Here is a 111,398-nt window from a genome sequence, read left to right as displayed (position 1 = left end):
GTTTCATATTCCAGACGATGGCTGGACCGATGCCGAATTGGACGAAGCTCTCGATAAGCTCGATCAAGATATGCTGTTCTTCTACGACAGCTTCGGCGCGACCGAGTGGAGCGTCATCCGCGAGACCATCCGCTACCTTGCCCACAGCGAGGACGTGAAGGTCTTCTACATCGACCACCTCACGGCCCTTGCTGCTGCTGAGGATGACGAGCGCAAAGCCCTTGAACAGATCATGGCCGAGATGGCCGCGCTGGCCAAGGAGCTGGGCATCATCATCCACCTCGTGTCGCACCTCGCCACCCCTGAGGGCAAGCCTCACGAAGAGGGTGGTCGCGTCATGATCAGGCACTTCAAGGGCAGCCGAGCCATCGGCTTCTGGTGCCACTACATGTTCGGCCTCGAACGTGACCAGCAGCATGAGGATGAACGTCTCCGTTCGGTGACAACCTTCCGGGTGCTGAAGGATCGCTACACAGGCCAAGCCACAGGCGAGGTGATCTACCTCGGCTATGAGCGCGAGAGCGGTATGCTCTACGAAACCAGCATGGACTTTGGCGATGAGATCGGCTCGGACTTCAAGGACGAGACGGCCCCCTTTTGAGTCTATCAATCCACCCGTGAATTTGTCACTCCAGCGAGAGGACGACTATGGCTCGTTATCTATTCGATTGCGAGACCGATGGGCTGCTCGATACCCTGACAAGGGTTCACTCATTGGTCCTGCGAGACCCCGACATTGGGTTCACGTTCTCCGCCACCCCGCACCCGTACAGCTCTCCTGATCCAACGATCAGCACGGACTGGACGGTCGAGGAGGCGTTACATGCCTTGATGTACGCCGATGAGATCATCGGTCACAACATCATCAAGTTCGACATCCCGGCATTGCAGAAGGTCTACCCGTGGTTTCAGCCGAAAGGCAAGATCACGGATACCTTGGTCTGCTCCCGCTTCATCTGGTCCGACATCGCTGACCACGATCTGAAGCAGGTACGAAAGGGCTACCCCGGCAAGCTGGTCGGTTCCCACTCCCTGAAGGCTTGGGGCTACCGCCTCGGCGTTCTGAAGGGGGAGTTCGGTGAGACCACCGACTGGCACTACTGGTCCCCTGAAATGCAGACTTACTGCGAGCAGGACGTTGAAGTCACTGCGGAGTTGTACGCCCGCATCCAAAAGAAAGAGCCGACTGAGAAGTCCCTCTGGATCGAGCATGAGTTCTGCAAGATCATCGCCATGCAGGAGCGCCACGGCTTCGCCTTCAACGAGGGCGAGGCGATCAAGCTCTATAACCAGCTCGTCAAGCGGCGGCTGGAAATTGCCGGTGAGCTGCAGGTAGCGTTCCCTCCGGTCGAGAAGACCGAGGTGTTCATCCCGAAGGTGAACAATCGCCAGCGCGGCTACGTGAAGGGCGAACCTTTCACGAAGAAGTGGATGGTCGAGTTCAACCCGTCCTCCCGGCAGATGATCGCAGATCGCTTGCAGGCCATGGGTTGGGTGCCGCAGGAGTTCACTCCTTCCGGTCAGCCGAAGATCGACGAAACGATCCTCCAGGCATTGCCCTACGCTCAGGCGAAGGTGCTGGCCGAACATTTCCTCGTCGAGAAACGCATCGGTCAGTTGGCCGAGGGCGATCAGGCGTGGCTGAAGCTGGTCAAGAAAGGACGCATCCATGGTTCCGTCAACACCAACGGAGCGGTCACCGGAAGGTGCACGCACAGTAATCCTAACGTCGCGCAAGTCCCTCGCGTTGGAAGTCCTTTCGGCGCTGAGTGCCGAGCGTTGTTCACGACTACGTCCCGCTGGGTTCTTGTGGGTGCCGACCTATCTGGCCTTGAGCTGCGGTGCCTTGCCCACTTCATGGCCCTCTTCGACGGGGGCGAGTATGGACGCATTGTCCTCGAAGGGGACATCCACACCGTAAACCAGAACGCTGCCGGTCTGCCGACCCGTAACGATGCCAAGACCTTCATCTACGCCTTCCTCTACGGGGCAGGTGACCAGAAGATCGGTAGCATCGTAGCGCCTGATGCATCCCCTGAGGAGCAGAAGCGCATCGGCAAGAAGCTCAAGCGGCAGTTCCTCCAGAAGACCCCGGCACTGCGCCGTCTTCGCGAGGTCGTCGAGCTGAAGGTTCTCGGGTTCGTCCCGAAGGCCCGACCGCTCAATGTCAACCCTGCCTACGAGTATATGTGGCGACAGGACAGCGCCAAGCAGTGGTGGTTCAAGGCTTCCTCTGGTGGCGTCCTTATCGGCCTCGACGGTCGTAAGCTCCACGTCCGCTCAGCTCACGCGGCCCTCAACACGCTCCTGCAGTCTGCCGGGGCGCTGATCTCGAAGGTCGCGATGATCTTCGCATACCAAGAACTATCCACCCGTGGATATGTCTTCGGTAGAGACTATGCCTTCGTGGCTCACGTCCACGATGAAATCCAGACCGAGTGCCGCCCTGAACTGGCGGATGAGATCGGGAAGATCGTCGTTCAAGGGATGCGTGACGCGGGCACCTACTTCGCCTTCGGTTGTCCGATCGATGGCGAGTTCAAGATCGGCAACAACTGGAAGGAAACCCATTAATGCGTTGGGAAACCGTCAACGACACGACCTCTCGGCTGAAGGTGCCGGGAGGGTGGATTTATAAAATCAAGAGCCACTCGTACAGCGACCCCGAGATCGCCTGCGTCTTCGTCCCCGAGGTGAAGACCGATGATTGATATCCTCAAGCAGGCCTTGGAGAGCCCCTTCAAGACCAAATCAAACTTCGCCCGCGAGAACGCCGATCTGATTGCCATGGCAGCCAGTGACGGCTTCATCACGACCCGCATGGCGGCTGGCCTGTACTCCCGCAAGTGGATGATCACGCCGGTCGGCCTCTCTCACTACTACGCGCTGACGGGACTGAACCATGACTGAGCGAACCGCCAAAATCATGTCGGCCATCCTCATCGTGGCAATCGTCGTCAACATCGTCGACCTGTTCATCTAGGAGAACATCATGAAACGTTGGGTCACTTTTGGCCGCACCGAAAGCGGCGACGATCTGGTCCCGATCATTTGGGACGAACGTCCTCCGCATCACGTTGTCGAAGACGCATACCGCGAGCTTTACCCTGACGAGTACCGCTATGTCGGTCACGTCAACTGGACGGCGAAGCAGGCAGAGGAGGGCGTTATTGTCCATGACTAGGACGCTCCTCATCGACGCGGACGTGGTTGCTTACGAGGCAGCCTCATCCTGCGAGGTCGCCACCCACTGGGGTGACGGCTACTGGACGTGGCATGTCGACGAGAATGATGTGAAGACCAAGATCAACGACATGATCGATCACATCATGTCCTCCCTCGACGGCGATCAGTGCAAGCTCTGCCTGACCGACAGCGAGGGCAACTTCCGCAAGTCGGTACTGTCCACGTACAAGGGCAACCGAGCGAACGTGAAGAAGCCGCTGGTGTTGAAGAACATCAAGCAGTGGATGATCGACGAGCTGGGCGCGTATTTCCGCCCGGGCCTCGAAGGTGATGACTGCATGGGCATCCTCGCGACCGTGAGGGGCAGCGACGAGCGCATCATCGTGTCCATTGACAAGGACATGAAGACTATCCCGGGCTTGTTTTGCCGGAATGTATCCACCGGTGAAATCATGGAGATCAGCGAGGCTGAGGCCGACTACTGGCATCTCTACCAGACACTGACCGGTGACACGACTGACGGCTATTCAGGCTGCCCTGGCATCGGCCCGAAGAAGGCTGACGCGATGCTCTCTCAGGAGTGCCTCGCGAAGGCTGGTCTGACCCCGTGGCAGATGGTCGTCCATGTCTACGAGAAGGCCGGTCTCACCGAAGACGAAGCCCTCGTTCAAGCCCGCGTGGCCCGCATCCTCAGGGCCTCCGACTATGACTTCAAGAAGAAGGAGCCAATCCTGTGGCAACCAAAGGCAAACTGATTGCCCTCTACAGCGATGCCGCTGGTAGCGGTAAGTCCGAGGTGGCCAACGGCCTGATGGCTCATGGCTACTCCTCGGTGAAGTTCGCTGGCCCTCTGAAGAATATGGCCCGTGGCCTTCTCGGCTCGATGGGGTTCGACTCCGAGACTGTCGAGCGCATGATCGAGGGTGACCTGAAGGAGACGGTGATCCCGGGCTTCAAGACGGTCACACCTCGCCAGATCATGCAGACCCTCGGCACCGACTGGGGCAGGGAGGCCATCGACCAAGACCTCTGGACCAAGGTGGCAGCCGCCAAGATCGAGGGGCTGCGCGAGAAGGGGATCAACGTGGTGGTCGACGATCTCCGCTTCCCCAACGAGTACGACCTCGTGGCATCCCTTGGCGGGACGCTGGTGCAGGTCGTTCGCTCTGACCCTTCACGAGAGGCCGGTGGTGCGTATGAGGGCAAGCTCTCGGGCCACCTCTTCCACCACATCATCTTCAACAACGGAACGCTTCGCGAGCTTTACAGCAAGACGCTTCTCCTCGCGCAGTCTATTTAACGTCAAACATTCACGGGTGAATGATATGAAACTCCTCTCCGGTCTCCTGACCCTCGCTCTCGCTGCCGTCCTCGCGCTGGCCCCGGCTATCGCTGAGGCTCGCTCCTCGTTCGGCGGCTTCCGTGGTGGCAGCAGCTTCCGCTCCTCCTCGTTCTCGTCGCGCTCGTTCTCGCGCCCGTCGACCACGTACAGCCGCCCCTCGACCAGCTATAGCCGACCTTCGACGACCTATCGTCCTGCGCCGGTTTACAGCAGCCCGAGCTACTCCTCGACGACCATCAACCAGTCCAGCGGCGGCGGCTTCATGAGCAGCCTGTTCGGCTCGATTGCGGGCAACGTCATCGCTCAGTGGCTGTTCGGTGAAGACGAGAAGCCAGCCCCAGCGGCTCCTGCCGCAGTGCCGGCACCAGCGGCCCCGGTCGCTCCTGTTGTTCCGGCTGTTCCCGCAGCTCCGGTAACGCCGTGAGCCTTCAGGACCACACGAACGAAAACCTCCCAAGCAACCTGAAGGTTTCCCGAAAGGGGAACCTCCTCGTGCTGCAGACGAGGACGGCGACGATCTACCTCGACTTCAGCCGTCGAGACGAGCTGGTCGAAGCAATCAAATCCTTGGGGTGAAAGCCGCCCCGAGGGCCATTTTCAATTACCCCCCACTTAAGGATAACTCGATGGCCCAAGCCGAAGAGCGCTTCCCCCACATCCCCAAAGACCTCATCGAGGCTCTTGATAAGAGGTTCCCTGAGAGGACACCCTCATTAAAAACCTCCTTTGAAGAGATCAGATGGAAGGGTGGTGAGAGAGCTGTCGTGAGGTTCCTCCTCGAACAATATGACCGTCAGAATGAGACGGTGATCAACGAACAGGTTCTCAAGTAATGTGCCCACCGAAAGTCAAGACCCAGAAGGTCGAGGCTGTCGCACAGACACCTCCGCCCGCTCAGCCTGCGGCCACCGTCAATCAGGCTGGTCCGAAGACGCCCGAAGAAGCTTCCCCCGAAAGTGTAGCCATCAAGGCTAAGCGCAGGGGCCGCTCTGGTCTCCGCATCCCGCTGGATGCCGGTACCGGTGGTGGCGCAACCGGGATCAACGTCCCTCAGGCATAAGGTTCCAGAATGACCGGACAAACAGCTTCCGGTCGTTATCAGCAGCTCAGCCAAGCCAGATCGGCCGTCCTCGAACGAGCCCGCACTTCCGCTAAGCTGACCATCCCATCGCTTCTCCCACCCTCTGGGCACTCCGAGACCTCGACGCTGCCGACCCCGTTTCAGGGCATCGGTGCGCGAGGCGTCAATAACCTGGCCTCCAAGCTCCTGCTGGCCCTTCTCCCTCCGAACTCTCCCTTCTTCCGTTTGATGATCGACGATTTCACGCTCGAAAATCTGACGCAGCGAAAGGGCATGAGAGCCGAGGTCGAGAAGGGTCTGAACAAGATCGAGCGGGCCTTGATGACGGAGATCGAGACCACGGCCATCCGTGTGTCTGCCTTCGAAGCGCTGAAGCAGCTCCTCGTTGCTGGTAACGTCCTAATCTACCTCCCCCAGACGGGAGGCATGCGGGTCTTCCGTCTCGACCGTTACGTGGTCAAGCGTGACCCGATGGGTAACGTGATCGAGATCGTCACCCGAGAAGATATTTCACCTGACATGGTTCCCGCCTCAATGAAGGGAGCCGTGAAGCAGAAGTCGAAGTCGAACGAAAAGACTATCGAGCTTTACACCCACATCGTCCGTCAGGCCGACAAGTGGACCATTCGCCAAGAGATCAAGGGCATGTCTGTGCCGGGGTCGCATGGCTCCTATCCGCTGGACAAGTGCCCGTGGATACCGCTCCGCTTCACCAAGATCGACTGCGAAGACTACGGTCGCGGCTACGTCGAGGAATACTACGGCGATCTGTTGTCCCTCGAAACGCTCCAGCAGGCCATCGTCGAAGGCTCCGCTGCGGCTGCTAAGGTTCTGTTCCTCGTGAACCCGAACGGCACCACCCGCATGACGGATATCGCCAAGGCACCGTCTGGCGCAGTTCGCTCCGGTAATGCCGAGGACGTTAGTGTCCTTCAGCTCGAAAAGTATGCCGACTTCCAGATCGCCTTCAAGACGATTGAGACCATCCAGCAGCGCCTGTCGTTTGCCTTCCTCCTGAATACCGCCATCCAGCGGGCAGGGGAGCGCGTGACGGCTGAAGAAATCCGGTACATGGCCGGTGAGCTGGAAGATGCCCTCGGTGGTGTCTACTCAATCCTGTCGCAGGAGTTTCAGCTCCCGCTCGTGCGCGTCATCATGTTCCGCATGGAGCGCCAGAAGAAGATTCCGGCCCTGCCTAAGGGCATCGTCAAGCCAACCATTACGACCGGCCTCGAAGCGCTGGGTCGTGGCCATGACATGAACAAGCTGAGCATCTTCGCGCAGACAGCGTCGAACATCGCCGCTCTTCCGCCTGAGATCAGCAAGGCTGACTTCCTGATGCGCGTTGGTACCGCCCTCGGCCTCGACATGGACGGCCTCGTCAAGACGCCTGAACAGCTCCAGCAGGACCAGCAGACCGCGATGATGCAGCAGCTCATCGAACGGCTCGGCCCGAAGGGGATGGACATCCTCAGAGATCAACTCAAACCAGAGGTGCAAGATGGCTCGCAAGCCCCAGCCCAAGCCTCAGCCTGAGGTGGCCGAGAAGGTCGCCCCTGAGGGAGCCCGCAAGGGTGAACCGAAGCGGACTGAGCATGAAGGTGGCATCGTCTCCCTCGACTACTAAGGACCACCAGATGCCGTCATTCGGTGATGCATTCAAGGCTGCCCGCGCAGCCGGTAAGACGACCTTCAAGTTCGGAGGCAAATCCTACCACACCAAGACCAAAGACGAGATGGCCAAGACCAAGAAGGCCGTCCCGACACCAACTCCTCGACCGGAGAAGCAGGGACCGAACAAGCCCGCCGCCGCAGCCTCCTCGGCCCCGAAGCCGAAGCAGGACTATCCTCGCCCCGCAGCAGCGGTTGGCATCGCACGTGCTGGCTCGGCAATCTCCAACGCCGCAGCTCGGCAGGAGAACGCGCCTGTCGCCAAGGTACCGTCCCGCGCCAACGCGAACGGAAACACTGTCCAGAAGCCGCAGACCCCGCCTCGGGGCACCGTGGCAAAGCCTGAAACGCAGGGACCGAAGCCTGAAGAGCAGCAGTGGTTCGCCCGTAAGGGTTCCGCGATCTCGCTCGGCATCGCTCGTCGCCGCAACGCCCCGTCTCGATAACAAGCAGGAACAATGGAAAACGAAGTAACCGAACAGAACCAGATCGTCGTCCCCGGCTCGGAAGAGCATGACGCCCTGATGGTCGAAAAGTTCCAGTCCCAGAGTGGCAAGGAACAGGCTACCCCGCCCGCCGATGAGCGCCCGTCCTGGCTGCCCGAGAAGTTCGCCAAGCCGGAAGACCTCGCAGCTTCCTACGCCGAACTGGAGCGCAAGCTCGCCGGTGGCGCTTCCGAAGCACCGGCCCCGAAGGCTGGCGACGCGCCCCTCGAAGAAGCCCGTGACGTGGTCGCAGGCGTTGGCCTCGACTTCGACGCTCTCAGCGATGAGTTCGCCACGTCCGGTGCCCTGTCTGATGAGAGCTATACCAAGCTCGCTGAGAAAGGTCTGACCCGCGAAGTGGTCGACAGCTTCATCGAAGGTCAGGAAGCCAAGGCCCAGCTTTACCGTGCCGAGGTTCTCCTCGCCGTGGGCGGTGAAGACACCTACACGCAGATGTCCGAATGGGCTGCAACGAACCTCACGCAGGCTGAACTCGAAGCCTACAATGATCAGGTCGACAGCGGCAACCTCACGGCAGCCAAGATGGCTGTTCAGGGCCTCAGGGCTCGCTTTGAGAAGGAGAATGGCGCTGAGCCGCAGCTCCTCAATGGCGAGACAGGTGGCAACTCCGCCGAGGTGTTCCGGTCGACCGCAGAACTCACCGCAGCTATGCGCGACCCTCGCTACAAGAAAGACCCAGCGTACCGCGCTGATGTCGAGCGCAAGCTGTCCAAGTCCTCCCTGTTCTAAGGAAATCTGATGAACATTCTTCTGCTCCTCTGGGCGCACCTCGACGACATCTTCGCAGTGCTGTTTGCGATGCAGGCTGCCCTCGTCGCTATCGTGCGCCTGACCCCGACCCCGAAGGACGACGCTGTCGCAGCCAAGGTGCTGTCCGTCCTTGAAAGCCTCGCCTCTGTCCTGTCCGTCAAGCGGAAGGGCTTCCCGGCAGCTCCGACCTCTCCGGGTCTTTACTAGGCGGTCAATCCATCTTGGGGTCCAACACAAAGTTACGTTGGACCCCGAACTGCTCGGCAAATCGGTATCCCATCAGACGGTACCAGCGCTCGATTTCTGGATGAGTGCCGTAGCACATGGAGACCATCGGGAGGTTACCAAAACTTACTTGCATTTCACGCATGAAGGTCCTTCCAAATCTTACAGAAGGAGTCTTTGGATCGAAAAAGGCCTCGGTTCCATAGAAGTACGTTCCGATGATGGGGTGACCGGAAGCCTCGTCGGGTGAAAACCCGATAATCCCAACAGTGTCGTTGTTGTGATCTATCGCCCAAACAGCATCCTGTTTGCGCAGCGATCGGAAAGTGTTTTTGGCCTCATCAGCAGTGTACCCCGCAGCATGAGTCTCATCGACGCAACGTTGTGCGAGACCGCTGAAGACGGTCCGTAGATCTCGTGGGGTTGCTTTTCGTGCCTGCATTGATCCCTCTTACGATGCACGATCATAAAGTGAGAATATATGCGCTCTGTGGTTGTTGTGCCAGTCCCGAGTAGCAATCATCGCGTCGAGTCTGACTGACTCATCTACAGCGTTCCGTTCCATAAACGCTGAAGAGTGTACATGGCGTCAGCATTATAAAGTGCTGAAATACTGCCTGTGAAAGAAGTTCGACAGTGCTGCGTGCCTTATACGCGGCTGTCAAAGGTAATCCCCAGAACACCACTCTGCAAACTTAGCCCCGATGCGTCGGGACAACTTTGTCGTGTCGAGTGAAGACGTTCGGGAAGCCTGATCAACTTCCAACTCTTCACAGGAAATACTATTCATGGCAAACGCCAACGTTACCCGCATCGGTCAGATCAACGGCTCTGGTGATGTGGATGCACTCTTCCTCATGAAGTTCGCAGGTGAAGTTCTCACCGCCTTCGAGGAAACCAACGTCGCCCTCGAACATACGATGACGCGCACAATCGATTCCGGCAAGTCGGCCCAGTTCCCGGCAACCGGTAAGGTCGGCGGTGAGTACCACGTCCCGGGTACCGAGATCACCGGCCTGAACCTGAAGTCCGCTGAAACGATCATCACCATCGACGACCTGCTCATCTCGCACGGCTTCATCGCCAACATCGACGAGGCCAAGACCCACTACGACCTGCGCTCGATCTACTCGACCGAAATGGGCCGCTTCCTCGCCAAGACGATGGACAAGCACCTGCTCCAGGTCGGCGTCCTCGCAGCTCGCGCCACGAACGTGGTCGACGGTGAGCCGGGTGGTTCGGTCATCCTGACGGGTGAAGCTGGCCTCCCGGCCACGCCGAACTTCGACACCAATGGCGATCACCTCGCTGCTGCCCTCTTCATCGCAGCCCAGAAGCTCGACGAGAAGGACGTGCCGGAAGAAGAGCGTGTCGCCTTCGTGCGTCCCGCCCAGTACTACAACCTCGTCAAGGCAACCAACAACCTGAACAAGGATTGGGGTGGCATGGGTTCCTACGCTGAGGGCAACATCCTCAAGGTCGCAGGCATCCAGATCGTCAAGACGAACCACCTGCCGAAGACGGACCTGTCGGCTGCAACCGGCGTCGAAGCTGGCTCGGGCCTGAAGTATCGCGGCAACTTCTCGAACACCTCTGCGCTTGTCATGCACAAGTCTGCAGTCGGTACCGTCAAGCTGCTCGATATGGGCATGGAGTCGGCCTACGACATCCGCCGTCAGGGTCACCTGATGGTCGCTAAGTACGCGGTCGGTCACGGCATCCTGCGCCCGCAGGCCGCTGTCGAAGTCCGCAACGCTGCGGCCTAATATATCCACTCGTGAATTTATGGGGAGGCTCCTTCGGGGGTCTCCCCTTTTTTTCATCCTTCCCCTGAGAGGCCGAATGTCAGTCTTGATCCTCACTCCGACGACGGAGCTGGAGGCGATCAACCTCATGCTGTCCGTCATCGGTGAAAGCCCCGTTAACACGGTTGAAGACACTGGTGTTGTCGACGCAGTTGTCGCCCGCCAAATCCTCATTCAGTCCAGCCGAGACGTTCAGCTCGTTGGCTGGCACTGGAATACTGAAATCGACTACCCGATTGCCGCAAGCTTCCCTGAAGGTGAGCTTCTGCTGCCTCCGAACACCCTCAAGGTGGACACTTCGGGGCCTGACGCGAGCATCGATCTGGTCCAGCGAGGCAACCGCCTCTACGACCGCAAGAACCATACCTTCAGCGTGGGCCGCACGGTCTACGTCGAGATCGTCCTTCTCCTGCCTTTCGATCAGCTCCCTGAGGCTGCCCGCTCGTACATCGTGATGCGAGCCGCCCGCCAGTTTCAGGAGCGCATGGTCGGCTCGGAAGTCATCTGGCAGTTCAATTCCAGAGACGAGCTGAAGGCATGGGCGAACCTGCAATCGACGGAAGCTGAGACGCTCGATCTGAACGTCTTCAGCGATAACCCCTCCGTTCGCCGCGTGATGGACCGTACTCCCCCGGGAGGCCTCAGCTAATGGCAGGGGCTCTCATCTCCACGACCATCCCGAACCTGATTAACGGGGTCTCGCAACAGCCTTACGCACTCCGTCTGGCCAGCCAGTGCGAGCTTCAGGAGAACGCCCACAGCTCAGTTGTCGAGGGCCTCCGCAAGCGCCCCGGTACAACCCACCGAGCGAAGATTACCAACGCCCCCGCAGGCGAGCTGTTCACGCACACCATCAATCGCGACCGGACGGAGCAGTATGAGATCATCGTCGGTAACGGAGCGCTGAAGGTCTATGACCTGAAGCTTGGAACCGAGAAGACGGTAGCCTTTCCGAATGGCACCGCATACCTCGCTGCGACAGACCCGCGATCTTCCTTCAAGGCAGTCACGATTGCCGACTTTACGTTCATCATCAACCGCACGATCACGGTTGCGCAGGACACCACTCTTGCAGCAGCTCGGCAGCCTGAGGCCATTATCTGGGTCAAGCAAGGCTCCTACGGCACGAAATACTCGATCACGCTGAATGGCGTGACGGCTTCAGTGACCACGCCTGACGGCTCGACTGCCTCGCACATCTCGGATGTCCAGACTGATGCCATTGCCCAGAACCTGATAACCGCAATCAGCGCGGCGATCTCGGGCTTCACGTTCACCCGCAACGGGTCGAGCATCTGGGTCAGGAAGGCCGATGGCGCTGACTTCACGGTTGGCGTAACGGACAGCCAGGGCGACCAAGCGATGAAGCTCGTTAAGGGTTCCGTCCAGCGGTTCTCCGACCTGCCTGCGAAGGGCTTCGACGGTTTCCGTGTCGAGATTGCGGGTGATCAGTCATCCTCGTTCGACAACTACTACGTCCAGTTCAAGACCGAAAGCGGTACCCAATCAGGTGTCTGGGTCGAGAGCGTCAAGGGTGGTGAAGCAATTCGCCTCAAGGCCTCGACGATGGCCCATGCACTGGTCCGTGAAGCTAACGGCACGTTCACCTTCAAGCAGGTGACGTGGGAGGACCGGAAGGTCGGAGACCTCGACAGCAGCCCGATGCCCTCGTTCGTCGGCAAGAAGCTGAATGACATCTTCTTCCACCGCAACCGACTGGGCTTTATCGCTGATGAGAACGTGGTCTTCTCTCGCTCCAGCGACTTCTTCAATTTCTTCCGTTCGTCAGCCACTCAGGTTCTCGATACCGACCCGATCGATGCCGCTGTGTCGCACATCAAGGTCTCCATCCTGCAGCACGCAATCCCGTTCAATGAAACGCTGCTGCTCTTCTCGGAGCAGACGCAGTTCAGCCTCGGGGCCACCGAGCTGCTGACACCGGAGACGATCTCGATCAACCAGACGACCGAGTTCGAATGCTCGCTCAAGGCCCGCCCTGTTGGCGCTGGCCGGAACATCTACTTCACGTTCAATCGTGGGGAGTTCTCAGGTCTGCGGGAGTATTACGTCGACGGTGATACGAAGACGAACGATGCGAACGATGTGACCTCGCACGTCCCGGCCTATGTGCCGAAGGACATCTCGAAGATGGCTGCCTCTTCCTCCGAAGACACCATCGCCCTTCTGTCGGAGACCGAGCGCAACACCGTCTACATCTACAAGTACTATTGGAATGAGCAGGAAAAGCTGCAGTCCGCATGGTACCGGTGGACGTTCCCGGCGAGTGATACGCTCCTCTCGGTCGAGTTCGTCGAGAGCAATCTTTACCTGATCATCCGCCGTGCTGATGGCGTGTTCATCGAGAGCATGCCGGTCAACCCCGGCACCAAGGACACAGGCTTCGACTTCGGCCTTCACCTCGACCGCAAGGTCACTGAGGCGAGCTGCACGGTCAGCTACAACGCGACCACGAACCAGACGACGATCACTCCTCCGTACACCATGCAGGCTGGTGAAGAGTTCGTTATCGTGTCCCGTGATGGTGACCCGCTCAAGAAGCCCGGGCAGATCATCCCGTACACCCCCAGCGGCAACACGATGGTGGTCGCAGGGAAGGTGGAGAAGTTCTTCCTCGGTCGAAACTACGTGATGCGCTATCGCTTCTCGACGTTTGTCATCAAGGAAGAAGCGGTTGGCGGTGGTCAGATGACCGTAGGCGAGGGGCGCATCCAGCTCCGCAAGGCGAACCTGACCTACGACACCAGCGGTTACTTCCGTGTGGAGGTGACGCCCTTCCGGCGAGACACCTACCGCTACGTCTTCTCAGGCCGCGTGATTGGCTCGGCCAAGAACGTCCTCGGTCAGGTCGCCGTCGACAGGGGCCGCTTCTCGTTCCCGCTCATGGCCAAGAACGATCTCGTTACGGTCGACATCATCAACGACACCTTCCTCCCTTGTGCGTTCCTGAGCGCTGAGTGGGAGGCCCTTTACGTTATTCGCTCCAAGAGGCTGTGATGCTGGAAACACGTCGCTCGCTTCCTGAGGACGTGACGTATCTCGCTCCAAGACTTCGAGAGGCTGACCTGAGGGAACTGCAAGCTGCTGGCGCTGCCGGTGCTGAGCAGTCTCTCAGGGACGGCATCACTCTCTCGAAGGAGTGCATCAGCATTGTGAACGATGACGATAAGGCAGTGGCCATGTTTGGCGTCTGCCCGTCACCGGACAGTGACGTGGGATACATCTGGCTCCTCGGAAGTGACGAGATCAAATCAAACAAGACACGGTTTCTCCGCCGCTCCAAGCAGTGGATTGAAACCTTCCACCAAGAATTTCCGGTCCTCACGAACTACGTCGATCAGCGCAATACGGTCCACCTCATGTGGCTCCGCTGGCTCGGCTTCAAGTTTCTGAGAACCGTCAACGCACCGGGGCCGGGAAACCTGCCCTTCTACGAATTTGTGAGGATACGCAATGTGTGATCCCCTTTCGATGATCGGGTTCGCAATCGGCGCAGCTCAGCAGGCCTTCAGCTATCAGGGGCAGGTTCAAGCTGCCAATGAGCAGAACCGCATGTACCGCGAGAACGCAGCCCGCGCCAACCAGAACGCCCGCGACCAGATGTTCCAGACCCAGCAGCGCATGCTGCAGGAGCAAGAGAAGGCTGGCGCTGAGAAAGCCGACAACCTTCGTGATGCCCGTGAAGCCAAGGCTACGGCCACGGCAGCAGCCGGTGAGGCTGGTGTATCAGGTCTCTCGGTCGACGCCCTCCTGGCTGAGTTCGATGGCCGCGCTGCGACCGCTAACGACCGCGTCGATCAGAATACCGAATGGACGCTGAACCAGCTCAACAACGAAATGAAGGGCATTCGCTCAAACGCTGAGGACCGCATCAACTCGGTCCAGCGGGCAGCAAAGCCGTCCTTCTTCGACGCGGGTCTCAGGATCGCTGGTGCCGGTCTCGATTCCTACAACGACTACAAGGTCCGTCAGAGGACGACAGGGAGAGTTTAATGGCACGTTTGCCGGGGCTGAGGCCCATTGACGAAGAGCGCCGCCGCTCCGGTGGTGGCCAGAACCGTGGCCGCGTTCGCACACCCTCCGCTGACAACATCAGGGTGCAGGGACTGTCCCCGAGCGCTTCCCCGGTTGATACCTATGCCCGCCCCGAGCAGGCCCCGATTGGGTCGAATGGCTGGGAGAGCTTGGCGAAGTCTCTGGCTTCCATCCAGCCGAGCATCAACAACTTCCTGAACGTGCAGGGGCAGGAGCGTCAAGACGACGATGTCACCGCAGTGAGACAGGCGTTCCTGCAGAAGTCCCCCGACGAGGTCCGCAAGGCAATCAAGGAGGGCGCTGTCCCCGGTCTGACGAGCCTCGCTGGTCGAGAGCTTGCCGGTGAGCGTCTGGCCTACGACCGCTCGCTGCAGCTCATGTCGGCTTATCAGACTGACTTCGACCGCCAGACTGGTGATGTTGACGCCTTCGTGCGGGATCGTATCAAGGACGATCTGGCTGAGTTCGGGGACGACAAGGTTCTCATGGGGGCTTACTCGAAGCAGATCGCTGCCTTCACCGAGAAGCTCCGCAACCAGTCGGTCGACGACCGCGCCCAGTTCGTGCAGGACACTCGCCAAGGTGACGTGTTCGAGAGGTGGTCGGCTAAGTCCACCTTCAACCGTGCTGAGGGTATGGCCCCGGTCGATGTTGCGGCAGGCATGTTCGGAGAGTTCACCAAGAACCAAGAGCTGCTCCGCATCCCGTTCCAAAAGCAGCAGGAGATGATGCTTCAGCTTGCCGATCAGGCTGCCACCCGTGGCGATTACGATCTGGCCAAGTCCATCCTCCAGCACCAGCGCTCAGACGGCCCTTACAAGGGAAGCCTGATGACGGACGCTAAGGTGGGCGATACGGCCACCAAGCTGTTCGCTCGCATCGACGCTGACCAGATGAAGGACCGCATGGCTGCCGATGCCGCTGCTGATGAGGAGAACCTCTACAGCGAAGGCGTGAAGGCTGCCGAGGCCGGTGCGATCTTGGGCATTGGCGATGCACAGGTCCGTGACAAGAACGGTGAGCTGAAGACGGTCAGCGCCGACAGCCAGAAGAAGGAGGTCGCCAACCGGCTGATCACCAAGGCATCGGAGGAAGCTGCCTATCGGGAGAAAGACCCCGAGAAGCGCCCGCTGCTCGCTCGCCGTCTGGAGAAGGAGAAATTCGTCGGCTCTGGTCTGGAGCATCCCGTCTGGTTCAAGGCCATGAACGGTGCCCCAGGACAGATCAGCCTGAACGCTGCTACCGGCGAAATCCCCCCGTCTGCCAAGGACGCTTACGACACCTACCAAGACCTCTACAAGGACAGCCCTCAGTATCTCGCGAAGTTCCTTAACAAGGACGCTCTGGAGTTCTTCGAGGCTGCCCGACTGGCGGAAGAGGCGGGTAACGCAGGTACGCCTGAGGGTGCCCTGCGCATCGCCCATGCGGTGACGCAAGACCCGAACCAGATGGATGAGGGCCTGAAGCTCAAGTACGAGAGCATCGACAGCGCGGTGAACTCCGCAGTCTCCAGCTCGACGACTTGGGGCGAATGGGTGTTCGGAAAGCAGACAGCCGGTAACCAGAACTACGTCAGGAGCGAGGTCATCCGTCTCGCTAAGCAGTATGCGCTGCTTGGTAAGGACAACGACGAGGCCATCGAGCAGGCGAAGGAAACGTTCCAGAAGAACCACATCAACGTCGCTGGCTCGTACATCAAGAACGACAAGCGCCTCCCGGGCGACTTCGAGCCGCTGGTTAACCAGTACCTCTCGGAGTTTGTCGAGAAGCACAAGGGCGATCTGAACTACGACATCGACGACCTGACCATCGGCCAGAGCAATGGCACGGGTGGCTACTACATCGTCCGCAAATCCGACCGCATGCCTGCGGCCCCGGAGTCTAACGACATCTATTTCTCACTCAATACCCTGAACGACCTGCGTAAGCGCAATCGCGATCAGAAGATCGACGAGGTGACGACGAAGCAGAACGCACGCTAAGGAACCCTCATGGCCGACATCAGGTCAATCATCATTGATGCCGCGAACCGCTATGGCGTCGACCAAGACTATGCCCTCCGAACTGCCCAGATCGAGAGCGGCCTCAATCCTCACGCACAGAATAAGACCTCCTCCGCAGGGGGTCTTTATCAATTCATCGACAGCACATGGGGCAAGTACGGCAATGGCGCGTCGAAGTTCGATGCCTATGCCAGTGCTGACGCCTTCATGCGTTTCACGCGGGACAACCAGAACTTCCTCAAGAAGAAGCTCGGGCGTGACCTGTCGAAGTGCGAACTATACCTCGCGCACCAGCAGGGTGCCGGTGGGGCGCTGAACCTCTTGGCCAACCCGAACGCCATGGCAGTGAACCTCGTCGGTCGCGCTGCGGTTGTCGGGAACGGTGGCCAGACGGGCATGCTCGCTTCCGAGTTCGCCGGTCTCTGGGCAAAGAAGATGGGTGACACGGTTGTCGGTAACGGCCCCGCTGGCCTCGTCATGCCGGGATCGATGGGCAACTCCCAGAACCCCGGCGACTTCTCGGTTCACGATCAGGGCCGCATCAGCACCTCCGACGTGGTGCCTACGATGAACGTCACGCGGGCCGAAGAGGTCCAGCAGGAGAAGGACCGTCAGGCCGCTCAGCCGTCTTACGGCGATGCAATCGCGACAGCCGTGAAGAACGAGTGGTCCATCCTGACGCCCTTCCGTGCGCTCGGTCATTACGACCCTGAACCGGACTACAAGCTGACCAAGGAGAAGCTCGAAGCGTTCGGCCAGAGCATACCCGACGAGTACCTCGACGAGTTCGAGGACGCTGTCTCTGACGAACACGCTGCGGCCATTCGCGACCGGCTGCTGACCCAGCTTGAAGACAATCGCAAGATCGCCTCGCTGGGCACGGCCGGCACGATCATCTCCTTCGGGGCTGCCTTGACTGACCCCGGTGCTATCGCCGCTACGGCTGCGATCGGTGCAGTGACAGGTGGCCTCGGTGCCCCGGCTGCTGTGGCCGCTCGTCTCGGTCGCGTGGGCATGGTCGGCCTTGCTGCTGCTGAAGGCGTGGCCGGTAACCTCGCCACTGACATCCCCCTCACGGCTGTAGACCCGACCCGCGATGTGTCCTTCGATGAGCTGAAATACAGCATCGGTACCGGCCTCGTTATGGGCGGTGTGATGGGAGCCTTCCGGCGCAACCCAATGTTCACAGAAGAGGCCAAGCAAATCGCGAAGCTCGGGGAGCAGATGCGGACTGAGGCGGCTACTCCGACCGCTAATCCCGGCTCGGTTGGTGCTGCCGCTGTGATGGGTGATAACTTCACTCGCAGCGATACGTCCAACCTGATCGACGACTTCAAGCGTCTCGACCCCAAGGGCCGCTTCCTGAACTGGCGCATGGACACGGTCGGCCAGCTTATGAACTCGAAGAACCCGATGGCGCAGGCTGTTGCTCGCTACCTCGGTGAGGACGGTGTCCGTGCCAAGAGGGGCAGCGGGGTGGTGACCCAGATCGCCGCGACCGAGCGCATGCAGCGCCGACTGCGCGTGGCCCAGATCAACTGGTATCGGGGCTACGACGATGCCTGGAAGAAGTACCGCAAGGCAAACGGCATCAACGGCTTCAAGAGCCAAGACGCCAAGCTGCGGTTCAACGAGCAGATCACCGATTACATCCGCGAGGAGAACCTGTCTGTCCGCGCTCAGTTTCCCGCTGAGGTGAAGCAGGCTGCCGGGGCGTTCCAGTCGGAAATGAAATCCTTCTGGAAGGAAGCCCAAGAGCTGGGTCTAACGCGGACCGAGATCGGCGTGGAGAACTACTTCCCGCGCTATCCTCATCTCGCCAAGGCAACCAAGCTGATCAGGCAGATCGGCTACAGCATGGACGAGAAGGGTGGTCTGACGGACCTGTTCCGTGACGCCATCCTGAAGCGTCAGCCTGACATCGACCCTGCCATCGCCAAGCGCATGGGCTACGCGGTCCTCGACCGTATGCAGAAGCTCAGCTCTGGTGAGGAGATGTTCGGCAGTGGCAGTATCGGCTTCGATCTCGATGACCTTGAGGTGGAGCTGAAGCATTACCTCGACGACGACCAGATCGCCAACGTGAAGGCGTGGGCATCGCGCAATACGAAGAAGGAAGACGAGGCCAGCGGAGCAGCCCGCATGAAGGCCCGCATCATGCTCGATGAGAACCACTTCGCGGATGTCTGGGACAAGCATGGCGGTCGACAGAAGCTCAGCATCGCAGACTTCTATGTCAAAGACCCGCACACGGCCTTCCAGCTCTACTCGCGGAACATGAGCGGCCAGATCGCCATGGCCCGCATCCAAGTCCGTGACCCCGTGACCGGCGACCTGCTGGTAGACGGCATCAGGAATGCGAACGACTGGACGAAGCTGAAGAACCAGATCAAGTCCGTGGGCGAGGCGAGCGGCGCGAACAACACGCTCGATGAGAAGAACCTCGACTTCCTGTACTCGGCCATTACCGGCACACCGCTGGCTGGCATCGACCGTGGCTCTGATGGGGCGACGTTCTTGCGCATGCTGAGGGACTTCAACTTCCTGCGCCTGATGGGGCAGGTGGGTTTCTCGCAGGTGCCTGAGTTCGGTCGTCAAGTCTCTCAGGTTGGCATCAAAACGACATTTCAGGCGGTACCTTCCTTCCGCCATCTGATCGACATGGCCCGCTCGGGTAAGATGACCGATGAGGTGGCTGAGGAGCTGGACGCGCTGGGTGCCTTCGGTACCGACTACGAGCGCACCGCGCACTACCTCGACATGGACGAGATGGGCGTTCCGATCACCAGCGGGACCGATTCGATGACCCAGCGAGTGGCCGGTGCGGTGAACCCGAAGCTCCACGCGATGAACCGCTTCGTCTCGATGGGCTCGGGCATGGCCCCGATCAACCGTGTGTTCCAGAAGTGGTCGGCCCGTGCGGCTGCCGTGAAGTTCACCAAGATGGCGATGTTCGGGGATAAGATCGATGCAGAGCGTCTTCGTGCCCTCGGGCTTGGCAAGGACGATGCTGATAAGATCTTCGAAGCAATTAGGACGCACGCCACCTTCAAGGGCGGTGTGAAGTCTCCCTCGAAGCTTCAGAGCCTCGGCATCAAGAACTGGGACGGTAACACCCTCTCGCTCTTCGAGGATGCGATGTTCCGGCTGAACCGGACGATGATCCTTGAGAACGACCCCGGTCAGATGCACCGCTGGATGGCTCACCCGCTGGGCCAGATGGTCATGCAGTTCCGCACCTTCGCGATGGCTGCTCACACCAAGGCGCTGTTGCAGGGCTTGAACCTGCGTGACGGTCCCGCGATCTTCGGCATGCTGGCATCGAGCTTCCTCGGTTCGCTGGTCTATGCCGGTCAGATACACCTCAACCTGCTTGGCAGGGAGGACCGCGAGGACCAACTAAAGGAACGTCTGTCGTGGTCCAAGCTGGCCTTGGCTGGCTTCTCCCGCTCGTCGGAAAGCGCCTTGATCCCAATGGCGGCTGACATCGGCTGGCAGTTCTTCGGAGATGAGCCGATCTTCGACACCCGCTCCTCGGGCCTGAAGACGACCATGCAGGGCGCTCTCGGCAACCCGACTGGTGACCTGATCTCGACCGGCTTTGCTGGCGTTGCCGGTGTCACCTCTGCTGCCTTCGGGGACGACTACTCTCAGACCGATTGGCAGAACCTCACTCGCGTCCTGCCGTTCTCGCGCATGATGGGCGCTGTCCAGTTCCTTAACTGGGCTGGCTCAGGCCTGCCTCGGCGCGAGCTTCGCGACTAAAACAATCCACCAGTGAATGGCTGGCCCTCGGGGAAACTCGGGGGCCTTTTTCATTTCCAAGAAAGACACACACATGGCTCTTGCCTATGCGCAATCCCTCGGGGATGGGACTACCCGCGTCTTTACGGTACCTTTTCCCTACCTCTCTAAGACCCACGTTCAGGTGAAGGTGAATGGCGTTGCTGTCTCCTACACCTGGCTGTCGGAAACTTCTATCCAGACGGCCACAGCCCCGGCTGCTGGCGCAATCGTTGACAGACGCCGAGTTACCCCTCGTGACACCGTGATGGTCGACTTCGTGGACGGCTCGACGCTCGTCGAAAGCGATCTCGATCTCGCCACCTTGCAGGTCTTCTACCTCGCGCAGGAAGCGTTTGACCTCGGTGAGGCTTCTCTCGGTGTGACGGAGGATGGTTCGTTCTCTGCTTTGCAGCGCCGCATTGCCAACCTTCTCGATCCGACGCAGCCGCAGGACGCAGTGAACAAGCGGTGGGCCGAAACGGCGATGACTTCCCAGCTCGTGCAGGCCACCCAGAAGGCCAGCGATGCAGCTTCCTCGGCAAGCGCCTCGGCAAATTCCGCGACCGCTTCAGCCGGTTCGGCATCGACGGCGACGACCCAAGCAAACACCGCGACCACCAAGGCTTCCGAAGCTGCCGCTTCTGCGACGGCTGCGAACACGTCCAAGAACACGGCCACGACCAAGGCTTCCGAAGCTGCGGCAAGCGCTGCCGATGCTCTGGCCTCGAAGAACGCCGCTGCGGCTTCCGCTGATGCTGCCGCTCAGTCGGCTCAGGACGCTGCTCTGTTCGACCCGTCGAGCTACTACACGAAGACGGAGATCGATACATCTCTCGGCACGAAGCTGAACTCGTCGGCTTACACTGCCGCCGATGTGCTGGCGAAGATCAAGACGGTTGACGGTGCGGGTTCTGGTCTCGACGCCGATACGGTCGATGGACTGGCACCTTCGGCGTTTCCAGTTTCGACCGCGCAGCAGACAGCTTTGAACGCCAAAGCAGACAGCGCCTCCCCGCAAATCACTGGAATGGCGACGATTACAGGCGGTGGAGAAGCGTTGAGGATTATTACCTCAGACACGACTTCTGACCCCTATTTGTCGTTCTGGAAAGCCACTGTTCGGCAGGGTTACATACAGCACCGGGACGGTAGCGGAGACGCAGCAGGCTTCCGTATTGCTAACGACCTAAGCGGCGACCTGCTATGCCTGCCAAATGATGGCGGCATCGTGTTCTCCCACGATGGTACGAACTACCGCGAAGTGGCACGCATGTTCACCAGCGGACAGTTGGCTGTCACCTTCGGAGGTCTCCTGACGGTTGCTCACGGTCTTGGCTATAAGCCGACCCAGATTGCCGCATACTGGACGCCGACTACGTCCTACATGAATTGGAGCAACGGCCAAGAAATGCTGCTTGGCGGTAGCATCGACCATAGTGGATCAGAAGCTGGCTACGGCGTTGCTCTCTGGGCTGACGCGACGAATATCTACTGCCGCATGGGAGCGGTCAATGTAATGGCCCTTATCCCGGATAGGAATACCGGTGCTGGCTCGTCATCGAGACCTTCCGCAGCCGATTCCAAGCTCATTCTCAAGGCAAGCTAACATGACCGACAACACTCAACGTTTCTACGTCGATGGTGCAGGTAACTATCTTGGTTCCTACATCGGCTCGGTGCCTGACGGCGGTATCGAAGTTTCAACCGGACCTGAGTACGCCCACCTGAAGTGGGACTTCGGCCTGAAGGCGTTTGCTGCAGTACCTCTGGAAGAGCTTCGTGAACGGATGCCGAAGTTGACCTCCCGGCAGTTCTGGCTCGCAGCGGCTAGCATCGGTATCACTAAGGCCAGCGTTACAGCCACCGTCGACAGCCTCGCCCTGTCCGATATGGACAAGGAAATGATGAAGATCGAGCTGACGGAGGCGACCACCTTCGAGCGCCTTCATATCGCAGTGCTCGACCTCGCTGAGGCTCTCGCAATCCCCCCGGAGCAGCTAGACGCCCTCTGGGTCTGGGCAGCGGGGCTATAATGGAACACATGAACACCGAGGCCCTGCTGTTGATTGGCAGGGTCGAGGGCAAGGTGGACACGCTCATCAGTCTCGCGTCCGCGCAATCCCAGCGCATCGACACGCTAGAGGGGCGGATGTCGGCGGGGGAGGTGGATATCGCCTCCCTCAAGGCCAAGGCATCGACCAACCAATCCTTCATCACCAACATCACCGCGATCCTGGCCCTCATCGTGGCCGCGATCAGCGCCTATCTGAGCTACAAATAATGGACCTGAACAAAATCCTCGCCCAGCTCCACGAGGAGATGGCGCAGAAGCTGCTCGATAAAGTCCGTAGCGGTGAGGTGACGGCAGCCGAGCTGAACGTTGCCCGCCAGTTCCTCAAGGACAACAACATCGACGCAGTACCCAAGGAAGGCAGCCCTCTGAAGAGCCTTGCCGACGATCTCCCGTTCACGGGCGACGACGACCGTCCCTCCTACAACTAAACCCCTCACAGCCCCGCAGGTCTGACTCAGGACGTGCTTCAGTGACCTTCTGGCTACTACCCTAGCCGGAAGCGCTGAGGCGCGTCTGTGAGTCCCTGTGGCCTGTTGTATCCACAGGTGGATTAATGACAGCCGATAGCCTGAAGTCAGGCACCCATCTAAGTCCCGCTATCGACCCCCTGAAGAAGGACTTTCGAAACTTCCTCTTCGTGGTGTGGAAGCACCTCAACCTCCCAGTCCCGACAGCCGTCCAATACGACATCGCAGGGTATCTGCAGCACGGTCCCAAGCGCTGCGTGATCGAAGCCTTCCGAGGCGTGGGCAAGTCCTACGTCACCTCGGCCTTCGTCGTCTGGCTTCTCTACTGCAACCCGCAGCTCAACATCCTCGTGGTCTCGGCCTCGAAGGACCGCTCCGACCAATTCTCCAGCTTCACCAAGAGGCTGATCGCTGAGATGCCGATCTTTGCCCACCTCCGCGCCCGACCCGGGCAGCGTGATTCGATGGTGGCCTTCGATGTCGGCCCAGCCCGTAACTCTCACTCACCCTCCGTCAAGTCCGTAGGCATCACCGGCCAGCTCGCTGGTTCCCGTGCTGACATCATCATCGCGGATGACGTCGAGGTTCCGAACAACTCCATGACCCAGCTCCAGCGCGACCAGCTCTCGGAGCGTGTGAAGGAGTTCGACGCTATTCTGAAGCCGCTCCCCACGAGCCGCATCATCTACCTCGGCACCCCGCAGACCGAGATGAGCCTTTACAACAGGCTGCCTGAACGCGGCTATGAAATCCGCATCTGGCCTGCTCGTGTACCGACCGACCCCGAGCGCTACCTCGGTCGCCTCTCGAAGTTTGTCATGGACATGATCGAGGCCGGTGCAGCTCCGCGCCAGCCGGTCGACCCTCAGCGCTTCCAAGAGCAAGACCTGATCGAGCGTGAGGCGTCCTACGCCCGCTCTGGCTTCGCCCTGCAGTTCATGCTCGACACCTCGCTCAGCGACCAAGACAAGTACCCGCTGAAGCTCTCCGACCTGATCGTCGCCTCGCTCGACCCCCGCATGGCTCCCGCCAAGCTGGTCTGGTGCAACGACCCCGATAAGGTGATTTCCGACCTCCCGACAGTTGGCCTCCAGGGCGACCGTCTGCATCGCCCGATGTGGATCGCCAACGAGATGGCCGAGTACTCCGGTGCGGTCATGGCTATCGACCCGTCCGGTAAGGGCGGTGACGAGACGGCCTACGCCATCGTCAAGATACTTCACGGCAACCTCTTCATGGTCGCCTCAGGCGGCTTCAAGGAAGGCTACTCCGAAGCGACCCTCAAGTCCCTCGCAATGCTGGGTAAGACGCACAACGTGAACCGCGTGATCGTCGAAGCCAACTTCGGTGACGGCATGTTCACGCAGCTCCTGAAGCCGGTGTTCACCCGTGTCCATCCCGTGACCATCGAGGAGGTTAAGCACTCGACCCAGAAGGAACGCCGCATCTGTGACGTTCTGGAGCCGGTCATGAACCAGCACCGCCTGATCGTCGACGCAGGGGTCATCAAGCGTGACTTCGAGGCTGAACCTCATCGCCAGCTCTTCCACCAGCTCACCCGCATCACCCGTGATCGCGGTGCCCTGATCAACGACGACCGTCTTGATGCTCTCGCCATCGCTGTGACCTACTGGGTTGAGCACATGGCCCGAGACACGGAAAAGGCCGCTGACGACCATAAGGCAGAGCTGCTTGAGAAGGAGCTGAGAAGCTTCGCTGAGCATGTCTTCGGACATCAGGGACAGGACAGCCTTAGGTGGATGAACATCGGTTGAAGACCAACCCTTAATTACCACCCACTTAAGGAGAACCCGGAAGGGGAAGACCACGAATAAAGGAGAGGAGAGGGGATTGATGAAAAAGAGTTCCCTCTCCGAATGATCTTTATGATGGATGAGGGTGGGAGAAACCTTCATCCACCTCCTCCCATCCCCAAGGAAAACCTTAATGGTAACCTATAAGGGTTGACCCCAGATTCCCCGGTTGTGTATCTCTCAGGCTTCATTCTGGGGCAATCATGAAGACACTCACCAAGACACTCGCGCTAATCTCCCTCGCTGTGGCCTCTGGCTGCACGACGATGGAAGACGCTAAGCCAGCCATGCAGAGCCTTAAGGGCCAGCCTGTGCAGGCAGCCTTCGCCAAGCTGGGCTACCCTGACGCTGAACAGAACATCGCTGGGAAGAAGATATACGTCTGGAACACCAGCAGCAGCGGGACGTACACGGTCCCCACGACCAACACAGCCACGACCTACGTCAACGGCCAAGCGATCTACAGCACCGTTCAGGGCACCCGCACGGAGTCCTACGACTATTCCTGCAAGCTCAGGCTCATCGCGAGCCAAGGCGGGATCATCGAGAATTGGGACTGGGATGGCAACATCGGCGGCTGCGAACGCTACGCAGCTCGGCTGAAAGGCTGACCATGATCAACTGGTTCAAGCAAAGCGACCGCTGGATGATCGCCCTCGTGGTGGGTGTGGGATTGCTCTTCGGGCTCATCAATGTGTACAGCTAGGCCGCGCGCACCTGACAAATCTCGCTTTCGCTCGATTGTCAGGTGTCAATAGGGGGAGATGATTTGCTCGAGAAGATGACCCACGTTAAAAATCCATTAAGCGTTGTGGCCATCTTCGCCTGTTTCGCGGAGGTGAGCGGGACAGCGATCTTGCCTTTCCTCGGTAAGGAAACTCAGGACATCTATGTTTGGTTCTTGATGACCTTCCCGACGCTGCTGGTTGTTCTGTTTTTTGCAGTACTGAACTGGAACCACACGGTGCTGTATGCCCCGTCTGACTTCAAAGACGAGACGAACTGGCTCACCCTTCTGGTCAAGGCGTCACCAGTAGCGGTGGAAATTAAGGCTCAAGAGGAAGTGGCCGAAGCTGGGCTTGATGAAGCGGGACGTTCCTTCCTGGAGGACGCGGAACCTGTCGAAGAAACAAATCAGGCGGAGCTCCTTCCAGTACAAGAGAACGATACTCCACTGCCTTCGCCGCCCAAAACCTCATCTCAGGTTTCATACTCGAAATTTTCGGAAGAGCGCACGAGATTCCTAAGGAAGCGCACAAAGGACGCAGAGCAGAGGGTTCTCGCCAAACTGGAAAGGGAACGAGGACTGTTGTTCGCGACAAACGTGTCACCATCGAACAGACCAAATCTGGTGTTCGACGCGGTATCCATGGCTCTGAACGAAACAACGGTCGTGGAAGTTAAGTATACAGCGCGTGCATCTTATCCGCTCGCAGTTGTCGGTCAGGTGTACGATCGTGTCAAAGAGTTGAAAAAGGACATGAACGTCCCCCGCAGCTTTAAGATGAAGCTAATACTGGTGTTCATTACCTCGGATGATACAAGCGACGCAGAGCAACTTAAGTTGATCAATCGGGCCAAAAAGTTGGCGTCTAACTACCCATTCCAAGTTGAGGTCTTGATCTACCGTTATAGTGAGACAGCTGTTGAGCCCAGCTTATAATCTCGCTGCCGCTCGATTATCAGGTGTCAAGTGAATAGATACGACCAGACCAAGGTAGCCTTACTGAAGCTCCTACCTGAGCCTGAGGGAACCCTTGATCTATACGCCATAGGGGAGCCTCTCGTGGCCCAAGGGTTCAGCCAGGACGAGATCACCAACGTCCTCCTTTCGCTGGAAGCTCAGAAGGTCATCGAGCTGCTTCCGGGCAATTGCCTGAGGGTGACCAAGAGGTTGCCTGAGGGGTGACTACCCACGATTCTCTGCAGAAGTCAAATCCTGAACTGTGCGTATATCGGGCGCTCGGGGAAGCCTTTATGTTTCACCTCATCGAGACACTGATGGATGGACTTGAATGCTCGTAGATATCTTCACATTCCGATACAAAGATGTTCGCATCTGGGATGAATTCACGGATGATCGACGGCGGCTCTTCGTGCAAGCTTCAAGGCTGCTGACTGAACAGCTCTTCCCACTCGACATCGGCTCCAATCCATTTGAAAATCGAGACCATACCCTTAAGGCTGCCCTCCGGCATCTCGCAATGGAGCTGGGCGTGAATGACTTCGATGGAACGAATAGCAACCCAGACACAACGACCAAGGGATTTCTGCAGGCTCGTCCGCTAGCGTTGCAAAATGAGGACACCTTCATCAAAGATCGTGTGAGCCTGATTGAGCTTGTTTTCCGTTATCGTGAACAACAGATCGAGAGAGAGAACGCGAAGCTCCCCGAGAAACTCAAACAGGCGCGCCTTCAAGACATGCGTGCAAAGACCGTGCACGGCGTGAGTTTACCGGGTTCTCAGGAAGATCGAGCGAAAAATGCGAACGACAAGTTGAATAAGTGGTTTTCTGAGAACGTCAACGAATTGAACGTCAGGCTAGCAAGAGCGGACATGCGCCTCGCGTATCATGCCGGTTACTTTCAGTTTACGGGCGACAATCTTGTCGAAGAGCAGATACGGCAGCCTTTCTGGAAGGTGATCGACCATGCGAGATGGGCAAACGTCGAGGTTGACATGTTGGAGGCCTTAGACAGAAGCGACAAGAACGGTCGTGATCCTAGCCTGTACGCATCAAAGGCGCTTGAGAGCACCCTAAAGATCATTTCCGGTGAGAAAGGTTGGACATCCGGAAAGGAACCCGGTGCAGCCAGTTTTGTGCAGAACCTTAAGAAGAATGGATACCTGAAGCAGTGGGAAGAGGACATCCTGCTGGACTTTTTCCGGAAAGTCAGAAATCCCCACGGACATGGCCCCGGTGGTGAGCCAATGCCGCAATTCTCTCTGCCGCAAAACGAATGGGCCATCGACACCTGTATGGGCTGGATAAAGTCGCTCGTAAGCAGATTTTAGAATGTTCGCAGCAAAAATCTGAGAGGGCAAATCAGATATAAGGAACACCGGCTTCCCCCCGCTGCCCCTCTTTCCCACGCAAACAACCCTTCATCGGCCACAAACGGCGCATCAATGCCACATCGACGTGACACACGCTGACTAAGCCATTGATTTCATTGACATGCACACCAGATGAATGATCTGCATTCAGCAGTGATGTGCAGCCGATGGGGCGATAACTAGCGGTTGACAGAATGTCCTCGCTCCCGTTTCTTTGGGGGTGATAATGCCTTTTCGTGGTACCAATAAAGCGGTCTAAAGGAGGCGCATCAATGGGCTTTGTAACTTTCAATAAAGTCGAGATCGGCGAGACAAAGCCGTCCTCCGCTAAGGTTTACGTCAATCCCGCGTTTGTCACGTGCGTAGACAATTATTTGCCCGGCACATCAGCAATTTGGCTGGTGAACCACCACGGATTTCAGGGTGGTGCTATTTTAGTTCACGGCGCGCCTGAGAAGGTCATCAAAGCGCTCGAAGCCGCTCAAGCCTGACAGCAAATAACTGTCTATTCTTTTGGCGCGCCCTCTGCTTTCAGCAGATACGTCACGAATGAAGCGCATATACCAAGCATAAAAAGCGCATCTCTCTCAGTGACGTTCGCGTCACCCTGATCGAAAAGCGAGTGGCGAACTCCCTGCTCGTTGCTCGTGTAGCCGTAGAGCTTAACCAATGCCTCCCTAAATGCGTCATGCATAGGGCTTGCTTTGTTAAGCTCTCTGATCGCCGCGCTGAAGCTTCCAGTTATGCCGGTCTTGTTGAATACAATGGCTTCAACCGCATGAATGCTCTCCCGGACGGAGTCTGCGAAACTTCCAGCCGTGAGATGTGTCGACGCCTTTGTTAGGTGGGAGCGAACGCCATCAAGGCCTAACGCTGATGCCTTCTCTACGGCTTGTATGATAGCTTGGCCCTCTTCGGGAGAGGCGATAGGCATGATCGAATTCGAGACTAATCGATATGCGGCTCGCTCCCGGACAAGAATATTTTCGACGTATTTGCTAGTGTATTCGTCTTGCAGTTGACGCAAGAACCATTCGATGAAGCCGAGTGTCTCAGAATAACTGGCTTGTGGCAGGAAATGCCTCCTCCAGAGTTGCGTTAGTTCTGGAGCCTTGTTGTTCCATTCGTCGATAAGGTAACTGGTTCGCTCAATAATATAGGCACGGGCGACCCGTTGAATGACTCCCTTCAAGAGGGCGTAGTCGCCTGTGTTGGCGACTATCTTTTGATGCACCACGTTCCAAAGCCGAGACTTTATTATCGGCGTTACTTCCTTCAGCTTGAGTTGCGAAGGCAGCGGTACAAGGCCTTCAGCTTGTTCGAATGAAATAAGGTGCCGTTCGTTATCCATTCCACTCTCAAGGTTTCGTTGGCCGTGCCACACACGACTCAGAAATTTGCTTACAAGATAGAAATATAGACTCAGAACCAATGACTTAGAAGATGATCGCCAATTTACAAATATCTGCCTCTTTACAATCAATCCACTGGTGAATATATGTATTGCACCAAACCGGAAACGGGGCGGGGCTGAGGGTGGCGCTTCAGGGTTCTTTGACATCGTGAACGGCTAACATCGACCCTTCGGGGTTGGTGGGTAGCACTGGGCGTAGCGGGATAGCTGCATCTAGTCCTATTCACCGGTGAAACGAAAAGGAGATTTCACATGTTCAAGGGCACTCTCATCCGTTCAGGAAACAACGCGAAAACGGTCAAGGGTGATGGCGAGTATGAAACGGCTATCATGTACCTTGCGCCCTTCACTTTGGCAGGCTCGAACGTCTGCCCAATGGCTGAACAAGCGGGCTGCGTTAAGGGCTGCCTGAACACGGCAGGACGCGGCGCTTACAACAATGTGCAGGTGGCGCGGATCAACAAGACAAAGCGCTATCTGGCCAGCCGTACTCAGTTCATGGCTGATCTGGTCGACGATCTGGAGCGCTTCGTTGCCTACTGCGAGCGCAAGGGCGTCAAGCCAGCGGTTCGCCTCAACGGCACCTCAGACATTCAATGGGAAGTCGCGCACTTCGCAAGCCGTGGCGACAAGCGTGGCTCAGTCTTCGAGTTGTTCCCTGAGGTGCAATTCTACGATTACACGAAGGTTTACAAGCGGGCCTATCGGGCGCTGCCGGTCAACTACTCGCTCACCCTGAGCTACAGCCACGCTAGCACGGCCTATGCTGAGGCAGTCGTGAAAGCAGCGAATGAGACGGGCGCTAACATCGCTGTGGTCTATCGCACTAAGGAGCTACGCGACACACTCGCCAGCTACGATTGCGCCGGTCTGGCGACTACTACAGATTTCAATCTCAATCGCCCCGTCTTCAATGGCGATGAAACTGACCTACGTTTCCTTGATCCCAAGGGCGTGATTGTCGGCCTCTACGCAAAGGGCGCTGCCAAGGGTGACCGCTCGGGCTTTGTCGTGGGCTAATTCATTCACCGGTGAATTAAATGCCGAAACGGGCCTTAGCGGGCCTGTCGCGGGCCTTGGCATGGCTCGCCTGAAGATGGCTGCCGATTGAAGGAAATGAGGGAATGGCACGAAAGCCGAGGAAATATCACACGCTGGTCATTCGCATTAACGGGCGCTGGTCGCCTGAGTTTGGCGCTTATGAGCGGGAAGACGTGAGGGCGGAATACGCTGGCTATCTCGAAAGCGGAGAGGCCAAGCGCAAAGACCTGAAAGTCATCACCACTGGCGACACGCAGGCTGAAATCATGGCCGCAGTCGCCAAGCTGAACGGGGAGGGCGCGTAATGGCCGCTACCTATCACGTTCGCAAGGTGGCCAAGGGTCGCTGGGCGGTGACTTCAGTCATTCCGGGCTGGATCACGCCAATCGGCACCTACACGAAGCGCTCAGCCGCGATCACGACAGCCCGACTGCTCGCAGGGTGGCGCTCCTCGGTCGTCGTTCACTCCTCCTAAATCCGCCGAAACGGGCCTCTCTGGGGCCTGTCCCTGCGCTTGGCATGCGCGGGCTGATGATGGCTGCCCTGAGGATTACCAAGATGGAATTTGACTACTACGAAGTTCGCCCCTGCATCGACGTGAACGGGGCTTTCATCAGCTACCGGACGCTTGAAGCGTTCGAAGAAGACAAGGCGCGTCTCGTCAAGCTCGGGGAAGTGAAGCTGACTTGGACGATCTACGGCATCCTGACCAATGGCGAGGCCAGGGCGATTGGCGACTTCGTCGATCAGGCCAGCGCCATGGCCATCATGAACGCCATCCTTGCTCCGATGGCCCGCGCTCGCGATCTGATCTGGGAGGACAACGACAAAGCCTACGCGGTCCTCGACGATGTCATTAACCAGTCAAGCAACAATGAGAGAATTTGAACCCACCACCTGATGAGGCCAGTCAAGGCCGAAACCTAAGGGATCGTTACGCGGTCCCTGATGGTCGTGGTTTATCCACAATAATACACAGGGAAGTTTAATAAATATGGATGTTCGCGCCACTTTATTAACAACCCCTAATAAGTGCCTCTTTTGACTTCGCTTTGGGCAATCACTGCCCGCGTATCATCACCGTGTATGGGTGGAGCAGATTTCAAGGAATTGCATGGCTGGTATACCCGCAACGCATGTGTGAGGTAGGAATGAAATCCTATCCCATTAACGAAATTTAATGTGAAATCAGCATCATGCAGCACACCACAACCGCGATGAAATGACAACTTAAGCTTCCAATCTATCCACCTGTGGCTGTTTTGCCGCTTGCTCTGGAGCTGGTCGGAAGAGTATACCCTACGCAGTCCTGAAAACGTGAACAGGACGAGAACGGCGAGCGAGGACAATCAGGTGCGTCTATTCAAGAAAACCAAGCGATTTGAGGTATATGTCGAGATCGAAGGCTCGCGTATTCTGGATCGCTTCTTTAGCTATCGCTGCGACGATGGAAACCACGAAATGTGGGTTGGTCGCTGCTACATTTCGCTGTTTGTTGCAAAAACCTAATCACCGGTGTATCGGTTTCCCCGTATCGCCCCTGATTTGGGCAATTTAGAGGATGCTGAATATGCCAAAGGCTCTGTTTTCGCGCTTGAGCGCGGTGATGAACGAGGTTCGTAAACTTCAGGACGAGAAGGCCTTGATGTCTGTTCAGACGCTCGAGGTCTTCTTAACGGTTGCTGCGAAGGAGGGCATGTCCTCCTCCGACATACGAAAGCTTACCGGCATACCTCAGCCGTCGATCAGTCGCGCTCTTGGCGACCTCGGTGACAAGGCCGTGCGTAAAGGCACTGAGGGGTTGAAGCTGGTCCGCGTAGAGCGAGACCCGAACGATCTGAGAAATACCCTTTGCTACCTGTCTCCGACAGGGAAGCTATTGGCTGCCCGTATGGCGCAGCTAATGGGCGTGGACGACACCAAGGTAGACGGGTCGTTCGTGAATGGTGCCCAGTGAGGGACTCGAACCCCCACACCTCTCGGCGCTTGGACCTAAACCAAGTGCGTCTACCAATTCCGCCAACTGGGCAACGAAAGGAGAATGGATGCCAGTTAAACCACGCGGAGCTTCTTGGCAAGCCGCCGTCTCATACAAAGGACGACGCGAGAGAAAGGACTTCCCAACAAAGCTTGAGGCTGAGATCTGGGAAGCCAAGACTAAGGCGGAAATGCTCGCCGGTACCTTCGACAAGAAGGCTGAGGAGCCCGCCGAACCCGTAATGACCCTTCAGGAACTCTTCAATCTCGTCGCTGAGACGCGCTGGAAGGGAACCAAGGGAGAGAAGACCGCTCTCATCAACGGACAGCACGTAGTCGACATTCTCGGCCCGACGAGGGACGTGAAGACGCTCGGCTACGAGGACACGTTGAAGATCAAGCGGGTGGTATCGAGCTGGAAACGGTCTGATGCCACGATCAATCGCAAGCTCGCTGCCTTCTCCACGATGGTGAAGGAAGCGCACAAGCTGAGCAAGCTCGAAAAGCTCTTCGAAATCGGCCTGATCAAGGAGCGCAAAACCCGCGTCAGGTTCTATGAAGAGGGGGAGATCGATGCCATGCTCAAATGGTGCGAAGAGATGGCCGAGGATGAGCTGAGGGATTACATCATAATCTCTCTGGATACAGGCTTCCGACAGGGCGAAGTGTTGAAGATCACCAAGAGGGATGTCGATCTGGCTGACCTCTGGACCTATGACACGAAGGCCGGGACGAACCGAGATGTACCGCTCACAGCCAGGGCGAAGGAAGTTCTCCTCCGCAGGGCTAAGCCTCTCAATGACCCCGATGCAAAACTCTTCCAGCAGAAGCCTGCCATCTATCGCGATCACTGGAAGAAGATGCAGTCCGATCTCGGCATGACGGACGACCGCAACTACGTGCCACACGTACTGCGCCACACGTTCGCCACCAACCTGTTGCTTCATACGGACATCCGCACGGCGCAGGAATTGCTCGGTCACAAACGCATCGAAACCACCCAGCGTTATGCTCATACGTCAGCCGAGCGTAAGCGCCTTGCAATCCAGAAGCTGTCAGAGTATCAGGGGCCGGAAATCGGAGCGTGACACATGACACAATGTGCCATTTTCCGGTGGCACACTGGGTAGTAAAGGGATTGTGACACTACGTAAGCGCCTGAAAAGGCTGGGCTTTCACCGGAAGTATAAATCGAAATTCAGATTTAGGTTCTGGTGCCGCAAGGCGTGGGAGTTCAAGTCTCTCTACCCGCACCAAAGCTGGCTTGCAGGTGGGAAGACCCGATAGGTCGCCCCAATTACCCGGCAGGATGGCGCCGTCCCCCCTTGGGTGGGATGCATTGGAATCTGACAAAAGCCACGCGCGGCAATTTTTCCGGCGTCGTGCTCATCGAAACGAACGGCGTCTGGGCACGGCCGCCACGAAATGAAGGTAGGAAGACATGCAGGTTATCGAAACGCTCGCTGAAGGGCTGAAGCGCGAAATCAAGGTCGTTATCCCGGCCAAGGACATGGAAAACAAGATGAACGAGCGCCTTGCCGACGTAAAGGACAAGGTGCGCATCAATGGTTTCCGTCCGGGAAAGGTGCCGGTCGCCCACCTCAAGAAGGTCTACGGCAAGTCCATCATGGCCGATCTCGTCAACGAGATCGTTCGCGAGCAGCCTACCCAGATCCTTTCCAGCCGTGGCGAGAAGTCCGCCACGCAGCCGGAAATCGCAATGACGGAAGACAAGGACGAAGCTGACAAGATCCTCGCCGCTGAGCAGGACTTCGAATTCACGCTCTCCTATGAAGTTCTGCCGCCGATTGAACTGAAGTCCGTCGAGGGCATCAAGATCACCCGCGAAGTCGTTGATATTTCAGACGAAGAAGTCAACGAGCAGGTTCTCAAGGTTGCCGAAAGCGCTCGTTCTTACGAGACCAAGAAGGGCAAGGCCGCCAATGACGACCGCGTCACAATGGATTACGTCGGCAAGGTCGACGGTGAAGCCTTCGAAGGCGGCACCGATCAGGGTGCTGAACTCGTCCTCGGCTCCGGCCGCTTCATCCCGGGCTTCGAAGACCAGCTCGTCGGCGTCAAGGCTGGCGATGAGAAGACCATCACCGTGACCTTCCCGGCCGACTATCCGGCAAAGAACCTTGCCGGTAAGGAAGCCACCTTCGACGTCACCGTCAAGGACGTTGCTGCTCCGGCTGACGTGGAAATCAATGACGAGCTGGCAAAGAAGCTCGGCCTGGAATCCGCCGATCGCCTGAAGGAAATCGTCCGCGGCCAGATCGAGTCGCAGTATGGCTCGCTGACCCGCCAGAAGGTCAAGCGCCAGATCCTCGACCAGCTCGACGAGATGTACAAGTTCGAGACCCCGAAGTCGCTCGTTGAAGCCGAATATAACGGCATCTGGAGCCAGGTGAACAACGATCTCGCTCAGTCCGGCAAGACGTTCGAAGACGAAGACACGACGGAAGAGAAGGCCAAGGAAGAATACAAGACACTCGCCGAACGCCGCGTCCGCCTCGGCCTCGTCCTCTCCGAAATCGGCGAAAAGGCCGGTGTCGAAGTGAGCGAAGACGAAATGCAGCGCGCGATTTACGAGCAGCTGCGCCAGTATCCGGGCCAGGAGAAGCAGATCCTCGAGTTCTTCCGCAGCCAGCCGGGCGCCGCCGCTTCGATCCGCGCGCCTATCTTTGAGGAAAAGGTCATCGACCACCTGCTGACCGAGATCGAGGTCACGGACAAGAAGGTCACCAAGGAAGAACTGCTCGCCGACGAAGAAGGCGAAGGTTCAGTGAAGGAAACCAAGAAGGCCGCGCCGAAGAAGAAAGCATCCGCAAAGGCTGAAGCTTCCGAAGGCGAAGAGGCCGCTGCTCCAAAAAAGAAGGCCGCTCCGAAGAAGAAGGCCTCCGAAGGCGACGCCGAGTAATCGGCTCTTCAAGGTCTAAAATTCAAGGCCCTGCCGGGTGGTCGGCGGGGCCTTTTCTTTGGGCGGCAATGCGAGTGCTGTGCTGGGCAGGCCTTGCCAAACGAGGCGGGCGGCTCAGAGTTCCGATTTGATGTCGCCCATGCGGTTCCAGGCGTCGAGACCGGCGATCTTGTAGGCTTCCGCAAGCGTCGGATAGTTGAAGGTATTCTCGACGAAATACTCGACGGTGCCCTTGAGATTGAGCACAGCCTGGCCGATATGCACGAGTTCGGTCGCCCCTTCGCCGACGATGTGAACGCCGAGCAGGCGGCGGGTCTTCAGTGAAAAGATCATCTTCAAGAGACCGGTTTCGAGGCCCATGATGTGACCGCGCGAGGTCTCGCGGAATCGGGCGATGCCGCATTCGTAGGGAATGCCGCGCTCCTTGACCTCTTCTTCCGAAAGGCCGCAGGTCGAAATCTCCGGCACGGCATAGATGCCGTAAGGGAAGTATTTCGGAGGCTCCTTGGCGATCGCGCCGATGGCGACGCGGGCGGCGATGCGGCCCTGCTCCATCGAAGTCGAGGCGAGGCTCGGAAAGCCGACGACGTCGCCGGCGGCATAGATGTTCGGCACCGAGGTCTGGAAGGTTTCCGGATTGACCTTCAGTCGGCCACGGCTGTCGGCCTCGAGGCCGGCGGCAGCAAGGTTGAGCGCGTCCGTCGCGCCCATGCGTCCGGCGGCAAAAAGCACCATGTCTGTCGTCAGGTGGCGGCCGTTGTCGAGCGTCAGCGCGACTTTGCCATTTTCGAGAGGCTCCACCTTGTCCGCCTTCTGGCCGAGCAGTAATTTCATGTTGCGGTCGCGGAGCTGGTAGGTGAAATCCTCAACGATCTCCTTGTCAATGAAATCGAGCATTGTCGACTTGGGATCGAGCAGGGTCACGGCGGTATCCAGGGCGCTGAAGATCGTCGCATATTCGATGCCGATGACGCCTGCGCCGATGACGACCATCGAACGCGGCAGTTCCTTGATGTCGAGCAGTTCGTCGCTGTCGATTACGCTCTTGCCGTCGAAGGGGATGTAGTCCGGGCGGAAAGGCTTGGTGCCGACGGCAAGCAGGATGCTGGCGCAGCTCACCTGCATGGTCTCTCCGTCGTCCTTGATCACCTGCAGCGTCGAGGGATCAACGAAGCTTGCCCTGCCGCGGATATGCTGGACGCGGTTGCGGGCGAACTGGTGCTCGAGCACTTCTACCTCGTGGTCGAGCGTAATCAAGAGGCGGCGGCGCAGATCCTCGGCGCTGATCTCTTCCTTGACGCGATAGGCACGGCCGTAGAAGCCGCGCTCGCGCCAGCCGGAGAGATTGAGAGCCGTCTCCCGCAGCGTCTTGGAAGGGATGGTGCCCGTATGAACCGAAACACCGCCGACACGCTTGCCCTGTTCGATGACCAGGACCTTCTTGCCGAGCTTCGCAGCCTGGATGGCACCTCGGCGCCCCGCCGGACCGCTGCCCACAACAACAAGATCGTACTGAAACATGGCTCAGCCCCGGAATTGGAATTTGGAATCATATTTTGCAACGCAAAATGTCGCTCATCCACGGGTAGCTGGTCAATGTTTACAGATCGTTTTACGGCTACTGTCAGGATCTGCCAAAAACGAAGGTCTCCATTTTCTCGAACGTGCGATCCATCGCGAAAGCGCGGCTGAACGGGAAGGGCAGGTGCCCGTAGAGAAGCGATAACTGCCCCTCGGCAGCCTCTTCGTCCTTGCCGGCGACGGCGGCCAGATAGAGAGCGGAGGCAAGCCCGGTGCGATCGGCGCCGGCGCGGCAATGGATCAGCAGCGGTTTCGGCGCGTCCCGCATGATGGCGATGAGATCCTTGGCCTGTTCCGGGCTCAGTTCTCTTCCAGCGGACATTTTGAAGTTGATATGGACAATGTTCAATGCTTTCGCCTGATGAACCTCGTCGGCGTACCATTTGGAGCTGTCGGCTTTACCCCTGAGGTTGAGGATCGTTCTGATGCCATACTGTTTTTCAAGCTCTGTGATTGATTGGGCGGACGGCTGCGACGAACGGTAGACTTCGCCGGCAACGACCGTTGCGAAATTGTCCGTTGCCTGCAGATAAAGAAAATAACCGCCTGCGGTGAGCAGGAATAGGCCGAAGAGCCTTAGCGCCGCCTTCCCGTAGCGTGGGAAGTATTTTACCGTCATCGAATGCCTCTGCCTCGGAACGCTACCTGCGAGGCAGCATGCGCTCATTGCGACCCGAAGCTGACAGACACCTGAATGGTGGCGCTTTTAAGCGTCTGCCCTCCATCCTCCGCAGGCCCGTCCTTGTCGATGACGTGGTCAACTCAGGGGCATCTGCTGGGAGCGCTTCTGTTCGGCTAATTTTATGACCTTGCCGAGGATGGCAGCGACAACGTGCGCTCAGCGGTTTGCGAGCTTTCGAGGCGAGGAATCTCGCGCCCTGCGCTGCCGCGCTCTTCAGTCTTCAATCAGTTTCCTCGCACCAAAGGGTGCGGGACGATGGGACCTCCTTGGATGGCGTACGACAACTCATCTTCTGCGACGAAGCATCGCCTATGGGCGACGGCTAAAACCAGATCTGCGCTGCGCTACTATCGTTTCGAGATGGAGGGGTCTGCGAAATGATCCGTAAGTCGGCGCAAAACCATACCGCCGTGGTGCAAGATATTTGCGTCGACGAAGTCGCCATCGGCGGTGAAGCCGGTGTCGTCCCAATATTCGATATGTGTGCCGGCCACTTCGTAGCGCCCTTCATAGGCACGTTCGCGTTTACCGCGGGGCCTCGACGTAACGCCCAATCGGCGCGGGCGTCCGGCGCGCTGGTCTCGGCATGCGCCGGTCCGATGATGGCCAAGAATGCTGACGCGACCAGCAGTTTGCGGCCCCCAGCGGTGAGGCGATCGGTCAGTGAAGAAAAGGTCATGGGTGTCATTGCTTTCTTGTGTTGCTGAAGGGCGAGAAGGCACTGTCTGGACAACCGCCGTCATGCATGTCGGTCTTCTTCGTCTGAGTTCAGAGGCGGCGAGCCACGCAAGCTCCGCCGAAGATGAGTTGCTGAACCAATGGGCGATCTACGAAACGGGCAGGGAATATCGGATCTGGGCCGCTTACTCGGTTGAGGCGATCGAGCTGCTCCGGCGACAGCGCCACGTCCAGAGCGCCCAGATTTTCCTCCGCCTGGGCAACTGTGCGGGCGCCCATGATGGGCGACACGACCGTGGGATTCGCCAGCGTCCATGCAAGCGCTACCCGAGACGGTGTCGAGCCCATTTCCTGGGCAACGGTGCGAACCTCGTGCGCGATCTGGATGGCGCGCTCGTTAAGATGCCCCGAGGAGGCGATGACGCCCTTGCGGCTGGGAGACACGGCCGCTTCACGGGAATCTTGAACATCTGCTCGGGAGTACTTGCCGGTCAGCATGCCGCCGCCTAGCGGCGACCACGGGAGCACGCCAAGTCCTAAGGATGCGGCCATCGGCATGAGCTCGTGCTCGACGGTGCGTTCCACGAGACTGTATTCGATTTGGAGCGCGACGAAGGGGGACCACCCGCGCATGTCGGCGAACGTCTGCATTTCGGCGATCCGCCATGCCGGCGTATTGCAGATGCCGACATAGAGAACCTTTCCCGACCGAACGAGATCGTCGAGGGCGCGCATCACCTCGTCTGGCTGGGTCGTCATGTCCCATCCGTGCAGATAGAAGAGATCGATGCGATCGGTGCCAAGCTGCCTGAGACTTTGTTCGACAGACCGCATCATGTTAAGGCGATGATTGCCGCCCGAATTGGGGTTGCCAGGCTCGCGGGCCATCGTGAACTTCGTCGCGAGGACGAGCCGCTCACGCTTGTCGCCGACGAATTCGCCGAGGAAGCGTTCGGCGGCGCCGTTGGTGTAGTTCACCGAGGTATCGATGAAATTGCCGCCCCGATCGACATAGAGATCGAAGATGCGGCGGGCTTCGACACTGTCGGCGCCCCAACCCCAATCCGACCCGAAGGTCATGGTGCCCAGGCTTATGGGCGAAACACGCAAACCTGAGCGTCCTAGCAGCTTGTAGTTCTCGAGCATCATCTTGTTGGCCATCTCCAATTCACCGAGCCAAAACGTAGAGGCTGCATGAGGAGCGGACAACTTGCCCAATCGTGACCACGCTGGTAAGTTGGACTAACCAATGGCTGTGGATCTGAATGGCATCTCTGTTTTTCTGGCCGTCGCGGAGGCACGGAGCTTCCGCGCGGCCGCCGAGCACTTAGGTGTCACGCGGCCAGCGGTGAGCCAGTCGATCCGTCGCCTCGAAGATCGGCTTGGCGTCGCGCTCGTTCAGCGAACAACCCGGAGCGTCAGCCTGACAGAAGCTGGCGAGCAGCTTTACCAGCGCGTGGCGCCAGCCATTGCGGAGGTCGGCCTGGCCCTGAACGCCACCGCGGACCGAGACATCGCTCCAAGCGGCCTTTTGCGGCTGGCAGTGTCCTCGATCGCGGAACGGTTCATCTCAGGACCACTGCTGTCGAGCTTTGCGGACGCCTATCCTGCCGTTCAGATCGATCTGTCCGTCACGGACGAAGAATTCGACATTGTGGCAGAGGGATATGACGCGGGGGTGCGGCTTGGCGAAGTGATAGACCAGGATATGATCGCTATCCCGGTGTCCGGCGAGCAACGTCAGATCGCGGTTGCCGCGCCTTCCTATATCGAGCGCTTCGGGAAGCCCTCGCATCCCTCGGAACTGGCCCAGCATCGCTGTATTGGTTGGCGTCCCGCGCCGCACACCGCGCCTTACCGCTGGGAGTTTGGTGAAAATGGACGTGAGTTTGACGTGGCGGTCAATCCTCAGATCACTACCAATGATATGTGGCTGATGATCCGCACGGCCTGCGCCGGGGGGGGCATAACCTTTGGCATGGAGGAGACCTTCGGCCCCTTCGTCTCATCCGGCAAGCTGGTGCCTATCCTCCAAGAGTATTGCCCGCCGTTTGCGGGCTTTTTTCTCTATTTTCCCAACCGGCGGAATCTCGCCCCGAAGCTACGCGCGTTGGTTGAACATGCAAGACGGTGGCGATAGCGTGGATGTCACCTCGATTCCAGACCGAGCGGAAGCCGCGCTGTGGTGACCGGGGCGTGGCTGAAGGAGCCAAGCTCGGCTCGGCTAAGTGGGCCGAGATCGTTGTGCGGCCTGCCGTCAGGCTTGCAGGCGATCGCGCGGAACTGACAAGCGAATGACGAGGCCTTCCGGCTTCCATTCTCGCTGGATCTCGCCGCCGAGCTGGCTACGGACTGTGGCGTGGCCGAGAGTCGTGCCGAAGCCGCCCCCGTCATCGGCTTGCATTACGGGCGGGCCGTCTCGCTCGGTCCAGGTGAGGACGAAGGTGTCGCCTTCCTCTTCGCACGCGATTTCGACGCAACCCTTGTCGGTCGACAGCGCCCCATATTTCGCGGCATTGGTCGCAAACTCGTGCAACAGCAGCGCGAAGCTCGTGAGAGACCCCCCGGAGATCGTCGCGTCGGGGCCACTGACGACCGCATGGGGTGTGGTTGTGTCTGGGCCGCGATCATATGGCGCAAGGATCGTCCGCAACAGGGTATGGAGCGTGGTCGCCTGCTCGATGCGGTCCGACGCCCGGGATGTCCGGGCCACCGTCAAGGCGTGAGCCTGGGCGAGCGCTCCCAGCCTTTGAGAAACTGCTGTGGCGAGCTCGCGCGGTGTCGTCGCCCTTCTCGCACTCAGCGACACGACGCTGCTCGCCAGTGTGAAAAGGTTCTTGACGCGGTGATCCATCTCTCGGAGGAGAAGGTGCTGCTGCTCTTCGGCGCGCCGGCGTTCGGTGATGTCACGCGCGATCTTGGATGCGCCGATCACTTGGCCTGCGCGATTTCGGATCGGCGACACCGACAAGGATATCTCGACAAGGCTCCCATCCTTGCGCCGGCGGATCGTCTCGTAGTGGTCGATCTTTTCGCCCCGTCGAAGCCGGGCGAGGATGTTCGGCTCCTCGTCGGCTCGATCCAGTGGGATGAGCATGGTGACCGAGCGGCCGATGGCTTCTTCGGCAGTATAGCCAAAAAGCCGCTCGGCGCCGCGGTTCCAGTCGGTGATTGTGCCGTTGAGATCCTTTGCCAGGATGGCGTCGTCGGATGATTCGACGATAGCTGCGACCCGCTGCGCGGCTTCGTCGGCGACAGCAGCGTCCGATTGATCGACGAGCATGTTGACCGCACCGACGAGCGTGCCCTCGGCGTCGAAGATCGGAGTCGGAAAGGCCTGGAACAGGACCCGGCGGCCGTCCGGTCGCTCGGCAAACGCTTCGAGCCCTCGTACCGGGCGCTTTTCGCGCAGCGCCACGGCCATAGGGCATTCGTCATGTGGCAGGGGCGTGCCGTCCGGCCAATATAGCTTCCAGGAGCCGCAGAATTCGCTCTTCCCGAGCTCGGGCCTCACTCCCCACATCTCGGCGGCCGCCTCGTTGTAGAAGGTTATCAGTCCTGACGCATCGGTCGTATAGACGGCTTCGGGGAGAGCTTGAAGGATGTGCTCGATCGCCATATTCGCGTGGATCGCGACGGTTGCTGCGTGCGGTTCCGCCTCGTGACCGGGCCTAGTGAAGGGTGTCTCGCTCTGGCTCAGGGGCTTGTTCATGCGATACTCCTTGCGGACTTCGTGACGGTCACATTGCTATTGGCTCTTCTCCGGATGTCCGCACGATCTGGCCGCTGGTGCGGCTGAAGGTAAAGGCCCGTAAGGCGAAGGCTTAAACCTACCGGATGCAGCGGCGGTTTGATAGGGCCCCGTCGTAGGCAGTCTGGATTTGACGACGCTTGCGGAAATCCCGCGTCCTCACCTTAATTGTGTCCCGGTGCAGGTCGGGAATGTAGATGTCGTGCGTGCGCAGTCCTTTGGCGGCAAACAGCGCGGGTCGGGTGCGGGTGTTCCATGATGGAATTCGTCGCCCCGGCCACGCCGGCGCTACAGGAAGCCGACGTCCCGGTCTCCGACACTCGCCAACTCGGCAGACAGATCCGTCAGGCTCTGTGCGACAAGTGAACGACTTCGACCCCGAACTGCATGCGACCGCGCACGGCGATTCGCAGAATTAGAGCGACACAACGGGCATTTGCGCGCCGCCGCGTGCGTTGGAGTACGTAACCGCGTGCTCGATATCGGTTGCGGGGCAGGACAATCGACTCGTGAGGCGGCCCGTGTCGCGGTGCAAGGCGGCGCGCTCGGCGTGGATACGTCCTTCGAGATGCTCGAGGTTGCGCGACGACGTTCCAACGAAGCAGGTTGCACAATGTTTCGTTTGAGCACGGTGATGCCTAGCACCACGCATTTCCCGCTGCCAGATTCGACCTCTGCATCAGCCGGTTTGGCGTGATGTTCTTTGCTGATCGGGTGGCGGCGTTTGCCAATGTCGCCCGGGCGATGCGTCCGGGCGCGCGCCTTGTATGGATGGTTTGGCAGAGCCAGGAGCGCAACGAGTGGTCTGGTGCCATTCGGCGAACCTTGGCCCCCGGAACCGCGGTTTCCGCAGCTGCTTTCACACCGTTTTCACTTGGCGATCCCATGATCGCTACAGACCTTCTGAGCACAGCGGGCTTTGTTTCGATCGATTTTATCGACGTGCGAGAACCGGTTTTCTATGGGCCAGACGTCGATAGCGCGTTTGACGCGCTCAACGATCTCTATCTTGTGAAGGACGCGCTGGCGCGAACCGATGCAGCGCCCGACAAGGCATTGCAGCGACTGCGCGATTTACTGGAGACGCACATGACCACGCAGGGCGTACTGTTTGATTCGCGCGCGTGGATCATTACCGCTCACAGGGGACAGAGTAGGTGATGGGTTGTCCGCGCTACGACCTTTAGCTCATGGTCGGCACTGATAATTTCAACAATGGCTCAATCGAGCCATTCCCTCACCCTGGTGCACTTGCTCCACAGTTTCGATGAACTTGGCGACCTCGACCTTCCTGAAGCGATCGGCTACGCATCGCGCCGCGGGATCAGCCTGAACAGCGGCAATCGAGGTTTTCGTAACGGCAAGTGCGGCATCGCCGAGGTCGCGGAAGCGGCCGCGTAGCCGCTCACGATGGCCGTGATAGTTCTTCCTTGGAGTGAGCCGGGCACGCGGTCTGTTTGCGGATTACGCAGGCTTAGCCGGCTGTTAGGCTAGGAATTGGCGCTCGTCAACCGGCCAATGGTGGGCCTAAGCCGAAAGGCAGTTCATGGTTCTGGCGGACGCGATCTGCGTTCACCCGCTGAGCGGCAGGCCTGGACGGTCGAGGCCGACGGGCGAAAGGGTGAAGATCTCGCAGCCGCCGGCCGTGACCCCGACGGTGTGTTCGTATTGCGCCGAGAGCGACCGGTCGCGCGTGACCGCCGTCCAGCCATCGGCAAGCACCTTCACATGCGGACGCCCGAGATTGATCATCGGCTCGATCGTGAAGATCATGCCTTCGCGCAACTCCGGACCCTCGTTGGCCCGACCGTAATGCAGGATGTTCGGCGAATCGTGGAAGAGGCGGCCGACCCCATGGCCGCAGAAATCGCGGACGACCGAGCAGCGCTCGTTTTCTGCGTAGGTCTGGATCGCCTCGCCGATCGCGCCGGTGCGCGCGCCGGGGCGGACGGCGGCAATGCCGCGCATCAGCGCTTCATGCGTGACTTCGAGGAGACGTTCGGCGGCACGCTTGATCTGCCCGACCGGATACATGCGGCTGGAATCGCCGTGCCAGCCGTCGAGGACGAAGGTGACGTCGATATTGACGATATCGCCTTCGCGCAGCGGTTTTGCGTCCGGAATGCCGTGGCAGACGACGTGGTTGATCGAGGTACAGGTGGATTTGGTATAGCCGCGATAATTGAGCGTCGCGGGATGGGCGCCGTTGTCCATGCCGAATTCGAAGACGAACCGGTCGATCGCGTCGGTCGGAAGCCCCGGCCTGACGATCGCCGCGAGTTCGTCGAGGCAGCGAGCGGTCAACTGGCACGCCTTGCGCATGCTCTCGAAGGCCTCGGGACCATAGAGCCGGATGGCGCCGGTATTCTTCGGCGGCGCGGAGGAGGCTTCGATATAATTCACCATTGCAGGGCCTTAGCGGAGATTGTCCTCATCGTACATAATGCAGCTATGCCGCGTTCGTCCATCGCGATCAACCGCTACCAAGAGATTTGTACCACTTCGATAAGCTGCATCGGTATGCCTTTCCGGTCACGCGGTGGGTTTCACCCCGTGTTTTTCGTCTTGCGCTCCACTCGGACGGCGCGATGGAAATTCCCGCGTGGAAGTGAAATATGGCGCTTGCCGGCGCCATGTTTCTAGCGCCTAAGCCCCTTCGGGGCGAAATGGACAATGCGCAAATCGCGCTTACAGAACCGGATTTATTGAGGACTTGCCCTAGCTTTTCTGACTGGACACAAGGAAACGCGGCGGGACATCATGAGCGAAACGCGACGCAAGCTGACCACCATCTTCTCCGCCGACGTGCAGGATTACACGCGCCTGATGGGTGCGGATGAGGAGGGCACCCTGGCGATGCTGAAGCGGTATCGCGATGCGATGTCGCGGCTCATCGCGTTGCATGGAGGGCGGGTGATCAATACTTGGGGCGACGGATTGATCGCCGATTTTCCGAGCGTCGTGGAGGCGGTTCGCGCGGCAGTCGACGTTCAGAACGAGCTCGCGGGCATGAACGCTACGCGGCCGGCGGACGCTCGCATGCTGTTTCGGATCGGCATCAATCTCGGCGATGTGATCGTCGAAGGCGACGATCTCTATGGTGACGGCGTCAATATTGCCGCGCGGCTGCAGGCGTCTGCCACCGCCGGCGGGATCGTGATATCGAATACTGTCTACGATCAGGTCCGCAACAAGGTGGCCGTCGGCTTCGATTTTCTCGGGCCTTTGCTGGTGAAGAATGTCACAGAGCCCGTGCCGAGTTATGCCGTGCGCATCGGCGAAGGCATAAAGAGCGCACCGCAGCCGGAGGCTCCAGTGAACCACCCGGACGCTCCGGCAATGACCAATCGGCCGCTTGGCGCAAAGGCTCGCAAGATGTTTGGTCTGCTCGCCTTGTTGAGTGCTGTGCTGGTCCTCATTAATCTTCTCTCCTGGCGAGGCTTCTTCTGGGCGGCATGGCCACTTCTCGCCTTTGCTGTCCTGACGGCAATGATATGGGTGCGGAATCAGAACCGCGTCGATCGGGGCATTGCCGCCCTCGGCGTCGTCGGGCTTGGCATGATCGCGATCAACCTTTTATTGTGGCACGGGATATTCTGGGCGATATGGCCAGTTCTGGGCCTGGCCGCCGCTGCCGGCGTTCGATGGGTGATGCGAAACTGACTTAAAGAGTGCATTGGCCGTGACTAAGAGGCGGCTTGCCAGTGTTCCGAATTGCGTATCTTGCCGCGCTGCTCGATGATCGACGAAAGGCACCATGACAACGGAAAAGTTAGATCAGTTCCGGGACATCATTCTCAGCGAGTATCCGGACTTGGCCGCATCGACGTTCGAGCTCGCCCCGGTAGGCTGGGATTCGATCGCCGTCGACGTGGATGACCGGCTGATCTTCAAGTTTCCCCGCAATGAGGTCGCACAAAAGGCGCTTGTGAGGGAGGCCGCTCTGCTTGCTGTCGTGCGACCCAGGGTCTCAATGGCCGTCCCGGAGCTGCGCATTTTCGAGAGAGGTCAGCACCTGTTTTCTCTTCATGAGAAGCTGAAGGGCGAACATCTGCTCACGGCCGAATATGACAGGCTGCCGGAGGATGCGCGCCAGCGCCTTGGCGATGCATTGGGGCAGTTTTACACCGAACTTCACCGGCTCGATAAGGAGCAAATGGCGCATGCCGGCGCCTCGCCGATCGGCGCATGGCAAAGCCCTGCAACGCTTCGCGGCAAAGCCGTGCCGGTCCTTCCAGCCGAACTTCGCGGCGTGGCCGAGGATATCATCGCAGCATTCGAGCGGCTTGCGCCCGATCCCCATGGGCAGACCTATGGCTTTTTCGACGGCCATGGATGGAACATGGCTTTCGACCGTGTGCGGGGCCGCCTCAACGGCATCTACGATTTTGCTGATTCCGGCTTTGGTCCGCTCCACCAGGAGTTCATATATTCGAACTTCATATCGCCGGATCTCACGGAGCGGATCGCTGCGGCTTATGAAAAGGCGTCGGGCCGGACACTCGACCGGCGCCGTATCGCGATCCTCACCGGTATTCACAGGCTGTCGGAGCTGGCAGAGCTACCGGACGATTCCCGCCACACTCCGGCAATGACCCACCATACCGTGAGATGGCTCGAGACGATGTCGGGCCGCGGATACGCTGCGAGCTAATGGGCGAAAGAGGCTCGGAGACGATTTCAGACAACGGAACCAAAGAACCGAGCTGCGATGCTGGCGACTTCGTCGTGAATAGACCGCCGATCGATGCCGTCGGCATCCGTGAATATGTCCGGTGCCAGTTTCCGGCCTTGTGGCGTCGGTTCCGGCACAAAAACGTAATGGTCAACTCCGCCTTTGAGAATATCCAGCCCGGCGCCCGGCAGATGGGTGTGCAGCCAGCCGCAGCATTCCCGCTCAGGGGCGATGGTATCCGCATCAGCGCCGACAATGCGAATTGGCTTTGCGATCCGCTTCAGGCTTTCGGCCGAAAAGCCCAACACCGAGCGGCCAGGCGCAAGGACGAGGGCAGCATCAAATCGAGGGTCGCTATAGTCTTTTGATCTGCGGCTCCACGATGCGCGAAAGACTTCGCTGCGCTCCAGCAGGGGAGATATGTGGTCCGCCAGATCGGGAAACTCCCTCGGTCCCCGGTGCGGGCTCTTGATCGGGTTTGCAGATTCAAACTGGGAATAGGCCACGCGTGCGCCCATCAGCAACATAGCCGTGTAGGCACCGGCGGAAAAACCAGCGACGCAGGCGTGAGCGCTGATCATTCCGCCCAGTTGCTTTCGCCAGTTGCGATCGTCGAGCATTGCACTAAGGTCGCTTGCCCGTTCCCAGAGGCAGAGGAAGCCTTCCGGTCTATAGGGTTCGGCACCGGTGTGGCCGTGATGATTGACCGCAAGGGCGACGAAGCCCCGCTGCGCCAGGCGATGGGCCAGCCATTCGAGACCGGCGGCAACTCCCCCGGTGCCATGAGAGAGCAGCACGAGGGGATGAGGCCCCGCTGCCGGTTTAAGAGCCGCGTCACGCGCAACAGGCTTCAGCCGAAACCAAGATGCTTCAGATACGGGCGTCTCGACTGCGCCGTCATCCGCAGGATACCAGGCCGCCCAGGAAAGAGGCCGGGGGGCGCTACCTTCCCAGTTCGTCCTGTTCGCATCAAGGCAGAGGCCTTTTGTAAAGCCCACCGGCATCTCAATGCTCCAATTCGCGAGCTAACTCGTCGCGTCCTACCTTCGCACGAAGATGGGCTAAAGGCCATCCGGCGAGACGAGGCATGCTTAGCTTCGTTTCGAAAACAGCGATGCGAGGCTTGGACGTGGAGAGGGCGGATTTTTCAGGCGCGGCACGACCACGAGGCGTTTGACTTCGCCGCGCTTGAAGGCGGCAAGGAAGCGGCGGTAGTCCTTGAACGAGATGCATCCGTTGGAATCGCCACGCTTGCCGAGCATGTAGGTGTGGGCGAGCAGGCCGACGCGACCGTGGATCTTCTGCGGGCCGCCGATGGGGTGGAGGCGGATCGCCTCGACGCCATGGAACAGCGCTTCGCGCATGGCGAGGTCATAGGTGTGCGGCGGGGTTGGGCCGCGCATTTTCTTGTCGGCGTAGCGCGGCTTGTCGCGCATGGCTCCGAGGCCGGAATGGGCTTCGAGCCTTTCGCCGCTCGGCAGATAGACGATGCTGGCCTCGATATCGTAGATCGCCACCCCATTGCGGGCGCTCGGCACCAAGGCCGGCTTGGCGAATGCCGGCATCTCCTCGTCGTCATTTTCCGTTCGCGCATAGGCAAGAGCCGGTCCGGCTTCGGGCGCGTCGATCTTCGGCTTGCCGGGGCGTGCCATGGGCAGCGGAATATCGGTGCCAGGCGCCAGAACCAGGCCGAAAGGCTCGTCGGATGTGGTTGTGTCGGCGGAGGCGGTTTCGACAGGAGCGGCGGCAGGTATCGGCTGGGCGGAAGGAAGCGTGGCCGCAAGCGCGAGGCTTGACGCCGGTTCAACCGGCTTGGCGGAGGCGGTCTGACGCGAATAGTCAGGTGCAGGAAGGGCCGCAGGCGCGGTGACTGCCGGAACAGGAGCGGCGCTAGCAAGCACCAGCGCCTGCTGCTTCAGCGCTGCGGCCATCGCCGCGCTGTTGTTGCGCATGGCAAGCAGCGTCAGGCCGCGGCGCTGCATGAGGGCGACCATATCCTTGGAGGATTTCGGCGAGGCTTCGGCAACCATGCGGTCCGAAACCGTCGTCTGGCCCGGAAGGCGCGAGAACTTGCCGACGCGGATGAGCGGATGCGCAGGCGTGGCAACATGCGGAGCAGGCTTCCGGGCGATCGCGACATCGGCGATCGTCGCAGCTGCGGGTTGCGGCATGGCGGAGGTGTGCATGGCCGCGATCGAGGCAATCGTCCAGGCGGATAGAGCGACCGCGATACCAATTGCAGCAGTTCCGGAGATAAGCCGGAGGGGCCTGACTGAGCGAAAAAAAGCCCAGCCGAAAGGGTTGACGCTTTCACGCGTCTCAACAGCAAACGCCATACTACTCGGTTTCCCAACGCGTCACATTACCGGCGGCTTACGCGGAACGCCCTTGCCGGAGCCGGTAATGAAGCAAGAGGGCCAAAATGAGGCCCGATGCGACTTGCCGACTGCCTACAAGCATGACGCACTATGGTAACTAATTCCTTTACGGGATTATCTAGTTGGACGAAATGGCCCGGTTTGCCGGTTCTCGCGATGCGGCAACGAAAGAGCTGGCGGCCGTCTCCGGCGAGCCTCATCGTCTTTGAAAGAACGCGTTTGCCTTGCAAGCCGTGCCGCTATGCCCGCTCCATGACGTAGCTGCCCGGTGCTTCCTCGATGGCGTTGAGCGCCGTGCCGCCGGGTTTGCGCGCTGGCACGCGTTTAGCGTCCTTGGCTTCGATCCAGGCGTGCCAGTGCGGCCACCAGGAGCCTGGGTTTTCCTCGGCTTTGGCAAGCCAGGTGTCGTAATCACCCCTGGTGGAGCCGCCGGTCCAGAACTGGTATTTCTTCTTGTCGGGCGGGTTGACGACGCCGGCGATATGGCCGGAGCCGGCCAGCACGAAATCGACTTTTCCGCCGAAGAACCGGCTGCCGAGGAAGACGGAATTCGCAGGCGCGATATGGTCTTCGCGGGTCGCCAGATTGTAGATCGGGATCTTCACGTCTTTTAGCGATACGGTCTTGCCGCCAAGCATCATCTCGCCGGCGGTGAGCGCGTTCCTGAGATAGCAGTTGCGCAGGTAGAAGGCGTGGTTGGCGGCGGCCATGCGGGTGGAATCGGCATTCCAGAAGAGTAGGTCGAAGGGCATCGGCATCTCGCCCTTCAGGTAGTTGTTGACGAAATAGGGCCAGATCAGCTCGGAGGCGCGCAGCATGTTGAAGGCGGTCGCCATCTTCGAGCCGTCGAGATAGCCGGTCGCCTGCATATGCGCCTCGAGTGCTTCCAACTGCTCCTCGTCGACGAAGACCTTGAGGTCGCCCGCATGGGTGAAGTCGACCTGGGTGGTGAACAGCGTCGCCGTCTTGATGCGCTTGTTTTTCTCCTTGGCATGCAAGGCCAGTGTTGCCGCAAGCAGCGTGCCGCCGACGCAATAGCCGACGCTGTTCACATCCGTTTCATCGGTGGCCTTTTCGATCGTTTCCAGCGCGAAATCGATGCCCTCGCGGGCATAGGCCGTCCAATCCTTCCCGGCATGGCGGGCATCAGGGTTCACCCATGAGATGACGAAGACGGTATGGCCCTGGTCGACACACCATTTAATGAAGGATTTCTGCGGGTTGAGGTCGAGAATATAGAATTTGTTGATCCACGGCGGGCAGATGAGAAGGGGGCGTTTCAGCACCGTATCCGTGGACGACTCGTACTGGATGATCTGGCAGATGTCGTTCTGCGCGATCACCTTGCCGGGGGTCAGCGCCATGTCTCGGCCGACGGCGAATTTTGTCATGTCGGTTTGGCGCAGTTTCAGGTCGCCGCGGCCGGCCGCGATGTCCTCCGCCAGCATCTTCATACCGCGCACCAGGTTTTCGCCGCTGGTTGCGATCGTTTCGCGGTAGAGCTGCGGGTTAGTGGCGACGAAATTGCTCGGCGAAAGGGCAGCGGTGATCTGCTTCACGTAGAAGCTCGCCTTATGCCTCGTATGTTCGTCGAGCCCTTCGGTCTGGGCGACGATTTTCTCTGCCCAGTCGGCGGTGATGAAATAGACTTGACGCAGGAAATCGAAGAAGGGGTTCTTCTGCCAGTCGGCGTCGGAAAAGCGCTTGTCCTTGCGCTCCGGCTCGGGTTCGCCAGCCTCGCCCTGCAATCGTTGCATCGAACGCATCCAGACGCCGAAATAGCTGCTCATCAGCTGTGTTTGCGCCTCGAAAGTCCGACGTGGATCGGACATCCAGTATTCGGTGACCTTCGAGAGCGTCTTGACCATGTCGGTCATCGGCGCGGCGAGCCGGTCGTTGATTTCCCCGCTCTTGCGCGGCGCAAGCCAGACGGAAGCCGCCTTGCCGAGGTTTTCCAGCGCGCGGGCAATGTTCATCGCCATCGCCTCGGGATCCTTCAACAGGTAAGGATCGAGATTCGGTTCGAATCCCGAGGGTTTCGTCTTCCCGCCATTTTCCTGCTTGCTGTCGGTCACGCGTCTCCTCCGGCGGCAGCAATTCTCTTGCATATCGAGTTGTACATCGTCCCGGATCGAGAAAACAAGTTCAACGCAAGCGCACTCGTGCTATTGCTTTGTTGCTGCGACAAATTTAACAGTCGCTGAGGCTTCAGGATTTGGAAGATCTGGCATGACGACCAACGGCATCATAGGCATGGCACTCGCAACCCGCATGGCACTCGCTGCCGCGGCCGCAGCGATGACGCTTGCTGGATGCGCATACACGCCGGAGCAGAAGGCGGCCGCCGCGGCGCGGCGCGCGCCTCCGACGGCCGTCGTCATGACGCCGACCAAGGGCGAGGAGCCGACACAAAGCAGCCTTGCCCATTATCCGGACGGCTATCCGAGCTTCGGCGCGCCGCTGACGGCAGCAAACGCCCAGATGAGCAACGAGGAAGCCGCAAGCTTGGGGCAGAAGCTTTCGGGACTCCGCGTCCAACGCAAGGCAGGCACGATTTCGGAAGCCGAATATCAGCGGCGGGTGGCCGAATATCGCAAGCTTGCGGCCGAGCACGGCACAGACGCGCTCTCTGCAATCGGCAATTAAGCCTTGCCTTTCAGGCGATTTGGACGCAAAGCCTTCCGCAGCTGGCGGGAGACGCAATTTTCCCGATAATACGCGTCTGTCGCGGCCTTTCGTCAAAGATTCGCCGCGGGACGAAAGTCTGATGATTACGGCGTTTGCGATTGTGAAGTTCGTGTCGCAGGCAGCCGGGAACAAACGAGCTTCGAGCGCGGTCATGGTGGCCGCATTTCCATGGGGAAAGAGATGGAAGAGTTTCACAAAGTCCGGCGTTTGCCGCCTTACGTTTTCGAACAGGTCAACCGTTTGAAAGCGAGCGCGCGAGCGGGCGGCGCCGATATCATCGATCTCGGCATGGGAAATCCGGATCTCCCCACTCCAAAGGCGATCGTCGACAAACTGTGCGAGGTCGTCCAGGATCCGCGCACGCACCGCTATTCCTCCTCCAAGGGCATTCCCGGTCTTCGCCGGGCACAGGCCGCCTATTACGCCCGGCGTTTCGGCGTGAAGCTCAATCCGGATACGCAGGTCGTCGCGACCCTCGGCTCGAAGGAAGGCTTCGCCAACATGGCGCAGGCGATCACCGCGCCGGGCGACGTCATTCTCTGCCCGAACCCGACCTACCCGATCCATGCCTTCGGCTTTTTGATGGCGGGCGGTGTGATCCGTTCGATCCCGGTCGAGCCGGACGAGAACTTCTTCCAGCCGTTGGAGCGGGCCGTGCGACACTCGATCCCGAAGCCCTTAGCGCTGGTCCTCAACTATCCGTCCAACCCGACGGCCCTTGTCGCGACGCTCGATTTCTACAAGGATGTCGTTGCCTTCGCGAAGAAGCACGACATCATCGTGCTGTCGGACCTCGCCTACTCGGAAATCTACTTCGATGGCGAGCCGCCGCCGTCTGTCCTGCAGGTCCCTGGCGCCATGGATGTCACCGTCGAGTTCACCTCGATGTCGAAGACCTTCTCGATGCCCGGCTGGCGCATGGGTTTTGCGGTTGGCAACGAGCGGCTGATCGCGGCCCTGACGCGCGTCAAGTCCTACCTTGACTACGGCGCCTTCACGCCGATCCAGGTCGCGGCGACGCATGCGCTGAACGGCGACGGTTCCGACATCGCGGAAGTCCGCAACGTCTACAAGCGCCGCCGCGACGTGATGGTCGAGAGCTTTGGCAAGGCCGGTTTCGACGTGCCGCCGCCGGCAGCCACGATGTTTGCCTGGGCGAAGATCCCGGAAAAGTTCCGTCATCTCGGTTCGCTGGAATTTTCCAAGCTGCTCGTCGAAAAGGCCGATGTCGCGGTCGCACCGGGCGTCGGTTTCGGCGAGCAGGGCGACGATTACGTGCGTCTGGCGCTCGTGGAGAACGAGCATCGCATCCGCCAGGCCGCCCGAAACATCAAGAAGTTCCTGTCGACGGCCGACGAGACGATGCACAACGTCATCTCGCTCAACGCGCACCGCTGATATCTTCATACTTCAACGGCAGCCGCTTTTTGGCGGCTGCCTCTCATAAAACACGCAGGATCGTTCCATGACAGACGCCCTCAAAATCGGCATTGCGGGCCTTGGCACCGTTGGTGCTTCGCTCGTCCGTATCATTCAGAGCCGCAGCAACGAGCTTGCTGCCACATGCGGGCGGCCGATCCTGATTACGGGCGTTTCGGCTCGCGACAAGACCAAGGACCGCGGCCTTCATCTTGCCGGCGTCGAGTGGTTCGACCGGCCGGAAGACCTGGCTGAAAAAGGTGACATCGACGTTTTCGTCGAGCTCATCGGCGGCGCCAACGGCCCTGCCAACAGTTCGGTGCGCGCTGCTCTCGAACGTGGTCTCCACGTGGTGACAGCCAACAAGGCGCTGCTTGCCTATCACGGCGTCGAACTGGCGACGATCGCGGAAGAAAAGGGCACGCTGCTGAATTTCGAAGCGGCCGTGGCCGGCGGCATTCCCGTCATCAAGGCGCTGCGTGAATCGCTGACAGGCAACACGATTTCGCGCATTTACGGCATCATGAACGGCACCTGCAATTACATCCTGACCAAGATGGAGAAGGAGGGCCTCTCCTTTGCAGATTGCCTGAAGGAAGCACAGCGTCTCGGCTACGCCGAAGCAGATCCGGCCTTCGACATCGAGGGCAATGATACGGCGCACAAGCTCTCGATCCTGACGACGCTTGCCTTCGGCAACCAGATCGCGGCTGACGACATCTACCTCGAAGGCATAACGAATATTTCGATCGAGGATATCCATGCGGCGGCCGAGCTCGGCTATCGCATCAAGCTGCTCGGCGTCGCACAGCGCACCGATACCGGCATCGAACAGCGCGTGCACCCGACCATGGTGCCTGTCGATTCGGTCATCGCCCAGGTGGACGGCGTCACCAACGCTGTGGCGATCGAGTCCGATATTCTTGGCGAACTGCTGATGGTTGGCCCGGGTGCCGGCGGCAATGCGACGGCATCCTCGGTGCTTGGCGATATCGCCGACATCGCCAAAAGCCAGCCTGGCGCGCAGCGCGTACCGGTTCTCGGCCATCCGGCAAAGGCGCTGGAATCCTACCGCAAGGCCCGGATGAAGAGCCATGAAGGCGGCTATTTCATCCGCCTGACGGTGCTTGACCGCACCGGCGTTTTTGCGAGCATCGCGACGCGCATGGCGGAAAACCACATCTCTCTGGAATCCATTGTGCAGCGGTCGCAGCAGCACCTGGCGCCGTCGCACCACCAGACGATCATCCTTGTCACCCATGCCACGATGGAGGATTCCGTGCGCAAGGCTGTTGCTGCGATCAAGGGCGAAGGTTACCTCGTCGGCGAACCGCAGGTGATCCGCATCGAGCGTCCCAAAGAAGATTGAGAACCCGTCTTCCTTAAAAGAACTGGCGAGCGAGGCGGCCGGGCATTCTCGTCCACAGCTAACATGCGCCTTCGCGTCCAAAATCGTTGTGTGCTCCACCAAAGCCACATAAATCTGCCGAAAGCGCCCCGGTCCCGGGGCGGTGACAAGCGTTGGGCGTCAGAGGGGCGTTGTGGATATAGCGGCCGATCCGGTACAGCGGGCATTTCTGGGAGTGGAGAAATCCGTCCTCGATAACCGCTGGGTGTCGCGCCTGGATCAGGCGGGACAGAACCGCGCGCTCGCCATATCGCAGGTGCACGGCCTGCCGGATTTGATTGCGCGCGTGCTTGCCGGGCGGGGCGTCGGGGTCGACGAGGCCCTGGAATTTCTCGATCCGACGATCCGCAGCCTAATGCCTGATCCCTATACGCTGACGGATTGCGAGAAGGCGGCCAGACGTCTGGTCGAGGCAATCCGGCGCGGCGAGAGCGTTGCGATCTTCGGCGACTATGACGTCGATGGCGCGGCTTCCTCGGCGCTGATGTACCGTTTCCTCACACATTTCGGCGTGAGGGCCAATATCTACATTCCCGATCGCATCTTTGAGGGCTACGGACCCAATCCGGCCGCGATCAATCAGCTAATCGACAACGGCGCGCAGCTGATCGTGACGGTCGATTGCGGCTCGACCAGCCACGAAGCTCTGGGGGCTGCCGAAAAGCGAAATATCGACGTCGTCGTCATCGATCACCACCAGGTGACACATGATCTGCCGCACTGCCATGCTCTGGTGAACCCGAACCGCGAGGACGATCTTTCCGGGCAGGGGCATCTCTGTGCTGCGGGCGTCGTCTTCCTAGTGCTGGTCGCGGCGCTGAGGCTGCTGCGCGAGACGGGCGACAAGCGAATTTTGGCCATCGATTTGCTGCAGTGGCTGGACATCGTAGCACTGGCGACGGTCTGCGATGTCGTGCCGCTCAAGGGGCTGAACCGGGCCTATGTCGTCAAGGGCCTGGTCGCCGCGCGCCACCAGAGCAATGCCGGGCTCGCGGCACTTTTTCGCAAGGCGGGCCTTTCCGGGCCGGTGACGCCCTATCATTTCGGCTTCCTCATCGGTCCGCGCATCAATGCCGGCGGCCGCATCGGCGACGCTGCACTCGGCAGCAGGCTTCTGACGCTGGACGATACCGGCGAAGCGGAGGTCATCGCCCAGCGGCTGGACGAGCTCAACCGCGAGCGCCAGGCGATGGAAGCGGCGATGCTGCAGGAGGCCGAGGCGGAGGCGCTTGCCGAGTATGGAGACGGCGAGGGCGCCTCGGTGATCGTCACCGCACGGGACAAGTGGCACCCGGGCATCGTCGGCCTGCTGGCTGCGCGGCTGAAGGAGAAATTCAAGCGTCCGGCCTTCGCCATCGCCTTCGACCCGTCGGGCCGCGGAACGGGCTCCGGCCGCTCTATCAACGGTTTCGACATGGGAAGGATGGTGCGTGCGGCGGTCGATGAAGGCCTGCTCCTCAAGGGGGGCGGTCATGCGATGGCTGCGGGCCTGACCGTCGAGCGCGAAAAGCTCGGAGCCTTGCGCAACTTCTTTACAGAACGTGCGGAAAAAACCGTTGCGGCGCTGGTTGCCAATGAGACGCTGAGGATCGATGGCGCGATCGGCGCCAGCGGTGCGACGATCGAACTGATCGACCGGTTGGAAACGGCCGGGCCCTACGGCTCGGGGCATTCACAGCCGATCTTCGCGGTGCCCGCGCATCGTCTGCGCGACGCGCGGATGGTCGGTGAGAAACATGTGAAGGTAACGCTTGAGGCAATGGACGGCTCCCGCCTCGACGGTATCGCTTTCCGGGCCGCAGACACCTCGCTCGGCAAACTCCTGCTCAATTCCCGCGGGGCGAGCCTGCATGTGGCGGGAATGCTGGGGGCCGAGCATTATCAGGGTGCGCGGCGCATCCAGCTGCGTGTCTGCGACGCGGCGCCGGCCCGATAGTCACCGAGCGGGCTCACCAGTCGGAGGAGAGCTTCGACAGATATTGACCGTAGGCGCTCTTGCCGAGCCTTTCGGCGAGCTTGGCGAGGTCATCCTGCGAAATGTATCCCATGCGCCAGGCGACTTCCTCGGGACAGGCGATCTTGAAGCCCTGGCGTTTCTCCAGCGTGCTGACAAAACCTGCGGCGTCGAGCAGGCTGTCCGGTGTGCCGGTGTCGAGCCAGGCATAGCCGCGGCCCATCAGTTCCACGAAGAGCTGTCCGCGTTCGAGATAGGTGCGGTTAACATCGGTGATCTCCAATTCACCGCGCGGTGACGGCTTCAGATTGGCGGCGATATCGACCACCTGCTGATCGTAGAAATAGAGGCCGGTCACCGCCCAGTTCGATCTCGGCTCATTGGGCTTTTCCTCGATCGACAGCGCATTCATGTTCGCGTCGAAACCGACGACGCCGTAGCGTTGCGGATCGGTCACGTGATAGGCGAAGACCGTCGCGCCTTGAAGGCGACTCGTGCCGGATTTCATGATTTCCGGCAGGCCGTGGCCATAGAAGATGTTGTCGCCGAGGACGAGTGCCGAGGTGTCGCCATGCACGAAGTCGGCGCCGATGATGAAGGCCTGGGCGAGGCCGTCCGGGCTCGGCTGTACGGCATAGGTCAGCGAAATGCCCCATTGCGATCCGTCGCCGAGAAGGCGCTTGAAGGCTTCGACGTCATGCGGCGTGGTGATGATCATGAGATCCCGGATGCCGGCGAGCATCAGCGTCGTCAGCGGATAGTAGATCATCGGCTTGTCGTAGACCGGCACCAGCTGTTTCGAGACGGCCTGGGTGATCGGGTGCAAACGAGTTCCGGTACCGCCAGCGAGAATAATCCCCTTCATTCGTATCTCCCTAAAAGCCTTTATTAAAAATAACTTGCATGACAATCCTCATGGATTGCTTCCAGTCCGGTAGGCGGATTGCGTATACGCTGGCGAGCTTGTCGCCGTTGAGGCGTGAATTGGCGGGACGCTTCGCCGGCGTCGGATAGTCCGCTGTCGCGATGCGTTCGACGCGAATGCTCTTGCCGCCAAATTTTTGAAGTTCGGTGAATATCTCCTCGGCGAAATCCGCCCAGCTCGCTTCCCCGCTGCCGGTCAAGTGAAAGGTACCGCGGAGCGATGGTGCCGGGTCCGTGACGAGACGGGATGCGATCGCAAGGATCGCGTCGGCGATGTCGAGAGCAGACGTCGGGCATCCGGTCTGGTCGGCGACGACGCTGAGACGGTCGCGCGTCTCGGAAAGCCGCAGCATCGTTTTCAGGAAATTGGCGCCGAAGGGCGAATAGACCCAGGCGGTACGCAGGATGACGTGATTGGGGTTTGCCGTCGCCACGGCCCGTTCACCCGCAAGCTTGGACTGCCCGTAGACGGAGATCGGCCCGGTTACATCCTCTTCAGTATAGGCTGACGGCTTGTCGCCACTGAAGACATAATCGGTCGAAATGTGGATGACGGGCACACCGATCCGCGCGGCAGCTTCGGCAACCGCCGCAGCACCTGCCGCGTTGACGGCAAAAGCGAGGTCGGGCTCGCTCTCGGCCCTGTCGACCGCCGTATAGGCGGCAGCCGAGACGATGACATCGGGATGTACGACCGAAAATGCAGCTGCAACGCTGCCGGGATCGGCAAGGTCCAATTCCGGACGCCCGACGGCGATGATTTCGACGCCTTTCTCAGCGCCGCGTCTCATCAGCGACTGGACGGCCTGGCCCTGTTTGCCGGTGACGGCAATGCGCATCGCTATCGCCCCTTGAAGACGCCGAGACGTTCGCCGGAATAGACGTTTTCGCGCAGCGGCCGCCACCACCATTCATTTTCGAGATACCAGTGTACGGTCTTCTCGATGCCGGTTTCGAAGGTCTCCTCAGCCTTCCAGCCGAGTTCGCCTTCGATCTTGGAGGCATCGATCGCGTAGCGTGCGTCGTGTCCGGGGCGGTCGGTAACGTTGGTGATCAGCTGCGCATGCGGGCCGTTGTCCTTGTAGACGCCGTCGAGGATGGCGCAGATGCGCTGAACAACATCGATGTTCCGGCGCTCATTGCGGCCGCCGACATTGTATTTTTCGCCCGGGCGGCCTCGGGAGGCGATGGTGTAGAGCGCGCGGGCGTGGTCTTCGACGTAGAGCCAGTCGCGGACATTGGCGCCGTTGCCGTAGACCGGTAGCGGCTTGCCTTCCAGCGCATTCAGGATCATCAGCGGAATGAGCTTTTCCGGGAAGTGGTAGGGGCCGTAGTTGTTGGAGCAGTTGGACACGACGACCGGCAGGCCGTAGGTGCGGTGCCAGGCGATCGCCAAATGGTCGCTGGCAGCCTTGGAGGCGGAGTAGGGCGAGGACGGATCATAGGGTGTCGTCTCCTCGAAAAGACCCTCGTCGCCGAGCGAGCCGTAGACTTCGTCCGTCGAGACATGCAGGAAGCGGAAGGCACTCTTTCCACGGGCGTCAAGTCCTTCCCAATAATGCCGCGCGGTATCCAGCAGGCTGAACGTCCCGACGATGTTGGTCTGGATGAAATCGGCAGCACCCGAGATCGAGCGGTCCACATGGCTTTCGGCGGCGAGATGCATGACGATGTCGGGGCGGAAGGAGACGAATGCTTCCTGGATCTTGGCGCGGTCGCAGATATCGGCGCGCAGGAACTGGTAGTTCGGCGCTGATTCGACGGACGCCAGCGATGCCAGGTTGCCGGCATAGGTCAGCTTGTCGACGTTGAGCACCTCGGCGCCGATATCGCCGACGAGATGGCGCACCAGTGCCGATCCGATGAAGCCCGCTCCGCCCGTGACCAGTATGCGCATCGTCGATCAATCCTTGGGTTGTTTTGCTGAATAAGAAAAGTGGTTAGGCAAGTCGGCGAGCCGCGGCAGCGCTCTGTCCTTGTCGGACAGCACCATGGCTTTCTCGTCGACCGGCCAGCGGATGCCGATCGCCGGGTCGTTCCACGCGATGCCGCGATCATGCTGGGGATTGTAGGGAGCGGTCACCTTGTAGTTGATGACGCTGTTGGGCTCGAGCGTGGCGAATCCATGCGCGAAGCCGGGCGGCACCCAGAGCTGCGTGCCGTTTTCCGGCGAGAGCTCCTGAGAGAGCCAGTTGCCGAAGCTCGGTGAGCCAGTGCGGATATCGACGACGACATCCATGATCCGGCCGACAAGGCAGCGCACCAGCTTGCCCTGTGCGAAGGGCGGTATCTGGAAATGCAGTCCCCTGACGGTGCCGGGCTCAGCCGAAAGCGATTCATTGTCCTGGATGAAGGTGACGTCGGCCACATTTTCTCGGAACCAGACATCCTTGAACACCTCGCAAAAGTAGCCGCGGTGATCGCCGAAGCGTGGCGGCGTGATCGCGACGATGCCCTCGATGGCCGTGGTCTCAATACGCATGGTGCACCTTTTCTGCCGTTTTCATCGAGCGTCGGTCTCCATGACGCTCATCAGCATTTCCGCCTGCGAGCGACTTTGCATTGCCGCAAAACCCTTTGCGGCAATGGTATCGCGCTCTTCGGAATCTGCGATCAGCTTGTGGCAGCGCTCGATCATGGTGTCATAGGGCTCGATCGCCAGACCGCCGATGAACGGCTGGAGGTCCGGATCGTGGATGTCGCCTTCGCTCAGCACGCAAACGCTGTTGGCGAGCAGATAGGAAATGCGCACGATCTCGAAGACGCCGCTCGCATAATGATGGATGTTGATGACGACCTTGGCGCGGGCAATGGCCGCATCGCGTTCGGCACCATAGATGTTGAAGAGATGTGCGACCTTCAGCCCGCCCTGTTCGAGAGTTTTCAGGATATGGTGGCGGCGCTCGTTCATCGATCCGTAAAAGAGCACGTCGATATCCTTGACGGGGGCGTGCTTTATCTGGCTGAGGCAGCGGCTGTAACCGATTTCGAGCACACGGGCGTGTTCGATGCCCTTGGCGGCGAGATTTTCCCGGTTGCGCGGGCTGTAGTCGAGGACCGGCAGCGACTTCAGGATCGAGGTGTAGCGCGAATTGATCCAGATGCTTTCTTCGGAGACCTGCTCGAGATTGATGACGACGCTGTCCTTCGGTAGGTGTCCAACAATTTCGGCAGGGAGAAGATTGCCCCCGTAGATGATCGGCGCACGGCCCGCGAAAGCGTTCATGTCGCGGACGATCGGTGCGGAGCCACCGAGTTCCTCAAAGGCACCCTGTAGGCCGAGCGCGACCTCGTCGAAGGCGTGGCTATGGTTGTAATTGGCCGGCGTCACGATCCAGATGCAATGTCGGTCCTTGTGTGCCTGCCATCCGCCAGCAAAGGGCTGTGTTGCGTTGCGGAGTGGCTGCTGGATCTTCGGTGCGGCAGGCGCCGCGGGCATTTCGGCATGTACCTCTTGCTGCTTGGCCGCGGCGGAGCCAGAAGGCTGCGGAGCATCCGCGCGCATCAATTCGCGGCCACCGGTGAAGTGGCCGCGCGGCATCCAGGCCGGCGGGTCGTCGGCGCCCCAGATGAGATGCGGCTGCTTGATCAGCGGCTGACGGCCCTCCTGCCAGGAGGTCAGGAGAGCTTGGTCGCGGCTTTGCAGAAAGGCTTCCTTGGCGGCGAAGAGGCTATGCAGCATACGGCCGAGGCGGACGCCAAACTTCCACTCGAAATCGGCGACTGTCGGTACGAAGGCGGTGATCTTCAATCCGGAGGCGGCAGCCTGCTGGACATAAAGCCCGAGCAGACGCTCGATCACGAAAGGACGCATATTCGCATTGGCATCGCGTGAATAGTTTGCCGCACCTGCATAGGCGGCGCCCGCCGCCGTGCCGAGACGCGCTTCGTTTTCCAGCGATTCGAGAATGCGTTCGCAAAAGGCGAAATACCCGGACCAGAATTTCCGGTTGCCGCAGAAATAGTTGCAGAACATGAAGGCCGTCTTGTCCTGCGGCAGCGCGATTGGATGACCGAGCTTCTGGATATGCAGGAAGATCGGCTCCATGCCGGGATGACCGCCGAGCAGAGAATGTTCCCAGACATTGCTGTAGATTGCCGCATGGCCGATCAGCGGATTGTAGAGATAGGCATCCGCACCTTCCGCCCTGGCCTTTTCCGCCTCGGTAACGAAGGAGGGGAAGCTGGTGACGGACTTCATCTCGAATTTGCTGGAAAGCAGCCCCCAAAACACGTCGTCGCCAAAATCGATCGCCTCGTGATGCTGATGCAGGATGCGGAAGAGCTCGTATTCGCGGGTCGAAGCCTGCGTATTGAATGAGATGTCGAGCGGCACTGCGGCTTTGTCAAGCTGGCCGCGCTGCGAAGGATCGAGATATGGCTGATAGATAACGACCGATCCGGTGCTGGCAGCTTTTTCCGTGAGAAACGGCAGATCAGGAAGGCCGGCCGGCAGAGCGGAAATGGGCTGATTGATCGTCAAGGCATCGTCCTTCGCGCATGGCTGCCGTCTCGGCGATTCACGAAACGGCATTCGGGATTGTTTGGGTGCCGACTATTGGACGTGAAGCTTGCGCCACACTGTTCGCGAGGACTTTCGCTGGTCAGCCTGGGAACAGGTTGAAGCATGATGTTGGACCAAGCCCACTTTTGCGCGATATGCCCAACCTCTGGACGGCCGTCATGAAAAACGAGAAGATCTTTGTAACGAGGCCCAGTCTGCCGCCCCTCGAGGAATTCATTCCATCGCTGGAAGCGATCTGGAACAATCGCATCCTGACCAATGGCGGACCATTTCATCAGCAATTGGAGCAGGAACTCTGCAGCCATCTCGGTGTGAAGCATATCAGTCTGTTCTCCAACGCCACCGTTGCGTTGCTGACTGCACTTCAGGCACTTCGCATCACTGGCGAGGTTATCACCACGCCTTACTCCTTCGTGGCCACCTCGCATTCGCTTCTCTGGAACGGCGTGAAACCCGTCTTCGTCGATATCGATCCGGTGACGCTCAATCTCGATCCGGCAAAGATCGAGGCGGCGATCACGCAACAGACGACGGCGATCATGCCGGTGCATTGCTACGGCCACCCTTGCGACGTCGACGCGATCCAGAAGATCGCCGATCTCTACAATCTCAAAATCATTTATGACGCGGCCCATGCCTTCGGCGTCGAAGACGAGCGGGGAAGCATTCTCAATCACGGCGATCTTTCCATCCTGAGCTTCCATGCGACGAAGGTCTTCAACACATTCGAAGGTGGGGCGATCATCTGCCCGGACGCAAAGACGAAGACCCGGATCGACCAGCTGAAGAACTTCGGTTACGTCGATGAAGTGACCGTGGTAGCGCCCGGCACGAACGGCAAGATGAGCGAATTCAACGCGGCGCTCGGCCTGCTGCAACTGAAATACATCAAATTCGCGCTCGAACGCCGCGAGGTGATCGACCGCGCCTATCGCGAGCGGCTTCGCGGCGTTGCAGGCATCGAATGCCTGGACCGTTCCGGCGAGACCGTCTCCAACTTCTCCTATTTCCCGATCCTAGTACGCCCTGGCCATCCCATCTCGCGCGACGGACTGTATGAGAGGCTGAAGGAGAACGGTATTCACCCGCGCCGCTACTTCTATCCGCTGATTTCGAGCTTCTCGATGTACCGCAGTTTGCCGTCCGCGCACCCATCGAACCTGCCGGTCGCAACCGAAGCGGCCCAGCAGGTGCTTTGCCTCCCCATTTATCCGGACATGGAGATGGAGATCGTCGATAAGGTCTGCGCGATGATCGAGTCGGCCTAAGACCACGATATTCCGACTGTCGTCTGGCCGCTTTAGATCGAAAGGCCTGCGGCTGGAGATCGCGCGCAATAGCCGGCCAGTGGCCTCATTTTCAGATGTTAAGAGCAAGCTCTGCCGCAGCGATTGGCGCCGCAGATGAAAATTGCGAGCCATTGGCGGCGGTTCATACGGAAGCGGCGTGACCATTGATCACGCCGCTTCCGGTTACTCTCATTGGCGCTTGGCTAGAGCGCCAGTTGCGGGGCCTGGATTTCGATCCGGTCCGCAACCGAGTGACGTACGCCTGGCGGCTCGATCTCGACCCAGCGGTTTTCAAGCCGCGAGCTTTCGATTGCTTCCAGCAGCCGCAGTCCTTCCTCCGCCTCCTCGAGTCCGAGCACGTAGGGATGGGGCAGGCGTGTGGGACTTGCCTTGCATTGCAGCAGGGCATCGGCAAGGTCGGCATAGTAATTCGCGAAGGCTTCGATGAAGCCTGACGGATGGCCTGCCTTGAAGCGCTCATAGCGCGTATCATTGGCGATCATGATGTCCGGACTGGCACGATCGAGGATCTGCTTGCGGCCGTTGCGGTCGTAGAAATAGGCGACTTCGGGGACTTCCTGGTGCCATTCGATCGATGCCTTGGAACCATAAAGTCGTACACGCAGGCCGTTGCGTTGCCCAAGCGCGGTCTTGCCGTACCACATGCTGCAATGCAGGCCGCCGGCGCAGCGAACAAGCGCGTGGACATTGTCGAGCACCTGCGGAAAGTTGCCGAAACTCTGGCTGGTTGCGCAGACTTCTTCCGGTTTCCGCTGCGTCAGGAAATATAGAAGCGAATGCACATGAACACCGAGATCGAGCGAAACCGTTGGCACGACACCGTCGTGCAAGCGCCAATCCTGCGGTGTCATCGGCGTCCCGTCGCGGCGGAAACGGAGGAAGGTCTCCTGCGGCATCTCGATATGGATCTGCTGCAGCTCGCCGAAAATGCCGTGCTCGACCATGCTGCGGATTTCGCGAAGCATGGGATATCCCGTGTAGTTGTAGGTAACGGCCAGAAATCTTCCGTTCGCGCTGGCTCCGCCGATCGTACGGGCTTCGGCGCTCGAACCGGCAAGTGCCTTCTCGCAGATCACCGAGACGCCCGCCTCGAGCGCTGTAACGACCTGCTTCGTATGCTGCTGCGTCGGCGTAAGCACGACAAGCGCGTCGAGATTGCCGGCCTCCTTGGCAAGCAGGGTATCGAAGTCGGCATGGCAATGTTCCGGCAGAATGCGATACTGCCGCGCCGTCTCCCGATTGATGTCGTCGTGGCGGCTGAAGCAACCGGCGACGAGGTCGAATTTCTGATCAAGCTCGATTGCATCGCGATGGGCGCGACCCACCGCAGAATTGACGGCGCCGCCTAGAAAAGCGAGGCGCAGCTTCTCCGGAACTCCCTGTCTTGAGCGGGTCATGCGAGATCTCCTTGCATCGTTTGAAGCGAAATGAATGTCTTGAAATGCGGCGTCACCTTCAGCATCTCGTCGCGCGTCTCGAAGCGCGAGTAGAGGATGGCGAGCTTGTCGAACGGCGCCGAGTTCATCGGCTTGCCGGTGGTCTTGAGCTGCGCGATGCGGACGTCGGACGACGGAATGGAGTGCGAGAAGGAAAACGGCGTCGACGGCGTATCGGAGGTGATGGTGTGGCGGCCGAAGAACAGCGGCTGCTCGAAGCGCGGCGTGACCGAGAATGCCTCGCCGAGCAACAGCGTTATGACGAGATCGGCATAATCGATGCCGAGAGACTGGTCGACGAGTGAGCCATAAAGATCGCCGGGGCAGCGCCGCATGCATTCGATGATCCAGACATCGTCGCCATTCGACAAAAACTGCGTGTGGATCAGCCCGTCCTCCAGTCTTAACAGCTTGACGACGCGCGCCATGATGGCTCGCGTCTTCGAGCGAACGGTCTCGCAAAGGCGTGAGGGATGGTTCGATGAATCGACCTGGTACGGATAGACCGTGCAATATTCATCGACGAAGACGTCGAACGCGATCTCCTGATCTTTGATGAAGGCGGAATGGCTGTGCAGGCTGCCTTCGATGAATTCCTCGATGACGGTCTCCGCAGAACGCGAGTTCCGTCGGGCATCGGCGACGGCGGCGGCAAGTTCCGTGCGGTCGAAAACCTTCGTGACGCCGCGGCCGCTGAAACTGTCACTCGGCTTCACCAGCAGCGGATAGCGCAGCGCCCCGGTCTCGATTGGCGCATCGCCCTGCAGGCGCACAGAGCGCGGGGCAGGGATATCGTTGCGCTCGGTAAAGCGACGGAATGCCTGCTTCGTGTGAATGATGGTTGCGGTTTCCATCGAATCGAAGCGCGGAAATCCGAGGTTTCCGGCAACGAAAGTGGTCGACATGTAGGCGACATCGTTGCCCGTCGGGACGATGAAGTCGAAGTCCCCGTTCTCGACGAGGGAAAGCAGCGCGTTCGGATCGCTGTAATCTATGAAATGCGATTGATCCGCATGCGCATGGCAGGGTTCATCCGGCCGGTTTCCGCAAACGGAAATATGCAAGCCGCGCCTTTTCAAAGCGAAGAGAAGAGGAACTGCGCTGAAGTTACTGCCGACGAGCAATGCTCTCTTGGTCATCTCAAATCCATTCCACGCATCCCTGTATGGGTCAGGTGCGCCGCACATTGGCCTGTTGGAACGGCACAGCCCGTAGCAGGGTGTGCAGTCCCACTTCGTCCGATTTCGAATGCGAAAGACTGAAACGGACGCGATAGCGAGAGTCATAGGATGCGGGCGTTACCTGAGGCTTGCCGCCTGGAGGGCGGCGTCTGTTCAACCCCGTGTCGCGGCCTTGTTTGTGGGAAGCAGACAGGCCGCCTTGTTAAGCCGAGTGCCATCTCATAGGCTTTCAGCCGTGATTCCAACGTCCGTATCGGCCAAAGATGCTGACTGCAGCTGCGAAAAGAGACACCGCGCAATGAATGAAAAACTGCCTGATCTAATTGAAGGCGAGCGCATCTTCTTCCAAAAGGTGTTCGAACGGCAGTCCCGCGCGACAATGGAGATGCGAGAGCAATGGCGCGCGGAAACGATTCTTCAGCGAAGAAGACGCGTATCGTCGGAGATCTACGACCTGCTTGGCGGGGTGGTTAAATACGGTCCGTTCAAGGGGCTTTCGCTTGCGAAGAACAACTGGTGGGGCGGCGGCGACTTCGGGTCGATGCTCTTGGGCCTCTATGAGAAGGAAATATTGGATTTCCTGTTCTCCGAAAGACTGGAGGGCTTTGAGAGCTTCGTCGATGTCGGGGCTGCCGATGGATACTATGCGATCGGCATGCTTCGGTCGGGCCGGGTGAAAAACGCCGTCTGCTTCGAGCTGAGCGAGGAAGGACGGCGCACCATTGCAATGAATGCCGAGTCGAACTCCGTGTCGGACAGGATCGAAATATTCGGCGCCGCAGACAGGCTGTTTTATGAAAAGCTCAGCCACCTTGATCTGGCGAAAACCGTCGTCCTCGTTGACGCCGAGGGTGCGGAATTCGAAATCTTCGATGACGACTCTTTGGCGGCCCTGAAACAGGCGACGATCGTCATCGAGATACACAATTGGGTTGAGGATTTCTGGGACAGATACACCCGTTTCCTCACCTCGGCCGCAGCGCTTTTCAATGTCGAATTCATTGCTCCTGCAGTCAGGGATCTGACGCAGTTTCCGGAATTGAACGATTTCACCGACGACAACCGCTACCTCATTTGCTCCGAGGGGCGGCCAAACGTTATGCGCTTCATGGTTTTGACGTCCAAGGGCTGATTGCGCCGAGAGGTCTTGAGCGCACAAAACGCTCCAACCTGTCATTCAGGCGCTGCATTGCCTTCCAATTTTGCCGATACTCCGACCGAGCTCCAGAAGTCCCGGGTGAATAGATAGCCGAATTCTTTTTCCTCGCGATCCATTTTGAGCTTGGCATTCAGGATATCGTGCAGCTTCGGCAAATTGTAATAGGGAACCGACGGCAGCAGGTGGTGCTCGGCGTGATAGTTCATGTTGGCATAGAAGAATGCGACCGGTGCCGGCAGATTGACCGTTCTTGAAAAAAGAAGCGCGCTTTCGTCCTTGTGGTCTTCAAGACCGACGTGTTGCGCAAGCGCCAGGACGCGATTCGGGAGCGATCCGACGAACGGCGTGACGAAAAACATGAGAGCGAGCGCAGGCGACCGCGTCACCAGGAAAAACAGCACCAGGCAATTGGCGTTGAGCGCAAGCATAGAGATCGCATCGGATTGCGCCCCGCGCCGTTCGGGGGGCATCAGTTTCAGTCGGATGCCCTTGCCGAAATACGCTTCGTAGCCGAAGGCATTGCAGAATGCATAGAGGATCCGCCTGCAAAGGCTTTGATAATCAAGCAGGACGAGGCGCGCTGCGCCCAGCAAGTCGAGCGGAAAATCGCGATAGATTTCGCTGTCATCCTCATGGAAAGTGGAAGCGTGGTGGAACTGATGGCTTTTTTCGAAATAACTCGGATTGTTCCAGGTCACATAGGAAGAAAACTTAAAGAGCAGAGTGTTCAGCCATTTCCTGCTGAAGACCCTCTTGTGAAACAGCTCATGGCCGATGCCGGCATAGCCGGCGAACTGCCATAGGACGGCGTTAAGATAAAAGGCTGCGAAAGCAAGCGCGGGATAGCCGCCTTCCCATGTGCGGACCATCGCGAGAAGCAGGCCGGCATGGATGCCGATCCTGAGTAACAGGTGGGAATAAGCGATCCGGTCATTCGGTGCCGTGAGTTCCCGGAACTCGTCCTTCGTGAGGAGGCTGCCGATTTTGATCTCGCTAGCACCCATGATCAGAGCTCTATGTTGACCAGCGCAAAGGCCACAAGGCTGTTTGCGACATGGAAGACCACCTGCGATTTCGAGAACTCCGCCAAATACTCTGTGACGTCCCCGTGGATCTTAGAATTGTAGTCATGCCAGACGATGACACCGCGCTTGACGATGCCGAATGCGTTTTCCGTATCCGACCGGACGATCTGGTGCTCATGCCCGCCATCGATGAAGATCATCTCGGCCGACTGGAAGGCCTCTTTGAAATTGATCGTCGTCGAGTCCTCCTTGACGAGCGTGAGGCGCTTTCTTTGCGCCTCGGTGATCGACGCCAGATAGGCCTCGCCGTCAATTTCCTGGCGCTTGCGGAGATAATCGTCATTCTGCTCGGCGGACGACAGGGCGCTGCGCTCGTCAGTCTCGACTAGATGCGCCGTGAGGCCCTTCGGCAGGTCGATGGAGACCACGTCGCAGTCTTCCGGCGTGTTTTCGATGAAAAGGCGTGTGGTGAAACCTTTGTACGTGCCGATCTCGATGATCTTGCGGGGCTTCACGATCTTGGCGAGCAGCACCAGGACAACCTGGTCGACAAGCGTGATGCTGCCGATTTCAATCGGGGGCAGGCTGGCGGTATACTCTTTCGCGATCTTCAATTCGTCGGCGAGTTCTAAAAGCGCGCGCAATTTCAGTTCGTAAATTCCCGATTTCCCGGCAAGCGCGGAGCGTAACGCCGCGGCACTTTCAATGAGCTTCTGCATCCCTGATCCCGTGATTCCGTCCATTGTGATTTAATCCTTTTGCGATTTCTATTGCGCCTGCATGGGACTTAGAGACGCGCGCTGATGCGGGCGATCCGTTCATCCAGTTCCGGGAACAATCCTCTCCAGTAGGAATAGTGATTGATGAGGTTCCGATGGGCGATGGGTAGATCGGAGGGCTGCAGGTAGCCCTTCTCGATCGCGAGATCGAGCACTTCCTCGTAGTAGGTGATCGAGTAGATGAAATAGCGGTTGGCGGCCGGATTGGACTGCGAATTGGAGTGCTGGCGGAAATAGGAGAGGGGCATGGGATGCCCGACGATCGCCCCGCGGAGGGAGAGTCCAACCCAGGACGAAAGATCGAGCGGCCCGGAAATGATGCCATCCACGACCTTGAAAAGACCGAAACGGCCGGATTCATCGAAGCAATCAGCCGTTCTCAAGAGCACCGACGAGAACTCGCCAAGCAGATTATGATGCTTGACGGCGGTGATGCGTATGAAGTCGCGGCCCTCGATCACCTTCAGAGAACCTTCGACCATCAATCCGTTGCCGAGATTCGTAACCTGGTTCCGCTCGTCGATGAAATAGCGGGGGGAAAACGCAAGTTTCGTCCCTCTGTTCTGTGTGGCTTCAAGCGCCTGGAGGAGGTACTGGATGCAGAACGGATTGAGGACGTCGTCGTCGAAGAGATATTTGATGTACTCGCCGCTGGCGAGCCCGGCGAGCCGTATGACGTTCTTGTATTCGGCGGGATCTGGATTGCGGCTGTACTGAACAACGCCGGAGTATCTTTCGCAGATTTTCTCGATCGCATCCGTCGGGCAATCGTCAGAGACAATGATTTCCGTGTCATCGAAACTTTGCGCGATCGCGCTTTTTAGCGCGAGTTCAAAGAAATCGGGCTTGTAGGCCGGTATACAGATCGACACGCGCGGCAAATGCTTCTCCCTTCAGATACCTCCCTCAAGCCGGTTGGAACGTCTGCGTGTTCCGCCGGCAAGGGCGATGGTCGGCGCTCCGAAGGACCGAAGCAGACCCGCTTGCCATGCTCATAGAGCGCGGACTTTACGCGAGGCTTGCGGAAGTCCAGGCGGTAGGGAAGACCGGCATGGCTGGCCCGGCGAATACCTGTATTTGAGAGGAGAAAAATGGCACGCCCTAGGGGAGTCGAACCCCTCTTCCCAGAATGAAAATCTGGTGTCCTAACCGATAGACGAAGGGCGCTTCCTTCGTGGTGGCGCCCTTATAGTCAGCACCTTTGTGCGCCGCAAGCGGCAAAACGCGAAAAATTTGCGATCACGCAGATTTTTTCGAGGCTTGTGGAAAAGAGGTTGTCGCAGCCGTGTCGGGACGAACAAATCATCCTGCGCGGCCTTGTTCAACCTTAGATGTGTACCGTCGCAGGAACGATCATTTTGGACCTGTCGGCAGCAAAATCCTGCTGGGCGCCCGCCGCAAAGTAGTCCCCGGCCGGCCGCGAATCATGGATCGTTGCTTGAATATGCTGTCTAAGTAACAAAATGATTTTGCTTGATAAATTTGGTACGCCCTAGGGGAATCGAACCCCTCTTTACAGAATGAGAATCTGTCGTCCTAACCGATAGACGAAGGGCGCGGTTTGCCGGGTGCAAATAGGAACACTCGACCGCTTTCTCAAGCGTACCGATAAATAGATACAATGAAAAGAAAAATGGCACGCCCTGGCCTGCTCCTCTCGCCTCGCGTGAAGGAGCTTGCGCGCTGCGGAGCTTCGGGCGTCTCCAAATGAGCTACGCAAACGACACGCCAACCCGCCCACCCGTGGAGATAGAATGCTCCCGAGCGAAATCATGACCGTTCAAGAATGCGAATGTGGGAGGATTGATGGCACGCCCTAGGGGAGTCGAACCCCTCTTCCCAGAATGAAAATCTGGTGTCCTAACCGATAGACGAAGGGCGCTTCCTTCGTGGTGGCGCCCTTATAGTCAGGCGCTTTGGATCCCGCAAGCGGGAATATCGGTTTTCCTTCAAAAAAATGACAGGATATCCGAGGTTGTGTCAGAGACCGATTAACCGAGCTGAATCAATGGGCTGCCGACTGTTCCTTTAACGGGGTACGGCAGCGTTGCTGCAACGTGACACGGGAAACCGCGCTTCCGTTAGATGGCTCTTGCGTTCGGCGTCCTGGTGCGTCCGGCGCCACAGCCCCAGTTCCAGTCGCGGCTTTTGCCGGTGTCGAGATGGACCGATTCGGTGTGGCAATAGGTGCCGACGCCGCCGCGGGTCGGCAGCGAGCGGATAAAGGCGGCGATATCCCATTTGGAGACGCCGTCGATCTTGATATCGGCTGCATCGCAGGTCTTGTGCATCGATTCTTCGGCGCCGCCGACCATGCGGTTATGCCCCGCGTCGCGATATCCGGAAGTGACGATGACCGGCTTGCCGAAATGGGTTTCGACCGCCTTGATGACATTGAGCATCTCGGGCTTGAAGCAGCCGACTTCGACATTGTTGTTTTGGATGTGCAGGCCGTTCGGCGCCACGCGCGTCATGCCCGGCAGAGACGCCTTCTCAAGGAGCCCGGCGAGGCCGCCGACGAGGTTCTGCTTCGGAGCGGCATAGAGCGCATTCATCGACCCGCCTTGAAGGCGGCCGGTCGCGAGCGATGCCGTCTGATAGGCAGGTGCAAGTCTTGTGGTGGTTTTTTCTGAGGATTGCTGCGGCAGAAGCATCTCGCCCTCCTGTGCCGGCTGGGCGGGCGGCGGCGCGCTGAAGACGCTGCTGCGCGCGGCATCGATGACTTGAGCGGGTGCATAGGCGTTGGCGTCCGCCGGCCGAATGATCGTTGAGGTCGTGTTGTTCTGCGGCGTTGCCGGCTGGGCGGAAAAGATGCTCATCGCATTCGCATTGATGCGGCTTGGCTGCATCGCCAGGCCGCCGATATTGGCGGGCTGCGTGGCGGCAGCGCCGGCGGACCTCGTGGCGGCATTGGATTCCTGCGCTGCCGCCGTCTGCTGCGCGCTCGACACATTCGTGACCATCGGATCGCGATAGGCGCCCTTGGCGGTTTTGCCCGGCGTATTTGCGGCGAGCTGCTCGGCTGAAGGATCGGTAGCCACGACTGCTGCGGAATCGAGGGCCTTCTGGTTTGAGGCACAGCCGGAGAGCGCAACCGCGGCAACGGCGATGAGAAGCGCGCCCGCGGCGGGCACCCGCTTTTGGAGAATGAGCAAGCGACGGTCTCCGTTGGTGCGGAGGACGTTCAACCGTGTCGTCTTCCGCTTCGAGTCGGTCGGAGAGTGCCTACGGGGCGGGCTTGCGGCAAGCGCGAAGCGGGCGTGGTGGCCCGAAATCGCAAAAACCGCAAGCCTCGCAAAAGCCTCAGCTTACCAGGCGCCGGTATTGCCCATCGAAAGCCACGGCTCGGCCGCCGGAAGGCTGCCGTTCTTCTGCAGGATTTCGATGGAAATCCCATCCGGCGAACGGACGAAAGCCATGCGGCCGTCGCGGGGCGGACGGTTGATGGTGATGCCGTTGTCCATCAAATGCCGGCAGGTGGCATAGATGTCGTCGACCTCGTAGGCGAGGTGGCCGAAGTTGCGTCCGCCCGTATATTCCTCGGGATCCCAATTGTAGGTAAGTTCGAGGCAGGGGGCGCCATTTTTCTCTGCATTTGTGATATCCTCGTTTGCGGCGAGGAAAACCAGCGTAAAACGGCCGCTTTCGTTTGTGGAGCGCCGGATTTCCTTCAGGCCAAACAGCGTGCCGTAGAAGTGCAGGGAGGCATCCAGATCCTTCACGCGGACCATAGTGTGGAGATAACGCATTCTATTTCCTCTCTAAAATGTGGGAGCTGCTTCGTTATGTGGCGGGGGGTCAGCTTCGGGCAAGGCATGCGACTAAAATGAGCAATTGGGAATAACCGAAAACAGGACTTGCGCTTATCCGTTACCAAGATGTTAATCTTGATTGCAAGAATCAGTTAACCGTAACAGTGTGACGCGTATTGAGGGGCTGGCGACATGGCTGACAGGATTTCATCGAAGGAATTCACCGATATCGACGAGCTGTCCGGGGATGCCGTCGACCTCGTTGAAATCACCGGTGTCGTCAAGTGGTTCGATGTCGCCAAGGGCTTCGGCTTCATTGTCCCGGACAACGGCATGCAGGATGTCCTGCTGCACGTTACCTGCCTTCGCCGCGACGGTTACCAGACGATCCTCGAGGGCACGCGCATCGTCGCGCTGATCCAACGCCGCGAGCGCGGCTATCAGGCCTTCAAGATTCTCTCGATGGACCAGTCGACCGCCGTCCATCCGTCGCAGCTGCCGCCGGTGCGCACCCACGTGCAGGTGACCCCGACGAGCGGCCTCGAGCGGGCACTGGTGAAGTGGTTCAACCGCACCAAGGGCTTCGGCTTCCTGACGCGCGGCGAGGGTACGGAAGATATCTTCGTGCATATGGAAACGCTTCGCCGCTTTGGCCTGACGGAGCTTCGCCCCGGCCAGGTCGTCCTTGTCCGCTACGGCGATGGCGACAAAGGCCTGATGGCAGCCGAAATCCACCCGGATATGCCAAGCCCGGCAAGCCGGTCGCATTGATGCCTCGCGGCATGGCAATACATGCCATCAAAGGCGCCTTTCTGGCGCTTTTTTTCATCCTGGCCGTCTCCGCCTTTGCCCAGCAACAACCGCATTTCGACAAGGAGCCGTTGGTGATCCAGACTGCCTCCGGCAGGATGCTGAATTTCACGGTGGAGATTGCCGCCAGCAATGAGCAGCGGCAGTACGGCCTGATGTTCCGGAAGGAAATGGCCGAGGATGCTGGAATGATCTTCGACTTCGGCCAGCCGCGGCGGGTGACGATGTGGATGGAGAACACCATCTTGCCGCTCGACATGCTCTTCATCGATAGCGGCGGCACCATCCGCCACATCAAGGAAAATGCCGTGCCCTATTCGAGGGCGATCATTGATTCGATGGGTGAGGTGAAATACGTCGTCGAGCTGAATGCCGGCGTGGTCAGGAAATTCGAAATCAAGATCGGCGACAAGGTCGCAAGCGCCACGGTAACGAAAAAAAAGTAGCGGCACGCCGAAGCGTCCGCCTGATCTCTCTTAGAATTATTGCTTTCTCACCGGTTTGGCCTTGGCCTGGATCATTCGCTCCATGAACAGGGTCATTTTGCGCTTTATGCTGCCGTAGGTGCCGAGTTCGAAGTCGCAGTGATAGCAGGTGATGATGTCGCTATCGAGCGGCTGCGGGCGCGGAAAGTTCATCCGGGTCTTGCCGCACTTGGGGCAGGGCACTTCAACTTGCATCTACGGCTCCTGCGCAGGGTCACTGGCCGCCTGCGAAGACAACATTTTTTGAAAGGATGGTCGGAGTGGAGAGATTCGAACTCCCGACCCTCTGGTCCCAAACCAGATGCGCTACCAGACTGCGCTACACTCCGTGAGAGGGGGCAATACACGCTTCACCCCGACCCCGCAATATCTAATTCGCGTCTTCCCCGTCTTCAACACGGCATTGTTGTTTCAGTCAGCAAGCCCTCCGGCGGACTGGATCCTGGCTTGCGGCGCAAGCATTCCCCTCAGTCGGCTTTTTTCTTGAAAGTCGACGGATTCGCGGCTAAGCAAAATTCATCTCTTCGCGTTATAGAGGCGATGAAGACCATTCCGGAGACGGGGTGGAAGGCTAAGTTACAGCGGGTTAGGCCCGCATATCCGGAGGCGTGCAGCTGATGTCTGCCAAGATCTACCGTCCAGCCAAGACCGCCATGCAGTCCGGCAAGGCAAAGACGCATCTTTGGGTGCTTGAATTCGATCAGGAGCAGCCGCGCAAGATCGATCCCATCATGGGCTACACGTCCTCCGGCGATATGCGCCAGCAGGTGAAGCTGACCTTCGAGACGCAGGAACTGGCGGAAGCCTATGCCAAACGCAACGGCATCGAATACCGCGTGATTGCGCCGAAGGAACCGGCTCGCCAGACAGTCGCTTATCCTGATAATTTCCGCTATACCCGCACGCAGCCCTGGACGCATTGAGCGCTCAGGCATGTCGCCTCTCACCGCTGCACGGACGCAGCGGCCGGATGGCCCCTTAGCTCAGCTGGATAGAGCACCTGCCTTCTAAGCAGGTGGTCGCAGGTTCGAATCCTGCAGGGGTCGCCAATCTTTTATTGTCCATACCGGAGACATAGGTAACAAAACGTACCTCTTATGTTCGTTTGCAAGCTTCTTAGCCATAATTTTTCCTTTCCGGCTTTGAGGACGAAAGCACATGCGTGAAGCTGTTGAACAAAGCAGGAGACAGGGCGTTTCGACGACGGCTGGCATACTCTTATGCGCGGGCCGGATACCGCATTTCCGTGTGTTCGTCTGGGGCTACCTCGGTCTAACATCGGGCGTGGAATTATCCGCCACATAGGTACGACGAGGGTTCGCCACCGGAGCCCTGTCTCCATCTTTGTTCAACAGCAGATGTTTGCGTCTTGACTGGTTTGTCGCGCATTGCGCCGACGATTGGCTTTAGATTTTTGCTGTGGGAACAACCTCCTGCCCGATCGCCCATAGGAACGCTGCCATTTCCCGCGCAATGGCGGTGACCGCGACGACCTTCGGCTTGCCTGCCGCCATCAGCTTGCGATAGCGAGCGCAAAGCCTCACCTGGCCTTTCCAGGCAATCTCGCGGACAGTCCTTGGCAGGCCCTCCAGCCGTGCTTGGATCGTCGGGCCTACACGGGCCGGGAAGCGATGTGTCCAGGCCCCTTCAATGAGGACCCGACGCGCCCGTATGTTGCCCGCCTTGGTGATCCCAGCACGCTTGACCCGTTCGCCGGTCGAGTGTTCCGACGGCACAAGACCCAGATAGGCCATCAACTGACGGGGATTTTCAAAGCGCCTGACATCGCCGATTTCGACGACGAAGCTGACCGCGGTCATGAATGCAACACCGCGCATTGCCTGGTAGGCGGCCACAACCGGAGCCATCGACCAGGATGCCGCGGTTTCGACGACCAGCTTGGTCAGCCTGTTCAGACGCACGCCAGCATCCTCGATGGCCTGGCAATATTCCGCCAACAGGATGTGGTAGGCAATGGCCTCCGATATCTTCAGCTTGGATGTAATCCAGGCCGATGAAAATTACGCTATCATCTTTCATGGTTCGCCCTCGCTAAGCGTGGGGCAAGGCTCCGGCCTATCCAGAGCAACCCCCGACACAGCTTACCGCGGGGGCGGGCTACCTCCCACGAACATACGGTCTAACACATGGGTGACAACCTCGTGCCGAACGGGTTGTCGATGGTTTGCAAGGTTCTCTGCTCAAGGTCGATATATCCCAGATCATAATGCACGAGGCTGACGAGCCAAGCCGGGTTCATGGCGCTCCTGCCGCAGCGGAACGCGGCATGGGGGAGCGCTTGAACTCACTTCATCGTCGGCGGAAACTCTTTTGGAGGCGGGGTTGGATTCGGAACTTCTTCCGGCGGCAAATCCGGAATCGGCTCTTCGATGGGCGGATCAGGAACCGGCCCAGGCTTGGGGCTTGGCGTCGGCTCAGGCGGAATGATGGTCATGGAGGTCTCCCTTCTATGACCCCGAACCATTCCAGTGTTGGTTTGTTCCTGCGACCCACAGTGAACGACAGTGATCACCGGAATGCCAGCTTCCTCGGCCGCTTGGATGAGTGCAGATCTCGCCTCTGCCGGCGACGTCGTGCCGTCCAATGCCTCCAAACACGTCTTAACGGCCACGAGGTATTCCTCGCCATCGTCTAGGGGCCACGATGCGAACAGGGCTTCTGCAGCGTCGCCCACCGACTTCACCAACCTGTATTTTTCAGAACCATTCATCACCAACATCAGCGGCGCGAACGCTCCGAATTTGTGCCAGTTCATTACACTTGAACTCCTAGCCGCAAACACATTGGTAACTGTGCAAGAGTCGTGCCGTTCGGGGTGGCAGCATGAACGTCTACCGCGACGGTGCCTCCAAGCAGTGTTAGCGCGCAAGATGGACACGTCACCTGAAGCAGAAAGACGATCTCTTAATTCCAGGTTGACAGAGGTCTCGTAGGCATACCCGCAGAACCGAGCTCAACAGGAGGCTTGAAGCCTCCGCCCCTCAAGTTCGCTGCGATCGTAGACCATGCTAGCCAGTCAAATGCTTGAATGGGAAGGTGAGACGACGGTTGACATTCATCGGACAGCCTACAGACCTAGTCTCGGATATTCGAAAGAGCCATTACTCAACAAGCGGGCGATGCAAGGAGCGCGACATGGCCCTTTACATGAATTGGATACCCGGCCGCTCCATGTTTTAAATTAGATCATTCGAAAGCGGGTGGGGTGGGCTCCGTGGCAGAGACCCAGTGTACCCACACACAGACGCCGCGATCCTTGAGTGTATCGAAGATACGCCTGGCCGACGTGCCGGCCGTCGTGACCTCATCATAAATCCCGTCGTCGAGAACTCTCACTTCTTTCAGCGCCGGCAAGTCGAGCAGAGCTTCGATGTGGTCTATCCCGGTACTAAGCCTCAGGTATTCCAGTCTCTGGCATGACAGAAGGGAGCGCACGTCGACGCTCTCGATCATGGAGATCGCAGAAAAGCGATTGAGATTCCTGCAAAGCTCGATCCCCGACAGGTCCTTCACGTCGAAGACATCGTCCTCGCCGTCCCAGAAATACCAGACAAACGGATAGGCGGTTCCTCCGCCGTCGAATTCGATCTCCTGCACGGCAGCGAGAAGCTCGTTGGTCAGCGGATATCGCTCCAGGTAGTCCTGGGCCGCGGGAATGATTTCGTAGCCTTCGTCCTCGAGATCGACGGCTCGGCCCAGGACGTGGGTCGCGAGCTGCGCTGGAGTGCCGAGATCGATCTGCTTCGCGTCGAGAAGCGAAGACAGCACGACGAGTTTGAGATTTGGGTCCGTAAATGGCGCTCCGGCCATGCCCACGGCCACCGGATAGGATGGTTCTGTCGGTTCCGGATATTGCGCCGCAGGGTTGGAGAAGCCGATTTCGTTGACGGCCTCGAGGGTGAGGCGGACACGTTGAGTGTAGCCCTCGGGAAGCTGTCGCACGCCCATGCGCACGCCTCGCATCAATGGATCGTCGTCTCCGATTTCGAGAGACGGCATGGCGGCGCGCAGCTGCTCGATCGTCATTCCCATGGTGATCTCGCCGACCGGGTGCCGGAAGCGATGGTCGTAGTCGAGCATGCCGATCAGCCCGTTCCGATCGATCCATACGACGAAGCCGTGGCTGTTTTCGAGCAGGTCGATCTTGCCGCCGCCCTCCATGAATGCCTGCAAGCGCGACCGCGGCCACGCCGACCATCAATTCTCGCTTCCGCATCAAAACGTCAGCCATCCTCCGTGTCCCCGGCTATGTCCATGCCGCCGTGCGACAAATATGCCCCTGTTGACGGACTTTCAATGCAGGGGAAAAACGGAGGAAGTCCTCCTGAACTCGCTTTTCTGAGCTCGACGCGTTCACAGCCAAATGTTGCGAGGATTCATCGAACGCTAAAGTTACCGTTGCGCTTGCCACTTAAGACCGCAAAAGTATGCAGCGATTTTCCGACAACGACATGGGTGAAACCAGTAGATCTAAAGCCTGTCGCTTGAATCGAGTTCAAACGGGTGGCCTTTCCCTAGTCGGCGGGACAAGGTTATAGCAGGAACAAAATGAAGTATGTTTCAGTATTAGTTTTGACGTTTGGGTCGATTTGTTTTGGATGGTTATTCTATGAAAGGTACTGGAAGTTTCGAGATTGCATATCCCAAGCGTTGTCCAGCTGTCTCACTCCCGACGGCGACAATCTAACGCAAGGCGGTTCTCTGTGGGCTGGTTTTGCAGGGTTGTTCTTGTTGCTTGCAATCATCTCAGCCTGGCGCGCTTTCCGGACCCGGGATCCTGACAAATAGCTGTAGCTGCCTGCATTCGAAATGCGGCAAGCCTCCAACCAGGCGGCTGATTGCAGGCAATGCGCGTGAGAACGCAGCGAAGTTAGGCTTCCGGATCTAGAGTGTCGAGGTTCGCGGATTCGACGAGTGATAGGATGACTGCGGCGCTTGCCGCCTGTATCCGATCCGGCAAACAGCCAATCTTTGACAGGCTTTAGAAGTTGAGAGGGACTTGCAGTCGTTGGTTGGTCAAACCTGAGCTAGCAATATCTCGGTCAGAGCCTCGGGCTTCAGCCGTGCTACATTGTGCCCGCAATCGATGGCAAAGGTCGACCACTCCGGCTCGCCGTTTAAGCGTTGATAAAGGTCAAGGAACGGACTTCCTTCCCATCCAAATGCGCCGATGAAGGTCTTGCGCGGCACTTCACGCCAACGTCCGGTGAGATTGATTGATTGGAGAAACGTCCCAATCGGATGCGGTCGGCATCGAGGGTCAAGATTGGGAGGCGGCGCGCAAGTTAGTCCGTCTGCCTTCGCGCCCGCGACGAAGACATCTCGAAAACGAGGCGTCGTCAGGGACCAGACAGAGTCACCGGAGTCAGGCACATAGGCGTCTACGTAGACCAACGCCCGGATTTGCGATGGCGCAGCGTCGGCTGCGCCGCTGACGACCATCCCGCCGTAGGATTGTCCAACAATGACCAGGTCGTCGCGATTCGACTTCACAACGCTAACGACCTCATCTATGTGATCTTCAAGATTGGCCGTCGGGGCAGGAGCATCGCCGAGCCCCGAAAGAGTGATCGGTAAGGCTTTGTGTCCGTGCGCAGTGAGTATATCTGCTACCTTTTGGTAGACCCAACCGCCCTGCCAGCCTCCGGGTATAAGGATAAAGGTGGCCATATTATTCATCCCTGACTTTGACGGCTACGGAGCTTCGAGACCTTTCGCCGAAATTAAGACCACGGTGACGGCTGACTGTGCTGAGTGTCCGTAAGGCCGAAGGCGGTCAATGACCTTTCGCAGAAGTCCCGATTAAAACGGCACTTGTTTTCCTGACTGTTGCGACATCGCAGAATAGGAAATTCTGCAACGGTCGCAATGGCTGGCGCATACAAGGCAACATGCGCGATCGCCATGGTACTTCCGGCGCGGTTTCTGGCACCGAGAAAGCCAGGGGCACCGGCCAGCCCAAGTCGGCCAGAAAATGTAAATGCGGTTCTGTCGTAATGACCGCTAGGTCCGCATTCGGGCCGCTGTCGGCCCTAAAGCCGTCGCGGCACGCAATAGCTTAGCCGCTTTCCGACTGGGCATGTGGCAGCCGGAATATTTGCGCAAAGAATGTCTCATCAGACAGGCGGCCAAGCAGCGCGCCAATCGCTGCGGTTGCCGCTACGGCGAAGGCCAGACGACCGCCAAGAACGCCGTAGACATCAGCGCCAAGCGAGATCACCAAGATCGTGTCCTCAATCACGCTATGTGCGAAGCCCATGAACACGCATGACAGAAAGACCTGGCGCGGTGATATTGCGCCAGACCGCGCCTCGCGGATCAGAAGACCGGCACCGTAGGAAATCCCTAGGAACAATCCGACAGCGGTGAGCTGCTCTGCTTCGCCGCGGATGCTGGCAAGGCGTAATATGGGCGACAGAGCCTTCATCATCAGTTCCAGCAGCCCGGTCGCGCGCAGGAGCTCAAGGCTCCAGGACAGAACGACAAGGATTGCAAGCATCCAGATCATGGTCTCGCCGAGAGCAAGGACGTACGCGGCCCAACCGACCGTGGCACTCATCGGGATCCAGGTCGGATTGGCGGGAGCCGACAACCACCCCGTGGCCACCAGAACATGATGCAGGAGAAAGGCGTAGAGCAAGCCGCCCAAGATGCGCAGCAGCGTCGTTGCGATCATCCCCGGTCCCGCCTTCTGAATGATCTTCTGCTCGATCGGCAGGCCATGCGCGAATAGTACCAGCGCCGAGAAAACCGTGATGTCCGCCACGCTCAGCGAGGATGTGGGAACCAGCGTAAAAATGAGCGGGATGGCGCCCCATATTCCGACGAGCATTCCCGTCAGCCAAGCCAGCCCAAGTTCCGGGGGCAGGCCAACGAGGTCCATGACGGGCGCAAACGCGGGCGCCACGGCCTTGATCACTCCCATCCTCGCCAACAACTCCGTCAGCAGCGTGATGGGAACCATGATCCGGACAAGCACCCAGTAAATTTCGAGTGTTTCGCGGGTTTGGCGTAAAATGGGCATTAAGAACGACATACGAGACCTCCGGTACAGTAGCCTCAATCTGCTAGGCCCGGCCGCTTCGAATTTGTGGTCAAAGATTGCAGATCTGTGCAATTTTATTGCAAAGGCGTGATTGACGGATAGTCTGAGAGAATGGATCGGATCGACCGGAAGCTTTTGAATCTGATGCAGCGCGACGCCTCGCGCACCAATGTCGACATAGCCGAGGAAGTGGGCCTGTCGCCCTCCAGTTGTCTGCGCCGTGTGCAGCGACTGCACAAATCAGGCATCATCGACAGAATTGTCGCGATCCTCAATCCCACCAAGGCCGAACGCAGGATCAAGGCCCTGATTACGGTCGAGTTGAAGCTGCACGGCGAGCAGCATATGCGCCGCTTTCTGAAAATCGCGGTTGCCGAAGAGGCCGTTTCACAGGCCTATGCCGTGACGGGCGAAACCGACGTCGTTCTCATGCTGCGCCTGCGCGACATGGAAGAATTCGACGCCCTCTGCGAGAGGCTGTTTCGCGACCAGACCAACGTTGCCCGCTTCTTCACCATGATGATTATCCGAACCGCCAAGGAAGAAACGGCGATTTGGCTATGATCGGATGCCGCTTCCGCGTTACTGACCGCTCTTAGTGCTGTGGACGGCTCCTCCGCCGGCATGACGATGTGCCATGATCGCGGTGTTGTCAGGAACCGCATGGGAGGAGCCATCGATGGAAGAAACTACCACGATTGGACTCGACATTGCTAAGTGGTGTTCCAGGTGCACGCCCTTCCGGCAACCGGCCTGATCGTCGTTCGCCGACAACTGAAGCGCCGCGATGTTGTTCAGTTTTTACGATGACAACCAATGCCGTCCGCGCTCATCTTGCTGAGTTCGGCATTGTTGCGGGGATCGGCCGCAATGGGCTGCAGGCGCTTCTAGGTCTCATCCGAAAAGTTGAAAGAACCGAGATACCGGCAGAGGCCTGTTTATGTCTGGCTACATTGGCAGACCAAGTTGATCTGTTGAAGCAGCCGAAACTGGAAATGGATCGGCGGATAAATAGCATCGTGCCAATGATCTCAGCCGCCGGCGCCAGGCGCTTCGAGTGCGGGCATTTGACCGGGATCTGATCCGCGGAGAGCATGATGGCCGGCGGCCTCGTTCTGCGCCGCATTCAACGTGTCGCTGGGATGACAAAACTAAATATCGCACTGATCCACGTCTCGAAATAGAGGTACTTGGTATGCGCGCCTGCGAGAGGATACAAATCAATTGATGGACGAAGACAAGCCTGAACTGACTGCCCTTTTTAAGGCGGTGGCCGAAAGCCCAAAGCGCGACAACAGCGCCTATCACAAGGCGCTTGCCGAGGCTCGCCAGGCTTTCGAAGCCGCCGAGCTGGCATTAGGCGGAGCGTTTCGCGTGCAGACGAAGACCAAGATGAAGCGCAACGGCGATTACGTCGTGAAATGGACTTTCAAGCGGCATACTGGCGAAAAGCCTAAATCGCGATGATCCCCTGGGATGATGGCAATCGTCTTCCGCGATGCCTCGGACGCCTGGGCTAGCTTGTCAAAGATCGGTCAGCTGGATTTGGTATCCGGCTTCGAGGTCGCGTTGGTTATTTGCGTGGCGGTCGGCACGGCTGCCACGGGATTGTAAACTGACGAACGCAGGCCTTCGGCGTCGCTCCTCGAACATCTGGACTATCGGCTCCGCTCATTTCGTAACCGCGCATTTACCAGCTTCCTATCTGAGCGCAGCGTCATCTTGGAAGCGGCGGTTGTTTTGCGTACAACGATTCCACTAACGGGGGTTGTATTCGTGATCTTCGTTGCGGTTGGCCTTCTTATTGCTCATGTTGTTTTGATCGCCACCGGGTTTGGACTTCGCGATAGCGAGGAACAGTGGGTGCTCGGCCTGATGTTCGGATGGTATTGTTTCGCCATGCTTGGCTCCATTGGTGCGATATGGGTCCACTATAAGAAATCCACTCAGCGCGTGGAGCCATCTTGCTAGATGCAGCGCCACTCACCCTCGAAACCAAGCGGTGCGGCGTTCGTGCTTTTCGAGACGGAACAGCTCAAAGCCAATATTCGCGCAGCACTGGCCGAAGCGACGCTCAGTCCGTGGCAGCGGAGTTTTCTCTCGGACGTGCTTCACAGGCTGGAGAGCTACGGTGGCGGGACGCGCCTGAGCGCTAAACAACTGCTGAAACTCAATCAAATTCTCGGGCAAGGCGGAACGCGAGGTCAGGAAGCGACGACCGCATCCCGCGCAAGAGCATATCCACGCCGCTTGCAACACCGCAAATATTCCTTCCTGCCGCGAAAGGTCAGGTGGTGGGGCAGAAGATTTGCCCGAGATGCAGTGATCTTTACACTGATCGCGATGGTCGGACTTCTGTACTCAGTATTCGAGACCGGACCGAAGCAATTTTTTCTAGGTACTGCTGGCAAGTCGCAGAATGTGGCGGAGCAGGTCCGGTCATCGTTCACAGTGACGGACGGCGATACCGTCCACGTCGCTGGAGAGCGGACAGGAACGCGCCTTGTTGGCTTCAACACACCTGAGACCTTTGACCCTCAATGTCGATATGAACGGGAACTCGGCAATCGCGCAAGAGAGCGTCTGAAGGAGCTGGTCAGTTCGCCAAACGTGCAACTCACGAAGGTGGCGTGTGCTTGTCCAGCCGGTACCGAAGGAACAGATGAATGCAATTACGGACGCAGTTGCGGCGTCTTGAAGGTCGGAGGACGAGACGTGGGCAAAATCTTGATTGCAGAGGGTCTCGCTGTTTCTTTTATCTGTGAAAAAGGCGGCTGCCCGAGAACTCCAAGGCCGTGGTGCGGGCGGCAATCATGACGATTTTTTCGAGAGGACCCCAAGGCGGCAGTCGACGATCCCTTCCGCTGAACCGTTGGAGCCCACTTCGGACTGACGCCACTGCGCTTCCAGGCCGGCGAGAAGGACAATCCCGGCCGTATCGGGCTAGCGCTTTGTCGCGCGCCGCCGAGCCTAGTCGGCCCCTTGGTCGACCTCTCTGCATTTCGAGAGAATCTCGTCGACAATGACCGCGAGCGGCGCAGTGGCGTCGATCTCGACACCGCACTTCGGAACATAAGCAATCGCGCAATCAGCTCCCGTTCGGCTGGTCTTCCGCCAAACTCGTCTACTGGTCTCCCGGCAAGCCGCCGGTTCAACGTGTCGAGATCGACGTCGAGAACGAAAACCCGGTCAAACAAATCAATAAAGCGGGAGAAATTTCGAGAGCCGCCGCAGAAGAAGGAGATTACGTTGCGTTGATGAGCGACCAAGGATGTGACTTTGTCTACATCCCAAATGTGGTGGTCGTGCCCCCATGTGACACTGTCCGTCGCGGTCTCGTGGGAAAGCTCGTCCAGCCGTTCACCAGTCTCGGGATCGCCTTCATAAGACAACTCCCGGTCACCGTGGATGACGTGGTAGCCGCGCCGCTGTAGTTCTTCAGCCACCGTGGTTTTGCCTGTGCCGGAAACGCCTTCGATTAAATAGTTTCTTACACTCATTTTAGCGCTCGTTGATCCGTCCCTCCCGGCCGTCGGGTGTGATAGCGCGTTGCCTTGACACCGTTGCCTCCTCTGAAACGCCAAGAGCACCCAGGCGCCAGCGGGCATGAGTGCAGCCGAGGGCTGCTGCTGAATGTTCGGTACAGCTGTGTCAACTTGTCAGGCAAGCGTGACGGCCCGCCCGGTTGAGTTCCGGACGAACCTTTTCGTGTCAGCCTTGGCGATTGGGCGATAGCCAGTGGCGATGAAGTGCCTCCACGTCGCCTTTAGTCAAGATTGGCATCGCCTTCCTCAACTGGGCATCAGACCAATCCCACCACTTCATTTCGAGTAGCAATTCTATCCTCCCATCCTCGAAACGCTTGCGGATTGGCTTGGCGGGATTGCCTCCAACTATGGTGTAGGGTTCGACATCGCGTGTCACCACTGCACGCGTTCCGAGCACAGCACCATCGCCAACCTTGACACCAGGCATGACGACAACCTCAGAGCCGATCCACACATCGTTGCCGATCACAGTGTCGCCGCTCGGCAGGTATCCGTTTTCCGCTCCGCTGAATTCGGGCACCTCTGGCATCCAGAAAAACGGAAACGTGCTGATCCATTCATGACGGTGCCCCTGATTACCCGCCATAATGAAGGCAGCGCCCGATCCGATTGAGCAGAAGCTCCCGATCACGAGCTTATCGGCTCCCTCGTCGTCCAAAAGGTAGCGGGCGCAATCGTCAAAGCTGTGGCCATGGTAGTAGCCCGAATAATAGCTGTATCGCCCAACGATTATGTTGGGATTCGTGACCTGCTTGTCGAGCGTAATGCCCTTGAAAGGGCTTTCAAAATAGTTGTTCATCGATGTTCTCTCTACATACCTTCCTGACCGCTTGCGCCATGGCAAACGGTTGCAAGGCGAGAAGCCGTTCGGACTCTCGCTAAGCTCCTCGCATTAGCGCGGGAGCACGATGTAGGGGGTACTCGATGCTTTGATCATGCCGACTTCATATCGCAAAAACAGCTATTAGCCAATGACTGCAACTAGCGCTTTCCGGAAGGAACACTCGAGCGCTTTCGGTCCGGACGAGTTAGAATGCCTGCCATGGCCGAACCAATCCTCGCGTAAACAAATTAGGATGAACTCGCCCTCGAAGTCGGCGCACCACGATCGTTCGGCAGCAAGGGATGAGGTAAAGCCGTTCCCTCAGCCCGAAAGCCTTGGCGTTTACGGGCATAGGCGACCGGCCCGGGTCGAGAAAGGCACGCACCGTGCTCTTGGACGGCACAAAACGTCTCTCAGGTCGGGCAGATTGATTTTAAAGTGAAATTTGCCGTACCTATGGGGGACGCCAATCTGGTCTCTGGATGTCCCATGGTGGAGTTAAGATGCCGAAGCAGATAGACGAAGCCTTGCGGATGACCGGTCCCGTCCTTTCAGCGCGATTTGATGGCTATTCTTTCGCCTTTGCTGCTGGTTCGATCATTCGCGGGGAGGGTACAGAAAACTCCGACATCGATCTGGTGGTCGTGTTCGAGAAGCTCGATCGTGCGTGGAGGGAGTCGTTTGTTGAAAACGGCCTCCCCTTCGAAGCGTTCGTTCATGATCTAGAGACGCTCAACTGGTTCTTTGAGCGCGACTTGAATTCCGGCCATCCACTCATTGTTCACATGGTGGCGTCCGGACGAATTATAGGACCGGGCAAGGAGAACGGCCGGGCTTGGCAAAGCCATGCTGCGCAATTGTTGAAGGACGGTCCACCTGAGCTTGCCGGGCAGGAGCTGGATGCTCTGCGATATCAGATCACTGATATGTTGTACGATCTTCGCGGTGAACGCAGCGGAGCTGAAATCCGCGCGATTGCGTCCCAGCTTTATCAGCCTCTTGCCGATCTGATGCTTCTTGGACGCGGCACATGGTCCGGGAAAGGAAAATGGATTCCCCGCCTTCTGAAACAGCTCGACAACGAGTTGTTCGAAACGTTCGACATGGGTTTCAAACGCGCCGCTGAAGGGCGGGCTGAAGAGCTTTGCCGTTTGACCGAATCGGAGCTGGCTCGCAAGGGTGGTCGGTACTTCCATGGAGATCGCCGCGAGGCGCCCTTTGATGCCCGCAAGACAAGTGCCATACCGGGACGTTCCCGCTGATTTGCGATTAGCTGGGCTTCGATGCAGGATTTGGGATAGTGAAAATCTTCTTTGATGTTGATGGTGTTCTCATCGATGGCTGGCACTCAGATCCGTCGCTTCGCAAGCCTTGGGACGCGACGATCGAGGCTGATCTCGGCGTTGACCGGGCGGCATTCGGCAATCTCTTTTTTGGAAATGGAGGCGACCGTTCGACCTCGCCTATGGCGGAATGCATCACCGGCAAACGCGACCTCGCGGAGGCGCTTGCCAAAATTCTCCCGGAGGTTGGATATCACGGCGATGCGAAGGACTTCATGAGATATTGGTTCGAAAAGGATTCGAATCTCAACAGGGAGGTCTTTGATCTGGTCGAGAGCATAAGGAGCGGCAGTGATGTCGAGCTCTACGTGGCAACCGGCCAGGAGCATCACCGGGCACGATTTCTCTGGAACGAGCTCGGCTTCTCGAAGCTGTTCAACCGCATGTTTTATAGTGCGGAAATTCGATACTCGAAGAAGGACATCCGCTTCTTCGAGGCGATCAATTCCCGATTGAGCATCGGCTCGCGCGAGCGTCCGATATTTTTCGACGACCAGCCCGAAATCGTGGCGGTGGCGAGGCAGGCAGGCTGGGACGCAAGTCCGTTTGTTTCCGCGTCAGACATTCGCCAGCTCCCGCGGCTGCGCCATCTTTGGGCATCCGGGTGATCGCTGGTGGATATGGCCCACGTTTCCGCCCCGGAGTGCGTGCAAACGCTGCACGCTTCGCAGGGCGGTGGGCGGGAAGTGGAACCCTCAGTGGCTTCCGGCTTTCTTGCTGGCAAGCAGCATCACATAGTCTTCGGCCGCGTCCGCAAGCGCGAGCGCTACTTCGGCAGGCGTCCAGCCGTGCTGCTGCAAGCGCTTGATCATTTCGAACATCGCGGCTTCGACTTCCGTCCGGCAGTTCAGAGGATGCTCTGGTCTGCCATTTGCATGCTGAGAACCGTGAATTTCCATCATTTTCTCTGCCCCCGTGTTTTGACCCCGTGCTATTTCAGGCGCCATTTAGGCAAAGAGCATGGCATAACTTCACGCTGAAGCAAATGGATGCCTAATCAAGAGTTAAAGCAGACCGTTGCATGACGTCATTTGACGACATTTCAGCAAGCCGTGCGTTGGCGAATTAGCGAGCTGGAATGCCAGCATGCCCTGTCGCGGCGCCTTTTAGCGGTCATCACCCCAGTCGAAAAACGGGCGGTAGACGCGTCTTGCAATCATCAGGCTGCGGTCGGGACGGATGATGTACGTCTCCTCCACCTCGCGCCCCCTGTTATCGTAAAATGTGTGCGGGAATGAGGAACCGATCGGTGATTTCGTCAGCTTCGTGCGCGGCTGGCCGCTATAGGTGATGCTGCCGGGGATGGGCTCCAACCCGGGACCGGAAATGTCGCCGACGGCCGTACATCCTGTGATCAATGCCCCCACGATAAGAATTGCGGCAAACTTGGCTTTCATCGGGGTTCTCCATGACGTGGGTCGGCAATGCTATCCTAGATAGGTATGCCCCTCCGCTTTTCCATGGCTGAACGAATGCCGATAATTCAATGTAAAGTTGCGCTTCAGGCGGATAATTCTCTAGCCGTGATTGTGAGTAATAAAAGTGCTCGCTGGCGATAAAATAAAAGCCGCCGGAGGGCTACTCCGACGGCTTTTCCAAGGCATTTCTTGCTCAATGCAGGATCTGGCTGAGGAAGAGTTTGGTGCGCTCGTGCTGCGGGTTGTCGAAGAATTCGGCGGGCGAATTCTGTTCGACGATCTGGCCCTGGTCCATGAAGATGACGCGGTTTGCGACCTGACGGGCAAAGCCCATTTCGTGGGTCACGCAGAGCATCGTCATACCTTCTTCTGCGAGGCCTACCATCGTATCCAGCACTTCCTTGATCATTTCCGGATCGAGCGCCGAGGTCGGCTCGTCGAAAAGCATGATCTTCGGGTTCATGCAGAGCGAGCGGGCAATCGCCACGCGCTGCTGCTGGCCGCCGGAAAGCTGGCCGGGATACTTGTTCGCCTGTTCCGGAATCTTGACGCGCTTCAGGAAGTGCATGGCGACCTCTTCGGCCTGCTTTTTCGGCATCTTGCGCACCCAGATCGGCGCCAGCGTGCAGTTTTCAAGGATCGTCAGATGCGGGAACAGATTGAAGTGCTGGAATACCATGCCGACTTCGCGGCGCACTTCGTCGATCTTCTTCAGGTCGTTCGTGAGCTCCGTGCCGTCAACGAGAATGTGTCCCTTCTGGTGCTCTTCCAGACGGTTAATGCAGCGGATCATCGTCGACTTGCCGGAGCCCGACGGGCCAGCGATGACGATGCGCTCGCCGCGCATGACCTTGAGGTTGATGTCGCGCAGCACGTGAAAATCGCCGTACCACTTGTTCATGTTGATGATCTCGACCGCCACATCCGTTGCGGAGACGGTCATTTTCTTGGGTTCAGCCATGTTTATTCCCTCATTCTTATCGTTTGTGGCCGGTGTCGAGGTGGCGTTCCATGAACACGGAATAACGCGACATGCCGAAGCAGAAGATCCAGAAGACGAAGCCTGCGAAGACGAGGCCTGTCAGCGGCGTGACAGAGCTTGCCCAATTGGCGTCGGTGAAGTTCAGGCGGACGATACCAAGGAGGTCGAACATGCTGATGATCGAAACGAGCGACGTATCCTTGAACATGCCGATGAACGTGTTGACGATCCCCGGAATGACCAGCTTTATCGCCTGAGGCAGCACGATGAGCCGCATCTTCTGCCAATAGCCGAGCCCGAGTGAGTCGGCTCCCTCATACTGGCCCTTCGGGATCGCCTGCAGGCCGCCGCGAATGACCTCTGCCATATAAGCGGAGGCGAAGATCGATACGCCGATCACCGCGCGCATCAGCTTGTCTACATTCCAGCCGGTCGGCAGGAAGAGCGGCAGCATGACGCTTGCCATGAAGAGGACCGTGATCAGCGGTATGCCGCGGATCACTTCGATGAAAGTCACGCAGACCATCTTCACGACGGGCATTGTCGATCGCCGGCCAAGCGCCAGCACGATACCGAACGGCAGCGAGACCGCCATGCCGACGAAGGACACGACCAGCGTCACGAGCAGGCCGCCCCAGAGCGGTGTCTCGACGATCTCGAGGCCGAAGCCGCCATAGAGCATGAAGAACGAGAAGACCGGCAGCACAGCGAAGAGCAGGATCGCGTTCAGCCCCTTGCGCGGCACAGATGGGATCAGCATCGGCACCAGCAAGAGCACGAAAAGGATGCCGACGAGCGTCGGACGCCAGCGCTCGTCGAGCGGATAGCGGCCGAAAATGAACTGATCGAACTTCGCGCTGACGAAGGCCCAGCAGGCGCCGCTCCAGTTCTCTGGTTGCACGCCACCCTGGACGGCGGTTGCACAGAAGGTGCGGTCGGTACCGGTCCACACGGCCTGGATGAACAGCCAGTCGATCAACTGAGGCACGACCCAGGCGAGGGCGGCGATCGCGAGCACCGTCAGCACGATGTCCCTCGGCGTTGCGAGCAGGTTGCGCCTGACCCAGGCGGCAGCGCCTCGTTCACCGGGCGGCGGCGGTTCCGCCGCCAATATCGCCGTTCTGACAAAGGAGGTGTTGGAAACGGACATCTTATCTCTCCACCAGTGCCATCTTGGCGTTGAACCAGTTCATGAACAGCGACGTGAGAATACTGAGACTGAGATAAACGACGATCCAGATCAGCACGACTTCGATGGACTGGCCGGTCTGGTTGAGGGTCGTTCCCCCGACGGCGACAAGATCCGCAAAGCCGATCGCAATGGCCAGCGAGGAGTTCTTCGTCAGGTTCAGGTATTGGCTCGTCAGCGGCGGAATGATGACGCGGAAGGCCTGGGGTACCACCACAAGGCGGGTGATGGAGGAAGGATGCAGCCCAAGGGCGCCTGCCGCCTCCGACTGTCCTTTGGCTACACCGCGAATGCCGGCGCGCACGATCTCGGCAATGAAGGCTGCCGTATAGAAGGACAGTGCCAGGAAGAGCGACATGAATTCCGGGCCGACGACCGAGCCGCCCGTCAGGTTGAACTTGCCGGCCACCGGCACGTCAAAGGTGATCGGCAGCCCGGCCAGCAGGAAGGCGAAGATTGGCAGACCGGCGATCAGTGCGATCGAGACCAAGATCGTGTGGAACGGCTGGCCCGTCGCGGCCTGGCGCTTATGCGCCCAGCGCGCGGTTGCAAAGGCGGCGATGATGCCGACGACAAAGGCGATCAGAACCGCCCACATGCCCGCTTCGAATATCGGCTTCGGGAAGGCGAGGCCACGATTGTTCAGGAACATGCTGAACGGCAGATGCAGGGATTCGCGCGGCTGCGGGAGAACGGCGAGAACGCCGGAGTACCAAAAGAAGATGACAAGCAGCGGCGGGATGTTGCGGAACACCTCGACATAGACCGTGCACAGCTTGGCAATCAGCCAGTTGTGCGACAATCGCCCGATGCCGATGATGAAGCCGATAATCGTCGCAGTGATGATACCGGTAACCGCGACCAGGAGGGTATTCAGGAAGCCTACGACGAGCGCGCGTCCGTAGGTCGAGTCGCTGGAGTAGGAAATCAGCGACTGACCGACCTCGAATCCGGCGCGTCCCCTGAGGAAGGCGAAACCAGAGGCCGTATTGCTACGTGCGAGATTCTCGATCGTGTTGTCCACAATCCACCAGACCACTCCAGCGATCACGAGGATGGTGAGAACCTGATAAAAGATACCCCGGTATTTGGGATCATACATTGCGGACCGGAAGGTCCCGCCGGTTTTAGGCAACGGTGTCGTGCCCAGAGCCTCTTGCGTCATGCCGAGCCAATTCCCCTATGTGCCCATTTTGGGCCTTTTTCTTGGACGTGGGAAAGGCGGTTGCCCGCCTTTCCGGTATTTCATTCCAGGCCGGCGATCAGCGAACCGGGGGCGCGTACTGGATGCCGCCCTTGCTCCACAGAGCATTCAGGCCGCGTTCGATCTTGAGCGGGCTGCCCTGACCGATGTTGCGCTCGAAGACTTCGCCGTAATTGCCGACGCCTTTGATCACATTATACGCCCAATCGTTGGTGAGTCCGAGGTCAGTGCCGATCTTGGTGTCGGCTTCGGAACCGAGGAAGCGCTTGATGTCCGGGTTCGGTGAGTTCTTCATCTCGTCGACATTGGCCTGGGTAATGCCGAAGTCTTCAGCATTGACCAGTGCGAAGGCCGTCCAGGAGACGACATCGAACCACTGGTCGTCACCCTGGCGAACGGCCGGGCCGAGCGGTTCTTTGGAGATGATCTCTGGAAGGATCATGTGCTCGTCGGGGTTCTTGAGCGTCAGACGCAGAGAATAAAGGCCGGACTGGTCGGTCGTGTAAACGTCGCAACGGCCGGAGTCGTATGCGGCGTTGACTTCCTCGAGCTTTTCGAAAACGACCGGGTTGTACTGAAGGTTGTTGGCCTTGAAGTAGTCGGCGAGGTTGAGTTCAGTGGTCGTGCCCGCCTGAACGCAGACGGCAGCGCCGGAAAGTTCGAGAGCCGACTTAACGTTCAGGCCCTTGCGAACCATGAAGCCCTGACCGTCGTAATAGGTGACCGCGCGGAAATTGAAGCCGAGAGCGGTATCGCGGTTGATCGTCCAGGTCGTGTTACGCGACAAGATGTCGACTTCGCCGGACTGCAGGGCGGGGAAGCGGTCTTTCGCGGAAAGAGGCGTATACTTGACCTTGGTCGGATCGCCGAACACGGCTGAAGCGACCGCCTTGCAGAAATCGACGTCGAAGCCGGCCCAGTTGCCGGACGCGTCAGGCTGAGCAAAGCCGACGAGGCCGCTGTTGACGCCGCACTGGACGAAACCCTTTGCCTTCACGTCTGCGAGAGTGGCTGCCGAGGCAGCCGAGGCGCCAAGGGCGAAAACTGCTGCGCCGACGGCGGCGGACAGGAGCTTAATCTTCATTTTTCCCAACCTTTATCTGTTGTCTTATGTTTTTGTGGAGGGGACGGCTGAAGCAAACCATTCGCCCCCCAATTCTCGACACCCTCCCGGCGCGAGCATTTCTATCACAGTCGCAAATATCACCACGGTCAAGTGTCGCCGTCCACAATTGCGGCAGAAATTGGCATTTTGGTAAAATGCGCCGCCCTGATAGGCATTTGAGCAGGAAATGGGCAGCCATTTGCGGAAAATTATCGCGTAATCCACTGATATATCTGATAAAGCAACGAAGTGGGGAATTTGCGTCGTCTTAGCCCGGGGTTGACCGTTTTGCGGGCCGGGTCCAGAAGTGCAGCTTTGCATCATTCCGCCAAGGGCCATTCCAGATTATGAACGACAGAGACAATTTACTGCAGAACGCGGGCATCAATACGCGGCTGACGCATATCGGCAACGATCCTTCGGACTACTTCGGTTTCGTCAATCCACCGGTCGTCCATGCCTCCACGGTGCTCTTCCCCAATGCCAGGACGATGGAGACGCGGTCGCAGAAATATACTTACGGCACCCGCGGGACGCCGACGACGGATGCGCTCTGCGATGCGATCAATGCGCTTGAGGGCTCTGCCGGAACGATCCTGGTTCCTACGGGCCTTGCCGCCGTTACGGTGCCGTTGCTCGCATTTCTCTCGTCTGGCGATCATGTACTCATCGTCGATTCGGTCTATACGCCGACGCGGCATTTTTGCGACACGATGCTGACGCGTCTCGGCGTCGAGGTCGAATACTACGACCCGGCAATCGGCGCCGGCATCGAGCAGCTTTTCAAGCCGAACACGAAGCTGGTGCACACCGAGGCGCCGGGATCGAATACCTTCGAAATGCAGGACATTCCGGCGATTGCCGCAATCGCCCACAAGCATGGTGCGGTCGTTGCAATGGACAATACCTGGGCGACGCCGGTTTATTTCCGGCCGCTCGACTTCGGCGTCGATATTTCGATCCATGCCGCGACGAAATATCCCTCCGGCCACTCCGACATCCTGATGGGCACGGTTTCGGCCAATGCCACGCATTGGGAGCAGTTGAAGGAAGCCAATATCACGCTCGGTATTTGCGGCGCTCCGGACGACGCCTACCAGATCCTGCGCGGCCTGCGCACCATGGGTGTACGGCTTGAGCGCCACTATGAAAGCGCGCTGACGATCGCCAAATGGCTTGAGGGCAGGGAGGAGGTCGCGCGCGTCCTGCATCCGGCCCTGCCGAGCTTCCCGTCGCACGAACTCTGGAAGCGCGATTTCAAGGGTGCGAGCGGCATCTTCTCCTTCGTGCTCGCAGCCGATGCGCCGGAGAAATTCAAGGCGAAGGCGCATGCCTTCCTCGATGCCCTGCAGATCTTCGGCCTGGGTTATTCCTGGGGCGGCTTCGAGAGCCTTGCAGTCCACGTCAATCTCAATGATCGCCGTATTCGCAAGGCGCCGCAGGAAGGGCCTGTCATCCGGCTTCAGGTCGGTCTTGAAGACGTGGTAGACGTCAAGGCCGATATCGAACGTGGTTTTGCAGCCGCCAATGCCGTCTGATCAGTCGATCGGACGGTAGCCGTAGACCCAGTCGAGATCCGCCGCGAGAGTTTGCGGCGCCTTCAGCAATAGAACGATATCGCGGCCGATGCGCACCGGACCACGGGCATGATAGGCGAAGCGGTTGAAGGCGCCGCGCTTGCGAATTTTTGCAACGCGCGGCGCGCGCTGTCGTTCGAAGCGACGCAGAGCTTCCTTCACAGGATGGGCTGCAAGCAGCGCCGCGAGCTCGTAGGCATCTTCGATTGCCATCGCCGCGCCTTGGGCCGCAAAAGGCGTCATGGCGTGAGCCGCGTCGCCGATAAGGACGGTGTCACTTCCGTTTTGCCAGTTGCCCTCCGTCGCCTCGTAGAGCGGCCAGAACGTAATCCGGGCGTCGCCGAACAGCAATTTAATATCGGCACTCCATCGGGAAAAGCGTGATGAGAGCTGTTTCAATTGCTGCTCCGTCGGCTCGTTGCCCCAGTCCTGCGGCGCAGCATTGCCGGCCGTGATGGCGACGAGATTGAGGCTGCCGGCCTCCTTCAGCGGGTAGCAGATGAGGTGGGCCGACGGCCCGAGGAATGCCGAGACGTTGGCGCGGTCGAGGAACGCCGGCGCGGAATTGCCGGCGATCGTGAAGCGATAGGCTATGTGGCCGGAAAAATGCGGCGAGGGACTACCCTTGATCGACTGCCGCAGCTGCGACCAGACGCCGTCGGCACCGATGATTACATCCGGCTGGCGGGTGGTTTCAGGAAGCGCGCCCGGGGCGATGCGACGGCCGAGATGGATCGTGCAACGAGGGTTTGCTTCGACTGCCGCAAGCAGCGCCCCTTGCAGCGTCGCGCGGTGCAGGACGCCGTAGGGAGCGCCCCAGCGGATGCGAGCGAAGTCGCCTGCGGGAACGGCCGCAAGCGGGCGGAGCGTATCGCCGGAGAAAAGGCGAATGAATTGCGGCTCGAGCCAGACATTTTCGATGTCCTGCAGAACGCCGAGTTTTGCGAGGATGCGCGAGGCATTTGGCGAGATTTGCAGACCGGCGCCGACCTCTGTAAGCGCGACAGCCTGTTCGAAAATATCCGAACTGATGCCGCGCTTAGCCAGTGCCAGAGCCGCGGTCAGGCCCGCAGTTCCGGCGCCGATGATGGCGGCGTGTTCGACCGGCATCTGATGTCCGATCTTGAGTGAAGTTACGCGGCCTTAACGTGGAAGACGCAACCGGCCGGGTTCGTCTGGCTCGGCTTCAGCGCTCCGTTGAACCGATAAAGCGTCGAACAGTAGGAGCAGACCTTTTCGTTGTCGTCGCCCATGTCAATGAAGATATGCGGATGATCGAATGGCACGGACGCGCCGGTGCACATGAACTCCTTCACGCCGACTTCGATCACGCGGTGTCCGCCGTCGTTCTGGAAGTGGGGAATGTTGTGGCCGGCCATGTCTGTCTCCGAATGCTTTGAAATGTGCGCGGACATTATAATCCTTCGCCTCAAATGTGTAGAGCCAAAGCGCCGCACGGCACATGGTTTTTTGGCGCGGCGAGGGTTCACCTCCGCTGCTCGATAAAATATGGTCCGGCCAAAAAGGACGGCATTATGAATCTGAATACGCCCGCATTTTCCAGCTTCACCCACGGCGGCCTGAAACTCGTCTTTTTCGACGAAGGGGATCCCAACGGCCCGCCGGTGCTGCTCATTCATGGTTTTGCTTCGACCGCCAACGTCAACTGGGTGCATCCCGGCTGGGTGAAGACGCTGGGCGATGCAGGCTATCGGGTGATCGCGATGGATAATCGCGGCCACGGCGCAAGCGACAAACCCCACGATGCCGAAGCCTACCGGCCGTGGATCATGGCCGAAGATGGCGTGGCGTTACTCGACCATCTAGGCATTCCGGAAGCCAATATCATGGGCTACTCGATGGGCGCGCGGATTTCGGTCTTCACGGCGCTTGCCCATCCGCATCGCGTGCGTTCGCTGGTGCTAGGCGGCCTTGGTATCGGGATGACGGACGGCGTCGGTGATTGGGATCCGATTGCCGATGCGCTGCTCGCGCCGTCTCTGGACGACGTCACGCATACCCGCGGGCGCATGTTCCGCGCCTTCGCCGAGCAGACCAGGAGCGACCGGCAGGCGCTCGCTTCATGCATCCGGGGATCGCGCGATCTGGTGGCGCGGGCCGACATGGGCAGGATCGATGCCCCGACTTTGATCGGCGTTGGAACAAAAGACGATATTGCAGGTTCCGCAGAGGAATTGGCGAGCTTGATGCCGCATGCCGAGGCGCTGGACATTCCGGGCCGCGACCATATGTTGGCGGTAGGAGACAAGGTATTCAAGAAGGCGGTTCTAGAGTTTTATGAGAGAGTCGCCGGGCGATGACAGTCGGTCTAAAGTGCCGTGATTGCCGAAAAATCATCCTAAAGAAGCATAGGACCGGCACCCATTTATGTTCTGGGCATTATGCCTTATATAATGTGGTTCCGACGGAAACGAGGAGACCTGGAATGGTCGCGAAGACTGACGTTCGTTCTTTTGAGGCATCAAACCCGCTAAAGGTCATGGATCCGATCTGGGACAGCCTGCGCGAAGAAGCGCGTGTTGCTGCCGAGAAGGATCCGGTGCTGGCGGCTTTCCTTTATTCGACGGTGATCAACCACCGTTCGCTGGAAGAATGCGTCATTCATCGTATCTGCGAACGTCTCGACCATCCCGACATGCAGGCGACGCTGCTTCGCCAGGTCTTCGACGGAATGCTCGAAGACTGGCCGGAATGGAGCGATATCCTGCGCGTCGATATTCAGGCCGTCTATGACCGCGACCCGGCCTGCCTTCGCTTCATGGAGGCGGTGCTGTATTTCAAGGGATTCCATGCGCTGCAGACGCATCGCCTGGCCCACTGGCTGCTCAATCATGGGCGCCGGGATCTCGCGCTTTATCTGCAGAGCCGGTCGTCCAGCGTCTTCCAGACGGACATCAATCCGGCAGCGCGCATCGGCCGGGGAATCTTCCTCGATCACGCGACTGGCCTCGTCGTCGGCGAAACGGCGGTGATCGGCGACAACGTATCGATCCTGCATGGCGTCACGCTTGGCGGCACCGGCAAGGAGGGTGCTGATCGTCATCCAAAGATCGGCAGCGGCGTGCTTATCGGTGCGGGCGCGAAGATTCTCGGCAATATCCAGATCGGCTATTGCTCGCGCGTGGCGGCCGGCTCGGTCGTTCTAAAGGCCGTCCCGCCGAAGACGACGGTTGCTGGCGTGCCGGCGAAGGTGGTCGGAGAGGCCGGGTGTTCGGAACCGTCGCGCATCATGGACCAGGTGATCGGCGCCGATATCTGATCCGATTGTATTTGTCAGGACGGAAAAGCTGGCAAAATCCTGAGGGGAAGCCGGGGCAGATATGCCGCGGCAACCTTTACAGCTCCGCTTTTCCTGTGCAAGAAGCGGCCAACGAAGACCGCTAGGAGACCAAGTGTGAAGCCTGAAGAACTCAAGAAGCTCGACGCCTATTTCAAGAAGACGCTCAATCCGCAGATCGTCGTCAAGGCGCGCCCGCGCAAGGATGATTCCGCGGAAGTTTATCTCGGCGAAGAATTCCTGGGTGTCGTCTATGTCGACGACGAAGACGGCGATCGTTCCTACAACTTTTCGATGGCGATCCTCGACGTCGATCTCTGATGATCCTAGGGCGGGCCGCATCATTGCGGCTTGCCTTGCCGGACGGCATCGGCTTGCCCCTAGCCTGCTCGGCATCAATTTAGCCATTCGCGCTGGATGAGTTCGTCCTCCGCCCCATTTTAGTTTCTGCGAATGCAACCGAACTAAATTGGAGGATGAGACGTGGGTATTTTCGATAAAATCAAGGACGCGATTTTCGGCGGCGAAGCGCAGGCAGCACCGGTGACCGAGGCGGCGGCGCCGAAAATGGAACCTGCGCAGAGGCCGGCCGCGCCATCGGCAGCACCATCCGTAACCCCAACGACCGCGCCCGCAACGACGGCGCCCGCGACCGTCGATATCGTTCCGATTCTCGATGCTGCCGTCAAAAAGAGCGGACAGAAGCTGGATTGGCGGCACTCGATCGTCGATCTGATGAAGGCGGTCGGTATGAATGCGAGCCTTTCCGAGCGCAAGGAACTGGCCGCGGAGCTCGGATATTCGGGAGACACGGGCGATTCCGCCAAAATGAACATGTTTCTTCACAAGGCGCTCATGAAGAAGCTATCCGAAAATGGCGGCAAGGTTCCCGCAGATCTGATGGATTGAGACAGCCCGTGCCGGCCTCGAGACTGTGACTTAGCGAGATTCTTTATGCTGCTTCAGGTTGTGGAGCCCTGATATATGTTTTGAAAATCAATCGGCGACGTACGTGGCTCTTTTTTCGAGGCGCATTAGAGCGGCGTCATGCAATCACCGGTAGTTGTGCGTCGCACAAAATCGCTTGACTATTTGTGCGGCGCAGCTACCTTTTGCGGCAGCCAGTACCACAAAAGGAGGAGACGAACATGTTCAACTTCGACGACACGAGCCGGAAGAGCAAGGAAGCCATGGACACGATGCTGAAGAGCTATTCCGACGCGGCCAAGGGCGTCCAGGCGATCGCCACCGAAGCTGCCGAATATTCCAAGAAATCCTTCCAGGACGCCGTCAATCATTTCGAGACGCTGTCGGGCGCCCGAAGCTTCGAAACGGTCTTCGAATTGCAGACAGGCTTCATCAAGTCTTCCTACGAGAATTTTATCGCCGAGGCGACGAAGATGGGGGAAATGTACGCCGATCTCGCCAAGGGCGCCTATAAGCCTTACGAACCGCCGGTATCGGCTCCGCCCGCGAAGTCGCCCAAGGCTCCTCAGGTGACGCCCACAGCTGCGTAAATGCGATGGTGCGAACAGCGCACCTCTTGAAAAACGAAGACCGGCAACGCATCTGCGGCCGGTCTTTTTTGTTTCCACAAGCCCTCCAAGAATTCGAATGGGACTTTTTTAGTCTTTGCGTCGAGTCCTGGCGAATTGTGATTGCAGTCGCAAACAAGGGGCTTAAAATCGCTCTATTATGAACTAAGTTAGTGTTTCAGATATCCGGCGGGTAAAGCAGCCTCCCATGCACCACCGGATAGACCGAGGAATGAATGACAATGATCGCAAAGCCGATCCGGATGCAGAACGACAGCGAAAGGAACGGGGACAACGGAAATCGCGGAACCTCGGTCATCACACGCACAAAGCCGAAGACCAAGAAGCCCAATCTCTACCGCGTGCTCATCCTGAATGACGACTACACTCCCATGGAGTTCGTCATCCACATTCTGGAGCGTTTTTTCCAGAAGGATCGTGAAAGTGCCACCCGCATCATGCTTCATGTCCATAACCATGGCGTCGGCGAATGCGGGATATTTACATACGAGGTAGCGGAGACGAAGGTAAGTCAGGTGATGGACTTCGCCCGTCAGCACCAGCATCCGCTGCAGTGCGTCATGGAAAAGAAGTGAGGATCTCAACGTGCCAACATTTTCGCCTAGTCTTGAGAAGGCGCTCCATCAGGCACTGACCTTTGCCAACGAGCGGCATCACGAATATGCGACGCTCGAGCATCTGCTGCTCGCCTTGATCGACGATGCCGATGCGGCAGCTGTCATGGGTGCATGCAATGTCGACCTCGACGCGCTGCGCAAGACGCTGATCGAATACGTCGACAATGAACTTTCCAATCTGGTTACCGGATACGACGAGGACTCCAAGCCGACCTCCGGCTTCCAGCGCGTCATCCAGCGTGCCGTGATCCATGTGCAATCGTCCGGCCGGGAAGAAGTAACGGGGGCAAATGTCCTTGTCGCAATCTTTGCCGAGCGCGAAAGCCACGCGGCCTATTTCCTGCAGGAGCAGGAAATGACCCGATACGACGCGGTCAACTACATCTCCCACGGAATCGGCAAACGCCCGGGCTCTTCGGAAGTCCGCACGCCGCGTGGCGCCGACGAGGAGGCCGAAAGCAAGCCGACTGCATCGCGCGGCGGTGAGGATGAAGGCGGCGCCAAGAAGCAGCAGGATGCTCTGAAGGCCTATTGCGTCAATCTCAACGAGAAGGCCAAGAGCGGCAAGATCGATCCGTTGATCGGGCGTAACTCGGAAGTCAGCCGTACGATCCAGGTGCTGTGCCGCCGCTCCAAGAATAACCCGCTTTATGTGGGCGATCCGGGTGTCGGCAAGACGGCGATCGCTGAAGGCCTCGCCAAGCGCATCGTCGAAGGCAAGGTGCCGGAAGCGCTCGCCGACGCCACCATCTTCTCGCTCGACATGGGCACGCTGCTTGCCGGCACTCGTTACCGTGGCGATTTTGAAGAGCGTCTGAAGCAGGTCGTCAAGGAACTCGAAGAGTATCCGGGCGCCGTGCTCTTCATCGACGAAATCCATACCGTCATTGGTGCGGGCGCCACCTCTGGCGGCGCGATGGATGCATCGAACCTTCTGAAGCCGGCGCTTTCGTCCGGCGCGATCCGCTGCATCGGTTCGACGACCTACAAGGAATACCGCCAGTTCTTCGAGAAGGACCGAGCTCTGGTTCGCCGTTTCCAGAAGATCGATGTCAACGAGCCGTCGATCGATGATGCGATCGAAATCATGAAGGGCCTGAAGCCTTATTTCGAAGAGTACCACCACCTGCGCTACTCGAACGACGCCATCAAGTCGGCGGTCGAGCTGTCGGCCCGCTATATCTCCGACCGCAAGCTGCCTGACAAGGCGATCGACGTCATCGATGAAACGGGTGCCGCTCAGATGCTGCTGCCGCCATCCAGGCGCCGCAAGCTGATTACCGAAAAGGAGATCGAGGCGACGGTCGCGACCATGGCACGCATTCCGCCAAAGAGCGTTTCGAAGGACGACGAAGCCGTTCTCGCCAACCTGGAGCAGGAACTGCGCTCGGTGGTCTACGGCCAGGATACGGCAATCGAAGCCCTTGCGACTTCGATCAAGCTTGCGCGTGCCGGGCTCCGCGAGCCGAACAAGCCGATCGGCGCCTACGTCTTCTCCGGCCCGACCGGCGTCGGCAAGACGGAAGTAGCCAAGCAGCTCGCGTCGTCGCTCGGCGTCGAGATGCTGCGCTTCGACATGTCGGAATATATGGAACGGCACACCGTTTCTCGCCTGCTTGGCGCACCTCCCGGCTATGTTGGCTTCGACCAAGGTGGCCTTTTGACCGATGGCGTCGATCAGCATCCGCATTGCGTGGTCCTGCTCGATGAGATCGAGAAGGCGCATCCGGATATCTACAATATCCTGCTGCAGGTCATGGACCACGGCGCGCTGACCGACCATAACGGCAAGAAGATCGACTTCCGCAACGTCATCTTGATCATGACGACCAATGCGGGCGCGTCGGAAATGGCCAAGGCCGCAATTGGCTTCGGTTCGTCCAAGCGCACCGGCGAGGATGAGGAGGCGCTGACCCGTCTGTTCACGCCGGAATTCCGCAACCGTCTCGACGCGATCATTCCCTTCGCGTCACTGCCTACGGCCGTCATCCACAAGGTCGTGCAGAAGTTCATCATGCAGCTGGAGGCTCAGCTTTCTGAACGCAACGTCACTTTCGACCTGCAGGAGGAAGCGATAGATTGGCTTGCGGAAAAGGGTTACGACGAGAAGATGGGAGCTCGCCCGCTTGCCCGCGTCATTCAGGATGCGATCAAGAAGCCGCTGGCGAACGAAATCCTCTTCGGCAAGCTGAAGAAGGGCGGCGTCGTGAACGTCACCGTCGGTCCGACGGAAGACGGCAAGCCTGGTATCATCCTCGAAGCAATCCCCGAATCCGCGCCAATCAAGCCGAAGCCGGAAGCCGAAACCGTTCATCCGGAAACAGACGACGAGGATGACGGCGAGCTGAAGACGAAGGCAAAAGCCAAGAAGACGGCAGTTAAGAAGGCGAAGGCTGAGGTCCGGGACGCACCGAAGAAGGCGAGTGCAGTGCCTAAGGTGCCGCGAAGGAAATAGGTCGTCGTCGTGACGTAGATGAAGAAGGCCGCAGCGATGCGGCCTTTGATTTTTCTAGGTTCTCGGGGCACAAGGCCGCTCTAACAGAGCGTGTTAACATCGTTAGGCTTTGGCGCGATCGGCAGTCTCTGGACGCTTGGCGGCAGGTCGCGAACCGGCCGAAAATCGATAGGCGGGAAACCGACGTGGACCTTCACCGGACTGAAAAACTTTCTGACACGTGTACGCCAATTTGACCGATCTCAGCTGTTCGAATTTCGGAACGGTCAAGGCTGGGCCCGCAGCAGTCATTTGACGAGCTGCAAATTAATTGGTCCTGAAACTAGTTCCCAAGCTCACCCTTTATCTTTTCGGCATTCGCGGTAAGCACGGCGCCATCCTCCATCTTGCCGGAATGCGGCTTGAGGGCAACGCCCTCGTGGCGCGGGATGACGTGGAAGTGCAAGTGGAAGACGCTCTGGCCGGCGGCCGGTTCGTTGAATTGGCAGACCAGGACACCGTCGGCATCGAAAGCCTCTTTCACGGCCTTCGCGATCTTCTGAACGACGGGAATCGTCTGCGCGAGGACCGTGGGGTCGGCATCGAAAATATTGCGTGACGGCGCCTTCGGCACGACCAGGACATGGCCGGGAGCCTGCGGCATGACGTCCATGAAGGCGACCGTGTGCTCGTCCTCGTAGATGCGGTGCGACGGGATCTCACCACGCAGGATTTTGGCGAAGATATTGGTGTCGTCGTAGGCGGCGCTGGTCATCTCGAAATCTCCTCGTTCTCCGGTGATCGGGTAGCGCAGCAAAGGCGCGAGCGTCAATCCTCCTGCTGCCGCTCGCCTTTGCGGAACGGACTGTGCTCGGCGAGAATCTCGTTCATGTGCTCGACGTCCTCGCGTTCGCGTTCCAGATAGTCGGCAATCGCGCGCCGCAGGCCGGCATGGGCGACATAGTGCGCCGAATGTGTTGTCACCGGCAGGTAACCGCGCGCGAGCTTGTGCTCGCCCTGCGCGCCCGCTTCGACGCGCTTCAGGCCCTTGGCGAGCGCAAAGTCGATCGCCTGATGATAACAGACCTCGAAGTGCAGGAAGGGATGGTCTTCGACGCAGCCCCAGTGGCGCCCGTAGAGCGTATCGCCGCCGATAAAGTTGATGGCACCCGCGATATAGCGGCCGTTGCGCTTGGCCATCACCAGCAAGACATCTTCCGGCATACGCTCGCCGATCAGCGAATAGAACTTACGGGTCAGGTATGGCCGTCCCCATTTACGGCCGCCGGTATCCATGTAGAAAGCGAAGAACTGGTCCCAGATGCGTTCGGTTAGATCGCTGCCGGTCAGCCAGTCGATACTGATGCCGTTTTCAAGCGCGGTGCGGCGCTCCTTGCGCAGCGCCTTGCGCTTGCGCGAGGCCAGCGTTTCGAGGAATTCCTCGTGATTGGTATAGCCCTCGTTGATGAAATGGAACTGCTGGTCGGTCCGGTGCAGGTAGCCGTCGGTCTCGAAGACGCCGATCTCGTCTTCAGGCACGAATGTGACGTGCGCCGATGAGACGCCGAGGCGACGGACGACTTCCTTCAGGCCCTCGGCAATGGCGTTCTGGATCGGCCGCCGTTCAAGGCCATCCGCAACGAGCAAGCGCGGACCGGTCGCCGGCGTGAAGGGTATCGAACATTGCAGCTTCGGGTAATAGCGCCCGCCGGCGCGCTCGAAAGCATCTGCCCAGCCGTGGTCGAAGACGTATTCGCCCTGGCTGTGACTCTTCAGATAACCGGGCAGAGCACCGATCAGCTCGTCCGTGTCCGTCTCAAGTAGCAGATGATGGCCGAGCCAGCCGGTTTGCGCGGTGGCAGAGCCTGACTCTTCGAGCGCGGAGAGGAAGGCGTGCGACAGAAAGGGGTTATAGGCGAGCGCCTTGCCTTCCTTAGACGTTCCGGAAAGCCGGGACCAGCTCTCCGGGGAAATCGCGGTGAAGGACCGTTCGACGCGGATCGATAATTCGTCTGTCATGGAGCAAATGCGAGGCCCTTGGGAGGAGGATTATTGGCTCCCCTTCAGTCTGCGCACGATCTTGTCCAAAAAGCGAGCGTCAAACGGAAACGCGGGGATCGAAACCTTCGAACGTCATCTGATCGGCATTCTCGAAGGTGTGCTTGCGCGCCTTCTCGTCGCGGACCGTCCAGGTGATGACCGGGATGCCCTTGGCGCGCTGGCCGGTGATGAAGGCATTCGGCAGATCGGCGAAGAAATAGGAGATGAAATCGAGGTCGATTTCCATCGCCCGTTCGTGGTTCGCGAATTCTTCCGGCTTGTTGCCGCCGGCGGTGAGGCCGAGCGGGTAGGGCGCGTTCAAGGCTTTGAGGTCGCGCAGCAGCCAGTGGTCGAAGCTCATGAGCGCGACTTTGCCGTCATAGCCTTCCAGCACTTCGATCACCGCTTCGGCAAAGCCTTCGTCATCCGCCTCGCGGCCCTTGAGTTCGAGGACGAGCGGAACCTTGCCCTTCACGAGATCGAGCAATTGCCTGAGCGTCGGGATCTTGTCGGTCGTGCCGCCGACGGACAGCAGGCCGAGCTCCCTGGAGGTGCGCTCGCGGATATCGCCCTTTATGTTACAGAGACGTTCGAGGTTCTCGTCATGAAAGATGATCGGCACGCCATCGGAGGCATAATGGAGATCGCATTCGATCGCGAAGCCGGCTTCGACGGCGCGGGCAAAGGCGGTGAGCGTATTTTCCCAGACGAGCTTGTTGGTGTCGTGGTAGCCGCGATGGGCGACCGGCAGTTCCTTTATCCAGGCGGCGGAAGTCATGACGCAATTTCCATGATGGCATCGATTTCGACTGCGGCGTTGAGCGGCAGCGCCGCCATGCCGACGGCGGCACGGGCATGCTTTCCGGCCTCGCCGAGGACGCCGGCTATCAGGTTTGATGCGCCATTGATAACAAGATGCTGTTCGACGAATTCCGGGGTGGAGGCGACAAAGCCGTTGAGTTTGATGACGCGCTTGATACGGCCGAGATCGCCGCCGAGCGCCGCCTTGGCCTGAGCGAGAATGTTGATGGCGCAAAGCTCGGCGCCGCGCTGACCGGCGGGAACGTCGACATTCCTGCCAAGATGGCCGCTCACGGCGACCTTGCCGCCTTCGAGCGGAAGCTGGCCGGAAATATAGAGAAGGTTGCCGCTGATCACATAAGGAACGTAATTGGCAGCGGGTGCGGCGGCTTCCGGCAGAGTTATCCCCATTTCCGTCAGGCGGGCCGCGATTTCATTCGACATTTTCGTCTCCGCTTTTTGTTTCAGTTCTTCAAAAAATTATGCATCGGGACTAGAATCTTGCGTATGACGGTTTCGAGCCTCGATTTGGCCGAAAGCGTTCTTATAACATCGCGGCCGAGTCCAACAGGAGATAATGGATGTTCCGACCGAGTCTTGCCGCCCTTCTTCTTACCGGCGTCGCAACGAGTGCCGGGGCGGCCGCGCCTGCCTCCGGCGCTGCGATCGCCTCCGGCCTGGTCGCCCACCGGGCGATCTACGATCTCGAACTGAAGGACGCTACCGAGCGCTCTGGCATCGCCGGCATGTATGGCCGCATGGTCTATGAATTCAACGGGAATTATTGCGACGGCTTCACCACCAATTTCCGCTTCGTGACGCAGATCAACACCGGCGACAGCACCCGCGTCAGCGACCAGCAGACGAAAACCTTCGAAAACGTGAAGGACCGCCGCTTCACCTTCGAAACGAAGTCTTTCACGGACGATCAGCTCGACAAGGAAGTCAACGGCGAGGCAAACGACAAGCCGGACGGCGTGACAGTCGATCTGACGCGCCCTCAGAGCAAGGAATTGCAGCTTGCCGAAAGCCGCTTTCCGACCGAGCACATGCTCGACGTGATCGAGAATGCCAAGGCGGGCAGGCGTTTCTTCGAAGCCCGCGTCTTCGATGGCTCTGACGATGGGGACAAGCCGCTGGCGACGACGACCGTGGTCGGCAAACAGATTACGCCGGTTGCCGGCGACGAGGCGGATGCGGGCAATGCCGGCGCGTTTTCAAAGACGGCGGTCTGGCCGGTGACGATCTCCTATTTCAACGAGAATACGAAATCGGACGCGCTGCCGGTCTATCGCATGTCATTCAAGCTTTATGAGAACGGCATTACGCGCGATCTGACCATGGACTATGGAGATTTCGTTCTGACCGGCAGGCTCGCGAAGTTGGAAATGCTGGATAACAAGGCCGATACCTGCAAGTGAACCGCTCTCGGCATTGAGGCGCATCTTAGACAACGTGTTATGCCCTGTTTCTCTTTTTCTAGTGCATAATAGAAGTGCAGGACGGACATTGTCCTGCCCGGGCCTGCCGCTGTTGCCGGGCGGGGCCGATAGGGGGTGGGATATGAAGAACTTGTCACGGATTGCACGTTCAGGGCTTATGGTGGCGCTCGTTGCTGCTGCGGCTGTGGTATCGGGCGGTCGTGTGATGGCGGCCGATTGCCACGACACGCCTAACGCAGGCGTTGACTGGAGCGAATGCACCAAGAAGAACCTGATGCTTGAAGGCAGCGACTTCGAAAAAGCTAGTCTCGCAGGCACGGATCTGTCGCAGACCAGCCTCAAGAACGCGAACCTTGCTTCGGCAAACCTAGAGAAAGCCACCCTGATACGCGCCTGGCTCGAAGGCGCAAAGGCCGATGGGGCCAGATTCGACAAGATCGAAGCCTACCGGGTCGTGTTCCAGAATGCGTCGGCGCAGCGCGCTTCCTTCATCAGCGCTGAGCTGCAGCGTGCGGATTTCACTGGCGCACAGCTTTCAGGCGCGAACTTCGAAAAGGCCGAGCTCGGGCGCGCAACCTTTGAAACCGCCGTATTGACCGGAGCCAGGTTTGCGCTTGCCAATCTCTCCCGCGCCGATCTCAGCGGCGCGAGCTTCGAAGGTTCGATCGATTTCGATCGCGCCTTCATGTTCCTGACGAGAATAGAGGGGCTCGATCTCTCCGCCGCAACAGGGCTTCAGCAGTCGCAGATCGAACTGGCCTGCGGCGATACGTCGACCAAGCTTCCTTCCGGTCTCACGATGCCGAAGAACTGGCCCTGCGCAACGGACTGAGCGGGCGCGCAAACGGTGGCAATGAAATCAATGTCCCGCGGGAGGCGCCGGCATGAATTTCACATTTGCGGTTGGCGACATCCATGGCTGCCTAGAGCCGTTGAGAGCGATGCTTGATCGCATCGCGACATACGCACGCGCCGGCACGGTGGTTTTCATCGGCGACTATATCGACCGTGGCCCAGACAGCAAAGGAGTGATCGATCTCCTGATGAACGGATCGGGCAGCGAATCCTGGCGATGGGTATGCCTGAAGGGCAACCACGAGGATATGATGTTGCGCGCCTGTGCTAACGATGACGAGCGCATCTGGTGGTTGGAGAACGGCGGTTTCGAAACGGAGCTTTCCTATGGGGGCAAGGTTGCCGCAAACCATCTGCTGTGGGTCAGTCAGCTGTCGTTGATGTATGCCGATAGCCACCGAATCTTTGTGCATGCCGGCGTTGTTCCGGATCTGCCGCTGGAGATGCAGGCCCCCCAAGACTTGCTTTGGCTTCGAGTTCCCGATGACTATTCAGCCGACTATTGGGGGAAACACTTGTGTCATGGACACACGCCCTCGGACGCAAACCCGTTGACCGTCGGCAACCGCACGAATATCGACAGCGGATGCGTGTTTGGCGGTCCGCTTTCCTGCGCCGTGTTTGAAGATTCGCTGGCCGGCGGGCCGGTCGAGTTTCTCCAAGTGCAGGGCTAGGGGCAGTCTGATGGCAGTTTTTTTGAGCGAACGCCTTGCATTTTCGGCGGATCGACGGTAAGGGCAGCCGCATTCCACACGTAAGGCATGGGATCGTCCGGGAGAAATCCGGATTTTTCCGCCGGTGGCATCTTCGAAGAAGATGCTGTTCGCCTTGCGGAGGTTCAACCGGAAAAGGAGTCAAAGGCATGGCATTGCCTGATTTTTCTATGCGCCAGCTTCTGGAAGCTGGTGTTCACTTCGGCCACCAGACTCATCGCTGGAACCCGAAGATGAAGCCGTACATTTTCGGCGATCGTAACAACATCCACATCATCGATCTGGCTCAGACCGTTCCGATGCTTTCGCGCGCGCTGCAGGTTGTCAGCGACACCGTTGCCCGTGGCGGCCGCGTTCTCTTCGTCGGTACCAAGCGGCAGGCTTCCGAGCTCATCGCTGACTCGGCCAAGCGTTCCGCCCAGTACTACGTCAACTCGCGCTGGCTCGGCGGCATGATGACGAACTGGAAGACGATCTCCAACTCGATCCAGCGTCTGCGCAAGCTCGACGAAATCCTTTCCAACGAAGCGCAGGGCTTCACCAAGAAGGAACGTCTGAACCTCGAGCGCGAGCGTGAAAAGCTCGACAAGGCTCTTGGTGGTATCAAGGACATGGGCGGTACGCCGGACCTGATGTTCATCATCGATACCAACAAGGAAAAGATCGCGATCGACGAAGCCAAGCGCCTCGGCATCCCGGTTGTCGCCATCATCGACTCGAACTGCGATCCGGACCTCATCGACTATCCGATCCCGGGCAACGACGACGCTTCGCGTGCCATCGCTCTCTACTGCGACCTGATTTCCCGCGCCGCTATCGACGGTATCGCCCGTCAGCAGAGCGCATCGGGCCGCGACCTCGGCGCTTCCGTTGAAGCTCCGATCGAGCCGACGCTCGACGAGGCTCAAGCCTGATAAACAGGCGGACGGGCCCTCAGGTCCGTCCAGCTTGACTGGATTGGGAAAGGCCGCGCGAGACTTTGCGAAGCTCCGGCGGCCTTGACCTTTTCAGGGCGGTAGGTTCAGGCCGATCCGCAACGAGTTCTGTTATGGCGCGTCTTCATCACGCTGTCATACATAAAGGTACATTTCGTGCCTCAATCCGGTGGCGCAGAGCATGTTGCGGACCACCGTAAACCGACAAGAGGAAGCTTATGACCGAGATTACGGCTGCAATGGTGAAGGAACTGCGCGAAAAAACCGGCGCAGGGATGATGGACTGCAAGAAGGCTCTAGCTGAAACCAATGGCGACATGGAAGCGGCGATCGACTGGCTGCGCGCCAAGGGCATCGCCAAGGCTGACAAGAAGTCGGGCCGCACCGCCGCCGAAGGTCTCGTCGGGGTTGCCAGCGAAGGCACCAAGGCAGTCGTGGTCGAAGTCAACTCCGAAACCGACTTCGTTGCCCGTAATGACGCCTTCCAGGATCTCGTCCGCGGCATCGCAAAGGTTGCCGCGTCGACCAACGGTTCTGTCGAGGCCGTTGCTGCTGCGACCTATCCGGTTTCCGGCAAGTCCGTTGCGGACACGATCAAGGACGCGATCGCGACCATCGGCGAAAACATGAACCTCCGCCGTTCGGTTGCCCTCTCCGTCGAGGACGGCGTCGTCGCCACCTACGTCCACAACGCTGTTTCCGACGGTCTCGGCAAGCTGGGCGTTCTGGTTGCGCTGAAGTCGACCGGCAACAAGGAGGCGCTGAACGCCATCGGCCGCCAGATCGCCATGCACATCGCAGCGACCTCGCCGCTCGCCATCCGTCCGGAAGAAGTCGACGCCGCTGTCGCCGAGCGCGAACGCAACGTCTTCATCGAGCAGTCGCGTGCTTCCGGCAAGCCGGACAACATCATCGAAAAGATGGTTGATGGCCGCATGCGCAAGTTCTTCGAAGAAGTCGCGCTGGTTTCCCAGGCTTTCGTCATCAATCCGGACCTGACGGTCGGTGCCGCACTCAAGGAAGCTGAAAAGACCGTCGGTGCGCCGATCGAGATCACCGGCATGGCACGCCTGCTGCTCGGCGAAGGCGTCGAGAAGGAAGAAACCGACTTCGCAGCCGAAGTCGCGGCTGCCGCCAAGGGCTGATAAAACCTCATATAATGTGAAAACGGCAGGGCATCGCGTGACAACGCGGTGCCCTTCGTGTATCCGGCAATCATGCCAACATACGAGGAGCCAAGATGTCGTCAGAGCCTGTCTATAAACGCGTTCTACTCAAGGCTTCCGGCGAAGCGCTCATGGGCAGCCAGGGATTCGGTATCGATGTTGCGGTAGCGGACCGCATCGCGTCGGATATTGCCGAAGCCCGCCAGATGGGCGTCGAAGTCGGTGTCGTCGTCGGCGGCGGCAATATCTTCCGTGGCGTGGCCGTCGCCTCCAAGGGCGGCGACCGTGTGACCGGCGACCACATGGGTATGCTTGGTACCGTGATCAACGCGCTGGCGCTCGCAACCTCGCTGCGCAAGCTGAACATCGATACGGTCGTGCTTTCGGCGATCTCCATGCCGGAGCTCTGCGAGAGCTTCTCGCAGCGCGCGACCCTCTACCATCTGTCGATGGGCCGCGTGGTCATTTTCGCGGGCGGCACCGGCAATCCGTTTTTCACGACCGATTCTGCCGCAGCCCTTCGAGCCGCCGAGATGGGCGCCCAGGCGATCTTCAAGGGCACCCAGGTGGACGGAATCTATTCAGCCGACCCGAAGAAGGATCCGTTTGCAACGCGTTTCGACCGGCTGACTCACCAGGAAGTGCTCGACAAGGGCCTTGCCGTGATGGACGTCGCGGCTGTCGCCCTCGCGCGCGAGAATTCCATTCCGATCATCGTCTTCTCGATCCACGAGAAAGGCGGTTTTGCTGAAATCTTGACGGGCGGTGGCCTCAAGACCATCGTATCGGACAACTGATTGAGAGACAGCGCTGCGACGGCTGCGCGTCTTCGACTGACAGGAGTATTGAGCATGACTGAAGCTACAGACATCAAGGAACTGAAGCGCCGCATGGACGGCGCTATTTCCGCATTCAAACACGATATCGCATCGCTACGCACCGGCCGCGCCTCGGCCAACATCCTAGACCCGGTGACGGTCGAAGCCTACGGTTCGCGCTTGCCGCTCAATCAGGTCGCCAATATCACCGTGCCGGAGCCGCGCATGCTTTCGGTATCCGTCTGGGACAAGTCGATGGTGAGCGCGACGGAACGTGCGATCCGCGAGTCGAATCTCGGACTCAACCCGATCGTCGACGGCCAAAACCTGCGCATTCCGTTGCCGGAACTCAACGAAGAGCGTCGCAAGTCGCTAGTCAAGGTCGCGCATGACTACGCCGAGAAAAGCAAGGTTGCGATCCGCCATGTGCGCCGTGACGGCATGGACGGCCTTAAGAAAGCCGAAAAGGACGGTGTCATAAGCCAGGACGAAAGCCGGGCGCAATCAGATCGTGTGCAGAAGATGACGGATGAGATGATTTCCGAAATCGATCGCTTGCTTGCCGACAAGGAAAAGGAAATCATGCAGGTCTAGGGCTTTGCCTGCGCCCCTGGAGACCGGACGGGAAATGTCGGAACCAGTATTCTTGAGTATGCCAGAACATGTTGCCATCATCATGGATGGCAACGGC

The 111,398-nt window shown here is 58.9% G+C and carries 113 protein-coding genes, 6 tRNA genes, 1 other RNA gene and 6 pseudogenes (2 of these 126 cut by a window edge); 77 read left to right on the top strand and 49 right to left on the bottom strand.

Translation table 11 applies throughout. The features are described 5' to 3' along the window. From BLP23_RS23985 to BLP23_RS23925, 14 genes are all read left to right on the top strand, one after another. Positions 1 to 601, top strand: the final stretch of a protein-coding gene (locus tag BLP23_RS23985; protein WP_208603191.1) for a DnaB-like helicase C-terminal domain-containing protein. It extends 869 nt beyond the left edge of the window; the window shows 601 of its 1,470 coding nt (coding positions 870-1,470); its start codon lies off the left edge, out of view; it ends in the stop codon at positions 599 to 601. A 47-nt stretch (positions 602 to 648) separates the two neighbouring features. Continuing rightward, positions 649 to 2,574 carry a DNA polymerase gene (locus BLP23_RS23980; RefSeq protein ID WP_092587245.1) on the top strand — a complete coding sequence of 642 codons (1,926 nt, stop codon included), beginning with the start codon at positions 649 to 651 and terminating at the stop codon, positions 2,572 to 2,574. Next, positions 2,574 to 2,711, top strand: coding sequence for a hypothetical protein (locus BLP23_RS33810; protein WP_167363962.1), 138 nt, complete (start codon positions 2,574 to 2,576; stop codon positions 2,709 to 2,711). Before BLP23_RS23980 ends, BLP23_RS33810 begins: the two co-directional genes overlap by 1 nt. Beyond that, positions 2,704 to 2,910 (top strand): hypothetical protein, encoded by a 207-nt coding sequence (locus BLP23_RS23975; protein ID WP_092587244.1) that lies wholly within the window; start codon positions 2,704 to 2,706, stop codon positions 2,908 to 2,910. The genes BLP23_RS33810 and BLP23_RS23975 overlap by 8 nt, the downstream gene beginning before the upstream one ends. Positions 2,911 to 2,992: 82 nt before the next feature. Further along, complete coding sequence (locus tag BLP23_RS23970) at positions 2,993 to 3,184, top strand: hypothetical protein (protein ID WP_092587243.1); 192 nt, start codon at positions 2,993 to 2,995, stop codon at positions 3,182 to 3,184. Next, on the top strand, positions 3,177 to 3,941 hold the full coding sequence (locus BLP23_RS23965; protein ID WP_092587242.1) for a hypothetical protein: 765 nt from the start codon (positions 3,177 to 3,179) through the stop codon (positions 3,939 to 3,941). Before BLP23_RS23970 ends, BLP23_RS23965 begins: the two co-directional genes overlap by 8 nt. Further along, positions 3,920 to 4,486, top strand: a complete 567-nt coding sequence (locus tag BLP23_RS23960) for a deoxynucleotide monophosphate kinase family protein (protein ID WP_208603190.1) — start codon at positions 3,920 to 3,922, stop codon at positions 4,484 to 4,486. Before BLP23_RS23965 ends, BLP23_RS23960 begins: the two co-directional genes overlap by 22 nt. A 25-nt stretch (positions 4,487 to 4,511) precedes the next feature. Beyond that, the gene (locus tag BLP23_RS23955; RefSeq protein WP_092587241.1) at positions 4,512 to 4,952 is read left to right on the top strand and encodes a hypothetical protein; all 441 of its coding nucleotides are present in this window, start codon (positions 4,512 to 4,514) and stop codon (positions 4,950 to 4,952) included. Positions 4,953 to 5,154: 202 nt separating this feature from the next. Next, on the top strand, positions 5,155 to 5,361 hold the full coding sequence (locus tag BLP23_RS23950; RefSeq protein ID WP_092587240.1) for a hypothetical protein: 207 nt from the start codon (positions 5,155 to 5,157) through the stop codon (positions 5,359 to 5,361). After that, the gene (locus tag BLP23_RS23945) at positions 5,361 to 5,588 is read left to right on the top strand and encodes a hypothetical protein (protein WP_092587239.1); all 228 of its coding nucleotides are present in this window, start codon (positions 5,361 to 5,363) and stop codon (positions 5,586 to 5,588) included. Before BLP23_RS23950 ends, BLP23_RS23945 begins: the two co-directional genes overlap by 1 nt. Positions 5,589 to 5,597: 9 nt before the next feature. Then, positions 5,598 to 7,145, top strand: a complete 1,548-nt coding sequence (locus BLP23_RS23940) for a portal protein (RefSeq protein WP_092587238.1) — start codon at positions 5,598 to 5,600, stop codon at positions 7,143 to 7,145. Between the two features lie 101 nt (positions 7,146 to 7,246). Then, positions 7,247 to 7,726 carry a hypothetical protein gene (locus BLP23_RS23935; protein ID WP_092587237.1) on the top strand — a complete coding sequence of 160 codons (480 nt, stop codon included), beginning with the start codon at positions 7,247 to 7,249 and terminating at the stop codon, positions 7,724 to 7,726. Positions 7,727 to 7,738: 12 nt separating this feature from the next. After that, a complete protein-coding gene (locus BLP23_RS23930; RefSeq protein ID WP_092587236.1) occupies positions 7,739 to 8,515 on the top strand; it encodes a capsid assembly protein in 777 nt (258 codons plus the stop codon). A gap of 9 nt (positions 8,516 to 8,524) precedes the next feature. After that, positions 8,525 to 8,743: a hypothetical protein gene (locus BLP23_RS23925; protein ID WP_092587235.1), complete on the top strand. Its 219-nt coding sequence runs from the start codon at positions 8,525 to 8,527 to the stop codon at positions 8,741 to 8,743. Between the two features lie 4 nt (positions 8,744 to 8,747). Here BLP23_RS23925 and BLP23_RS23920 read toward each other — a convergent pair whose 3' ends face one another. Further along, positions 8,748 to 9,203, bottom strand: coding sequence for a hypothetical protein (locus BLP23_RS23920; protein ID WP_092587234.1), 456 nt, complete (start codon positions 9,201 to 9,203; stop codon positions 8,748 to 8,750). A 346-nt stretch (positions 9,204 to 9,549) separates the two neighbouring features. Between BLP23_RS23920 and BLP23_RS23915 the strand changes: the two genes are divergently transcribed. The 17 genes from BLP23_RS23915 (at position 9,550) to BLP23_RS23835 (ending at position 28,313) form a co-directional block, all read left to right on the top strand. Continuing rightward, complete coding sequence (locus BLP23_RS23915; RefSeq protein WP_092587233.1) at positions 9,550 to 10,527, top strand: phage capsid protein; 978 nt, start codon at positions 9,550 to 9,552, stop codon at positions 10,525 to 10,527. Between the two features lie 76 nt (positions 10,528 to 10,603). Beyond that, positions 10,604 to 11,215 (top strand): hypothetical protein, encoded by a 612-nt coding sequence (locus BLP23_RS23910; protein ID WP_208603189.1) that lies wholly within the window; start codon positions 10,604 to 10,606, stop codon positions 11,213 to 11,215. Further along, positions 11,215 to 13,581, top strand: coding sequence for a phage nozzle protein (locus BLP23_RS23905; protein ID WP_092587232.1), 2,367 nt, complete (start codon positions 11,215 to 11,217; stop codon positions 13,579 to 13,581). Before BLP23_RS23910 ends, BLP23_RS23905 begins: the two co-directional genes overlap by 1 nt. Further along, on the top strand, positions 13,581 to 14,045 hold the full coding sequence (locus BLP23_RS23900; protein ID WP_092587231.1) for a hypothetical protein: 465 nt from the start codon (positions 13,581 to 13,583) through the stop codon (positions 14,043 to 14,045). Before BLP23_RS23905 ends, BLP23_RS23900 begins: the two co-directional genes overlap by 1 nt. Further along, complete coding sequence (locus BLP23_RS23895) at positions 14,038 to 14,577, top strand: virion core protein, T7 gp14 family (RefSeq protein WP_092587230.1); 540 nt, start codon at positions 14,038 to 14,040, stop codon at positions 14,575 to 14,577. Before BLP23_RS23900 ends, BLP23_RS23895 begins: the two co-directional genes overlap by 8 nt. Then, on the top strand, positions 14,577 to 16,601 hold the full coding sequence (locus BLP23_RS23890) for a hypothetical protein (protein ID WP_092587229.1): 2,025 nt from the start codon (positions 14,577 to 14,579) through the stop codon (positions 16,599 to 16,601). The genes BLP23_RS23895 and BLP23_RS23890 overlap by 1 nt, the downstream gene beginning before the upstream one ends. A gap of 9 nt (positions 16,602 to 16,610) precedes the next feature. Next, the gene (locus BLP23_RS23885; RefSeq protein WP_092587228.1) at positions 16,611 to 20,387 is read left to right on the top strand and encodes a transglycosylase SLT domain-containing protein; all 3,777 of its coding nucleotides are present in this window, start codon (positions 16,611 to 16,613) and stop codon (positions 20,385 to 20,387) included. Positions 20,388 to 20,460: 73 nt separating this feature from the next. Then, positions 20,461 to 22,014 (top strand): phage tail fiber domain-containing protein, encoded by a 1,554-nt coding sequence (locus BLP23_RS23880; RefSeq protein ID WP_167363960.1) that lies wholly within the window; start codon positions 20,461 to 20,463, stop codon positions 22,012 to 22,014. A gap of 1 nt (position 22,015) precedes the next feature. After that, positions 22,016 to 22,441 (top strand): hypothetical protein, encoded by a 426-nt coding sequence (locus BLP23_RS23875; RefSeq protein ID WP_092587226.1) that lies wholly within the window; start codon positions 22,016 to 22,018, stop codon positions 22,439 to 22,441. After that, positions 22,441 to 22,689, top strand: a complete 249-nt coding sequence (locus tag BLP23_RS23870; RefSeq protein WP_092587225.1) for a hypothetical protein — start codon at positions 22,441 to 22,443, stop codon at positions 22,687 to 22,689. Before BLP23_RS23875 ends, BLP23_RS23870 begins: the two co-directional genes overlap by 1 nt. Continuing rightward, positions 22,689 to 22,910: a hypothetical protein gene (locus BLP23_RS23865; RefSeq protein WP_092587224.1), complete on the top strand. Its 222-nt coding sequence runs from the start codon at positions 22,689 to 22,691 to the stop codon at positions 22,908 to 22,910. Before BLP23_RS23870 ends, BLP23_RS23865 begins: the two co-directional genes overlap by 1 nt. Positions 22,911 to 23,035: 125 nt before the next feature. Beyond that, complete coding sequence (gene terL, locus BLP23_RS23860) at positions 23,036 to 24,724, top strand: phage terminase large subunit (protein WP_092587223.1); 1,689 nt, start codon at positions 23,036 to 23,038, stop codon at positions 24,722 to 24,724. A gap of 242 nt (positions 24,725 to 24,966) precedes the next feature. Continuing rightward, entirely contained in the window at positions 24,967 to 25,374 is a 408-nt protein-coding gene (locus tag BLP23_RS23855) for a hypothetical protein (protein ID WP_092587222.1), read from the top strand. A 158-nt stretch (positions 25,375 to 25,532) separates the two neighbouring features. Continuing rightward, positions 25,533 to 26,426, top strand: coding sequence for a hypothetical protein (locus BLP23_RS23850; RefSeq protein ID WP_092587221.1), 894 nt, complete (start codon positions 25,533 to 25,535; stop codon positions 26,424 to 26,426). A 123-nt stretch (positions 26,427 to 26,549) separates the two neighbouring features. Next, positions 26,550 to 26,672, top strand: coding sequence for a hypothetical protein (locus BLP23_RS34980; protein WP_267890100.1), 123 nt, complete (start codon positions 26,550 to 26,552; stop codon positions 26,670 to 26,672). Positions 26,673 to 26,778: 106 nt separating this feature from the next. Further along, positions 26,779 to 27,780, top strand: a complete 1,002-nt coding sequence (locus tag BLP23_RS33800) for an AbiJ-NTD4 domain-containing protein (protein WP_167363959.1) — start codon at positions 26,779 to 26,781, stop codon at positions 27,778 to 27,780. Positions 27,781 to 28,094: 314 nt separating this feature from the next. Continuing rightward, on the top strand, positions 28,095 to 28,313 hold the full coding sequence (locus BLP23_RS23835; protein ID WP_092587219.1) for a hypothetical protein: 219 nt from the start codon (positions 28,095 to 28,097) through the stop codon (positions 28,311 to 28,313). A gap of 14 nt (positions 28,314 to 28,327) precedes the next feature. Here BLP23_RS23835 and BLP23_RS23830 read toward each other — a convergent pair whose 3' ends face one another. Continuing rightward, positions 28,328 to 29,173, bottom strand: coding sequence for an AbiJ-NTD4 domain-containing protein (locus BLP23_RS23830; RefSeq protein WP_092587218.1), 846 nt, complete (start codon positions 29,171 to 29,173; stop codon positions 28,328 to 28,330). Between the two features lie 315 nt (positions 29,174 to 29,488). Between BLP23_RS23830 and BLP23_RS23825 the strand changes: the two genes are divergently transcribed. From BLP23_RS23825 to BLP23_RS23800, 6 genes are all read left to right on the top strand, one after another. Next, the gene (locus BLP23_RS23825) at positions 29,489 to 30,256 is read left to right on the top strand and encodes a GP88 family protein (RefSeq protein ID WP_092587217.1); all 768 of its coding nucleotides are present in this window, start codon (positions 29,489 to 29,491) and stop codon (positions 30,254 to 30,256) included. Between the two features lie 104 nt (positions 30,257 to 30,360). After that, complete coding sequence (locus BLP23_RS23820; protein WP_092587216.1) at positions 30,361 to 30,582, top strand: hypothetical protein; 222 nt, start codon at positions 30,361 to 30,363, stop codon at positions 30,580 to 30,582. Then, the gene (locus BLP23_RS33795; RefSeq protein ID WP_167363958.1) at positions 30,582 to 30,752 is read left to right on the top strand and encodes a hypothetical protein; all 171 of its coding nucleotides are present in this window, start codon (positions 30,582 to 30,584) and stop codon (positions 30,750 to 30,752) included. Before BLP23_RS23820 ends, BLP23_RS33795 begins: the two co-directional genes overlap by 1 nt. A 3-nt stretch (positions 30,753 to 30,755) precedes the next feature. After that, an RNA gene (locus BLP23_RS23815) (hammerhead ribozyme type II) lies at positions 30,756 to 30,824 on the top strand. Between the two features lie 11 nt (positions 30,825 to 30,835). After that, on the top strand, positions 30,836 to 31,165 hold the full coding sequence (locus BLP23_RS23810) for a hypothetical protein (protein WP_092587215.1): 330 nt from the start codon (positions 30,836 to 30,838) through the stop codon (positions 31,163 to 31,165). Between the two features lie 682 nt (positions 31,166 to 31,847). Next, positions 31,848 to 32,234 (top strand): MarR family winged helix-turn-helix transcriptional regulator, encoded by a 387-nt coding sequence (locus BLP23_RS23800; protein ID WP_139187099.1) that lies wholly within the window; start codon positions 31,848 to 31,850, stop codon positions 32,232 to 32,234. On the opposite strand, the gene BLP23_RS23795 is transcribed toward BLP23_RS23800, so the two are convergent. Further along, positions 32,222 to 32,306 (bottom strand) — tRNA-Leu (locus BLP23_RS23795). The genes BLP23_RS23800 and BLP23_RS23795 overlap by 13 nt on opposite strands. A 16-nt stretch (positions 32,307 to 32,322) precedes the next feature. Between BLP23_RS23795 and BLP23_RS35140 the strand changes: the two genes are divergently transcribed. Together BLP23_RS35140 and tig are read left to right on the top strand one after the other, a co-directional pair. Continuing rightward, entirely contained in the window at positions 32,323 to 33,342 is a 1,020-nt protein-coding gene (locus BLP23_RS35140) for a tyrosine-type recombinase/integrase (protein ID WP_092587212.1), read from the top strand. A gap of 353 nt (positions 33,343 to 33,695) precedes the next feature. Beyond that, positions 33,696 to 35,177 (top strand): trigger factor, encoded by a 1,482-nt coding sequence (tig, locus tag BLP23_RS23785; RefSeq protein WP_092587211.1) that lies wholly within the window; start codon positions 33,696 to 33,698, stop codon positions 35,175 to 35,177. Between the two features lie 114 nt (positions 35,178 to 35,291). Here the strand turns inward: tig and sthA are convergent, their stop codons facing one another. From sthA to BLP23_RS23765, 4 genes and pseudogenes are all read right to left on the bottom strand, one after another. Continuing rightward, on the bottom strand, positions 35,292 to 36,698 hold the full coding sequence (sthA, locus tag BLP23_RS23780; protein ID WP_092587210.1) for a Si-specific NAD(P)(+) transhydrogenase: 1,407 nt from the start codon (positions 36,696 to 36,698) through the stop codon (positions 35,292 to 35,294). 103 nt (positions 36,699 to 36,801) lie between these two features. Then, positions 36,802 to 37,377, bottom strand: a complete 576-nt coding sequence (locus BLP23_RS23775; RefSeq protein ID WP_092587209.1) for a dual specificity protein phosphatase family protein — start codon at positions 37,375 to 37,377, stop codon at positions 36,802 to 36,804. A 410-nt stretch (positions 37,378 to 37,787) separates the two neighbouring features. After that, positions 37,788 to 37,998: pseudogene (locus BLP23_RS23770) on the bottom strand (Atu4866 domain-containing protein); the annotation flags it as partial. A 210-nt stretch (positions 37,999 to 38,208) separates the two neighbouring features. After that, positions 38,209 to 39,279 (bottom strand): aldo/keto reductase, encoded by a 1,071-nt coding sequence (locus tag BLP23_RS23765; RefSeq protein WP_407691806.1) that lies wholly within the window; start codon positions 39,277 to 39,279, stop codon positions 38,209 to 38,211. Between the two features lie 88 nt (positions 39,280 to 39,367). Here BLP23_RS23765 and BLP23_RS23760 point away from each other — a divergent pair, with 88 nt between their 5' ends. Next, entirely contained in the window at positions 39,368 to 40,258 is an 891-nt protein-coding gene (locus BLP23_RS23760) for a LysR family transcriptional regulator (RefSeq protein ID WP_092587208.1), read from the top strand. A 117-nt stretch (positions 40,259 to 40,375) separates the two neighbouring features. On the opposite strand, the gene BLP23_RS23755 is transcribed toward BLP23_RS23760, so the two are convergent. Beyond that, positions 40,376 to 41,830 carry a PAS domain S-box protein gene (locus BLP23_RS23755; protein ID WP_092587207.1) on the bottom strand — a complete coding sequence of 485 codons (1,455 nt, stop codon included), beginning with the start codon at positions 41,828 to 41,830 and terminating at the stop codon, positions 40,376 to 40,378. Positions 41,831 to 42,341: 511 nt separating this feature from the next. On the opposite strand from BLP23_RS23755, the pseudogene BLP23_RS23745 reads away from it, so the two are divergent. After that, positions 42,342 to 43,030: pseudogene (locus tag BLP23_RS23745) on the top strand (class I SAM-dependent methyltransferase). Between the two features lie 149 nt (positions 43,031 to 43,179). Here BLP23_RS23745 and BLP23_RS35465 read toward each other — a convergent pair. Both BLP23_RS35465 and map read right to left on the bottom strand, forming a co-directional pair. Further along, a pseudogene (locus tag BLP23_RS35465) lies at positions 43,180 to 43,294 on the bottom strand (RadC family protein); the annotation flags it as partial. 147 nt (positions 43,295 to 43,441) lie between these two features. Next, entirely contained in the window at positions 43,442 to 44,275 is an 834-nt protein-coding gene (gene map, locus BLP23_RS23735) for a type I methionyl aminopeptidase (RefSeq protein WP_092587205.1), read from the bottom strand. A gap of 354 nt (positions 44,276 to 44,629) precedes the next feature. On the opposite strand from map, the gene BLP23_RS23730 reads away from it, so the two are divergent. Further along, positions 44,630 to 45,532 (top strand): adenylate/guanylate cyclase domain-containing protein, encoded by a 903-nt coding sequence (locus BLP23_RS23730; RefSeq protein WP_092587204.1) that lies wholly within the window; start codon positions 44,630 to 44,632, stop codon positions 45,530 to 45,532. 94 nt (positions 45,533 to 45,626) lie between these two features. Continuing rightward, entirely contained in the window at positions 45,627 to 46,523 is an 897-nt protein-coding gene (locus BLP23_RS23725) for a phosphotransferase family protein (protein ID WP_092587203.1), read from the top strand. Positions 46,524 to 46,549: 26 nt separating this feature from the next. Here the strand turns inward: BLP23_RS23725 and BLP23_RS23720 are convergent, their stop codons facing one another. From BLP23_RS23720 to phaC, 3 genes are all read right to left on the bottom strand, one after another. Next, positions 46,550 to 47,548 carry an alpha/beta hydrolase family protein gene (locus tag BLP23_RS23720; RefSeq protein ID WP_092587202.1) on the bottom strand — a complete coding sequence of 333 codons (999 nt, stop codon included), beginning with the start codon at positions 47,546 to 47,548 and terminating at the stop codon, positions 46,550 to 46,552. Between the two features lie 87 nt (positions 47,549 to 47,635). Then, complete coding sequence (locus tag BLP23_RS23715) at positions 47,636 to 48,880, bottom strand: DUF2778 domain-containing protein (protein WP_092587201.1); 1,245 nt, start codon at positions 48,878 to 48,880, stop codon at positions 47,636 to 47,638. Positions 48,881 to 49,161: 281 nt separating this feature from the next. After that, the gene (gene phaC, locus BLP23_RS23710; protein WP_092587200.1) at positions 49,162 to 50,997 is read right to left on the bottom strand and encodes a class I poly(R)-hydroxyalkanoic acid synthase; all 1,836 of its coding nucleotides are present in this window, start codon (positions 50,995 to 50,997) and stop codon (positions 49,162 to 49,164) included. Between the two features lie 154 nt (positions 50,998 to 51,151). Between phaC and BLP23_RS23705 the strand changes: the two genes are divergently transcribed. The 4 genes from BLP23_RS23705 (at position 51,152) to recJ (ending at position 56,373) form a co-directional block, all read left to right on the top strand. Beyond that, a complete protein-coding gene (locus tag BLP23_RS23705) occupies positions 51,152 to 51,568 on the top strand; it encodes a hypothetical protein (RefSeq protein ID WP_092587199.1) in 417 nt (138 codons plus the stop codon). Between the two features lie 222 nt (positions 51,569 to 51,790). After that, positions 51,791 to 53,008 carry an LL-diaminopimelate aminotransferase gene (locus BLP23_RS23700; RefSeq protein ID WP_092587198.1) on the top strand — a complete coding sequence of 406 codons (1,218 nt, stop codon included), beginning with the start codon at positions 51,791 to 51,793 and terminating at the stop codon, positions 53,006 to 53,008. A 67-nt stretch (positions 53,009 to 53,075) separates the two neighbouring features. Further along, positions 53,076 to 54,398, top strand: a complete 1,323-nt coding sequence (locus BLP23_RS23695) for a homoserine dehydrogenase (RefSeq protein WP_092587197.1) — start codon at positions 53,076 to 53,078, stop codon at positions 54,396 to 54,398. A gap of 172 nt (positions 54,399 to 54,570) precedes the next feature. Continuing rightward, the gene (gene recJ, locus BLP23_RS23690; RefSeq protein ID WP_092587196.1) at positions 54,571 to 56,373 is read left to right on the top strand and encodes a single-stranded-DNA-specific exonuclease RecJ; all 1,803 of its coding nucleotides are present in this window, start codon (positions 54,571 to 54,573) and stop codon (positions 56,371 to 56,373) included. A gap of 13 nt (positions 56,374 to 56,386) precedes the next feature. Here recJ and rfbA read toward each other — a convergent pair whose 3' ends face one another. The 5 genes from rfbA to BLP23_RS23665 are packed head-to-tail and all read right to left on the bottom strand — an operon-like array spanning position 56,387 to position 61,798. Beyond that, positions 56,387 to 57,256, bottom strand: coding sequence for a glucose-1-phosphate thymidylyltransferase RfbA (rfbA, locus tag BLP23_RS23685; RefSeq protein ID WP_092587195.1), 870 nt, complete (start codon positions 57,254 to 57,256; stop codon positions 56,387 to 56,389). Positions 57,257 to 57,266: 10 nt separating this feature from the next. Further along, complete coding sequence (gene rfbD / locus BLP23_RS23680) at positions 57,267 to 58,154, bottom strand: dTDP-4-dehydrorhamnose reductase (RefSeq protein ID WP_092587194.1); 888 nt, start codon at positions 58,152 to 58,154, stop codon at positions 57,267 to 57,269. A gap of 2 nt (positions 58,155 to 58,156) precedes the next feature. Then, positions 58,157 to 59,212 carry a dTDP-glucose 4,6-dehydratase gene (gene rfbB, locus BLP23_RS23675; RefSeq protein WP_092587193.1) on the bottom strand — a complete coding sequence of 352 codons (1,056 nt, stop codon included), beginning with the start codon at positions 59,210 to 59,212 and terminating at the stop codon, positions 58,157 to 58,159. A 6-nt stretch (positions 59,213 to 59,218) separates the two neighbouring features. Beyond that, complete coding sequence (rfbC, locus tag BLP23_RS23670; RefSeq protein WP_092587192.1) at positions 59,219 to 59,797, bottom strand: dTDP-4-dehydrorhamnose 3,5-epimerase; 579 nt, start codon at positions 59,795 to 59,797, stop codon at positions 59,219 to 59,221. A 21-nt stretch (positions 59,798 to 59,818) separates the two neighbouring features. Continuing rightward, a complete protein-coding gene (locus BLP23_RS23665) occupies positions 59,819 to 61,798 on the bottom strand; it encodes a CgeB family protein (protein ID WP_092587353.1) in 1,980 nt (659 codons plus the stop codon). A gap of 200 nt (positions 61,799 to 61,998) precedes the next feature. Here BLP23_RS23665 and BLP23_RS23660 point away from each other — a divergent pair, with 200 nt between their 5' ends. Beyond that, positions 61,999 to 63,108, top strand: coding sequence for a DegT/DnrJ/EryC1/StrS family aminotransferase (locus BLP23_RS23660; protein ID WP_092587352.1), 1,110 nt, complete (start codon positions 61,999 to 62,001; stop codon positions 63,106 to 63,108). A 224-nt stretch (positions 63,109 to 63,332) separates the two neighbouring features. Here BLP23_RS23660 and BLP23_RS23655 read toward each other — a convergent pair whose 3' ends face one another. Both BLP23_RS23655 and BLP23_RS23650 read right to left on the bottom strand, forming a co-directional pair. Beyond that, entirely contained in the window at positions 63,333 to 64,547 is a 1,215-nt protein-coding gene (locus tag BLP23_RS23655; RefSeq protein WP_092587191.1) for a Gfo/Idh/MocA family protein, read from the bottom strand. Next, positions 64,544 to 65,725: an ATP-grasp domain-containing protein gene (locus BLP23_RS23650; protein ID WP_092587190.1), complete on the bottom strand. Its 1,182-nt coding sequence runs from the start codon at positions 65,723 to 65,725 to the stop codon at positions 64,544 to 64,546. The genes BLP23_RS23655 and BLP23_RS23650 overlap by 4 nt, the downstream gene beginning before the upstream one ends. Positions 65,726 to 66,065: 340 nt before the next feature. Here BLP23_RS23650 and BLP23_RS23645 point away from each other — a divergent pair, with 340 nt between their 5' ends. Next, positions 66,066 to 66,899: a hypothetical protein gene (locus BLP23_RS23645; protein ID WP_092587189.1), complete on the top strand. Its 834-nt coding sequence runs from the start codon at positions 66,066 to 66,068 to the stop codon at positions 66,897 to 66,899. A 41-nt stretch (positions 66,900 to 66,940) separates the two neighbouring features. On the opposite strand, the gene BLP23_RS23640 is transcribed toward BLP23_RS23645, so the two are convergent. From BLP23_RS23640 to BLP23_RS23605, 8 genes are all read right to left on the bottom strand, one after another. Beyond that, positions 66,941 to 67,930, bottom strand: coding sequence for a fatty acid desaturase family protein (locus BLP23_RS23640; protein WP_092587188.1), 990 nt, complete (start codon positions 67,928 to 67,930; stop codon positions 66,941 to 66,943). Between the two features lie 2 nt (positions 67,931 to 67,932). Then, the gene (locus BLP23_RS23635) at positions 67,933 to 68,670 is read right to left on the bottom strand and encodes a class I SAM-dependent methyltransferase (RefSeq protein WP_167363957.1); all 738 of its coding nucleotides are present in this window, start codon (positions 68,668 to 68,670) and stop codon (positions 67,933 to 67,935) included. 68 nt (positions 68,671 to 68,738) lie between these two features. Next, complete coding sequence (locus BLP23_RS23630; RefSeq protein WP_233426794.1) at positions 68,739 to 69,602, bottom strand: glycosyltransferase family 2 protein; 864 nt, start codon at positions 69,600 to 69,602, stop codon at positions 68,739 to 68,741. A gap of 220 nt (positions 69,603 to 69,822) precedes the next feature. Further along, positions 69,823 to 69,897, bottom strand: a tRNA-Glu gene (locus BLP23_RS23625). 316 nt (positions 69,898 to 70,213) lie between these two features. Continuing rightward, positions 70,214 to 70,288: transfer RNA gene (locus BLP23_RS23620), tRNA-Glu, on the bottom strand. A gap of 249 nt (positions 70,289 to 70,537) precedes the next feature. Continuing rightward, positions 70,538 to 70,612: transfer RNA gene (locus BLP23_RS23615), tRNA-Glu, on the bottom strand. Between the two features lie 199 nt (positions 70,613 to 70,811). Beyond that, complete coding sequence (locus BLP23_RS23610; protein WP_092587351.1) at positions 70,812 to 71,885, bottom strand: YcbK family protein; 1,074 nt, start codon at positions 71,883 to 71,885, stop codon at positions 70,812 to 70,814. A 153-nt stretch (positions 71,886 to 72,038) separates the two neighbouring features. Next, positions 72,039 to 72,479: a VOC family protein gene (locus BLP23_RS23605; protein ID WP_092587185.1), complete on the bottom strand. Its 441-nt coding sequence runs from the start codon at positions 72,477 to 72,479 to the stop codon at positions 72,039 to 72,041. Between the two features lie 195 nt (positions 72,480 to 72,674). Between BLP23_RS23605 and BLP23_RS23600 the strand changes: the two genes are divergently transcribed. Both BLP23_RS23600 and BLP23_RS23595 read left to right on the top strand, forming a co-directional pair. Further along, the gene (locus BLP23_RS23600) at positions 72,675 to 73,253 is read left to right on the top strand and encodes a cold-shock protein (protein ID WP_022715433.1); all 579 of its coding nucleotides are present in this window, start codon (positions 72,675 to 72,677) and stop codon (positions 73,251 to 73,253) included. Positions 73,254 to 73,264: 11 nt separating this feature from the next. Further along, complete coding sequence (locus BLP23_RS23595) at positions 73,265 to 73,738, top strand: DUF192 domain-containing protein (RefSeq protein ID WP_233426788.1); 474 nt, start codon at positions 73,265 to 73,267, stop codon at positions 73,736 to 73,738. Between the two features lie 36 nt (positions 73,739 to 73,774). Here BLP23_RS23595 and BLP23_RS23590 read toward each other — a convergent pair whose 3' ends face one another. Then, positions 73,775 to 73,972: a hypothetical protein gene (locus BLP23_RS23590; protein WP_092587183.1), complete on the bottom strand. Its 198-nt coding sequence runs from the start codon at positions 73,970 to 73,972 to the stop codon at positions 73,775 to 73,777. Between the two features lie 57 nt (positions 73,973 to 74,029). Continuing rightward, a tRNA-Pro gene (locus tag BLP23_RS23585) sits at positions 74,030 to 74,106 on the bottom strand. A 288-nt stretch (positions 74,107 to 74,394) separates the two neighbouring features. On the opposite strand from BLP23_RS23585, the gene BLP23_RS23580 reads away from it, so the two are divergent. Both BLP23_RS23580 and BLP23_RS23575 read left to right on the top strand, forming a co-directional pair. Then, positions 74,395 to 74,700 carry an ETC complex I subunit gene (locus BLP23_RS23580; RefSeq protein ID WP_074061152.1) on the top strand — a complete coding sequence of 102 codons (306 nt, stop codon included), beginning with the start codon at positions 74,395 to 74,397 and terminating at the stop codon, positions 74,698 to 74,700. Positions 74,701 to 74,749: 49 nt separating this feature from the next. After that, a tRNA-Arg gene (locus BLP23_RS23575) sits at positions 74,750 to 74,826 on the top strand. A gap of 357 nt (positions 74,827 to 75,183) precedes the next feature. Here the strand turns inward: BLP23_RS23575 and BLP23_RS23570 are convergent. The 5 genes and pseudogenes from BLP23_RS23570 to BLP23_RS23545 all read right to left on the bottom strand — a co-directional run. Beyond that, positions 75,184 to 75,750: pseudogene (locus BLP23_RS23570) on the bottom strand (transposase); the annotation flags it as partial. A 332-nt stretch (positions 75,751 to 76,082) separates the two neighbouring features. Further along, positions 76,083 to 76,553, bottom strand: a complete 471-nt coding sequence (locus tag BLP23_RS35135) for a DUF982 domain-containing protein (RefSeq protein WP_092587182.1) — start codon at positions 76,551 to 76,553, stop codon at positions 76,083 to 76,085. A 431-nt stretch (positions 76,554 to 76,984) separates the two neighbouring features. Then, positions 76,985 to 77,971, bottom strand: coding sequence for a DUF6892 domain-containing protein (locus BLP23_RS33785; RefSeq protein WP_167363956.1), 987 nt, complete (start codon positions 77,969 to 77,971; stop codon positions 76,985 to 76,987). 843 nt (positions 77,972 to 78,814) lie between these two features. Continuing rightward, complete coding sequence (locus BLP23_RS23550; protein WP_092587180.1) at positions 78,815 to 79,468, bottom strand: alpha/beta hydrolase; 654 nt, start codon at positions 79,466 to 79,468, stop codon at positions 78,815 to 78,817. Positions 79,469 to 79,856: 388 nt separating this feature from the next. Continuing rightward, entirely contained in the window at positions 79,857 to 80,834 is a 978-nt protein-coding gene (locus BLP23_RS23545) for a nucleoside recognition domain-containing protein (protein WP_092587179.1), read from the bottom strand. A 120-nt stretch (positions 80,835 to 80,954) separates the two neighbouring features. Here BLP23_RS23545 and BLP23_RS23540 point away from each other — a divergent pair, with 120 nt between their 5' ends. The 6 genes and pseudogenes from BLP23_RS23540 to BLP23_RS23520 all read left to right on the top strand — a co-directional run bounded on the left by BLP23_RS23540 (position 80,955) and on the right by BLP23_RS23520 (position 83,660). After that, a complete protein-coding gene (locus BLP23_RS23540; RefSeq protein ID WP_092587178.1) occupies positions 80,955 to 81,407 on the top strand; it encodes an Lrp/AsnC family transcriptional regulator in 453 nt (150 codons plus the stop codon). A 115-nt stretch (positions 81,408 to 81,522) separates the two neighbouring features. After that, positions 81,523 to 81,650 (top strand): annotated as a pseudogene (locus tag BLP23_RS35360) (IS110 family transposase); the annotation flags it as partial. After that, entirely contained in the window at positions 81,650 to 81,925 is a 276-nt protein-coding gene (locus tag BLP23_RS23535; RefSeq protein WP_092587177.1) for a hypothetical protein, read from the top strand. The pseudogene BLP23_RS35360 and the gene BLP23_RS23535, both read left to right, overlap by 1 nt. A 145-nt stretch (positions 81,926 to 82,070) precedes the next feature. Further along, entirely contained in the window at positions 82,071 to 82,310 is a 240-nt protein-coding gene (locus BLP23_RS23530) for a hypothetical protein (RefSeq protein ID WP_092587176.1), read from the top strand. A 255-nt stretch (positions 82,311 to 82,565) separates the two neighbouring features. Continuing rightward, a complete protein-coding gene (locus tag BLP23_RS23525) occupies positions 82,566 to 82,814 on the top strand; it encodes a hypothetical protein (protein ID WP_233426787.1) in 249 nt (82 codons plus the stop codon). 42 nt (positions 82,815 to 82,856) lie between these two features. Beyond that, positions 82,857 to 83,660 (top strand): thermonuclease family protein, encoded by an 804-nt coding sequence (locus BLP23_RS23520; protein ID WP_233426786.1) that lies wholly within the window; start codon positions 82,857 to 82,859, stop codon positions 83,658 to 83,660. Positions 83,661 to 83,813: 153 nt separating this feature from the next. On the opposite strand, the pseudogene BLP23_RS23515 reads toward BLP23_RS23520, so the two are convergent. After that, positions 83,814 to 84,343 (bottom strand): annotated as a pseudogene (locus BLP23_RS23515) (AAA family ATPase). Between the two features lie 211 nt (positions 84,344 to 84,554). Beyond that, a complete protein-coding gene (gene catB, locus BLP23_RS23510; RefSeq protein WP_092587174.1) occupies positions 84,555 to 85,190 on the bottom strand; it encodes a type B chloramphenicol O-acetyltransferase in 636 nt (211 codons plus the stop codon). Between the two features lie 527 nt (positions 85,191 to 85,717). Between catB and BLP23_RS23505 the strand changes: the two genes are divergently transcribed. Beyond that, positions 85,718 to 86,476 (top strand): nucleotidyltransferase domain-containing protein, encoded by a 759-nt coding sequence (locus tag BLP23_RS23505; RefSeq protein ID WP_092587173.1) that lies wholly within the window; start codon positions 85,718 to 85,720, stop codon positions 86,474 to 86,476. Between the two features lie 38 nt (positions 86,477 to 86,514). Further along, complete coding sequence (locus tag BLP23_RS23500) at positions 86,515 to 87,165, top strand: HAD family hydrolase (RefSeq protein ID WP_092587172.1); 651 nt, start codon at positions 86,515 to 86,517, stop codon at positions 87,163 to 87,165. Positions 87,166 to 87,252: 87 nt separating this feature from the next. Here the strand turns inward: BLP23_RS23500 and BLP23_RS35355 are convergent, their stop codons facing one another. The 6 genes from BLP23_RS35355 to BLP23_RS23470 all read right to left on the bottom strand — a co-directional run bounded on the left by BLP23_RS35355 (position 87,253) and on the right by BLP23_RS23470 (position 92,434). After that, complete coding sequence (locus BLP23_RS35355; protein WP_275593272.1) at positions 87,253 to 87,378, bottom strand: hypothetical protein; 126 nt, start codon at positions 87,376 to 87,378, stop codon at positions 87,253 to 87,255. A gap of 285 nt (positions 87,379 to 87,663) precedes the next feature. Continuing rightward, positions 87,664 to 87,954: a hypothetical protein gene (locus tag BLP23_RS23490; protein ID WP_092587171.1), complete on the bottom strand. Its 291-nt coding sequence runs from the start codon at positions 87,952 to 87,954 to the stop codon at positions 87,664 to 87,666. 214 nt (positions 87,955 to 88,168) lie between these two features. Then, entirely contained in the window at positions 88,169 to 88,936 is a 768-nt protein-coding gene (locus tag BLP23_RS23485; protein WP_022715463.1) for an amino acid ABC transporter ATP-binding protein, read from the bottom strand. 16 nt (positions 88,937 to 88,952) lie between these two features. Further along, entirely contained in the window at positions 88,953 to 90,107 is a 1,155-nt protein-coding gene (locus BLP23_RS23480) for an amino acid ABC transporter permease (RefSeq protein WP_092587170.1), read from the bottom strand. A 1-nt stretch (position 90,108) separates the two neighbouring features. Further along, positions 90,109 to 91,311 (bottom strand): amino acid ABC transporter permease, encoded by a 1,203-nt coding sequence (locus tag BLP23_RS23475; RefSeq protein ID WP_092587169.1) that lies wholly within the window; start codon positions 91,309 to 91,311, stop codon positions 90,109 to 90,111. Positions 91,312 to 91,408: 97 nt separating this feature from the next. Further along, positions 91,409 to 92,434: an amino acid ABC transporter substrate-binding protein gene (locus BLP23_RS23470; protein ID WP_092587168.1), complete on the bottom strand. Its 1,026-nt coding sequence runs from the start codon at positions 92,432 to 92,434 to the stop codon at positions 91,409 to 91,411. Between the two features lie 368 nt (positions 92,435 to 92,802). Between BLP23_RS23470 and BLP23_RS23465 the strand changes: the two genes are divergently transcribed. After that, complete coding sequence (locus BLP23_RS23465) at positions 92,803 to 93,993, top strand: cystathionine beta-lyase (protein WP_092587167.1); 1,191 nt, start codon at positions 92,803 to 92,805, stop codon at positions 93,991 to 93,993. Here the strand turns inward: BLP23_RS23465 and BLP23_RS23460 are convergent, their stop codons facing one another. Together BLP23_RS23460 and BLP23_RS23455 are read right to left on the bottom strand one after the other, a co-directional pair. Next, entirely contained in the window at positions 93,994 to 95,142 is a 1,149-nt protein-coding gene (locus BLP23_RS23460) for an FAD-dependent monooxygenase (protein ID WP_092587166.1), read from the bottom strand. A 23-nt stretch (positions 95,143 to 95,165) separates the two neighbouring features. Then, a complete protein-coding gene (locus BLP23_RS23455; protein ID WP_028739675.1) occupies positions 95,166 to 95,411 on the bottom strand; it encodes a zinc-finger domain-containing protein in 246 nt (81 codons plus the stop codon). Between the two features lie 156 nt (positions 95,412 to 95,567). Here BLP23_RS23455 and BLP23_RS23450 point away from each other — a divergent pair, with 156 nt between their 5' ends. The 7 genes from BLP23_RS23450 to clpA all read left to right on the top strand — a co-directional run bounded on the left by BLP23_RS23450 (position 95,568) and on the right by clpA (position 101,958). Next, complete coding sequence (locus tag BLP23_RS23450; protein WP_092587347.1) at positions 95,568 to 96,353, top strand: alpha/beta fold hydrolase; 786 nt, start codon at positions 95,568 to 95,570, stop codon at positions 96,351 to 96,353. Between the two features lie 125 nt (positions 96,354 to 96,478). After that, the gene (cysE, locus tag BLP23_RS23445) at positions 96,479 to 97,312 is read left to right on the top strand and encodes a serine O-acetyltransferase (RefSeq protein ID WP_022715470.1); all 834 of its coding nucleotides are present in this window, start codon (positions 96,479 to 96,481) and stop codon (positions 97,310 to 97,312) included. A gap of 135 nt (positions 97,313 to 97,447) precedes the next feature. Beyond that, the gene (locus BLP23_RS23440) at positions 97,448 to 97,651 is read left to right on the top strand and encodes a DUF3126 family protein (protein WP_022715471.1); all 204 of its coding nucleotides are present in this window, start codon (positions 97,448 to 97,450) and stop codon (positions 97,649 to 97,651) included. Positions 97,652 to 97,813: 162 nt separating this feature from the next. Continuing rightward, positions 97,814 to 98,239: a DUF3597 domain-containing protein gene (locus tag BLP23_RS23435; protein ID WP_092587165.1), complete on the top strand. Its 426-nt coding sequence runs from the start codon at positions 97,814 to 97,816 to the stop codon at positions 98,237 to 98,239. Positions 98,240 to 98,478: 239 nt separating this feature from the next. Then, positions 98,479 to 98,847 (top strand): phasin family protein, encoded by a 369-nt coding sequence (locus tag BLP23_RS23430; RefSeq protein WP_092587164.1) that lies wholly within the window; start codon positions 98,479 to 98,481, stop codon positions 98,845 to 98,847. 260 nt (positions 98,848 to 99,107) lie between these two features. Next, positions 99,108 to 99,461, top strand: a complete 354-nt coding sequence (gene clpS / locus BLP23_RS23425; protein ID WP_027509391.1) for an ATP-dependent Clp protease adapter ClpS — start codon at positions 99,108 to 99,110, stop codon at positions 99,459 to 99,461. A gap of 10 nt (positions 99,462 to 99,471) precedes the next feature. Further along, on the top strand, positions 99,472 to 101,958 hold the full coding sequence (clpA, locus tag BLP23_RS23420; RefSeq protein WP_092587163.1) for an ATP-dependent Clp protease ATP-binding subunit ClpA: 2,487 nt from the start codon (positions 99,472 to 99,474) through the stop codon (positions 101,956 to 101,958). Positions 101,959 to 102,280: 322 nt separating this feature from the next. Here the strand turns inward: clpA and BLP23_RS23415 are convergent, their stop codons facing one another. The 4 genes from BLP23_RS23415 to BLP23_RS23400 all read right to left on the bottom strand — a co-directional run bounded on the left by BLP23_RS23415 (position 102,281) and on the right by BLP23_RS23400 (position 105,222). Further along, complete coding sequence (locus BLP23_RS23415) at positions 102,281 to 102,712, bottom strand: HIT family protein (RefSeq protein ID WP_092587346.1); 432 nt, start codon at positions 102,710 to 102,712, stop codon at positions 102,281 to 102,283. 53 nt (positions 102,713 to 102,765) lie between these two features. Further along, a complete protein-coding gene (locus BLP23_RS23410; protein ID WP_092587162.1) occupies positions 102,766 to 103,956 on the bottom strand; it encodes a GNAT family N-acetyltransferase in 1,191 nt (396 codons plus the stop codon). 79 nt (positions 103,957 to 104,035) lie between these two features. After that, a complete protein-coding gene (locus BLP23_RS23405; protein ID WP_092587161.1) occupies positions 104,036 to 104,755 on the bottom strand; it encodes a glycerophosphodiester phosphodiesterase in 720 nt (239 codons plus the stop codon). Continuing rightward, on the bottom strand, positions 104,752 to 105,222 hold the full coding sequence (locus tag BLP23_RS23400) for a RidA family protein (protein WP_092587160.1): 471 nt from the start codon (positions 105,220 to 105,222) through the stop codon (positions 104,752 to 104,754). Before BLP23_RS23400 ends, BLP23_RS23405 begins: the two co-directional genes overlap by 4 nt. A 137-nt stretch (positions 105,223 to 105,359) precedes the next feature. Between BLP23_RS23400 and BLP23_RS23395 the strand changes: the two genes are divergently transcribed. The 8 genes from BLP23_RS23395 to BLP23_RS23360 all read left to right on the top strand — a co-directional run. Further along, the gene (locus BLP23_RS23395; RefSeq protein WP_092587159.1) at positions 105,360 to 106,199 is read left to right on the top strand and encodes a cell envelope integrity EipB family protein; all 840 of its coding nucleotides are present in this window, start codon (positions 105,360 to 105,362) and stop codon (positions 106,197 to 106,199) included. Positions 106,200 to 106,341: 142 nt separating this feature from the next. Next, complete coding sequence (locus tag BLP23_RS23390; protein WP_092587158.1) at positions 106,342 to 107,052, top strand: pentapeptide repeat-containing protein; 711 nt, start codon at positions 106,342 to 106,344, stop codon at positions 107,050 to 107,052. Positions 107,053 to 107,104: 52 nt separating this feature from the next. Beyond that, positions 107,105 to 107,749 carry a metallophosphoesterase family protein gene (locus tag BLP23_RS23385; RefSeq protein ID WP_092587157.1) on the top strand — a complete coding sequence of 215 codons (645 nt, stop codon included), beginning with the start codon at positions 107,105 to 107,107 and terminating at the stop codon, positions 107,747 to 107,749. Between the two features lie 188 nt (positions 107,750 to 107,937). Next, entirely contained in the window at positions 107,938 to 108,702 is a 765-nt protein-coding gene (rpsB, locus tag BLP23_RS23380; RefSeq protein ID WP_022715483.1) for a 30S ribosomal protein S2, read from the top strand. Positions 108,703 to 108,941: 239 nt separating this feature from the next. Continuing rightward, positions 108,942 to 109,868 carry a translation elongation factor Ts gene (tsf, locus tag BLP23_RS23375; protein ID WP_092587156.1) on the top strand — a complete coding sequence of 309 codons (927 nt, stop codon included), beginning with the start codon at positions 108,942 to 108,944 and terminating at the stop codon, positions 109,866 to 109,868. A gap of 95 nt (positions 109,869 to 109,963) precedes the next feature. Then, positions 109,964 to 110,686, top strand: a complete 723-nt coding sequence (gene pyrH, locus BLP23_RS23370; RefSeq protein ID WP_022715485.1) for a UMP kinase — start codon at positions 109,964 to 109,966, stop codon at positions 110,684 to 110,686. A 54-nt stretch (positions 110,687 to 110,740) separates the two neighbouring features. Next, entirely contained in the window at positions 110,741 to 111,301 is a 561-nt protein-coding gene (gene frr, locus BLP23_RS23365; RefSeq protein WP_022715486.1) for a ribosome recycling factor, read from the top strand. Positions 111,302 to 111,335: 34 nt separating this feature from the next. Further along, on the top strand, positions 111,336 to 111,398 hold the 5' portion of the coding sequence (locus BLP23_RS23360; RefSeq protein WP_092587155.1) for an isoprenyl transferase. 681 nt of this gene lie beyond the right edge of the window; 63 of the gene's 744 nt are visible here — the first part of the coding sequence; it begins with the start codon at positions 111,336 to 111,338; its stop codon lies off the right edge, out of view.

It is taken from the genome of Rhizobium mongolense subsp. loessense, assembly GCF_900099775.1.
Classification (GTDB): Bacteria; Pseudomonadota; Alphaproteobacteria; order Rhizobiales; family Rhizobiaceae; genus Rhizobium; species Rhizobium loessense.
Note: the sequence above shows the minus strand (reverse complement) of the source record. Positions and strands in the feature narration are given on the sequence as shown.

Bases quoted from the DNA above. Each gene is read 5' to 3' on its own strand.
- BLP23_RS23980 (WP_092587245.1), top strand. From the start codon at position 649: ATGGCTCGTTATCTATTCGATTGCGAGACCGATGGGCTGCTCGATACC.
- BLP23_RS33810 (WP_167363962.1), top strand. From the start codon at position 2,574: ATGCGTTGGGAAACCGTCAACGACACGACCTCTCGGCTGAAGGTGCCG.
- BLP23_RS23975 (WP_092587244.1), top strand. From the start codon at position 2,704: ATGATTGATATCCTCAAGCAGGCCTTGGAGAGCCCCTTCAAGACCAAA.
- BLP23_RS23970 (WP_092587243.1), top strand. From the start codon at position 2,993: ATGAAACGTTGGGTCACTTTTGGCCGCACCGAAAGCGGCGACGATCTG.
- BLP23_RS23965 (WP_092587242.1), top strand. From the start codon at position 3,177: ATGACTAGGACGCTCCTCATCGACGCGGACGTGGTTGCTTACGAGGCA.
- BLP23_RS23955 (WP_092587241.1), top strand. From the start codon at position 4,512: ATGAAACTCCTCTCCGGTCTCCTGACCCTCGCTCTCGCTGCCGTCCTC.
- BLP23_RS23950 (WP_092587240.1), top strand. From the start codon at position 5,155: ATGGCCCAAGCCGAAGAGCGCTTCCCCCACATCCCCAAAGACCTCATC.
- BLP23_RS23945 (WP_092587239.1), top strand. From the start codon at position 5,361: ATGTGCCCACCGAAAGTCAAGACCCAGAAGGTCGAGGCTGTCGCACAG.
- BLP23_RS23940 (WP_092587238.1), top strand. From the start codon at position 5,598: ATGACCGGACAAACAGCTTCCGGTCGTTATCAGCAGCTCAGCCAAGCC.
- BLP23_RS23935 (WP_092587237.1), top strand. From the start codon at position 7,247: ATGCCGTCATTCGGTGATGCATTCAAGGCTGCCCGCGCAGCCGGTAAG.
- BLP23_RS23930 (WP_092587236.1), top strand. From the start codon at position 7,739: ATGGAAAACGAAGTAACCGAACAGAACCAGATCGTCGTCCCCGGCTCG.
- BLP23_RS23925 (WP_092587235.1), top strand. From the start codon at position 8,525: ATGAACATTCTTCTGCTCCTCTGGGCGCACCTCGACGACATCTTCGCA.
- BLP23_RS23920 (WP_092587234.1), bottom strand. From the start codon at position 9,203: ATGCAGGCACGAAAAGCAACCCCACGAGATCTACGGACCGTCTTCAGC.
- BLP23_RS23915 (WP_092587233.1), top strand. From the start codon at position 9,550: ATGGCAAACGCCAACGTTACCCGCATCGGTCAGATCAACGGCTCTGGT.
- BLP23_RS23910 (WP_208603189.1), top strand. From the start codon at position 10,604: ATGTCAGTCTTGATCCTCACTCCGACGACGGAGCTGGAGGCGATCAAC.
- BLP23_RS23905 (WP_092587232.1), top strand. From the start codon at position 11,215: ATGGCAGGGGCTCTCATCTCCACGACCATCCCGAACCTGATTAACGGG.
- BLP23_RS23900 (WP_092587231.1), top strand. From the start codon at position 13,581: ATGCTGGAAACACGTCGCTCGCTTCCTGAGGACGTGACGTATCTCGCT.
- BLP23_RS23895 (WP_092587230.1), top strand. From the start codon at position 14,038: ATGTGTGATCCCCTTTCGATGATCGGGTTCGCAATCGGCGCAGCTCAG.
- BLP23_RS23890 (WP_092587229.1), top strand. From the start codon at position 14,577: ATGGCACGTTTGCCGGGGCTGAGGCCCATTGACGAAGAGCGCCGCCGC.
- BLP23_RS23885 (WP_092587228.1), top strand. From the start codon at position 16,611: ATGGCCGACATCAGGTCAATCATCATTGATGCCGCGAACCGCTATGGC.
- BLP23_RS23880 (WP_167363960.1), top strand. From the start codon at position 20,461: ATGGCTCTTGCCTATGCGCAATCCCTCGGGGATGGGACTACCCGCGTC.
- BLP23_RS23875 (WP_092587226.1), top strand. From the start codon at position 22,016: ATGACCGACAACACTCAACGTTTCTACGTCGATGGTGCAGGTAACTAT.
- BLP23_RS23870 (WP_092587225.1), top strand. From the start codon at position 22,441: ATGGAACACATGAACACCGAGGCCCTGCTGTTGATTGGCAGGGTCGAG.
- BLP23_RS23865 (WP_092587224.1), top strand. From the start codon at position 22,689: ATGGACCTGAACAAAATCCTCGCCCAGCTCCACGAGGAGATGGCGCAG.
- terL (WP_092587223.1), top strand. From the start codon at position 23,036: ATGACAGCCGATAGCCTGAAGTCAGGCACCCATCTAAGTCCCGCTATC.
- BLP23_RS23855 (WP_092587222.1), top strand. From the start codon at position 24,967: ATGAAGACACTCACCAAGACACTCGCGCTAATCTCCCTCGCTGTGGCC.
- BLP23_RS33800 (WP_167363959.1), top strand. From the start codon at position 26,779: ATGCTCGTAGATATCTTCACATTCCGATACAAAGATGTTCGCATCTGG.
- BLP23_RS23835 (WP_092587219.1), top strand. From the start codon at position 28,095: ATGGGCTTTGTAACTTTCAATAAAGTCGAGATCGGCGAGACAAAGCCG.
- BLP23_RS23830 (WP_092587218.1), bottom strand. From the start codon at position 29,173: ATGGATAACGAACGGCACCTTATTTCATTCGAACAAGCTGAAGGCCTT.
- BLP23_RS23825 (WP_092587217.1), top strand. From the start codon at position 29,489: ATGTTCAAGGGCACTCTCATCCGTTCAGGAAACAACGCGAAAACGGTC.
- BLP23_RS23820 (WP_092587216.1), top strand. From the start codon at position 30,361: ATGGCACGAAAGCCGAGGAAATATCACACGCTGGTCATTCGCATTAAC.
- BLP23_RS33795 (WP_167363958.1), top strand. From the start codon at position 30,582: ATGGCCGCTACCTATCACGTTCGCAAGGTGGCCAAGGGTCGCTGGGCG.
- BLP23_RS23810 (WP_092587215.1), top strand. From the start codon at position 30,836: ATGGAATTTGACTACTACGAAGTTCGCCCCTGCATCGACGTGAACGGG.
- BLP23_RS23800 (WP_139187099.1), top strand. From the start codon at position 31,848: ATGCCAAAGGCTCTGTTTTCGCGCTTGAGCGCGGTGATGAACGAGGTT.
- BLP23_RS35140 (WP_092587212.1), top strand. From the start codon at position 32,323: ATGCCAGTTAAACCACGCGGAGCTTCTTGGCAAGCCGCCGTCTCATAC.
- tig (WP_092587211.1), top strand. From the start codon at position 33,696: ATGCAGGTTATCGAAACGCTCGCTGAAGGGCTGAAGCGCGAAATCAAG.
- sthA (WP_092587210.1), bottom strand. From the start codon at position 36,698: ATGTTTCAGTACGATCTTGTTGTTGTGGGCAGCGGTCCGGCGGGGCGC.
- BLP23_RS23775 (WP_092587209.1), bottom strand. From the start codon at position 37,377: ATGACGGTAAAATACTTCCCACGCTACGGGAAGGCGGCGCTAAGGCTC.
- BLP23_RS23765 (WP_407691806.1), bottom strand. From the start codon at position 39,279: ATGGCCAACAAGATGATGCTCGAGAACTACAAGCTGCTAGGACGCTCA.
- BLP23_RS23760 (WP_092587208.1), top strand. From the start codon at position 39,368: ATGGCTGTGGATCTGAATGGCATCTCTGTTTTTCTGGCCGTCGCGGAG.
- BLP23_RS23755 (WP_092587207.1), bottom strand. From the start codon at position 41,830: ATGAACAAGCCCCTGAGCCAGAGCGAGACACCCTTCACTAGGCCCGGT.
- map (WP_092587205.1), bottom strand. From the start codon at position 44,275: ATGGTGAATTATATCGAAGCCTCCTCCGCGCCGCCGAAGAATACCGGC.
- BLP23_RS23730 (WP_092587204.1), top strand. From the start codon at position 44,630: ATGAGCGAAACGCGACGCAAGCTGACCACCATCTTCTCCGCCGACGTG.
- BLP23_RS23725 (WP_092587203.1), top strand. From the start codon at position 45,627: ATGACAACGGAAAAGTTAGATCAGTTCCGGGACATCATTCTCAGCGAG.
- BLP23_RS23720 (WP_092587202.1), bottom strand. From the start codon at position 47,548: ATGCCGGTGGGCTTTACAAAAGGCCTCTGCCTTGATGCGAACAGGACG.
- BLP23_RS23715 (WP_092587201.1), bottom strand. From the start codon at position 48,880: ATGGCGTTTGCTGTTGAGACGCGTGAAAGCGTCAACCCTTTCGGCTGG.
- BLP23_RS23705 (WP_092587199.1), top strand. From the start codon at position 51,152: ATGACGACCAACGGCATCATAGGCATGGCACTCGCAACCCGCATGGCA.
- BLP23_RS23700 (WP_092587198.1), top strand. From the start codon at position 51,791: ATGGAAGAGTTTCACAAAGTCCGGCGTTTGCCGCCTTACGTTTTCGAA.
- BLP23_RS23695 (WP_092587197.1), top strand. From the start codon at position 53,076: ATGACAGACGCCCTCAAAATCGGCATTGCGGGCCTTGGCACCGTTGGT.
- rfbA (WP_092587195.1), bottom strand. From the start codon at position 57,256: ATGAAGGGGATTATTCTCGCTGGCGGTACCGGAACTCGTTTGCACCCG.
- rfbD (WP_092587194.1), bottom strand. From the start codon at position 58,154: ATGCGCATTGCCGTCACCGGCAAACAGGGCCAGGCCGTCCAGTCGCTG.
- rfbB (WP_092587193.1), bottom strand. From the start codon at position 59,212: ATGCGCATACTGGTCACGGGCGGAGCGGGCTTCATCGGATCGGCACTG.
- rfbC (WP_092587192.1), bottom strand. From the start codon at position 59,797: ATGCGTATTGAGACCACGGCCATCGAGGGCATCGTCGCGATCACGCCG.
- BLP23_RS23660 (WP_092587352.1), top strand. From the start codon at position 61,999: ATGAAAAACGAGAAGATCTTTGTAACGAGGCCCAGTCTGCCGCCCCTC.
- BLP23_RS23655 (WP_092587191.1), bottom strand. From the start codon at position 64,547: ATGACCCGCTCAAGACAGGGAGTTCCGGAGAAGCTGCGCCTCGCTTTT.
- BLP23_RS23650 (WP_092587190.1), bottom strand. From the start codon at position 65,725: ATGACCAAGAGAGCATTGCTCGTCGGCAGTAACTTCAGCGCAGTTCCT.
- BLP23_RS23645 (WP_092587189.1), top strand. From the start codon at position 66,066: ATGAATGAAAAACTGCCTGATCTAATTGAAGGCGAGCGCATCTTCTTC.
- BLP23_RS23640 (WP_092587188.1), bottom strand. From the start codon at position 67,930: ATGGGTGCTAGCGAGATCAAAATCGGCAGCCTCCTCACGAAGGACGAG.
- BLP23_RS23635 (WP_167363957.1), bottom strand. From the start codon at position 68,670: ATGCAGAAGCTCATTGAAAGTGCCGCGGCGTTACGCTCCGCGCTTGCC.
- BLP23_RS23605 (WP_092587185.1), bottom strand. From the start codon at position 72,479: ATGCGTTATCTCCACACTATGGTCCGCGTGAAGGATCTGGATGCCTCC.
- BLP23_RS23600 (WP_022715433.1), top strand. From the start codon at position 72,675: ATGGCTGACAGGATTTCATCGAAGGAATTCACCGATATCGACGAGCTG.
- BLP23_RS23595 (WP_233426788.1), top strand. From the start codon at position 73,265: ATGGCAATACATGCCATCAAAGGCGCCTTTCTGGCGCTTTTTTTCATC.
- BLP23_RS23590 (WP_092587183.1), bottom strand. From the start codon at position 73,972: ATGCAAGTTGAAGTGCCCTGCCCCAAGTGCGGCAAGACCCGGATGAAC.
- BLP23_RS23580 (WP_074061152.1), top strand. From the start codon at position 74,395: ATGTCTGCCAAGATCTACCGTCCAGCCAAGACCGCCATGCAGTCCGGC.
- BLP23_RS35135 (WP_092587182.1), bottom strand. From the start codon at position 76,553: ATGAACTGGCACAAATTCGGAGCGTTCGCGCCGCTGATGTTGGTGATG.
- BLP23_RS23550 (WP_092587180.1), bottom strand. From the start codon at position 79,468: ATGGCCACCTTTATCCTTATACCCGGAGGCTGGCAGGGCGGTTGGGTC.
- BLP23_RS23545 (WP_092587179.1), bottom strand. From the start codon at position 80,834: ATGTCGTTCTTAATGCCCATTTTACGCCAAACCCGCGAAACACTCGAA.
- BLP23_RS23540 (WP_092587178.1), top strand. From the start codon at position 80,955: ATGGATCGGATCGACCGGAAGCTTTTGAATCTGATGCAGCGCGACGCC.
- BLP23_RS23535 (WP_092587177.1), top strand. From the start codon at position 81,650: ATGACAACCAATGCCGTCCGCGCTCATCTTGCTGAGTTCGGCATTGTT.
- BLP23_RS23530 (WP_092587176.1), top strand. From the start codon at position 82,071: ATGGACGAAGACAAGCCTGAACTGACTGCCCTTTTTAAGGCGGTGGCC.
- catB (WP_092587174.1), bottom strand. From the start codon at position 85,190: ATGAACAACTATTTTGAAAGCCCTTTCAAGGGCATTACGCTCGACAAG.
- BLP23_RS23505 (WP_092587173.1), top strand. From the start codon at position 85,718: ATGCCGAAGCAGATAGACGAAGCCTTGCGGATGACCGGTCCCGTCCTT.
- BLP23_RS35355 (WP_275593272.1), bottom strand. From the start codon at position 87,378: ATGTTCGAAATGATCAAGCGCTTGCAGCAGCACGGCTGGACGCCTGCC.
- BLP23_RS23490 (WP_092587171.1), bottom strand. From the start codon at position 87,954: ATGAAAGCCAAGTTTGCCGCAATTCTTATCGTGGGGGCATTGATCACA.
- BLP23_RS23485 (WP_022715463.1), bottom strand. From the start codon at position 88,936: ATGGCTGAACCCAAGAAAATGACCGTCTCCGCAACGGATGTGGCGGTC.
- BLP23_RS23480 (WP_092587170.1), bottom strand. From the start codon at position 90,107: ATGTCCGTTTCCAACACCTCCTTTGTCAGAACGGCGATATTGGCGGCG.
- BLP23_RS23475 (WP_092587169.1), bottom strand. From the start codon at position 91,311: ATGACGCAAGAGGCTCTGGGCACGACACCGTTGCCTAAAACCGGCGGG.
- BLP23_RS23470 (WP_092587168.1), bottom strand. From the start codon at position 92,434: ATGAAGATTAAGCTCCTGTCCGCCGCCGTCGGCGCAGCAGTTTTCGCC.
- BLP23_RS23465 (WP_092587167.1), top strand. From the start codon at position 92,803: ATGAACGACAGAGACAATTTACTGCAGAACGCGGGCATCAATACGCGG.
- BLP23_RS23460 (WP_092587166.1), bottom strand. From the start codon at position 95,142: ATGCCGGTCGAACACGCCGCCATCATCGGCGCCGGAACTGCGGGCCTG.
- BLP23_RS23455 (WP_028739675.1), bottom strand. From the start codon at position 95,411: ATGGCCGGCCACAACATTCCCCACTTCCAGAACGACGGCGGACACCGC.
- BLP23_RS23450 (WP_092587347.1), top strand. From the start codon at position 95,568: ATGAATCTGAATACGCCCGCATTTTCCAGCTTCACCCACGGCGGCCTG.
- cysE (WP_022715470.1), top strand. From the start codon at position 96,479: ATGGTCGCGAAGACTGACGTTCGTTCTTTTGAGGCATCAAACCCGCTA.
- BLP23_RS23430 (WP_092587164.1), top strand. From the start codon at position 98,479: ATGTTCAACTTCGACGACACGAGCCGGAAGAGCAAGGAAGCCATGGAC.
- clpS (WP_027509391.1), top strand. From the start codon at position 99,108: ATGATCGCAAAGCCGATCCGGATGCAGAACGACAGCGAAAGGAACGGG.
- BLP23_RS23415 (WP_092587346.1), bottom strand. From the start codon at position 102,712: ATGACCAGCGCCGCCTACGACGACACCAATATCTTCGCCAAAATCCTG.
- BLP23_RS23410 (WP_092587162.1), bottom strand. From the start codon at position 103,956: ATGACAGACGAATTATCGATCCGCGTCGAACGGTCCTTCACCGCGATT.
- BLP23_RS23405 (WP_092587161.1), bottom strand. From the start codon at position 104,755: ATGACTTCCGCCGCCTGGATAAAGGAACTGCCGGTCGCCCATCGCGGC.
- BLP23_RS23400 (WP_092587160.1), bottom strand. From the start codon at position 105,222: ATGTCGAATGAAATCGCGGCCCGCCTGACGGAAATGGGGATAACTCTG.
- BLP23_RS23395 (WP_092587159.1), top strand. From the start codon at position 105,360: ATGTTCCGACCGAGTCTTGCCGCCCTTCTTCTTACCGGCGTCGCAACG.
- BLP23_RS23390 (WP_092587158.1), top strand. From the start codon at position 106,342: ATGAAGAACTTGTCACGGATTGCACGTTCAGGGCTTATGGTGGCGCTC.
- BLP23_RS23385 (WP_092587157.1), top strand. From the start codon at position 107,105: ATGAATTTCACATTTGCGGTTGGCGACATCCATGGCTGCCTAGAGCCG.
- rpsB (WP_022715483.1), top strand. From the start codon at position 107,938: ATGGCATTGCCTGATTTTTCTATGCGCCAGCTTCTGGAAGCTGGTGTT.
- tsf (WP_092587156.1), top strand. From the start codon at position 108,942: ATGACCGAGATTACGGCTGCAATGGTGAAGGAACTGCGCGAAAAAACC.
- pyrH (WP_022715485.1), top strand. From the start codon at position 109,964: ATGTCGTCAGAGCCTGTCTATAAACGCGTTCTACTCAAGGCTTCCGGC.
- frr (WP_022715486.1), top strand. From the start codon at position 110,741: ATGACTGAAGCTACAGACATCAAGGAACTGAAGCGCCGCATGGACGGC.